General features: G+C 63.7%; 100 protein-coding genes and 2 tRNA genes (1 of these 102 running past the window's edge). 77 read left to right on the plus strand and 25 right to left on the minus strand.

Annotated elements, in window-relative coordinates:
• Positions 1-494 precede the first annotated feature (494 nt).
• The 8 genes from KIH77_RS04150 (at position 495) to rpsI (ending at position 8,246) form a co-directional block, all read left to right on the plus strand.
• Positions 495-1,712, plus strand: coding sequence for a CapA family protein (locus KIH77_RS04150; protein ID WP_236024473.1), 1,218 nt, complete (start codon positions 495-497; stop codon positions 1,710-1,712).
• A gap of 85 nt (positions 1,713-1,797) precedes the next feature.
• On the plus strand, positions 1,798-2,805 hold the full coding sequence (locus tag KIH77_RS04155) for an NAD(P)-dependent oxidoreductase (RefSeq protein WP_219099866.1): 1,008 nt from the start codon (positions 1,798-1,800) through the stop codon (positions 2,803-2,805).
• Positions 2,806-2,850: 45 nt separating this feature from the next.
• Positions 2,851-3,498 (plus strand): IMPACT family protein, encoded by a 648-nt coding sequence (locus tag KIH77_RS04160; RefSeq protein ID WP_219099867.1) that lies wholly within the window; start codon positions 2,851-2,853, stop codon positions 3,496-3,498.
• A gap of 9 nt (positions 3,499-3,507) precedes the next feature.
• A complete protein-coding gene (locus KIH77_RS04165) occupies positions 3,508-4,185 on the plus strand; it encodes an AbrB family transcriptional regulator (protein WP_219099868.1) in 678 nt (225 codons plus the stop codon).
• A 110-nt stretch (positions 4,186-4,295) separates the two neighbouring features.
• Complete coding sequence (gene malQ / locus KIH77_RS04170; RefSeq protein WP_219099869.1) at positions 4,296-6,467, plus strand: 4-alpha-glucanotransferase; 2,172 nt, start codon at positions 4,296-4,298, stop codon at positions 6,465-6,467.
• Between the two features lie 165 nt (positions 6,468-6,632).
• Positions 6,633-7,097, plus strand: a complete 465-nt coding sequence (locus KIH77_RS04175) for a very short patch repair endonuclease (protein WP_219099870.1) — start codon at positions 6,633-6,635, stop codon at positions 7,095-7,097.
• A 184-nt stretch (positions 7,098-7,281) separates the two neighbouring features.
• Positions 7,282-7,731, plus strand: a complete 450-nt coding sequence (rplM, locus tag KIH77_RS04180; RefSeq protein ID WP_219099871.1) for a 50S ribosomal protein L13 — start codon at positions 7,282-7,284, stop codon at positions 7,729-7,731.
• A 26-nt stretch (positions 7,732-7,757) separates the two neighbouring features.
• Positions 7,758-8,246 carry a 30S ribosomal protein S9 gene (gene rpsI, locus KIH77_RS04185; RefSeq protein WP_109136967.1) on the plus strand — a complete coding sequence of 163 codons (489 nt, stop codon included), beginning with the start codon at positions 7,758-7,760 and terminating at the stop codon, positions 8,244-8,246.
• Between the two features lie 354 nt (positions 8,247-8,600).
• Here the strand turns inward: rpsI and glgX are convergent, their stop codons facing one another.
• Positions 8,601-11,285: a glycogen debranching protein GlgX gene (gene glgX, locus KIH77_RS04190; protein ID WP_219099872.1), complete on the minus strand. Its 2,685-nt coding sequence runs from the start codon at positions 11,283-11,285 to the stop codon at positions 8,601-8,603.
• 385 nt (positions 11,286-11,670) lie between these two features.
• Here glgX and adhE point away from each other — a divergent pair, with 385 nt between their 5' ends.
• Positions 11,671-14,442: a bifunctional acetaldehyde-CoA/alcohol dehydrogenase gene (gene adhE, locus KIH77_RS04195; RefSeq protein WP_219099873.1), complete on the plus strand. Its 2,772-nt coding sequence runs from the start codon at positions 11,671-11,673 to the stop codon at positions 14,440-14,442.
• Positions 14,443-14,588: 146 nt separating this feature from the next.
• Here the strand turns inward: adhE and budA are convergent, their stop codons facing one another.
• Positions 14,589-15,338: an acetolactate decarboxylase gene (budA, locus tag KIH77_RS04200; protein WP_219099874.1), complete on the minus strand. Its 750-nt coding sequence runs from the start codon at positions 15,336-15,338 to the stop codon at positions 14,589-14,591.
• A gap of 87 nt (positions 15,339-15,425) precedes the next feature.
• On the opposite strand from budA, the gene KIH77_RS04205 reads away from it, so the two are divergent.
• The 36 genes from KIH77_RS04205 (at position 15,426) to KIH77_RS04380 (ending at position 39,457) form a co-directional block, all read left to right on the plus strand.
• Positions 15,426-15,629, plus strand: coding sequence for a hypothetical protein (locus tag KIH77_RS04205; RefSeq protein WP_219099875.1), 204 nt, complete (start codon positions 15,426-15,428; stop codon positions 15,627-15,629).
• The gene (locus tag KIH77_RS04210; RefSeq protein WP_219099876.1) at positions 15,620-16,501 is read left to right on the plus strand and encodes a GRP family sugar transporter; all 882 of its coding nucleotides are present in this window, start codon (positions 15,620-15,622) and stop codon (positions 16,499-16,501) included. The genes KIH77_RS04205 and KIH77_RS04210 overlap by 10 nt, the downstream gene beginning before the upstream one ends.
• A gap of 1,270 nt (positions 16,502-17,771) precedes the next feature.
• Positions 17,772-18,725 carry a type IV toxin-antitoxin system AbiEi family antitoxin domain-containing protein gene (locus KIH77_RS04215; RefSeq protein ID WP_219099877.1) on the plus strand — a complete coding sequence of 318 codons (954 nt, stop codon included), beginning with the start codon at positions 17,772-17,774 and terminating at the stop codon, positions 18,723-18,725.
• 1,062 nt (positions 18,726-19,787) lie between these two features.
• The gene (gene rpsJ, locus KIH77_RS04220) at positions 19,788-20,096 is read left to right on the plus strand and encodes a 30S ribosomal protein S10 (RefSeq protein WP_006288664.1); all 309 of its coding nucleotides are present in this window, start codon (positions 19,788-19,790) and stop codon (positions 20,094-20,096) included.
• Positions 20,097-20,113: 17 nt separating this feature from the next.
• On the plus strand, positions 20,114-20,761 hold the full coding sequence (rplC, locus tag KIH77_RS04225; RefSeq protein WP_219099878.1) for a 50S ribosomal protein L3: 648 nt from the start codon (positions 20,114-20,116) through the stop codon (positions 20,759-20,761).
• Between the two features lie 5 nt (positions 20,762-20,766).
• Entirely contained in the window at positions 20,767-21,426 is a 660-nt protein-coding gene (rplD, locus tag KIH77_RS04230; protein WP_236024468.1) for a 50S ribosomal protein L4, read from the plus strand.
• 2 nt (positions 21,427-21,428) lie between these two features.
• Positions 21,429-21,725: a 50S ribosomal protein L23 gene (gene rplW, locus KIH77_RS04235; protein WP_219099879.1), complete on the plus strand. Its 297-nt coding sequence runs from the start codon at positions 21,429-21,431 to the stop codon at positions 21,723-21,725.
• Positions 21,726-21,755: 30 nt separating this feature from the next.
• Positions 21,756-22,586: a 50S ribosomal protein L2 gene (gene rplB, locus KIH77_RS04240; RefSeq protein WP_109136975.1), complete on the plus strand. Its 831-nt coding sequence runs from the start codon at positions 21,756-21,758 to the stop codon at positions 22,584-22,586.
• Between the two features lie 15 nt (positions 22,587-22,601).
• The gene (rpsS, locus tag KIH77_RS04245) at positions 22,602-22,880 is read left to right on the plus strand and encodes a 30S ribosomal protein S19 (protein WP_033490666.1); all 279 of its coding nucleotides are present in this window, start codon (positions 22,602-22,604) and stop codon (positions 22,878-22,880) included.
• 21 nt (positions 22,881-22,901) lie between these two features.
• Complete coding sequence (gene rplV, locus KIH77_RS04250) at positions 22,902-23,261, plus strand: 50S ribosomal protein L22 (RefSeq protein WP_219099880.1); 360 nt, start codon at positions 22,902-22,904, stop codon at positions 23,259-23,261.
• A 3-nt stretch (positions 23,262-23,264) separates the two neighbouring features.
• Positions 23,265-24,068 (plus strand): 30S ribosomal protein S3, encoded by an 804-nt coding sequence (gene rpsC / locus KIH77_RS04255; protein ID WP_109136977.1) that lies wholly within the window; start codon positions 23,265-23,267, stop codon positions 24,066-24,068.
• 5 nt (positions 24,069-24,073) lie between these two features.
• Positions 24,074-24,493: a 50S ribosomal protein L16 gene (rplP, locus tag KIH77_RS04260; RefSeq protein ID WP_219099881.1), complete on the plus strand. Its 420-nt coding sequence runs from the start codon at positions 24,074-24,076 to the stop codon at positions 24,491-24,493.
• Positions 24,493-24,744 (plus strand): 50S ribosomal protein L29, encoded by a 252-nt coding sequence (gene rpmC / locus KIH77_RS04265; protein WP_109136979.1) that lies wholly within the window; start codon positions 24,493-24,495, stop codon positions 24,742-24,744. The genes rplP and rpmC overlap by 1 nt, the downstream gene beginning before the upstream one ends.
• Before the next feature lie 2 nt (positions 24,745-24,746).
• On the plus strand, positions 24,747-25,007 hold the full coding sequence (rpsQ, locus tag KIH77_RS04270) for a 30S ribosomal protein S17 (protein WP_109136980.1): 261 nt from the start codon (positions 24,747-24,749) through the stop codon (positions 25,005-25,007).
• Positions 25,008-25,101: 94 nt separating this feature from the next.
• Positions 25,102-25,470, plus strand: a complete 369-nt coding sequence (gene rplN / locus KIH77_RS04275; protein ID WP_100510720.1) for a 50S ribosomal protein L14 — start codon at positions 25,102-25,104, stop codon at positions 25,468-25,470.
• Positions 25,471-25,806, plus strand: a complete 336-nt coding sequence (gene rplX, locus KIH77_RS04280) for a 50S ribosomal protein L24 (protein ID WP_219099882.1) — start codon at positions 25,471-25,473, stop codon at positions 25,804-25,806. It abuts the gene before it with no gap.
• The gene (gene rplE, locus KIH77_RS04285; protein WP_109136982.1) at positions 25,803-26,375 is read left to right on the plus strand and encodes a 50S ribosomal protein L5; all 573 of its coding nucleotides are present in this window, start codon (positions 25,803-25,805) and stop codon (positions 26,373-26,375) included. Before rplX ends, rplE begins: the two co-directional genes overlap by 4 nt.
• 1 nt (position 26,376) lies before the next feature.
• Positions 26,377-26,562 carry a type Z 30S ribosomal protein S14 gene (locus KIH77_RS04290; RefSeq protein WP_033493929.1) on the plus strand — a complete coding sequence of 62 codons (186 nt, stop codon included), beginning with the start codon at positions 26,377-26,379 and terminating at the stop codon, positions 26,560-26,562.
• An 85-nt stretch (positions 26,563-26,647) separates the two neighbouring features.
• Complete coding sequence (rpsH, locus tag KIH77_RS04295) at positions 26,648-27,046, plus strand: 30S ribosomal protein S8 (protein WP_100510723.1); 399 nt, start codon at positions 26,648-26,650, stop codon at positions 27,044-27,046.
• A 20-nt stretch (positions 27,047-27,066) separates the two neighbouring features.
• A complete protein-coding gene (gene rplF / locus KIH77_RS04300; RefSeq protein WP_219099883.1) occupies positions 27,067-27,606 on the plus strand; it encodes a 50S ribosomal protein L6 in 540 nt (179 codons plus the stop codon).
• Position 27,607: 1 nt separating this feature from the next.
• Entirely contained in the window at positions 27,608-27,979 is a 372-nt protein-coding gene (gene rplR / locus KIH77_RS04305) for a 50S ribosomal protein L18 (RefSeq protein WP_219099884.1), read from the plus strand.
• The gene (gene rpsE, locus KIH77_RS04310) at positions 27,976-28,707 is read left to right on the plus strand and encodes a 30S ribosomal protein S5 (RefSeq protein WP_219099885.1); all 732 of its coding nucleotides are present in this window, start codon (positions 27,976-27,978) and stop codon (positions 28,705-28,707) included. The genes rplR and rpsE overlap by 4 nt, the downstream gene beginning before the upstream one ends.
• A gap of 2 nt (positions 28,708-28,709) precedes the next feature.
• Complete coding sequence (gene rpmD / locus KIH77_RS04315) at positions 28,710-28,892, plus strand: 50S ribosomal protein L30 (RefSeq protein WP_219099886.1); 183 nt, start codon at positions 28,710-28,712, stop codon at positions 28,890-28,892.
• Positions 28,893-28,894: 2 nt separating this feature from the next.
• On the plus strand, positions 28,895-29,359 hold the full coding sequence (gene rplO / locus KIH77_RS04320; RefSeq protein ID WP_219099887.1) for a 50S ribosomal protein L15: 465 nt from the start codon (positions 28,895-28,897) through the stop codon (positions 29,357-29,359).
• Between the two features lie 126 nt (positions 29,360-29,485).
• On the plus strand, positions 29,486-30,823 hold the full coding sequence (gene secY / locus KIH77_RS04325) for a preprotein translocase subunit SecY (protein ID WP_219099888.1): 1,338 nt from the start codon (positions 29,486-29,488) through the stop codon (positions 30,821-30,823).
• A 1-nt stretch (position 30,824) separates the two neighbouring features.
• Entirely contained in the window at positions 30,825-31,391 is a 567-nt protein-coding gene (locus tag KIH77_RS04330) for an adenylate kinase (protein WP_219099889.1), read from the plus strand.
• 137 nt (positions 31,392-31,528) lie between these two features.
• Positions 31,529-31,747, plus strand: coding sequence for a translation initiation factor IF-1 (infA, locus tag KIH77_RS04335; protein ID WP_004268611.1), 219 nt, complete (start codon positions 31,529-31,531; stop codon positions 31,745-31,747).
• A gap of 10 nt (positions 31,748-31,757) precedes the next feature.
• Positions 31,758-31,871, plus strand: coding sequence for a 50S ribosomal protein L36 (gene rpmJ, locus KIH77_RS04340; protein ID WP_093959598.1), 114 nt, complete (start codon positions 31,758-31,760; stop codon positions 31,869-31,871).
• A 144-nt stretch (positions 31,872-32,015) separates the two neighbouring features.
• A complete protein-coding gene (rpsM, locus tag KIH77_RS04345) occupies positions 32,016-32,390 on the plus strand; it encodes a 30S ribosomal protein S13 (RefSeq protein ID WP_109136990.1) in 375 nt (124 codons plus the stop codon).
• Between the two features lie 86 nt (positions 32,391-32,476).
• A complete protein-coding gene (rpsK, locus tag KIH77_RS04350; RefSeq protein ID WP_093959596.1) occupies positions 32,477-32,875 on the plus strand; it encodes a 30S ribosomal protein S11 in 399 nt (132 codons plus the stop codon).
• Between the two features lie 81 nt (positions 32,876-32,956).
• Complete coding sequence (locus KIH77_RS04355) at positions 32,957-33,955, plus strand: DNA-directed RNA polymerase subunit alpha (RefSeq protein ID WP_219099890.1); 999 nt, start codon at positions 32,957-32,959, stop codon at positions 33,953-33,955.
• Positions 33,956-34,071: 116 nt separating this feature from the next.
• On the plus strand, positions 34,072-34,596 hold the full coding sequence (gene rplQ / locus KIH77_RS04360; RefSeq protein ID WP_219099891.1) for a 50S ribosomal protein L17: 525 nt from the start codon (positions 34,072-34,074) through the stop codon (positions 34,594-34,596).
• Positions 34,597-34,854: 258 nt separating this feature from the next.
• Positions 34,855-35,823, plus strand: a complete 969-nt coding sequence (gene truA, locus KIH77_RS04365; RefSeq protein WP_219099892.1) for a tRNA pseudouridine(38-40) synthase TruA — start codon at positions 34,855-34,857, stop codon at positions 35,821-35,823.
• A gap of 251 nt (positions 35,824-36,074) precedes the next feature.
• Positions 36,075-38,258, plus strand: a complete 2,184-nt coding sequence (locus KIH77_RS04370) for a circularly permuted type 2 ATP-grasp protein (RefSeq protein WP_219099893.1) — start codon at positions 36,075-36,077, stop codon at positions 38,256-38,258.
• A gap of 188 nt (positions 38,259-38,446) precedes the next feature.
• The gene (locus KIH77_RS04375; RefSeq protein WP_219099894.1) at positions 38,447-39,253 is read left to right on the plus strand and encodes a transglutaminase family protein; all 807 of its coding nucleotides are present in this window, start codon (positions 38,447-38,449) and stop codon (positions 39,251-39,253) included.
• Positions 39,254-39,371: 118 nt separating this feature from the next.
• Positions 39,372-39,457, plus strand: a tRNA-Ser gene (locus KIH77_RS04380).
• Between the two features lie 375 nt (positions 39,458-39,832).
• Here KIH77_RS04380 and KIH77_RS04385 read toward each other — a convergent pair.
• Positions 39,833-40,837, minus strand: coding sequence for a hypothetical protein (locus KIH77_RS04385; protein WP_219099895.1), 1,005 nt, complete (start codon positions 40,835-40,837; stop codon positions 39,833-39,835).
• 78 nt (positions 40,838-40,915) lie between these two features.
• Between KIH77_RS04385 and nusA the strand changes: the two genes are divergently transcribed.
• From nusA to KIH77_RS04425, 8 genes are all read left to right on the plus strand, one after another.
• The gene (gene nusA / locus KIH77_RS04390) at positions 40,916-41,971 is read left to right on the plus strand and encodes a transcription termination factor NusA (protein ID WP_219099896.1); all 1,056 of its coding nucleotides are present in this window, start codon (positions 40,916-40,918) and stop codon (positions 41,969-41,971) included.
• Positions 41,972-42,252: 281 nt separating this feature from the next.
• Positions 42,253-45,162, plus strand: coding sequence for a translation initiation factor IF-2 (gene infB / locus KIH77_RS04395; protein ID WP_219099897.1), 2,910 nt, complete (start codon positions 42,253-42,255; stop codon positions 45,160-45,162).
• Between the two features lie 84 nt (positions 45,163-45,246).
• Positions 45,247-45,732, plus strand: coding sequence for a 30S ribosome-binding factor RbfA (gene rbfA / locus KIH77_RS04400; protein WP_219099898.1), 486 nt, complete (start codon positions 45,247-45,249; stop codon positions 45,730-45,732).
• A gap of 342 nt (positions 45,733-46,074) precedes the next feature.
• Positions 46,075-47,208: a tRNA pseudouridine synthase B gene (locus tag KIH77_RS04405; protein ID WP_219099899.1), complete on the plus strand. Its 1,134-nt coding sequence runs from the start codon at positions 46,075-46,077 to the stop codon at positions 47,206-47,208.
• A 126-nt stretch (positions 47,209-47,334) separates the two neighbouring features.
• Positions 47,335-48,495: a bifunctional riboflavin kinase/FMN adenylyltransferase gene (gene ribF / locus KIH77_RS04410; protein ID WP_219099900.1), complete on the plus strand. Its 1,161-nt coding sequence runs from the start codon at positions 47,335-47,337 to the stop codon at positions 48,493-48,495.
• A gap of 309 nt (positions 48,496-48,804) precedes the next feature.
• The gene (locus KIH77_RS04415; RefSeq protein ID WP_219099901.1) at positions 48,805-49,650 is read left to right on the plus strand and encodes an SDR family NAD(P)-dependent oxidoreductase; all 846 of its coding nucleotides are present in this window, start codon (positions 48,805-48,807) and stop codon (positions 49,648-49,650) included.
• 467 nt (positions 49,651-50,117) lie between these two features.
• Positions 50,118-51,344: an aspartate aminotransferase family protein gene (locus KIH77_RS04420; protein WP_219099902.1), complete on the plus strand. Its 1,227-nt coding sequence runs from the start codon at positions 50,118-50,120 to the stop codon at positions 51,342-51,344.
• A gap of 556 nt (positions 51,345-51,900) precedes the next feature.
• Entirely contained in the window at positions 51,901-53,043 is a 1,143-nt protein-coding gene (locus KIH77_RS04425) for an iron-containing alcohol dehydrogenase (RefSeq protein WP_219099903.1), read from the plus strand.
• Positions 53,044-53,189: 146 nt separating this feature from the next.
• On the opposite strand, the gene KIH77_RS04430 is transcribed toward KIH77_RS04425, so the two are convergent.
• Together KIH77_RS04430 and KIH77_RS04435 are read right to left on the minus strand one after the other, a co-directional pair.
• A complete protein-coding gene (locus KIH77_RS04430) occupies positions 53,190-55,892 on the minus strand; it encodes a beta-L-arabinofuranosidase domain-containing protein (RefSeq protein WP_219099904.1) in 2,703 nt (900 codons plus the stop codon).
• Positions 55,893-56,116: 224 nt separating this feature from the next.
• The gene (locus KIH77_RS04435) at positions 56,117-58,438 is read right to left on the minus strand and encodes an alpha-galactosidase (protein WP_219099905.1); all 2,322 of its coding nucleotides are present in this window, start codon (positions 58,436-58,438) and stop codon (positions 56,117-56,119) included.
• Positions 58,439-58,717: 279 nt separating this feature from the next.
• Here KIH77_RS04435 and KIH77_RS04440 point away from each other — a divergent pair, with 279 nt between their 5' ends.
• The 5 genes from KIH77_RS04440 (at position 58,718) to KIH77_RS04460 (ending at position 66,136) form a co-directional block, all read left to right on the plus strand.
• Positions 58,718-60,466 carry an ABC transporter substrate-binding protein gene (locus KIH77_RS04440; RefSeq protein WP_219099906.1) on the plus strand — a complete coding sequence of 583 codons (1,749 nt, stop codon included), beginning with the start codon at positions 58,718-58,720 and terminating at the stop codon, positions 60,464-60,466.
• An 82-nt stretch (positions 60,467-60,548) separates the two neighbouring features.
• Complete coding sequence (locus KIH77_RS04445; protein ID WP_219099907.1) at positions 60,549-62,459, plus strand: dipeptide ABC transporter ATP-binding protein; 1,911 nt, start codon at positions 60,549-60,551, stop codon at positions 62,457-62,459.
• Positions 62,456-63,640, plus strand: a complete 1,185-nt coding sequence (locus KIH77_RS04450; RefSeq protein ID WP_219099908.1) for an ABC transporter permease — start codon at positions 62,456-62,458, stop codon at positions 63,638-63,640. The genes KIH77_RS04445 and KIH77_RS04450 overlap by 4 nt, the downstream gene beginning before the upstream one ends.
• A 1-nt stretch (position 63,641) precedes the next feature.
• On the plus strand, positions 63,642-64,598 hold the full coding sequence (locus KIH77_RS04455) for an ABC transporter permease (protein WP_100510761.1): 957 nt from the start codon (positions 63,642-63,644) through the stop codon (positions 64,596-64,598).
• Positions 64,599-64,696: 98 nt separating this feature from the next.
• On the plus strand, positions 64,697-66,136 hold the full coding sequence (locus KIH77_RS04460; protein WP_219099909.1) for a PIF1 family DEAD/DEAH box helicase: 1,440 nt from the start codon (positions 64,697-64,699) through the stop codon (positions 66,134-66,136).
• Positions 66,137-66,236: 100 nt separating this feature from the next.
• On the opposite strand, the gene KIH77_RS04465 is transcribed toward KIH77_RS04460, so the two are convergent.
• A complete protein-coding gene (locus KIH77_RS04465; RefSeq protein WP_219099910.1) occupies positions 66,237-69,806 on the minus strand; it encodes an SCO7613 C-terminal domain-containing membrane protein in 3,570 nt (1,189 codons plus the stop codon).
• A gap of 107 nt (positions 69,807-69,913) precedes the next feature.
• Between KIH77_RS04465 and KIH77_RS04470 the strand changes: the two genes are divergently transcribed.
• The 3 genes from KIH77_RS04470 (at position 69,914) to KIH77_RS04480 (ending at position 73,256) form a co-directional block, all read left to right on the plus strand.
• On the plus strand, positions 69,914-71,731 hold the full coding sequence (locus KIH77_RS04470) for a proline--tRNA ligase (RefSeq protein WP_219099911.1): 1,818 nt from the start codon (positions 69,914-69,916) through the stop codon (positions 71,729-71,731).
• Between the two features lie 337 nt (positions 71,732-72,068).
• On the plus strand, positions 72,069-72,659 hold the full coding sequence (locus tag KIH77_RS04475; protein WP_219099912.1) for a single-stranded DNA-binding protein: 591 nt from the start codon (positions 72,069-72,071) through the stop codon (positions 72,657-72,659).
• A gap of 318 nt (positions 72,660-72,977) precedes the next feature.
• Positions 72,978-73,256: a GIY-YIG nuclease family protein gene (locus tag KIH77_RS04480; RefSeq protein ID WP_308283238.1), complete on the plus strand. Its 279-nt coding sequence runs from the start codon at positions 72,978-72,980 to the stop codon at positions 73,254-73,256.
• 613 nt (positions 73,257-73,869) lie between these two features.
• On the opposite strand, the gene KIH77_RS04485 is transcribed toward KIH77_RS04480, so the two are convergent.
• Complete coding sequence (locus KIH77_RS04485) at positions 73,870-75,951, minus strand: M13 family metallopeptidase (protein ID WP_274607437.1); 2,082 nt, start codon at positions 75,949-75,951, stop codon at positions 73,870-73,872.
• A 136-nt stretch (positions 75,952-76,087) separates the two neighbouring features.
• On the opposite strand from KIH77_RS04485, the gene map reads away from it, so the two are divergent.
• Together map and KIH77_RS04495 are read left to right on the plus strand one after the other, a co-directional pair.
• A complete protein-coding gene (map, locus tag KIH77_RS04490; protein WP_219099915.1) occupies positions 76,088-76,864 on the plus strand; it encodes a type I methionyl aminopeptidase in 777 nt (258 codons plus the stop codon).
• Between the two features lie 186 nt (positions 76,865-77,050).
• Complete coding sequence (locus tag KIH77_RS04495; protein ID WP_219099916.1) at positions 77,051-78,337, plus strand: citrate synthase; 1,287 nt, start codon at positions 77,051-77,053, stop codon at positions 78,335-78,337.
• A 97-nt stretch (positions 78,338-78,434) separates the two neighbouring features.
• Here the strand turns inward: KIH77_RS04495 and KIH77_RS04500 are convergent, their stop codons facing one another.
• On the minus strand, positions 78,435-79,826 hold the full coding sequence (locus tag KIH77_RS04500) for a polysaccharide deacetylase family protein (RefSeq protein WP_219099917.1): 1,392 nt from the start codon (positions 79,824-79,826) through the stop codon (positions 78,435-78,437).
• Positions 79,827-79,949: 123 nt separating this feature from the next.
• Here KIH77_RS04500 and KIH77_RS04505 point away from each other — a divergent pair.
• Positions 79,950-80,026 (plus strand) — tRNA-Ile (locus tag KIH77_RS04505).
• Between the two features lie 42 nt (positions 80,027-80,068).
• On the opposite strand, the gene KIH77_RS04510 is transcribed toward KIH77_RS04505, so the two are convergent.
• The 8 genes from KIH77_RS04510 to deoC form a co-directional block, all read right to left on the minus strand.
• Positions 80,069-81,532, minus strand: a complete 1,464-nt coding sequence (locus tag KIH77_RS04510; RefSeq protein WP_219099918.1) for an MFS transporter — start codon at positions 81,530-81,532, stop codon at positions 80,069-80,071.
• A 184-nt stretch (positions 81,533-81,716) separates the two neighbouring features.
• Positions 81,717-82,670, minus strand: coding sequence for a nucleoside hydrolase (locus KIH77_RS04515; RefSeq protein WP_219099919.1), 954 nt, complete (start codon positions 82,668-82,670; stop codon positions 81,717-81,719).
• 45 nt (positions 82,671-82,715) lie between these two features.
• The gene (locus KIH77_RS04520) at positions 82,716-84,047 is read right to left on the minus strand and encodes a NupC/NupG family nucleoside CNT transporter (protein ID WP_219099920.1); all 1,332 of its coding nucleotides are present in this window, start codon (positions 84,045-84,047) and stop codon (positions 82,716-82,718) included.
• Positions 84,048-84,213: 166 nt separating this feature from the next.
• A complete protein-coding gene (locus KIH77_RS04525) occupies positions 84,214-85,512 on the minus strand; it encodes a pyrimidine-nucleoside phosphorylase (protein ID WP_219099921.1) in 1,299 nt (432 codons plus the stop codon).
• 118 nt (positions 85,513-85,630) lie between these two features.
• Positions 85,631-86,581 (minus strand): sugar-binding transcriptional regulator, encoded by a 951-nt coding sequence (locus KIH77_RS04530; RefSeq protein ID WP_163200236.1) that lies wholly within the window; start codon positions 86,579-86,581, stop codon positions 85,631-85,633.
• 46 nt (positions 86,582-86,627) lie between these two features.
• Entirely contained in the window at positions 86,628-87,335 is a 708-nt protein-coding gene (gene deoD / locus KIH77_RS04535) for a purine-nucleoside phosphorylase (RefSeq protein WP_163200237.1), read from the minus strand.
• Between the two features lie 99 nt (positions 87,336-87,434).
• Positions 87,435-88,646 carry a phosphopentomutase gene (locus KIH77_RS04540; protein WP_236024469.1) on the minus strand — a complete coding sequence of 404 codons (1,212 nt, stop codon included), beginning with the start codon at positions 88,644-88,646 and terminating at the stop codon, positions 87,435-87,437.
• A gap of 160 nt (positions 88,647-88,806) precedes the next feature.
• Positions 88,807-89,481: a deoxyribose-phosphate aldolase gene (gene deoC, locus KIH77_RS04545; RefSeq protein WP_219099923.1), complete on the minus strand. Its 675-nt coding sequence runs from the start codon at positions 89,479-89,481 to the stop codon at positions 88,807-88,809.
• Between the two features lie 184 nt (positions 89,482-89,665).
• On the opposite strand from deoC, the gene KIH77_RS04550 reads away from it, so the two are divergent.
• On the plus strand, positions 89,666-90,490 hold the full coding sequence (locus KIH77_RS04550; RefSeq protein WP_236024470.1) for a potassium channel family protein: 825 nt from the start codon (positions 89,666-89,668) through the stop codon (positions 90,488-90,490).
• 29 nt (positions 90,491-90,519) lie between these two features.
• Here the strand turns inward: KIH77_RS04550 and KIH77_RS04555 are convergent, their stop codons facing one another.
• From KIH77_RS04555 to KIH77_RS04570, 4 genes are all read right to left on the minus strand, one after another.
• Positions 90,520-91,659: a 4-hydroxybutyrate dehydrogenase gene (locus KIH77_RS04555; RefSeq protein WP_219099924.1), complete on the minus strand. Its 1,140-nt coding sequence runs from the start codon at positions 91,657-91,659 to the stop codon at positions 90,520-90,522.
• Between the two features lie 85 nt (positions 91,660-91,744).
• Entirely contained in the window at positions 91,745-93,079 is a 1,335-nt protein-coding gene (gene gabT / locus KIH77_RS04560; protein ID WP_219099925.1) for a 4-aminobutyrate--2-oxoglutarate transaminase, read from the minus strand.
• 140 nt (positions 93,080-93,219) lie between these two features.
• A complete protein-coding gene (locus KIH77_RS04565) occupies positions 93,220-94,632 on the minus strand; it encodes an APC family permease (protein WP_219099926.1) in 1,413 nt (470 codons plus the stop codon).
• An 80-nt stretch (positions 94,633-94,712) separates the two neighbouring features.
• Positions 94,713-95,624 carry a carbon-nitrogen hydrolase family protein gene (locus tag KIH77_RS04570; protein ID WP_219099927.1) on the minus strand — a complete coding sequence of 304 codons (912 nt, stop codon included), beginning with the start codon at positions 95,622-95,624 and terminating at the stop codon, positions 94,713-94,715.
• Positions 95,625-95,807: 183 nt separating this feature from the next.
• Between KIH77_RS04570 and KIH77_RS04575 the strand changes: the two genes are divergently transcribed.
• From KIH77_RS04575 to prmC, 5 genes are all read left to right on the plus strand, one after another.
• On the plus strand, positions 95,808-97,421 hold the full coding sequence (locus tag KIH77_RS04575; RefSeq protein ID WP_219099928.1) for a PucR family transcriptional regulator: 1,614 nt from the start codon (positions 95,808-95,810) through the stop codon (positions 97,419-97,421).
• Between the two features lie 101 nt (positions 97,422-97,522).
• Complete coding sequence (locus tag KIH77_RS04580) at positions 97,523-97,960, plus strand: GNAT family N-acetyltransferase (protein ID WP_219099929.1); 438 nt, start codon at positions 97,523-97,525, stop codon at positions 97,958-97,960.
• A gap of 148 nt (positions 97,961-98,108) precedes the next feature.
• The gene (gene rpmE, locus KIH77_RS04585) at positions 98,109-98,321 is read left to right on the plus strand and encodes a 50S ribosomal protein L31 (protein ID WP_219099930.1); all 213 of its coding nucleotides are present in this window, start codon (positions 98,109-98,111) and stop codon (positions 98,319-98,321) included.
• A gap of 144 nt (positions 98,322-98,465) precedes the next feature.
• A complete protein-coding gene (gene prfA, locus KIH77_RS04590; protein ID WP_219099931.1) occupies positions 98,466-99,557 on the plus strand; it encodes a peptide chain release factor 1 in 1,092 nt (363 codons plus the stop codon).
• Between the two features lie 95 nt (positions 99,558-99,652).
• Entirely contained in the window at positions 99,653-100,546 is an 894-nt protein-coding gene (gene prmC / locus KIH77_RS04595; protein ID WP_219099932.1) for a peptide chain release factor N(5)-glutamine methyltransferase, read from the plus strand.
• Between the two features lie 5 nt (positions 100,547-100,551).
• On the opposite strand, the gene KIH77_RS04600 is transcribed toward prmC, so the two are convergent.
• Positions 100,552-101,208: a sugar O-acetyltransferase gene (locus KIH77_RS04600; protein ID WP_219099933.1), complete on the minus strand. Its 657-nt coding sequence runs from the start codon at positions 101,206-101,208 to the stop codon at positions 100,552-100,554.
• A gap of 165 nt (positions 101,209-101,373) precedes the next feature.
• Between KIH77_RS04600 and KIH77_RS04605 the strand changes: the two genes are divergently transcribed.
• The 4 genes from KIH77_RS04605 to guaB all read left to right on the plus strand — a co-directional run bounded on the left by KIH77_RS04605 (position 101,374) and on the right by guaB (position 105,532).
• Entirely contained in the window at positions 101,374-102,033 is a 660-nt protein-coding gene (locus KIH77_RS04605; RefSeq protein ID WP_219099934.1) for an L-threonylcarbamoyladenylate synthase, read from the plus strand.
• A gap of 43 nt (positions 102,034-102,076) precedes the next feature.
• Positions 102,077-103,321 carry an MraY family glycosyltransferase gene (locus KIH77_RS04610; protein ID WP_219099935.1) on the plus strand — a complete coding sequence of 415 codons (1,245 nt, stop codon included), beginning with the start codon at positions 102,077-102,079 and terminating at the stop codon, positions 103,319-103,321.
• A gap of 75 nt (positions 103,322-103,396) precedes the next feature.
• Positions 103,397-103,921 carry a Cg1360 family ATP-synthase-associated protein gene (locus KIH77_RS04615; protein ID WP_219099936.1) on the plus strand — a complete coding sequence of 175 codons (525 nt, stop codon included), beginning with the start codon at positions 103,397-103,399 and terminating at the stop codon, positions 103,919-103,921.
• Between the two features lie 66 nt (positions 103,922-103,987).
• Complete coding sequence (guaB, locus tag KIH77_RS04620; RefSeq protein ID WP_219099937.1) at positions 103,988-105,532, plus strand: IMP dehydrogenase; 1,545 nt, start codon at positions 103,988-103,990, stop codon at positions 105,530-105,532.
• Positions 105,533-105,726: 194 nt separating this feature from the next.
• Here the strand turns inward: guaB and KIH77_RS04625 are convergent, their stop codons facing one another.
• The 4 genes from KIH77_RS04625 to KIH77_RS04640 form a co-directional block, all read right to left on the minus strand.
• Positions 105,727-107,448, minus strand: a complete 1,722-nt coding sequence (locus tag KIH77_RS04625) for an aryl-sulfate sulfotransferase (protein ID WP_219099938.1) — start codon at positions 107,446-107,448, stop codon at positions 105,727-105,729.
• A 744-nt stretch (positions 107,449-108,192) separates the two neighbouring features.
• Positions 108,193-108,930 (minus strand): hypothetical protein, encoded by a 738-nt coding sequence (locus KIH77_RS04630; RefSeq protein ID WP_219099939.1) that lies wholly within the window; start codon positions 108,928-108,930, stop codon positions 108,193-108,195.
• Positions 108,931-109,575: 645 nt separating this feature from the next.
• Entirely contained in the window at positions 109,576-110,844 is a 1,269-nt protein-coding gene (locus KIH77_RS04635) for an MFS transporter (RefSeq protein ID WP_219099940.1), read from the minus strand.
• Positions 110,845-111,127: 283 nt separating this feature from the next.
• Positions 111,128-112,885, minus strand: coding sequence for a glycoside hydrolase family 13 protein (locus KIH77_RS04640; protein WP_219099941.1), 1,758 nt, complete (start codon positions 112,883-112,885; stop codon positions 111,128-111,130).
• A gap of 375 nt (positions 112,886-113,260) precedes the next feature.
• On the opposite strand from KIH77_RS04640, the gene KIH77_RS04645 reads away from it, so the two are divergent.
• The 3 genes from KIH77_RS04645 to KIH77_RS04655 form a co-directional block, all read left to right on the plus strand.
• Positions 113,261-114,304: a LacI family DNA-binding transcriptional regulator gene (locus KIH77_RS04645; protein ID WP_219099942.1), complete on the plus strand. Its 1,044-nt coding sequence runs from the start codon at positions 113,261-113,263 to the stop codon at positions 114,302-114,304.
• Positions 114,305-114,380: 76 nt separating this feature from the next.
• Positions 114,381-115,088: an oligoribonuclease gene (orn, locus tag KIH77_RS04650; RefSeq protein WP_219099943.1), complete on the plus strand. Its 708-nt coding sequence runs from the start codon at positions 114,381-114,383 to the stop codon at positions 115,086-115,088.
• Between the two features lie 139 nt (positions 115,089-115,227).
• A protein-coding gene (locus KIH77_RS04655) for an aminopeptidase P family protein (protein WP_219099944.1) crosses the window boundary here: on the plus strand, positions 115,228-115,343 show its 5' portion. 1,426 nt of this gene lie beyond the right edge of the window; 116 of the gene's 1,542 nt are visible here — the first part of the coding sequence; it begins with the start codon at positions 115,228-115,230; its stop codon lies off the right edge, out of view.

Below are 115,343 nucleotides of genomic sequence, written 5' to 3' on the forward strand. Positions count from 1 at the left end.
AAGCCAACCCGAAAAGTCAAGCACCCCGCCGGATTAACACCCAAAACGTTAATCACACCCCGACACGCAAGACCGGAGAACACCTCACCACGGATTTAAGACCCACGTTTTGACCCTTAACCCCTATAATCGGTATCTTCCCATGCTTATGGGGCGAAAACGTCATTCGTGCCGGCCGGTTCCCATCCCATGAATAAGCGGGGACGGAGGTACGCCGTTGTCCGCCCGTCTCCTTGGTCTACGATAGTCCATGCCCCGCCTGATTGCTATCATCAGGCATGTCGCGTGTAACGTTCGACGCGACCGGGCGGCATGCCCTCCGACAGAGTGGGGCATGCATGCCTGCAGCAGGAGAGAATCGTAGGGAAGCCATGCGTCATAGGGGAGAGTCCGGTCACCATGTTGCCGGGGGTGGAATCGCGCCAAGGAGACCGATCATCGCAATCGTCGTCTGTCTCGTCGTCATCGTGGCCGTGGCCGGCGTGGTCTGGGCCATGCGGATGCATGCCGAGGAAGGTCGGAACGCCGGACCGCAGGTGATCGCCGCCGATATCGACCGCACGACCGCGGTGCCGAAGCCCGTCGTCGAGCATCACGGCAATTCGCCGGACTGCCCGGACACCGACTGCATCTCGCTGATGGTCAATGGCGACCTGTTGTTCCATCCGCATCTGTGGGAGCATTTCCAAGGAGCGAACACCGCCGCCAAGGACGGCTCCGCATTCGACTTCGTGCCCCTGCTGCAACCCATGCAGCGGTATATGAAGGCGTCCGACATCTCCGTATGCGAATTCGAGACCCCGATTGCTCCCCGGGGCGGCCCCTACACCGGATACCCCGTCTTCGCGATTCCGCCCGAAGTGGCGGATGCGGCCGCCAAGGTCGGATTCCAGGCATGCACCCACGCCACCAACCATTCATGGGATCAGGGCGCAGCCGGCGTGAACCGCCTGTGGGACACGCTCGCCGGACTCGGCGTCCAACAAACCGGCTCCTACAAGACCGAAGCCGACTCCAAGAAGCCGCTCGTCATCGAATCACCCACCGGCGGCGGCAAACTCGGCCTCGTCACGGGCACCGTCTCGCTCAACGGCTTCGAGGCCGACACCGAATGGCGCGTCGACAGGCTGCGCGAGGCCAGTGACCCGCATCACCGGTCTGATATCGACAAAGCCGTCGCCAAAGCCAAGGCCGCCCGTCAGCAAGGCGCCGACGTCGTGGCCATAGCCATGCATTCCGTACAGGAATACATCGACGACGCCGACGACTGGCAGGTAAGCGAGGCCCACGAGCTCGCCGACACGGGCGCGTTCGACGTGATCTACGGCGCCGGATGCCATTGCGTGCAGCCCATCGAGAAATACAAGAACACGTGGATCATCTACGGCACCGGCAACGCCGTCACCACCGACGCCCCCGCCGAACGCATCGTCAACAACCAGGGCATGACCGCCCGCATCCAGTTCGCCGGCAGAAAAGGAGAGGAAGGGTCGTGGCGCGTCAGCCGCATCGACTGGCTGCCCACCGCCAACCGCCGCGGCGCCGACTACCGATGGTGCCCCATATCGGCCGACCATCCGGACGGCACCTGCTGGTCCACCGAACAGGACGCCCAGGTACGACAGCGCATCCATGACGTGATCTACAAGCGCGGCGCCGACCCCAACGTCGTGCATGAATGGCTCATCACCAAGGAGGGCTCCGCCAAATAGACCGACCGGAAACGAGCGTCACGAAGGGAAGTAGACTGGCGGAGGACAATCGTCGCCGGACGTCCAAGCGAGCAAGGAGCAACCGATGGTCATCGAAATCGACATGGAACGCACCGAACTGCCGCTGGCGGTGATCCCCAGCTGCTTCCCCTCCATGGTCGAGCCGTTCCGACGCCGCCTCGACGCCTTCTCCGGCCTCGCCCGCGTACGCATGTACACCGACATGCCCGCCGACGCCGACGGCAGGGCCGACGACGCCGAACTCGTACGACGCATGGAACCCGCCACCGTGGCCCTGACCACCGGCGTCCACTTCTCCGACGCCATGCTCGCCCAACTTGCCCCGACCACGCGTTGCATCACCTTCGGCGGCACCGGCGTCGCCAACTTCGTCGACGTCGACGAGGCGCGCCGTCTCGGCATCCGCGTCTGCAACGCCGTCCACTACGGCGACAACGCGGTGGCCGAACACGCCATCGCGCTCCTGTTCGAGATCACCCACCGCGCCGGCACGCTCAACGCCCGCATGCACACGGAGCCATGGCCGGGCGAGGACATCACCGAGATCGGCGGCATGACCATGGGACTCGTCGGATTCGGCGGCATCGGACACCGCGTGGCCGAACTCGCCCACGGACTGGGTATGAACCTGCTCGTCTGGGCGCGCCACCCCGACCGGGACGCCTACGAACGACTCGGCATCCAAGCCGCCCCCACCATCGACGACGTATTCGCGGACGCCGACGTCGTCAGCCTCCATCTCGCTCTCAACGACGCCACACGTGGCATCATCGGGCCGGAACGGCTCGACCTGCTCAAGCCGGGGGCGATCCTCATCAACACCGCCCGCGCGGAACTCATCCGTCCCGGCGCGCTCGAGGACCGCCTGCGACGCGGAGACATCCACGCCGGACTCGACGTCTTCGCGCCCGAACCACTGCCCGCCGACGACCCGCTGCGCGACCTCGACAACGTCATACTCACCCCGCACGTCGCCTGGCGCTCCGACCGGGCGCTCGCCGGCATTGTCGACCAATGCGTCACCGCGGCCACGTCGTATCTGACCGGCGGGTCATACAACGTCGTCGCCTGACCTTCCGCCGACCGACACCGCGCCCGCACACCACGAAAGACCATCATGCGCACCATTCTGAACACGCCGGACGCGCCCGCCCACGACAGCCTCGTCGAAAAGAAGTCCGAATTCATCGGCGACGCCTGCCACATCGACTCCCAGGACGACGCCATGGCGTTCGTGGAGCTCATCCGCGAACAGCATCCCAAGGCCAGGCACGTGGCCTTCGCCGCGGTATGGGGCGGCTCCGACGGCCAGCTCGGCGAACGCATGAGCGACGACGGCGAACCGTCCGGAACCGCCGGCAAGCCCATCCTCGACGTGCTGCGCCAGTCCGGCCTCACCGACTGCGTGGTATGCGTCACCCGGTACTTCGGCGGCATCCTGCTCGGCTCCGGAGGCCTGATCCGCGCCTACTCATCGGCCGCATCCCTGGCCGTCAAGGCGGCCAAGGGCGCGAACATCGTGCCATGCCGACGCTACGGCACGACCATCGGCTACCCGCAGCTCACCATGATGCGGCAGCTCGTGTCCCGGGCCGGGGGAACGGTCGAGAACGAGGACTTCACCGACCGCGTCGCCATGACCATCGCCATCCCCGCCGACGCGGCCTCCACATTCGAGACGCGCGTTCGGGAGACGTTCAACGCCGCGGTGGCGCTGGACCCCTGCGGCACGCTGAACAGTCCCGTCGCCGATCAGGCCGGTTAAGCTGAGCGTATGACCGAACACGACGAAACCGCGGCAGAGCCCACCGACGCCGCCGAAAACGGCGCCAACGCCGAACCCGCCGAACCCATCGACCATGAGCCGCTTACCGTGACCTACGAACGGCTGCGCCACTCCGAGGACCCGCAGGAACTGGGGGAGTTCGCCCGCCGTCCGCTGCCCGACCGCAACGACGCCGCGGCGTTCTCCCGAGCCACCGCACTGCTGGAGGCCGTGGCGGGCAACCACCACACCGCCCTCGAGGACCGCATCTACCTTGCGCAGACCATGCCGTTCCCGAACGTGCTCGTCAAACTCAGCGAGGATCCCGAATCGGCGGTGCGCAAGGCCGTCGCCGAAAACACCAACGACAAGAACTGGCTCGTCGGGCGGCTCACCAAGGACGATGACGACGACGTGCGCGCGGCGGCGCTCGCCAACCCGAAGACGTCGTGGAAAATGCGCATGGAGGGGGCCGAGGACGACCGCAACGGCGCCGACGTGCTCGAACGGCTGTCGCATTTCGGCGTGGACGACGACAAGCCCGGCCCCGACGTGCTGACCGCCATGATCCGCCGGGCCGTCGCGTTGAACCCGAACACCGGCGAGGAGACCCTCACGCGTCTGGCCGACGACCCGGACATCCAGGTCCGTCACGCCGTGGAGCGCCGCCGGGGAACCCGGTCGTAGGAGGGGCGACGCCGTTGTGGAGCCGGGGCGGCGCAACTTTTTCGTATCCGGCAGGTTAACTTGGGTATGTCAAACGTTGCAGGTGCCGATTTCGGGGTTAAGCTGGTCGTATGGAAGAACTGCGAGAAGAATCCGCCGAGCGACTCTCCCGGCCACTGATTCGCCTGGCGAAGGCGAAGGGTGTCGCCACGTATTACGTGGGGCAGCAGGATGAGTACGTTGAGATCGACGATGACGTCCTTGTCAACGTGCTGCACAGCCTCGGCGTCGATGCATCGACCGACGACGCCATCGCCGAGGCGCTGGCGCAGACCGAACGCGACCGTTACAGCCGGCTGATTCCGCCGACCATCCTGCACATCGCCGGACAGGAAAGCCGCGTGCGCGTCAACCATGGCGTCACCGACATCCCCTCGGCGCGCCTGATGCTGGAGAACGGCACGGAATACGGCACGCTGGAAGGCGACGCCGGCGACGGCGCGATGGCCAAGGCCGTCAATGGCCGATTCGTCGTCAACTCGTCCATCGTGATTCCCGCCGACGTGCCGCTCGGCTACCACACGCTGACCGTCACCGTGGGCACGCACAGCGATTCCGCCACGCTGATCTGCGCGCCCGACAAGATCGAACTGCTCGACCCCATGAAGGACGGCCATCTGTGGGGTTGGATGGCGCAGTTCTACTCCATCCGTTCCTCGAACTCGTGGGGCGTCGGCGACTTCAACGACCTGAAGAACATGCTGCGCGACTCCAAGCAGAAGACCGACGCGGACTTCATCCTCATCAACCCCGTGCACGCCGGCGAGCCGTGCACGCCGCTGACCCCCTCGCCGTATCTCCCCATCTCGCGCCGGTTCGTCAACTTCACGTACATCAACCCCGAAAGCGTTCCCGAGTATTCGGAGCTGTCCGAAGAGGCGCAGGCGAACATCAGGCAGCTGCACGCCGCCGTCGAGGCGTTGAACGACGACCCCGACAAGATCGACCGCGACGCCATGTGGGCGGCCAAGATGCCGGCCCTGTGGGCGCTGTTCAAGGCACCCCGCACCGCGGGGCGTCAGAAGGAGTTCGAGGTATTCAAGGCCCTCGCCGGCGACGACCTCGAGGGCTACGCCACCTGGTGCCTCGCCTATGACAAGTGGGGTGCGCCCACCGACGCCGCCGACTCATGGGTGAAGACCACCACGCGCGATTCGGACGAGATCGCACGACTGCGCGGACAGTACCCCGACACACTCGAGTTCTACCGCTGGCTGGAATGGATCGCCGACGAGCAGCTCGCCGACGCCCAGCAGACCGCCTATGATGCGGGCATGCGCATCGGCATCATGGCCGATATGGCCGTGGGCGTGCATCCCTACGGCTCCGACGTGTGGTGGAACCCCGAACGGTTCGCCTACGGCGCCACCGTCGGCGCGCCGCCGGACTTCTACAACCAGCAGGGCCAGAACTGGAGCCAGCCCCCGCTGAACCCCGAATACCTCGCCAGGACCGGATACAAGGCGTACCGCGACATCGTCGCCGGCATGTTCGCCCACGCCGGCGGCGTGCGCATCGACCATGCGATCGGCCTGTTCCGCCTGTGGTGGATTCCCGAAGGCCGCAGCGCCAAGGAAGGCACCTACGTGTACTACGACTCCGCCGTGATGCTCGGCATCCTGGCGCTCGAGGCCACGCGCGCCCATGGCGTGGTCGTGGGCGAGGACCTCGGCGTCGTGCCGGACTACATGGCCAAGTCGCTGGCCGCCCACGGTCTGCTCGGCTGCGCCATCGAATGGTTCGAACAGCGTGACGGCAAGTTCCGCAGGCCGCAGGACTGGCGTCCGCTCACGCTCGCCTCCGTCACCACGCACGATATCCCGCCCACCGCCGGATACCTGCGCTACGAGCACGTGAAGCTGCGCAGCAGGCTGCATCTGCTCACCGGCAGCGAGGAGGAGTTCATGGCCGACGCCAAGCGCGAGCACGACGCGCTGCTCTCCATGCTGGCCGACGGCGGATGGATCCAGCGGGAATGGCTTGACGACGAGGAGGCCCACGAGCAGGACCTCATCGAAGGCATGCACCGTGCGTTGTGCGCGTCGCCGTCGAAGCTGCTGTGCGCCACCATCACCGACGGCGTGGGGGAGCGTCGCACGCAGAACCAGCCCGGCACGAACAACGAATACCCGAACTGGCGTATCCCGCTGGCCGACGGCGACGGCAACTCCGTTTCGCTCGACGGGCTGTTCGACAATCCCCGCGTGCAGTCCCTCGCCGCCGTCATGCGCGGCGAGAAGTAGGAGGCCGTCCCGCCGCGTCGCTCGCATTGTCCGTGTCGGTCGTAACGTCGAGGCTCCCCCTGTGGAAAACAGGGGGAGCCGTTCGTTATATGACGGACCACGAGGCATCGGAATCGTGTATGAAACGCCGTCCAAGATCGGTGCGGACGGCTACCATCGATGGCGATGACAGTCAGGAAACCGCAACGGAGGAGCAGGGCTAAGCGTCCGGAGAAATACGAACGCGGCACACGAAGCTATACGATGTCGCACATCCGAGGCAAGGATACGTCCATCGAGGTGCTTACGCGCAGCTACCTGTTCCGCCGTGGTCTGCGATTCCGCAAGAACGACAGACGATATCCCGGTCATCCGGATATCGTCCTGCCGAAATGGCATGTCGTCGTATTCGTCAACGGTTGTTTCTGGCATATGCATGAAGGCTGTTCCAAGCATTCGATGCCGAAATCGAATGTGGAATTCTGGACGGCCAAACTCACCCGCAACCGCGATCGAGACCGTCGTCAATGCGCCGAACTCGAGGCCATGGGCTGGCACGTCATCACCGTATGGGAGTGCGAGCTCGACAAGGCGCATCGCGAGGAGCGGCTCGCCCGGCTTTACGACGAAATCACCGGCGTGTCGCATTGACCTCGACGTTTTGACGAACGAATAAAAAGCGGTACACTAGTGGATTGTTGTGTTTCCCAGGGGTCCTTCAAAGCGCTGTCCCACTCGCCAATAGGACTTTCAGGGAGCCCACGGATAATGCGGCAAGAGAGGACCTAACCAATCCGCGATTGCCCGGAACACAATAGTAAAGAAAAGGTATATCGTGAAAACTTTCACACCGAAGCCTAACGATCTGACCCACGAGTGGTACGTCATCGACGCCACCGATGTGGTTCTCGGCCGTCTTGCGACCACCGCCGCCAACCTGCTGCGCGGCAAGAACAAGCCGACGTTCGCCCCTCACGCCGATGGTGGCAACCATGTCATCATCATCAACGCTGAGAAGATCGCCCTGTCCGGCAACAAGCTGGGCAAGAACCTGTACATGCACTCCGGCTTCCCGGGTGGTCTGCGCGCCGACAGCTACGGCGAGCTGCTCGAGAAGAACCCCGAGCGTATGATCAAGGCCGCCGTCAAGGGCATGCTGCCGAAGAACCGTCTGGCCAAGGTCCAGCTGGGTCGTCTGCGCATCTTCAAGGGTGCCGAGCACCCGCACACCCCTCAGAAGCCCGTTGAGTACGAGATCAAGCAGATCTCCCAGCAGGCTAAGTGATCTAGGACCGAAAGGAGACACCGATTATGGCTGAAAACACTAACTCCGCGGTCCAGGAGACCGAAGAGGAGCTCACGCAGTACACTTCCGAGACCAATGCCGGCGCTGGCACCGGCACCTCCGCCATCGCCCCGGGCTACGGCACCGGTCGTCGTAAGGAGGCCGTCGCCCGCGTTCGCCTGATTCCGGGTACCGGCAAGTGGACCATCAACGGTCGCACCCTGGAGGAGTTCTTCCCGGGCAAGATCCAGCAGCGTGAGGTCAACTCCCCGATCGTTCTGCTCAAGCTCGAAGGCAAGTTCGACGTGGTCGTGCTCGTCAACGGCGGCGGCACCACCGGTCAGGCCGGCGCCATCCGTCTTGGCGTCGCCCGTGCGCTGAACGCCATCGACCGCGACTCCAACCGCGCCGCCCTGAAGAAGGCCGGTATGCTGACTCGTGACGCCCGTGCGGTGGAACGCAAGAAGGCCGGTCTGCACAAGGCTCGTCGCGCCCCGCAGTACTCGAAGCGTTAAGTTTCGTGCATTGCCGGCAATGCGATTTGTCGCATTGCTTTGCAAAAAATCCCCTCGTCCATTTGGGCGAGGGGATTTTCGTATGGGGAGAAAGATCCTTCGACTCGCTTCGCTCGCTCAGGATGACACAAACAGGTGTGCTTGCTCAGGATGGCACGAACAGGCGTGCTTGCTCAGGATGACACGAACAGGTGTGCTCGCTCAGGATGACATGGCGCTATTTCGCCATCCTGGGCGGTGCCTTGGTGCTTGTTGTGTCATCCTGAGCGGAGGCCGCAGGCCGGAGTCGAAGGATCTTCACGCACGGGGTCGGGGCCGCCTGTCCGGAGCGGAGTCCGTCGACGGTCTCCACCGTCACCGGATTTGGCGGAACAGGCTGATGGACAGTCCGTCGATACGCCACGGGTCGTCGTTCGCCGCGTCGGAGCTGGCGTTCATCGTGGCGGTCTGGACGTGGCGAACGGTGTCGTTGTCCGCCGGGGAGGCGTGCCGACCGTCTTGACCGGTCTGCGGGTCGGCGGCCGTCTTGTCCGCCGTCCTGCCCGTCGAATCGGCGGCCGTGGATTCTCCGCCTTCGTCGGTGTGGATGTGTTCGATATGCACGCCGTCGGTGTCCTGCACGCCCTGCTGCTCGCGGATGACGTCCGCGAGTCGGTTCTCACGCGCGGCCCGCAGCGCCTGGTGGATGGGCGTGTCGCCTTCGGGGATGGTGAGCGTCCAAACGGAGTCCTTGGGCTTGTCGGGGTAGAGCACGGTGCCGTCCCCTCCCGGCAGGGTTTTGACGTCGCGCCCGGTCTCGTCGGCGATTTCGGAGACGCGGCGCGGCTGCCGTCCGTTCGTCTCGGCCGAACTCCACATCATGCGCCAGTCGCAGTCGTCGGGCAGATGGAAGTCGATCGGCTCGTCGAGGCCGTTGATCACGATGGCGATGTCGTATTCGTCGTTCGCCAGCAGACGCATGGCGAAGCATCGGACGCTGACGTCAAACCAATCGCGTTCCATCGGCGTCGTGCCGTTGGGCAACAGCCATTGCACACGGCTCGACGGCTTGAGCAGACCGAGCATGGACAGCACGGTGAAGAACTCCTCGTGATGGTAGAGGTCCAATGACTTGCGCAGCGCGATGAGCTTCGTCGTATGCTCCAGACGTCGCATCTCCGGCGTCTTCTCGGGGGAGAACAGCCATTCCCAATGCAGCCAGTTGATGTCGTTGTCCTGGCAGTAGGCGTTGTTGTTGCCGTCCTGCGTGTTGCGGAACTCGTCGCCCGCCAGCAGCATGGGCGTGCCGAGGCTCAGGAGCAGGGTGCCGGTCATGTTCATGGCGGCGCGTTCCCGCTGCGCCTCGACGGCGGGATCGTCACTGGGGCCCTCCACGCCGAAGTTGAACGAATGGTTGACGTTGCTGCCGTCCTGGTTGTTCTCGCCGTTCGCCTTGTTGTGTTTGTGGTCGTAGCGTGTCAGGTCGGTGAGGGTGAATCCGTCGTGGCAGGAGATGAAGTTGATGGACGCCACGGCGCCGCGTCCCGGGTCGGTGGCGAACAGGTCGGCCGAGCCGCACAGCCTCGTGGCCATCTCCTGCATGCCTATCTCGTTGTTGAACCCGCGGTGTTGGCTGTCGACGTCGGTGAGCCAGAACTTCCGTGTGGAGTCGCGGAAATGGTCGTTCCATTCGGCGAACGGCACGCCGAACTGGCCGGTTCGCCAGCCGCCTTCGCCGATGTCCCACGGTTCCATGATCATCTTGAGGTTGCCGAGCATGAGGTCGGATCGCAGGGCGTACAGGAACGGATGATGCTTGCTGAACGTGCCTTCGAGGCGCGCCAATGAGGCGGCCAGGTCGAATCGGAATCCGTCGACGCCGATGCGCTTGGACCAGTAGCGCAGCGAGTCCACGGCGTAGTTGATCACGCGGGTGTTGGTGAAGTCGAAGGTGTTGCCGCATCCGGTGGTGTCGATGAGCATGCCGGGGTTGTCGGTGCGGCGCCGGTAGTAGCTCACGGCGTCGAGCCCGCGCCAGCAGACGGTGGGCCCGTCGATGCCGCCCTCGCACGTGTGGTTGAACACGACGTCGAGCAGCACCTCGATGCCGCCGGCGTGCAGGGCGCGGACCATGTCGATGACCTCTTTGCGTACGGCCGCCGGCCCCTTGCGCCGCGCCTCCTCGGTGGCGTAGTCGGGGTTCGGGGCGAAGTACCCGAGCGTGGAATACCCCCAGTAGTTGGGCAGGCCGCGTTCGGCCACGCCCACTTCGGTCTGGCTGGCGAAGATCGGCAGCAATTCGACCGAGGTGATGCCGAGGTTCTGCAGGTAGGCGATGGTCGTCGGATGGGCCAGGCCGGCATAGGTGCCGCGCAGTTCCTTGTCCATCCATGGCGCGTTCTTGGTGAACCCCTTCACGTGCAGCTCGTAGATGACGGTCTTGCTCCAGGGGATGTGCGGGTGTTCGGGGTCCCCTTCGTGCTTGTGGATGTCGCGGTCGTCGATGACCACGGAGAGCGGCGTGCGCCCGAGGTTGTCGAGCGTGCTCATCTGGCCGTATGCGGAGCCGTGCACGCGGCCGTTCTCCACCGTGCATTGGTAGGAGAACGCCTCGGGGGCGATTTCCATCTTGCCGTCGATGCCCTTGGCATATGGGTCGAGCAGTATCTTGTACGGGTTGAACTGCACGCCACGGCGTGGGTCCCATTTTCCGGCGGCACGGTAGCCGTAGCGCATGCCCTCCCAGGCGTGGGGGATGTGCACGTACCACATGCCGTAGTTCGGTCCCTCCATCTTGAACAGGGTCTCGCGGCAGTACCGGCCCTCCACGATACGCGAGCATACGGGGTACATGGCAATCTGTTCGTGGAAGGGCATGCAGGCGTCGTTGGGCAGCTGGGTGGCGACGGTGTAGAAGGCGCTGGGACGGTCGAGGGGTTCGATGATGGTCAGCCAGATCTGGTCCGCCGTCTCGGACCATACGACGGCGCCGGCGCCGCCGTCATCGGTGAGGAAGAAGCCCGGGCGTGTGGCATAACGGTGTAATGACGTTCGTTCCATATGTCCACCCTACCCCGTGCGTCAGAACGCCGTCGGGCCTGTGCTGCATTGGTCCCCCGTTCCCGGGCCCGTTCCTTTGGCCAAGGGCCGTTCATAGGGGGAGTGTCCGGTTGCATGGTTCATCCGACGCATATACCTGTCCGACAGCGAAAACATGTACTTTTTCTCCCTCTGCGCCCACTTATAAAAATACTTTTGTAAAAGTTTTCGTGTCGGTTTTGCGTTCTGATTCATTGGTGTTATTGTGACTTGTGTCACAACCCAAGGGTGTGATGCAGCCCATGCCGCAGCCAACGGCAGGACGAAAAAAGGCATGACACGTCGCCGCTTCCCGGTTGAATCCGCATAACCGATTCCATTCTTCGGATCCGATGGGGAGCGCCGTATGCCGACAAACCAGACTTGGCTACCCGATCGAGGAGGACACGTGGTCGCAGCTAAGAAGAAGACGGACGAAGCCGTCAAGCCCCAGGAGAACGCCGTTTCCGCAGAACAGGAGGTCGACGCCCTCGTCAAGAAGGCGCAGGTCGCCCTCAAGAAGTTCGAGGAGCTCGATCAGAAGCAGGTCGACCACATCGTCGCCAAGGCTTCCGTCGCGGCCCTGAACAAGCACCTCGTGCTCGCCAAGCTCGCCGTCGAGGAGACCAAGCGCGGTCTGGTGGAGGACAAGGCCACCAAGAACATCTTCGCGTGTGAGCACATCACCAACTACCTGGCCGGCCAGAAGACCGTCGGCATCATCCGCGAGGACGACGTCGAGGGCATCACCGAGATCGCCGAGCCCGTCGGCGTGGTCGCCGGCGTCACCCCGGTCACCAACCCGACCTCCACCGCCATCTTCAAGTCGCTCATCGCGCTGAAGACCCGCTGCCCGATCGTCTTCGGCTTCCACCCCGGCGCCCAGCAGTGCTCCGTCGAGGCCGCCCGCATCGTGCGCGACGCCGCCATCAAGGCCGGCGCCCCCGAGGACTGCATCCAGTGGATCGAGCACCCGTCCATCGAGGCCACCGGCGCCCTGATGAAGCATCCGGGCGTGGCCACCATCCTCGCCACCGGCGGCCCCGGCATGGTCAAGGCAGCGTACACCTCCGGCAAGCCCGCCCTCGGCGTGGGCGCCGGCAACGCCCCGGCCTACGTGGCCCCGGACGCCGACATCGTGCGCACCGCCAACGACCTCATCCTCTCCAAGCACTTCGACTACGGCATGATCTGCGCCACCGAGCAGGCCGTCATCGCCGACAAGTCCGTGTACGAGCCGCTGCTGGCCGAACTCAAGAAGCGCAAGGCCTACTTCGTCAACGCGGAGGAGAAGGCCAAGCTCGAGAAGTTCGTGTTCGGCGTCACCGCCTACGAGAGCCCGGACCAGAAGACCAAGCTCAACGCCTGGGTGCCCGGCAAGTCCCCGCAGGCCATCGCCCACGCCGCCGGCTTCGAGATCCCGTCCGACGCCACCATCCTCGCCGCCGAATGCAAGGAGGTCGGCGAGATGGAGCCGCTCACCATGGAGAAGCTCTCCCCGATCCAGGCCTTCCTGAAGTCCGACAACAAGGAGCAGGCCTTCGAGATGTGCGAGAAGATGCTCGTGCACGGCGCCGGCCACACCGCCGCCATCCACACGAACGACCAGGCCCTGGTCGACGAGTACGGCAACCGCATGCACGCCTGCCGCATCATCTGGAACCAGCCCTCCTCCCTCGGCGGCATCGGCGACATCTACAACGCCATCGCCCCGTCGCTGACCCTCGGCTGCGGCTCCTACGGTGGCAACTCGGTCTCCGGCAACGTCCAGGCGGTCAACCTCATCAACATCAAGCGCGTCGCTCGGAGGAACAACAACATGCAGTGGTTCAAGATCCCGGCCAAGACCTACTTCGAGCCGAATGCCATCAAGTACCTGCGCGACATGGCCGACGTCAACCGCGTCGTCATCGTCTGCGACAAGGTCATGCTCGATCTGGGCGTCGTGGAGAAGGCCATCCAGCAGCTGCGCCTGCGTCCGAACAACGTGCAGTACCGCATCATCGACTACGTCGAGCCCGAGCCCTCGGTCGAGACCGTCGAGCGCGGCGCCGCCATGATGCGCGACGAGTTCCAGCCCGACACCATCATCGCCATCGGCGGCGGCTCCCCGATGGACGCCTCCAAGATCATGTGGCTGCTCTACGAGCACCCGGAAATCGAATTCGCCGACATCCGCGAGAAGTTCTTCGATATCCGCAAGCGCGCGTTCAAGCTGCCCGCCCTCGGCAAGAAGGCCCGCCTGGTCTGCATCCCGACCTCGTCCGGCACCGGCTCCGAGGTCACGCCGTTCGCCGTGATCACCGACCACAAGACCGGCTACAAGTACCCGGTCACCGACTACGCGCTGACCCCGTCCGTGGCCATCGTGGACCCGGTGCTCGCCCGCACCCAGCCGCGCAAGCTGGCCTGCGACTCCGGCTTCGACGCCCTGACCCACTCCTTCGAGGCCTACGTCTCGGTGTACGCCAACGACTTCACCGACGGCATGGCGCTGCACGCCGCCAAGCTGGTCTGGGAGAACCTCGAGACCTCCGTGAAGGAGGGCGCCGCCAACCCGATGGCCCAGGAGAAGATGCACAACGCCGCCACCATGGCCGGCATGGCCTTCGGCTCCGCGTTCCTCGGCATGTGCCACGGCATGGCCCACACCATCGGCGCCCTGTGCCACGTGGCCCACGGCCGCACCAACTCCATCCTGCTGCCGTACGTGATTCGCTACAACGGCCAGATCCCCGACGAGCCGACCAGCTGGCCGAAGTACAACAAGTACGTCGCCCCGCAGCGCTACCAGGAGATCGCCAAGAACCTCGGCATCGACCCCGGCAACACCGTCGAGGAAGGCGTCGAGAACCTGGCCCGCGCCGTCGAGGACTACCGCGACAACAAGCTCGGCATGGACCGCTCCTTCCAGGCCGCCGGCGTAGACGAGGACTACTTCTGGAGCGTGCTCGAGCAGATCGGCATGCGCGCCTACGAGGACCAGTGCACCCCGGCCAACCCGCGCATCCCGATGATCGAGGACATGAAGGACATCGCCATCGCCGCCTACTACGGCGTGCCGCAGGCCGAAGGCCACCGCATCCGCGTCGAGCGTGAAGGCGCCGCCGCGGTCGAGGAAGCCTCCCAGCGCGACTGATTCGTCCTCCCCGAACCCATGACCGGCGCCGTTGGTTTGTCGGCCCCGGTCATGGTCCCGCCGGCTCCTCGGAGCCGGTGTTTTCATACACCCCGCTGTGTTTCCCGCAGCGGGGTTTCTTCGTCTTCGAAGTATCCGTCCGTTCGTCACTCCGCCTTGGCGATGGCCTCCGCGATCTGGTCATTCGAGAAATCATGGCTGCGGTATTCGGGGTTGTCCACGGGCAGATGCTGCACCAGCGTATCGAACACCTGGCTCAATATGTCGCCGCGTTCGAGCACGGCGTCGAGCACATGGCCGCCGATGGACCGGTCGTCGGCAAGGAAATGCTCATGGAACCCGGCCACCGCCGCACCGTTGAACATGATGGGGGAGAAGTAGCCGAGCATCGTGCCCTTCACGTCGTGGCCGAGGAACATGGCCTGCTGGTCGGCCACCTCCTCCAGCGTGGGGTACGGCGCCTGTTGCTTGATGACGGCGCGCGTTTTGATGAAGCTGAACGTGCCCCGCACGATGACCGCGAAGAACGTGTTCGCCCGGCCGTTCGCCTCCACGATCTTCTCATTGAGATCCTCGAGGCCGATGTCGTTGCGCTCGCACTGGTATTGGAACGCCGCGCGATGCACGTTGGCGAACGGGACGGTGAAGTCGTCGGGCAGGATCTCCGCCACGCCCGATTGCCCGATCTTGTAGGCCACCCCGTCGAGGATGATGAGCTCGCCGTCGAGCCCCTCTCCGGTGCCGATGCCCGTGTCGCCATGCGTGAGCAGCTCGCCGATGGTGGTGGTGCCCTCCAGCAGTCCGGGTACGAGCTGGGCGAGCGTGCCATGCTGGTAGAGCACGTTCGCATCACGGTCATGAATCGGTCTGATGTTCGCGGCAGCGGATTTCGTCATATTCCCCACGATAATTCGTGGTTGTGTCCGTTTTCAACCAATCATGCAAAGTCCGACAACGACGATTCGGATAACAACGATGATGATTTGGACAACGACGACGATTCGAACAACGACGATTCCAGCAACGCCGATTCGGAGGCGTCATGGCTTTCGGGCGTCATCGCCTTCCGGATGGTCGGCATCTCCGATATCGGACGTGTCGAAGGATTTTTCATGAGTTTGGATACACTGTCGGGTGGCAATTCGTCTAGAACGTTCAAACAGGGGAGAGACCAACCATGGATTTGATATTGGCCGCCACGCCTTCGCTGCTATGGGGCATCTACGCCCTGATTCTGCCGGTGATCGGCGGATCGTCACAGCGGCAGATACTCGGCGTCACCGCGGGATGCCTGGTGTTCGCCTTGGCCGCGTTCCCGTTCGTGCCACACTCCTACACATGGCTTACGGTGTTCATCAGCTTCCTGTCGGGAATCCTGTGGACCATCGGATGCTACGGGCAGATCTGCGGATTCAAGGAGATCGGCGTCTCCAGCACCATGCCCATCTCCACCGGCGAGCAGCTGGTCGGCACCAGCCTGGTCGGCGTGCTGTTCCTCGGCGACTGGGCGTCCATGCAGGCGAAGACGGTCGGATTCGTCGCCATCGCGTTGTTCATCGTCGGTGTGGCGTTCACATCGTACGTGGAGCGGCACGGCGTCGCGGGTGGCGTCGAGGACGGCGACACAAAGGCGAACAACATGATCACGGGACTGACCGTCGTCACGATCTCCTCGTTCGGCTACATCGGCTACGTCGCGATCATCCAGATATTCTCCATCAACTCGTTCGACGCCATGCTGCCGCAGGCGGTCGGCATGTTCGTCGGCGGTCTGGTGATGGGACGGCGAGAGACGAACAAGCTCACCCGACAGACCGCGTTACTGCTGATTCCCGGCGTGCTGTGGGGCATCGGCAATCTTATTCTCATGATCTCCGACAGCAGGCTCGGCGTGGCCATCGCGTTCCCGATGTCGCAGATGGGCCTCATCATCTCCACCATCGGCGGCATGGTGCTCCTGCACGAAAGCAAGACGCGCAAGGAGAAGCTCTCCATATCCGTCGGGCTGATTCTGGTCGTCATCGGCATCATGCTGATCGCCCTGACCAAGACCCTGTAGACGCTTGGCCGGTTTGTCGGGGACGATAGCTCATGGTCTCCTCACGTCTTCGAGGGCAGACTCTCGGTCCGGTCCGGCAGAGGCCGGTTACGCCGCACCGACATCCTAGATCTGCTGTCTGCCACGAATCGACATACCCGTTCATATAGGGGTTTGTGGGTCTCCCGTGTCGCTATTTGTGGGTCTTCTGTATTGCTGCTTGCTGCTGTGGTTGTCCCGCATCGGCATAGTGGGTCTGTCGCATCGGTTCGTGGGTCTCTCGCGTCGGTTTGTGGGTCTGTCACGTCGGTTCGTGAGGTCTCCCGCGTCACGGCTGTAGGGTCTGCGGTGTTGTGGGCCTGCTGTGACGCGTTCGTGGGTCTCTCGCGTTGGCGTTATGGGTCTTCCGCGTCACTATTGTGGTTGCCCGCTGGCGTTGTAAGTCTCCCCGTGTTGACTTGTGGGTCTGTGGCATCGGCATAGTGGGTCTGTCGCGTTACGACTATGGAATCTGCGGTGTTGTGGGCCTACTGCATCGCTGTTGTGGGTCTTCTGTTTCGGTTCGTGGGTCTGTCGTTTCGCGTTTGTGGGTCTTCTGCGCTGGTTTGTGGGTCTTTCCGATTATGGTGGCGGTTTTGTGGGTCTGGCATGTTCAATAACCGTGGGCAAAGTCGTTCATATAGGGGTTTGTGGGTCTGTGAAGTACATGAGGAGCCGAAAAATCGTGTCCTCGCGAACCGATGGACCCACAAGCCGAAATTGGCGTGTGCATAGACCCACAAAACCGAGAGTGGCGGACCGTTGGACCCATAAATCGAGAGTGGTGAGCCGGTAGACCTATAAAACCGAAGAGGGGCAGGATAATAGGTCGATTTGCGTATGAATCGTATGGATGACGAATGGCATGCCATATATTTCGTACATCGTCGTCTACTCGTGCATTGTCTTCGCTGAGCAAGGGAGCGAGGTTGCGTGAGGCTGGGCGCGATCGTGTGAAGCTGAGCGAGGTCTCGTAAGGTTGTACAAGGCCGAGCGAGGCCGAGCAAGAACGCGTGAGGCTGGGCGAGGCTGCGTGAGGCTGAACAGACTGAATTAATCTGAGCGGAGGAGCTTTGTGAAGGTGGGTTGCCCGTATAACCATGTATATGTGTGCATGCATACGTATATCTATATGCATATATAGGGCGCGGCACTATGGACGACACATTGGCGCATTGTGGATAATGATCCCATTCGTCCACATGGTCCGTTTTTCGTATGCCGGCCGTGGATGATTCGATATCGTCGGCGTATGAGAACCAATATTGAATTGAATGACCGCCTTCGTAAGGCGGAAACCGACGGATTGTGCGTATGGGGTGTCGACAGCGCCCAGCGGCAGGTGCTGCGTAGGAGAGAGAAATCGGGGGAACTGATACGTGTCGGCGCGCGATGTTTCGCCCGCGCCGACTACTGGAAACGTCTTTCCCATACGGAACGGTTTCGTCATTATATCCGGACATTGGCCCGTATCCATCCGCATTGGGTGTTCGGTGGTCCTACCGCTGCGGCGATACATGGCATCAGCGATTCGAGAAGACTGATGAGCACGGTGCACAGGATGACCAACCGCAATGCGATGACGCGGGGTGGCGATATCGTTCGATGCCATTTCATCAAGGAGATGGAATACGTCGTTGTGGATGGCGTCCGTGTCACGACGCTGGAGAAGACCGCGTTCGACTGCTCCCGTTGGCTGGATCTTCCTGATGCGCTGCCGATTCTCGAGGAGATTCTTCGGCAGCGGCGAATGGGCAAGCAGCTTCTGGAACGTTTCTTCCTCACCGCGTCGGGGCACCATCGTGGAAAGGCTCTTCGTGCGTTGCGGTATGCGAACGGCAGAACGGAGAACGGTGGGGAAGCGTACGTCTTCGGTGTGATTGTGGATGAGGGGTATATGCCGCCGCGGTTGCAGGTGCCGTTGCCGTGCGTGAATGAGAACGGCAATCCCGACCGTGTCGATTTCTTCTGGCGAGCCGAGGACGGACGGACCATAGCGGGTGAACTTGATGGCCGTATCAAGTATCGAGACCCTTCCATGTATAGAAACGGCAGTCTGCCTGACACGATCATCGCGGAAAAGGAACGGGAGGAACGTGTGCGTCTCGTGGTCGACGCCATGTTCCGATGCTCCTTTGCGGAGGCGTTGCAACGGGGTCCATTGATTCGAAAGCTCGACCATGCCGGGGTTCCGAAGATTCGATGATGATGGTGATTCGGAATGGTGGTCCGTTTACTCCAGGGATTGCACGATTTGCGGGTCTCCTATTTCGGTTCGTGGGTCTTCCGCGTTACGGCTGTATGGGGTCTGCGGTGTTGTGGGTCTGCCGTGACGCGTTCGTGGGTCTCTCGCGTGCATTGTGGGTCTGTCGTTGGCATTGTGGGTCTGTCGTTTCGCGTTTATGGGTCTGCCGCGTCGCGCCTGTGGGTCTCTCGCGTCGGTTTGTGGGTCTTTCCGATTATGGTGGCGGTTTTGTGGGTCTGGGATGTTCAATAATCGTGGGCAAAGTCGTTCATATAGGGGTTTGTGGGTCTGTGAGGTACATGAGGGGCCGGAAATCCGTGTCCTCGCGAACCGATAGACCCACAAGCCGAAAATGGTGTGTCAGCAGACCCACAAACCCGAGAGTGGCGAACCGGTGGGCCCACAACACCGAGAACGACGTTTCGATGGACCCACTAAACCGAGGATGGCGTACGGGTGGGTCCGCAACGCCGAGAGTAACGAGCCGATAGGCCCATAACGCCGAGAGTGGAGGATTGATGGACTCACAACGCCGAGGATGGCGTACGGATGGACCCACAAAGCTGAGAGTGACGTATCAATAGACCCACAAAACCGAGATTGACGTTTCGATGGACCCGCGAAGCCGAAATTGGCATATCGACAGACCCACAAAACGGTGGGTGGTCGGTCGTTTGGTCACAACGGGTGGGGCGGTTGGCGGCGAGCAATGCGGAAATACGTCGTGAAGGCTTGAAAATCAAGGTGATTATGACGGTCGGACATGATTGGACATCGCGCGACACGCCCGAATTCTGCTAGGGGCAGGGGTTGTGCTTTAATAATCAAGTTGCCTGTTTTGGGCTCGCAAAATTGTTTATTCAAAAGCGAGCGTGGCACGAGGATTCCGACATCCTCGCATGGCCACGCACTGATACGGTTCGGCCGCCACGGGGAGGGATCCCGAAGTCGGCCACGCCTTGACGTGCCCTAGAGAAACAGGCTGGTAAACAGTAATTCATTCGCAAGAAAGGGCGGACGGCAATGGCGGGACAGAAAATCCGCATCAGGCTTAAGTCCTATGACCACGAGGTCATCGACCAGTCGGCGAAGAAAATCGTCGAGACGGTCACGAACGCGGGCGCAACCGTAGTTGGCCCGGTTCCTCTGCCGACCGAGAAGAACGTGTTTGTTGTTATCCGTTCTCCTCACAAGTACAAGGATTCCCGCGAGCATTTCGAGATGCGCACTCACAAGCGCCTCATTGACATCGTTGACCCGACGCCTAAGGCTGTCGATTCTCTGATGCGTCTCGACCTGCCGGCGGACGTGAACATCGAGATCAAGCTGTAAGGAAGGGGGGAACCGTTATGAGCAACAACATCAAGAATGCACTGCTGGGCAAGAAGCTCGGCATGTCCCAGGTGTGGGACGAGAACGGCTTCTTCGTTCCCGTCACGCTGGTCGACGTTTCCACCAACGTGGTGACCGCTGTCAAGACCGAGGAGACCGACGGCTACAAGGCCGTCCAGATCGGCTACGGCCAGATCGACCCGACCAAGGTGACCAAGCCGCTCGCCGGCCACTTCGCCAAGGCTGGTGTGACCCCGCGTCGTCACCTCGTCGAGTTCCGCACCGACGAAGCCGAGAGCTTCGAGCCGGGCCAGGAACTGAGCGCCGAGGTCTTCGCCGAGGGTTCCAAGGTCGACGTCACCGGCACCACCAAGGGCAAGGGCTTCGCCGGCACCATCAAGCGTTGGGGCTTCAAGTCCTACCGCCGTACCCACGGCTCCCACAAGAACGAGCGTCGCCCCGGTTCCGTCGGTGCATGCGCCACTCCGAGCCGTATTCTCAAGGGCAAGCGCATGGCCGGTCGCATGGGCCATGTCACCAACACCACGCTGAACCTGACCGTCGTCTCCAATGATGTTGAGAACGGCGTCATCGCCATCAAGGGTGCCATCCCGGGCCCGAAGGGCGCCATCGTCGTGGTTCGTACCGCTGTGAAGGGAGCCTGATAATCATGGCTATTTCTCTGAACATCACCAGCGCTGAAGGCCAGACCGGCACCGTCGAGGCTCCTGAGGAACTGTTCGGCATCTCCGCTGAGGAAGTGCAGAACCACGTTCCGCTGGTGCACCAGGTCGTCATCGCGCAGCTGGCTGCCGCCCGTCGCGGCACCCACGCCGTGAAGAACCGCGCCCGCATCTCCGGCGGCGGCAAGAAGCCGTGGAAGCAGAAGGGCACCGGTCGTGCCCGTCAGGGCTCCATCCGCGCCCCGCAGTGGGCCGGCGGCGCCGTGGTCCACGGTCCGGTTCCGCGCGACTACTCCCAGCGCACCCCCAAGAAGATGAAGGCTGCAGCCCTGCGCTACATGCTGTCCGATCGCGCCAACGCCGGTCGCGTGCACGTGGTTGATTTCGGCATCGCCGAGACCCCGTCCACCAAGACCGCCAAGGCCGTTCTGCAGTCCGTGGCCGCCGAGCGCTTCGTCACCGTCGTGTTCTCTCGCGAGAACATCAACGAGTGGCTGTCGGTCCGCAACCTGCGCACCGTGCACCCGATCTTCGCCGACCAGCTCAACACCTACGATGTGGTGACCGCCGAGGACATCGTCTTCACCAAGGAAGGCTTCGACGCCTTCGTCGCGGCGAAGACCGCCCCGGCCGCTAAGGAGGACTAATCATGGTCGCAATCCACAAGCCCGCACACGACATCATCATCAAGCCTGTCGTTTCCGAGAAGAGCTACGCCAACTCCGACATGGGCCAGTACACCTTCGTGGTGAACCCCAAGGCGAACAAGGTGCAGATCAAGCAGGCTATCGAGCAGATCTTCAATGTCAAGGTGACGAACGTCAACACCCTCAACCGCGCTGGCAAGCGCACTCGCACCCGCATCGGCTACGGCCAGCGTGTGAACGAGAAGCGTGCCATCGTTACCGTGGCCGAGGGCCAGACCATCGACATCTTCGGTAACTGAAGGCTAGCCGAGAAAGTTAGGAACTAAATTATGGCTATCCGTACATACAAGCCGACGTCTGCCGGTCGTCGTAACGCCTCGGTCTCGGACTTCTCCGAGATCACGCGTTCCACGCCCGAGAAGTCGTTGGTCCGCAAGCTCAGCAAGACTGGCGGCCGTAACTCCTACGGTCGTATCACGAGCCGTCACCGCGGTGGCGGTCACAAGCGCCAGTACCGTCTCATCGACTTCAAGCGTTGGGACAAGGACGGCGTGCCGGCCAAGGTCGCTCACATCGAGTACGACCCGAACCGTTCCGCCCGTATCGCCCTCCTGCACTACGCCGATGGCGAGAAGCGCTACATCATCGCCCCCGAGGGCGTGAAGCAGGGCGACGTCATCGAGACCGGTGCCCAGGCCGACATCAAGCCCGGCAACAACCTGCCGCTGCGCAACATCCCGACCGGTACGGTGGTGCACGCCATCGAGCTGCGTCCGCTGGGTGGTGCGAAGATCGCTCGTTCCGCCGGTGCCGCCGTTCAGCTCGTCGCCAAGGACGGCGCCTACGCCCAGCTGCGTATGCCGTCCGGCGAAATCCGCAACGTGGACGCCCGCTGCCGCGCCACCGTTGGTGAGGTCGGCAACTCCGAGCACGCCAACATCCAGCTCGGCAAGGCCGGTCGCGCACGTTGGATCGGTCGTCGTCCGTGGACCCGTGGTGAGTCCATGAACCCGGTGGACCACCCGCACGGTGGTCGTACCCGCGGTGGTAAGCCGCCGGTGTCGCCGTGGGGCAAGGGCGAAGTCCGTACCCGTCGTCCGAAGAAGGCTTCGAACAAGATGATCGTTCGTCGTCGTCCGGCCGGCAAGAACCGCAAGTAAGGAAGTGTCTGACAGATGACTCGTAGCATCAAGAAGGGCCCATTCGTCGACGCCCACTTGCAGAAGAAGGTCGACGAGCAGAACGAAAAGGGCACGAAGAACGTCATCAAGACGTGGTCGCGCCGTTCGATGATCACCCCCGATTTCATCGGACACACGTTCGCAGTTCACGATGGTCGCAAGCATGTCCCGGTGTTCGTCACCGAGGCCATGGTTGGCCACAAGCTCGGTGAGTTCGCCCCGACGCGCACCTTCAAGGGTCACGTCAAGGACGACAAGAAGGCACGCCGCTAAAGGCGAGGAGAGTAAAGACACATGGAAGCTAAAGCAATCGCCCGTCACGTCCGCGTGACGCCGCGCAAGGCTCGCCGCGTCGTCGACCTCATCCGAGGCAAGCAGGCGACCGAAGCGGTGACCATTCTCAAGTTCGCTCCGCAGGACGCGGCCGTTCCGGTCCGCAAGGTCCTGGAGAGCGCCATCGCCAACGCTCGTGTTAAGGCCGATCGCGCCAACGAGCCGTTCCGCGAGAACGAACTGGTGGTCAAGGAGACGTACGTCGATGAGGGCGTCACGTTGAAGCGTTTCCGCGCACGCGCCCAGGGCCGTGCCGCTCGCATCAACAAGCGCACCAGCCACATCACGGTTATCGTCGCCGACAAGGAAGGAGCCCGATAAAAAATGGGTCAGAAGATTAACCCGTTTGGGTACCGTCTTGGCGTAACCGAATCCCACCGCAGCCGTTGGTTCTCCGACTCCAACAAGGCCGGCGAGCGTTACAGCGACTTCATCCTTGAGGACGACAAGATCCGCAAGGTCCTGAACGCCGATCTCGAGCGTGCGGGCGTTTCCCGCATCGTCATCGAGCGTACCCGCGACCGCGTGCGTGTGGACATCCACACCGCCCGCCCGGGCATCGTCATCGGCCGTCGCGGCGCCGAGGCCGACAAGGTCCGCGCCAAGCTCGAGAAGCTGACTGGCAAGCAGGTCCAGCTCAACATCTTCGAGGTCAAGAACGCCGCCATCGACGCCCAGCTCGTCGCTCAGGGCATCGCCGAGCAGCTCACCAACCGCGTCACCTTCCGTCGCGCCATGCGCAAGGCCCAGCAGGACGCCATGCGCGCCGGTGCCAAGGGCATCCGAATCAAGCTCTCCGGCCGCCTCGGCGGTGCCGAAATGAGCCGTTCGGAGTTCTACCGCGAAGGCCGCGTGCCGCTGCAGACGCTGCGCGCCCTCATCGACTACGGCTTCTTCGAAGCCCGTACCACCTACGGCCGCATCGGCGTGAAGGTGTGGATCTACAAGGGCGACATGACCGAGCGTGAGTTCGAGGAGCAGCAGGCCCAGCAGAACAACGGCCGTGGTCGTCGTGGCGACCGCCGCCCGCGTCGTGGCGCCCGTCGTGACGCCCAGAAGGCCGCTCCGGCTCAGGCTGAGGCGAAGCAGGAAGCCGCTGCTCCTGCCGCCAAGGAAGCAAAGGAGTAAACCAGATGCTTATTCCGAAGAGGACTAAATATCGCAAGCAGCATCGTCCTGTCCGCAAGGGCATGTCCAAGGGCGGCAACGAGATCGCCTTCGGCGATTACGGCATCCAGGCTCTGGCTCCGGCTTACGTGACCAACCGCCAGATCGAGGCCGCTCGTATCGCCATGACTCGTTACATCAAGCGTGGCGGTCGTGTGTGGATTACGATCTTCCCGGATCGTCCGCTCACCAAGCACGCTCTCGGTGCCCGAATGGGTTCCGGTAAGGGTGCCCCGGAGTTCTGGGTCGCCAACGTGCGCCCCGGCCGTGTGATGTTCGAAATCGGCGGTGTCTCGGAGGAAATCGGTCGCGAGGCCCTGCGCCGCGCCATCGACAAGCTCCCCATGAAGTGCAGGATCATTGCTCGTGAAGGCGGTGACAACTGATGTCAGTCGGTACAGCTGATTACACCATCAAGAACCTCAACGAAAAGACCAATGCCGAGATCGAGGCTGCGCTCAAGCAGTCCAAGGAAGAGCTGTTCAACCTGCGCTTCCAGGCTGCCACCGGTCAGCTCGAGAACACTTCTCGTCTGAAGGCCGTCAAGCGCGACATCGCTCGCATGTACACGGTCCTTCGCGAGCGTGAGCTTGGCATCAGCGAGGCTCCCGCAGAAGATAAGACCGAGGAGAAGTAAGCATGGCTGAAGAGCGTAACTTCCGCAAGGTCCGCCGTGGCTACGTCGTGTCCGACAAGATGGACAAGACCATCACGGTGGAGATCGAGCACCGTTCGACCCACCCGCTGTACGGCAAGGTCGTTCGCACCACCAGCAAGGTCAAGGCTCATGATGAACACAACGAGGCCCACATTGGCGACCTCGTGAGTATTATGGAGACTCGACCCCTGAGCAAGACGAAGCGTTGGCGTCTGGACGCCATCGTGGAGCGCGCCAAGTAATACAAGTTCGGCAAGGCTCGCCATTCACCCGGCGGCCGGGTTCATCTCGGCCGCCGAGTGAATGGGGAGGACCAGCTCGGCTTAAGGAGAATCAATGATTCAGCAGGAATCGCGACTTCGTGTCGCCGACAACACGGGTGCCAAGGAACTCTTGACCATCCGCGTGCTCGGTGGTTCGAAGCGCCGTTATGCAGGCATTGGCGACGTCATCGTCGCCACTGTCAAGGACGCCATTCCCGGCGGATCGGTCAAGAAGAGCGACGTTGTCAAGGCAGTGGTCGTTCGCACCGTGAAGGAAACCCGCCGCGCCGATGGCTCCTACATCAAGTTCGACGAGAACGCCGCCGTTATTCTCGGCTCCGGCCGTGAACCCAAGGGCACTCGTATTTTCGGACCGGTCGCTCGTGAGCTGCGCGACAAGCGCTTCATGAAGATCGTGTCCCTCGCCCCGGAGGTGATCTGAGTGGTAGCCAAGATCAAGACCGGTGATGAGGTCAAGGTCATCCGCGGCAAGGACCGCGGCAAGGAAGGCAAGGTCGTCAAGATCCTGCCGAACGACCGCCTGATCGTCGAAGGTGTTCAGATCGTCAAGAAGCACGTCCGCGCCACCCAGCAGGGCCAGCAGGCCGGCATCGTGTCCGTCGAGGCCCCGATCCATCGCTCCAACGTGATGGTCATCGACCCCGAGACGAAGCAGCCGACCCGCGTCGGCGTCATCGTCAAGGAAGAAGCCCGCGACGGCAAGGTCAAGAAGGTGCGCGTCCGCGTTGCCAAGAAGTCCGGAAAGGAGCTGGCATGACCGATACCACTATCGAAGCGCCGGCAACCCCGCGCTTGAAGCAGCAGTACAACGAGGTCATCGTTCCTGAGCTGGAGAAGGAGTTCAAGTACTCCAACCCCATGCAGGTCGCCCGCGTCGAGAAGGTCGTCGTCTCCATGGGTGTCGGTGCCGCAGCCCGCGACTCCAAGCTCATCGAGGGCGCCGTCTCCGACCTGACCAAGATCACCGGCCAGAAGCCGAAGATCACCAAGGCCAAGAAGTCCGTCGCGCAGTTCCACCTGCGTGAAGGCCAGGCCATCGGTGCGTACGTCACCCTGCGTGGCGAGCGCATGTGGGAGTTCCTCGACCGCCTTCTGACCCTGGCTCTGCCTCGTATTCGTGATTTCCGCGGCATCAACGGCAATCAGTTCGATGGCAACGGCAACTACAACTTTGGTCTGACGGAACAGACGATGTTCATCGAGATCGACCCCGATGAGGTCGACCACCAGCGTGGTATGGACATCACCGTCGTTACCTCGACCAAGAACGACCAGGAGGCCAAGGTCCTGCTCAAGCACCTCGGCTTCCCGTTCAAGGAGAACTGATATGGCAAAAACCGCTCTGAAGAACAAGGCGGCCGGCAAGCCTAAGTTCAAGGTTCGCGCTTACACGCGCTGCCAGGTCTGCGGTCGTCCCCATTCCGTGTACCGCAAGTTCGGTCTCTGCCGCGTCTGCCTTCGTGAGAAGGCCCACCGCGGAGAGCTTCCCGGCGTCACGAAGTCCAGTTGGTAAATATCGACGCTGAAGGTCCACTGCTTCACGGCCATGCAAGGCCGTGAAGCGGCGGAAACCACGGCGAGGAAGGGCATAAGCCCACATGACAATGACAGATCCGATCGCAGACATGCTTACGCGTCTGCGTAACGCGAGCACGGCTAAGCACGAGACCGTCGACATGCCGTACTCCAAGTTCAAGGCGGCCATCGCCGCCATCCTGAAGCGTGAAGGCTACATCAAGGACTTCACCGCCAAGGAAGCCAAGGTCGGCCAGACCCTTGAGGTCACCCTCAAGTACGGCCCGAACGGCGAGCGTTCCATCGAAGGCATCAAGCGCGTTTCCAAGCCGGGCCTTCGTCGTTACGCCAAGTCCGACTCCCTGCCCATGCCGCTGGGCGGTCTTGGCATCGCTATCATCTCGACCAGTTCGGGACTGATGACCCAGAAGGAATGCCTCAAGGAAGGCATTGGCGGCGAGATCGTCGCCTACGTGTGGTGAGAAAGGAGAGCTGATTACTTATGGCATCGCATATCGGTAAGCTCCCCGTCGCCATTCCGGCTGGGGTTGAGGTCAAGCTCGACGGCCAGGCGTTCACCGCCAAGGGCCCGAAGGGTTCCGACTCCTACACTATCCCCGAAGGCATCACCGCCGTCGTCGAGAACAACGAGATTGTTCTCACCCCGGCCGATGATCTTCGTCCCACCCGCGCCAAGCATGGCCTGAGCCGCTCCATCATCGCCTCGATGGTCAAGGGCGTGCACGAGGGCTACGCCAAGCGCCTGCTCATCGTCGGCACCGGTTACCGTGTGGTCGCCAAGGGCAAGGGCCTCGAGTTCTTCCTGGGCTACTCCCACACCATCACCGTGAACCCGCCGGAAGGCATCGAGTTCGAGATCGTCAACCCGAACGAGCTCGTCGTCAAGGGCATCGACAAGCAGGTCGTCGGCCAGGTCGCAGCGAACATCCGCAAGCTGCGCGCCCCGGAACCCTACAAGGGCAAGGGCGTCAAGTACGCGGACGAGCGTATTCTGCGCAAGGCTGGAAAGGCTGGTAAGTAATATGACCGTCAAGATTTTCGGTAAGGGCAAGAAGGTTGCCCGCCTGCGCCGTCACGCTCGTCTTCGCAAGAGGATCGTCGGCACTCCCGAGCGTCCGCGTCTGGTCGTTACCCGCACCAACCGCAACATGTTCGCTCAGGTCGTGGATGACACCAAGGGCATCACCCTGGTGAACGCCTCCACGATGAACGAGGAGTTCTCCGGCTTCGAGGGCACCAAGACCGACGCCGCCAAGAAGGTCGGCGAGCTTGTCGCCGAACGTGCCAAGGCCGCAGGCATCACCGCCGTCGTCTTCGACCGCGGTGGCAACAAGTACCATGGTCGCGTTGCAGCTGTTGCTGAAGGCGCCCGCGAGGGAGGTCTGGCACTGTGAGCGACAACGAAGTGAAGGAAACCCAAGTGGCTGAAGATTCGCAGAAGAACGAAACCGAAGCCGGCGCCAAGAACGAGGAGCGCAAGGGCCGTCGCGGTGGTCGTGGCGAAGGCCGTCGAGGCGAGCGTCGCAACCGTCGCGAGGAGAACCGCGGCGACGAGCTGCTGGACCGCGTGGTCACCATCAACCGTGTGGCCAAGACCCACAAGGGTGGTCGTACGTTCAGCTTCGCCGCTCTCGTGGTCGTCGGTGACGGCAATGGCACCGTGGGCGTTGGCTACGGCAAGTCCCGTGAGGTCCCTGCCGCCATCGCCAAGGGCCAGCTCGACGCCAAGAAGCACATGTTCACCATCCCGCGCGTCCGCGGCACCATCACCCACCCGGTGCAGGGCCACGACGCCGCCGGCACCGTGCTGCTCCGTCCGGCCGCCCCGGGAACCGGCGTTATCGCCGGTGGTCCGGTCCGCGCCGTCCTCGAGTGCGCCGGTGTGACCGACATCCTGTCCAAGTCCATGGGCTCGGCCAATTCCATCAACGTGGTGAACGCCACCGTTGCCGCCCTCAAGCAGCTTGAGGAGCCGGAAGAGGTCGCCGCCCGCCGTGGCCTGAGCCTTGAAGAGGTCGCCCCCGAAGCCCTGCTCCGTGAGCGTGCCGCCGGTATCGCCGAGGCCCGCAAGGCCCGCGAGGAAGCCGCCGCCAAGGCTGCTGAAGAGAAGGACGGTGAGTGAGCATGGCAAACATCAAGATCACTCTGAACCGCGGTTTCGTCGGCAAGACCGAAGCGCAGAAGGAGACCGCCAAGTCTCTCGGCCTGCACAAGATCGGTCAGTCCGTCGTCCGTGAGGACAACCCTGTCTACCGTGGCATGGTCGCCAAGATCCGCCACATGGTCACCGTTGAGGAGGCAGACTGATTATGGCTGAAAACAACGAAGAAGTCACGATCATCCGCATGCATGACCTGCGTCCTGCCCCCGGCGCCAACAAGGACCGCATCCGTGTCGGTCGAGGCGAAGGCTCCAAGGGTAAGACCTCCGGTCGTGGCACCAAGGGCACGAAGGCCCGCTACCAGGTTCGTCCTGGCTTCGAAGGTGGTCAGCTTCCGCTGTACATGCGCCTTCCGAAGCTGCGCGGCTTCAAGAGCCCGTTCAAGAAGGTCTACCAGGTCGTCAACGTCTCCACGCTCGTCGAGCTCTTCCCCGAGGGCGGCGAAGTGTCCGTTGAGACCCTGGTCGCCAAGGGCGCCGTTCGCGCCAACCAGCCGGTGAAGATTCTCGGCGACGGCGAGACCACGGTCGCCTTCACGCTCAAGGGCGTCAAGGCCTCCGCTTCCGCCAAGGCCAAGATCGAAGCCGCGGGAGGCTCCATCTCCGAAGAGTAATCTCTCGGGAGAAGCGCTTCCATAGGCAGTATGACCCTCCCCAAGAATTTGGGGAGGGTCATTGCATATGAGTACACTGTTTGCCTGTGCGCCTTCACAACGCGAGGCGTACTAAGGGAGGAACACGTGAGAACGCTAATTCAAGCTCTCCGTACCAAGGAGCTGAGGAACAAGATCCTCTTCGTCTTCGGTATCATCATCATCTACCGCATCGGTTCGTTCATTCCGACGCCCGGCGTCGACTACCGTGCGGTGCAGGACTGCGTGGCCAGCTCCAGCAACGAGGACTTCATCGGTCTGGTCAACCTCTTCTCCGGTGGCGCGCTGCTGCAGCTGTCGATCTTCGCGCTGGGCATCATGCCGTACATCACCGCGTCCATCGTCGTGCAGCTGCTGCGTGTGGTGATTCCTCGCTTCGAGGCGTTGCATAAGGAAGGACAGTCCGGCGAGGCCAAGCTGACGCAGTACACGCGTTACATGACCATCGGCCTGGCGGTCCTGCAGTCCACCACCATCCTCGTGACCGCACGCACGGGCGCGCTGTTCAACGGCCTGTGCACGAAGTCCGTCATCCCGGACGGTTCGGTGTGGAACCTCATCGTCATGATTCTCATCATGACGGGCGGCACCGGCCTCATCATGTGGATGGCCGAACTCGTGACCGACAAGGGCATCGGCAACGGCATGAGCGTCCTGATCTTCATGTCCATCTGCTCGGGCTTCCTGCCCAAGCTGTGGGACATCGGCTGGGGCTCGAACGGCACGAACGGCGACTGGACGAAGTTCGGCATCGTCGTGGGCGTGCTGATCGTCATCCTCGTGTTCGTCGACTTCGTCGAACTGTGCCAGCGCCGCATCCCGGTGCAGTACACGCGCCGCATGATCGGCCGCAAGATGTACGGCGGCACGAGCACGTACCTGCCGCTGAAGATCAACATGTCCGGCGTGATCCCCCCGATCTTCGCGTCGTCGATCCTCGCGGTGCCGACCCTGATCGCGCAGTTCGGCAAGAGCGACCAGAAGTGGGTGCAGTGGATCAACACGAACCTGGCCGACACGACCAGCGTGTGGTACATCGGCCTGTACGCCGTCATGATCGTGTTCTTCTGCTTCTTCTACACGTCGATCACGTTCAACACGGACGAGACCGCCGACAACATGAAGCAGTACGGCGGCTTCATCCCCGGCATCCGCGCCGGCCGCGCCACCAGCGCCTACCTCACGTATGTGATGAACCGTCTCAACACCGTCGGCGCGGTCTACCTGCTGTTCGTGGCCCTCATCCCGACCGTGCTCATCATGGCCCTCAAGCTCAGCCAGCAGCTGCCGTTCGGCGGCACGACCATCCTGATCATCGCCGGCGTCGGCCTCGACACCCTCCGTCAGGCCCGCGCACGCACCGAGCAGTTCCAGTACGAGGGCTTCCTGCTCGAAGACGAAACCAACACCAAAGAAAGCAAGTGATATGCGACTGTTAATCATGGGACCCCAGGGCGTCGGCAAGGGCACGCAGGCAGCCCTCCTCGCCAAGCACTACGACATTCCGACCATCTCCACCGGCGACATCTTCCGCTTCAACATCAAGAACAAGACGGAACTCGGCGTCGAGGCCCTCAAGTACATCGACAAGGGCGAGCTCGTCCCCGATGAGCTGACCAACCGTATCGTCGAGGACCGTCTGGCCCAGGACGACGTGAAGAACGGCTGGATTCTCGACGGCTACCCGCGCAACGCCTCCCAGGTCGAGGCCCTCGACGGCATCACCGCCAAGCTGGGCACCCCGCTCGACGCCGTCGTCGCGCTCGACGCCGACCATGACGTGCTCATGGCCCGCATGAAGAAGCGCGCCGAGATCGAAGGCCGCTCCGACGACACCCCCGAGGCCATCGCCAAGCGCCTCGACGTGTACGCCAAGGAGACCGCTCCGCTGCTCAACACGTACGAGCAGCGCGGCCTGCTGGTCAAGATCGACGGCACCGGCGACATCGACGCCATCCAGGCGAACATCGTCAGCGCCCTCGACGCCCGCTGAATCTTTTCGCGGCGATAATAACAACACGGCGATTACGCACAGGTTGCGTAATCGCCGTGTTTCTGTTATTCTATCTATTTGGTGTGTCTTCGGGCATATCTTTAAGTAATCGTAGCCAAGGATCGGATCGGGAGCTCATGGCAAAAGACGGTGTGATTGAAGTAGAAGGTCGTGTTGTCGAAGCATTGCCGAACGCAATGTTCCGTGTCGAACTGGAAAACAAGCACATCGTTCTGGCGACCATCTCCGGAAAGATGCGTAAGAACTACATTCGCATCCTCCCGCAGGATCGCGTCGTGCTCGAGATGAGCCCGTACGATCTCAACCGAGGCCGCATTACCTACCGTTACAAGTAAAAGGAAAACCATGAAGGTCAGCCCCAGTGTGAAGAAGATCTGCGACAAGTGCCGCGTGATCCGTCGTCACGGCCGCGTCATGGTGATCTGCGAGAACCCGCGCCACAAGCAGCGTCAGGGCTGAAGCAGACCCCAGCGGCAATTATCATCAGACGCTGAATCACAGTGTTCGCATCACCACGTGCGGCATTGAACCCCAGGTGCGGAGGCCTGGGCCGTGAACTCGGACGATTTGGCGTAAGACCTCCGATGAACAGAAGGAATCGCAATGGCACGTCTTGCCGGAGTCGACATCCCCAATGAGAAGCGCATCGAGATCGCCCTCACCTACATCTTCGGTGTTGGTCGTACTCGTGCCAAGGAAACGCTCGCAGCGACCGGTATCAATCCGGACACCCGCGTCAAGGATCTCTCCGATGAGCAGCTGATCACGCTGCGTGATTACCTCGAGGGTAACTACAAGATCGAGGGTGATCTCCGCCGTGAGGTGGATGCGGATATCCGCCGTAAGATCCAGATCAACTGCTACCAGGGTATGCGTCACCGCAGGCATCTGCCTGTCCGTGGCCAGCGTACCAAGACCAATGCCCGTACCCGCAAGGGTCCGAAGCGCACGGTCGCCGGTAAGAAGAAGGCCGCCTGATATCCAGGCGCCCGCTCAGGCCACGAGGCGTTCGCCCTCATCGCCTGACATAGCAAACAATTCGTATAACTAGGAAACGAGGATCCATGGCAGCTGCGAAGCAGGCCACGCGCAAGCCCCGTCGTAGGGACCGTAAGTCGGTTCCCGTCGGACAGGCGCACATCAAGTCCACATTCAACAACACGATCATCTCGATCACCGATCCGTCCGGAGCCGTCGTCTCCTGGGCCTCCGGTGGCGATGTCGGCTTCAAGGGCTCCCGTAAGTCTACGCCGTACGCCGCTGGCATGGCCGCCGAGGCCGCCGCTCGTAAGGCTATGGAACACGGCGTCAAGAAGGTCGACGTGTTCGTCAAGGGCCCGGGTTCCGGTCGTGAAACCGCCATCCGCTCCCTGCAGTCCGCAGGCCTTGAGGTCGGTTCCATCTCCGACGTCACCCCGCAGGCTCATAACGGCGTTCGTCCTCCGAAGCGCCGCCGCGTCTGAAGCACTGACCTACAGAATTCATCATCCAACCCGCGAAAACCGACGAGTGCACGGTCGGTTTGAGCTGAAAGGATAGTACAAGTGCTTATTGCACAGCGTCCGACCCTGACTGAGGAAGTCCTCAATCCCCAGCGTTCCCGCTTTACCATTGAGCCGCTGGAGCCTGGTTTTGGCTACACGCTCGGTAATTCGCTGCGCCGCACGCTGCTGAGCTCCATCCCTGGAGCCGCAGTGACTTCGGTCCGCATCTCCGGCGCCCTGCACGAGTTCACCACTCTGCCGGGTGTCAAGGAGGACGTCACCGAGATTCTTCTGAACATCAAGGGTATCGTTCTTACCAGCGAATATGACGAGCCTGTCGTCATGTACCTGCGCAAGAGCGGCGAAGGCGAGGCCACCGCCGGAGACATCACTCCGCCGGCCGGCGTCGTCATCTCCAACCCGGATCTTCACATCGCCACCCTCGCCGAGGACGGCGAGCTGGAGATCGAGTTCACCGTCGAGCGTGGCCGCGGTTACGTTCCTGCACAGATGAACAAGCAGGATACGGGCGAGATCGGTCGCATTCCGGTGGATTCCATCTACTCTCCGGTGCTCAAGGTGAGCTACAAGGTCGAGGCTACTCGTGTCGAGCAGCGCACCGACTTCGACAAGCTCATCCTCGACGTGGAGACCAAGCCGGCTATTTCCCCGCGCGACGCCGTGGCGTCCGCAGGCTCCACCCTTGTCGAGCTGTTCGGCCTGTGCCGCGAGCTCAACAACCAGGCGGAGGGCATCGAGGTCGGCCCGGTTCCGGTAGTGGAGGAAACCAACCCCGAGATGGCGGTCCCGATCGAGGACCTCAACCTGACGCAGCGTTCTTACAACTGCCTCAAGCGCGAGGGCATCCACACGATCGGCGAGCTGGTCTCCCACACGGAGCAGGACCTGCTCGACATCCGCAATTTCGGTATGAAGTCCATCGACGAGGTCAAGGAAAAGCTGCAGACCCTCGGGCTGTCGCTGAAGGCCTCCCCGCTGGGCCTCGACAACATCAATCTCGAAGGAGGCACGTTCTTCTCTCCCGAAGACGAAGCCTGACGGCTGAACGTCTTTCGGAGGGGAAGAGCGTCTTCCTCGAACAAACGCCGTTTCGTGCCGCACAGACGTTTGGGCATATGCCCTCCTGGCGGCATGGAACATAAGGAGTAACTACAATGCCTACACCCAAGAAGGGCCCGCGCCTGGCTTCCAGCCCCGCTCATGAGCGCCTGATGCTCGCCAACATGGCGACCAGCCTCTTCCAGCACGGCCGCATCACCACCACGCTGCCCAAGGCCAAGCGCCTTCGTCCGCTCGCCGAGCGTCTCATCACGTTCGCCAAGCGTGGCGACCTGCATTCCCGTCGTCGCGTGATGCGCGTCATCCGCAACAAGAGCGTCGTGCACGCCCTGTTCACCGACATCGCCGAGATGATGGAGCAGCGTGAGGGTGGCTACACCCGCATCGTCAAGATTGGTGCCCGCCGTGGCGACAACACGCCGCAGGCCGTCATCGAGCTCGTCACCGAGCCGCTGAGCGCCAAGAAGGCCACCGTCGCCGAGGCTGAGGCCGCCACCAAGGTCGCCGCCGACAAGGAAGCCGAAGAGGCTCCTAAGGCCGAGGCCACCGAGGCCGAAGCTCCGGCCACCGAAGCCACCGAGGCTCCGGCCGAGGCTGCCGCCGAGGAGAAGGCCGAGTGAATCTGACCCACGTCAGATGATCCGGTTTCAATACCGCTGGAGGTCCGAGATCGCAAGGTCTCGGACCTCTTCGTATATGCAGGCCTATCCAATCGTCAAACCGTAAAGTCGTCAAACCGTAAAATCGTCAAAACCGTAAAGTGGGTCTCATCGATTATGAGGGAGGACTTGGTGACGTCTCCATGTATGTCCTAGACCCACAAACCTCGTTATGAACGATTTGACTCGCCAAGTAGGACGTATGGCAAAGTAGTACGTATGCGTTTGAGGATTGACTTGGGATATGACGGCGGCGGATTCTACGGATGGGCCCGCCAACCGCAGTTGCGCACCGTGCAAGGGGAGATCGAACAGGCCATCCGCACCGTGCTGCATCTGAACCGGGGGAGCAGGCGGAATCGCCCGTCCGACTCCGTCGCGGGCGATGACGTTGCCAACGAGGCCGCCAACAATGCCGACGCAACATCCACCGACATCCGTCTCGTCGTCGCCGGACGCACCGACACCGGCGTGCACGCGCTCCACCAGGTCTGCCATCTCGACATCGACGAACGGCTGCTCGCACGATGCGTCGGCCACATGAACGTCACCCCCGTCGTGGCATTGGAACGACGACTCCAACGGGTCCTTCCCGACGACATCGCCATCCATCGCATCAGCGAGGCCCCCGAAGGATTCGATGCGCGCTTCTCCGCGTTGGAACGCACGTACGTGTACCGCGTCTGCGACAACGAACGCTTCGTCGACCCGAGGACCCGCGGATTCGTCGTCGCCATCGACGAACGGCTCAACGTCGACGCCATGAACGAAGCCGCCGCCCTGACCATCGGACTGCACGACTTCGGCTCGTTCGCCACGCCGAATCCGGGAGGGACCACCATCCGCGAGGTCAAATACGCACGATGGGAGCGGGCGGATCCGCGGACGCCGTTGCACGGCGCGTACGGCGAGCCGGTACCGTATGCGGAGTCCGGGTTGCTGTGCTTCACCATCGTGGCCGACGCATTCGCCCGCAACATGGTCCGGTCGTTGGTCAACGGCTGCCTGCAGGTCGGCCGCGGGAGGAAGACCGTCGCATGGTTCGCCGAAAAGATGGCCGAACCCAAGCGGGAGGGCTCCACCGGACCGGCCGCCGCAAAGGGACTCACCCTCGAATACGTGGCCTACCCGCCCGACGACCAACTCGCCGCCCGGGCGCAGGCCATTCGCGCGGTGCGCACGCTGTAGCCGGCCGCCCACCGCACCTCGCCGCCATCCACTGCCAGCCGCCAGCAGCCACGCTCTTCATCCCCACGAAGCATACTCGAAACATTGCGATGAGGGTTTCGTTAACGACCGGCGTCTACGGTTATGTACCAGTGCGCGGACGTCGTTCCCGTCCATTCCTCCCGGGGAATTCCGGCGCGGGACGGACGCCATGGACGTTAGGAACGTCTGGAACGCCGCGTCCGCAGGATTCGTGGGAAAAGGAGTGATCAGTGATTCAGTCGTTGGCACAGAAAGTGGCTTCGGAGCTCGTCGACCGTCGGGATGCCATCAACCGTGAGCTCAGCCGCAACGGAGTACGGTTCGGCATCTACAAGAACGGCCAGTACCACGACCAGCTCTTCCCCTATGATCCGATTCCCCGCGTCATCGAATCCGATGACTTCGACATGCTCGAACTCGGACTCAAGCAGCGCGTCGACGCGCTGAACGCCTACCTGCGCGACATCTACTCCGACAAGCGCATCATCCAGGACGGCGTCATCCCCGAGGAATACGTGTACACGTCGTCCGGATACTTCCCGCAGGTCAACGGCGTGACGCCCCCCGGCGGCGTATTCGCCCACATCGCCGGCGAGGACCTCGTCCAGGGCGAGGACGGCCGCTGGTGGGTGCTCGAGGACAACCTGCGTATCCCCTCCGGCGCCAGCTACCCGCTGTTCGTGCGCGACATCGAACGTCGCATCTCGCCTCGCCTGTTCCGCGACGTGCGTGTGCGCGACAACCGCGCCTACCCGATGCTGCTGCGCCGCTCCATGGACTTCGTCTCCACCGAGGGCATCGCCGTCGTGCTCACGCCCGGCCGGTTCAACTCCGCGTTCTTCGAGCACGCGTACCTGGCCGAGAAGACCGGTGCCATCCTTGCGTTCCCCGAGGATCTGGAAGTCGAGCACGACCAGCTGTACTTCATCGACTACTCCGGCAACAAGCATCGCGTCGGCGTCGTCTACCGCCGTCTCTCCGACGAATACCTCGATCCGTTCGCCTTCAACGCCGACTCCGTGATCGGCGTGCCCGGACTGCTCGGCGCCTACCGCGCCGGCAACGTGGCCATCATGAACGCGCCCGGCAACGGCGCGGCCGACGACAAGGCCATCTACTACTTCGTGCCGGCCATGATCCAGTACTATCTGCACGAGGACCCGATCCTGCACAACGCGCCCACGTACATGCCGATGTTCGACCAGGACCGCAAGACCGTGCTCGACCGTCTCGGCGAACTCGTCATCAAGGACGTGGCCGAGGCCGGCGGCTACGGCGTCGTGTTCGGCTCGTCGCTCGACGCACGCCAGCGCGAGGAGCTCGCCGACAAGATCAAGGCCGAGCCGCGCCGCTTCATCGCCCAGGAGGTCATCCAGTTCCGCGACATCGACGTGGTCGACCCGGCCACCGGCAAGCACGAGCCGCGCAAGGCCGACCTGCGTGCGTTCGTCGTCACCGGTTCCGACACGCGCGTCTGGTATTCCGGTCTGACCCGCTACTCGTCCGTGCCCGGCCAGATGATCGTCAACTCGTCGCAGGGCGGCGGATTCAAGGACACGTGGGTGCTGGCCGACAAGGGCACCACGCTCAAGGACATGTACGACGAGTTCAAGCACGAGAAGATCTCCATCGCCACGCAGACCCAGCGCCACTCCCTCTCGCTGCTCACCGCCACCAAGGCCGAGGACCTCTACTGGCTGGGACGCTACACCGAACGCGTGTTCACCACGCTCACCCGGTTCTTCCCGTTCTACGACCATGTGATGGACACCGACGTGGACGCGTTCCGCCCCTTCGCCCGCGCCCTCGACCTGCCTGAGGACTTCGAGGACTTCGACGCGTTCATCCACAGCTTCCTCTACGACGCCGCCAACCCGAACTCCGTGCGTTCGGCCATGGACTGCGCGTTCAACAACGCCGTCGTACTGCGTCCGGAGCTCAGCTCCCGCGTGCTGCAGTACGTGGAGCTGGCGTTGAGCAGCATCGCCGACGGCTCCGAACGCGCATCCGCCGCCGAGGACATCTACGACCAGCGCGACGTCACCGACTACATGCTCGCGTTCTGGGGCGCCATCGAGAACTCCGTCGTCGACCAGACGCTCAAGTCGTTCCTCTTCGTGGGCAAATACCTCGAACGACTCGACCTCTACACGCGTCTGCACGCCGACGCCGCAGACCTCAAACCCGCCCTGCGCAAGCTCGTCGACTACGCCGTCACGCTCGACGGCCTGCCCGTGCCGCAGTGCTTCGTCTCCGGCACCCGCTGGCTCATCGGCCAACTGCCCAGCCGCGGCTACGATGACCTCGCCGCAACGCTCACGAAGTTCCAGGACGGCTTCTCCGACCACGTCATCGCGGAGACGCTGAAGCCGCTCGCCTCCATCAGCACGATGAACCTCGCCCGTCGGGCGTAGGCCATAGGGCGCAGGCCGCAGAAACCACCCCGTCCGCATGCCCCGTCCCGTATCCATACCGGATGACGGACGGACATGCGGACGAATCGCGTTTCCCCGACGGCCACGGTAGAATACCGTATGATTCGCGTAAAGGTTTTCGCAGGACCGTCCCGCGTTGGAACGATGCCGAAAAGGAGCTGAAGCCGTTGAAGAAACTGTACTTTGATTACGAGATGAGGCTGGATTTCAGCTCGCCCGTAACCGATCACCGTTTCCAGCTCAGATGCATCCCCGCCACGGGGCCGCGACAGCAGGTCATCGACACCAAGGTCGTCATCGACCCGTTCGTCGAGGCCAGTCAGTCCATCGACTCGTTCGACTCCGTCGTCATGACCGGATACCTCCCCGAACCGCACACGCACTTCGGATACAAGGTCACGGGCATCGCGTTCGTCGACAACGCCAACATCAAATCCGAGATATACAAGCCGCTGTATCGTTTCGACTCCGCGCTCACCATCCCCGGCCCGGCCGTCAAGGCGCTGACCGCACGGTGCGCCGACCGCTTGCGGCACGAACGCAACACCGGTTCGCCGGTCGCCGTGGCCACCGTCATCATGGACGAGGTCTACAAATCGTTCGTCTACACGCCGAAGTCGACCACCATCTACACCACCGCCGAGGAGGCGCTCGCCCAAGGCAAGGGCGTATGCCAGGACTATGCGCACGTGATGCTGTCCGTATGCCGTCATCTCGGCCTGACCGCGCGCTACATCGCCGGCCTGCTGGGCGGCGAGGGCGCCACGCACGCATGGATCGAGGTATATCACAAGGACCGTTGGATCGGCCTCGACCCCACGCACAACCGGCTCGTCGACGACAACTACATCACCATCGCCCACGGACGCGACTATCGCGACTGCATGCTCGACATCGGCGTGTTCTCCGGCAACGATGTCAAGCAGACGCAGTGGGTCAACGCCTCCGTGCATGAGAAAAAGCCCGAGGAGTAAATAGGACGACACGATTTCTGCCGATGATTTTGCATTGTCCGCAAAACGTGGCATACTATTCAAGTTGTCTTTTCAACAAGGGACCGTTGCATGACGGTTCGTTGATATGACGACGAATGGATAAGTGTCCGAGCGGTCTAAGGAGCACGCCTCGAAAGCGTGTGAGGGCAACCCCCTCCGCGAGTTCGAATCTCGCCTTATCCGCCCATGGGGATTCCGGTGGTTCGCCGGAATCCCTTTTTTCATAACGAAACCGGCTGAAGGACGGCGTGGCTGAAGGACGAACGCGGAGAACATCGAATTTGCACCGTCGTCCATCGGAATTGCCGCATTCATGAAGGACGAGCGATGATTTTCGTCGAAAACCGTCGTGGTCCATCGTCCGGTACAGTGATGTCGTCGCAAAACCGCATGATTTCAACGTTTCTGAAATCACTTCGACTGATTTTTGAAGGACGACGGCGATAATCGCCGAAAAATCGCCGTCGTCCATCGGATATGGCGCGATTGTGGAGGACGACGGCGACTGTTGGGTGAAAAGAGGCCGTAATCCATGGGATATGTTGCCGGATATGCCGATTACTTGAGCAGAAGGGAGTCCTCGGCGGGGTAGCCGTCGGACAGGGCCTGGTCGATATGGCCGGCGATCAGCGAGGACACGATTCGCATGCCGGGCTTCTGGGCGTCGGTGATGCCGGCGTCGGCGTTCGATGATGATTGCGTGGCCCCGGATGTGGCCGCGGATGCGGAACCGTCGGATTCCGCCGCTTCGGCATCGCCGCCGGAGAACGCGTCCAGCTGTTCGAGTGCGCAGTTCATCTCGACCACGGCGGTGGTGGGCGCGGACAGTCCGGTGCCCGGGTCCGTGGCCTCGGCCGGATTCTTCGCGATGGCGTCGATGGAATAGATCTTCTGCCGCGGGTCCTTCTCCTGCTTGACCGCGGTGGCCAGAAGCTGTGCGTTGGTCTTGCGTTCGTTGCTCAGCGAGTAGAGACGGGAGTCCGCACCACGTTTGGCGGCGAGGATCTCGTAGGCGAATCCGGCGCGGTCCTCGGCCAGAGACATCGCGGCCAGGGCGTCGGCATCGAGTTTGAGACCGCTGTTGTCGTCGAGACGGGTGCCGGGGATGGCGACGATGTCGGCGATGCCGAGGTTGGAGGCCAATGATTCGGCGGCGTACGCGGCGTAGGCGCTGCGTACCGTGCCTTCGGAGAACCGCTGCGGGCAGTTCAGGGCGACCGTCGTCCAGTCGTTCTTGGCGCTCATCGCGGCCAGCAGTCGCGTCGACGACGGCATCGACGATTGGTAGATTGCATGGTTGCGGTATCCGGATTGCAGCGCCCGCTCGCAGGGGCCGAGCTCGGTGTCGTCGCCTCGTCCGGCGAGGCCAGGCAGCGCGTGCGCGGGAATCGAGAGGACGAGCATGCAGATGACGGCGGCCGTCGCGGCCAGGACCATGGCGGCGAACGACGATGCGCGGAAGCGGAGACGTCGCGAAGCGAGCGGAACGGAAGCGTACGGGCCATCCGTGGGAACACGCTTGGTGGGGGCCGTGGATTCGCCGTGGGCGCATAGTGTCTGCATGAATCGTTAGACTAGTAGCCGTTGCAGACCAGTGCGGGCAAGGTGCCCGCGTATAACTTCATATGGGAGGTCTTGGGCATGGAATTGGACTTGGCAGGCATTCACAAACTCGCCGCTGAGCAGGGCATAGATGCCGAGACTCTGGATAACGCATTGGCGGAGGCCCTGCGTCTCGCTTACCTGAAGACCGCTCACGCGGCAAAGCACGCTCGTGTAGAACTGGATTCCCGCGCCGGAACGTTCACCGTATGGGCCCAGGATGAGATTCCCCAGGAACCGACCGACGAGGATCCCCATCCGGCCCCGGTGCTCGGCGAGGAATACGACGACACCCCCCACAACTTCGGTCGTCTCGCCGCCGCCACGGCTCGTCAGGTCATTTCGCAGCTGTTCCGCAAGGCCGCCGACGAAAAGGTGTTCGGCGCGTTCTCCGGGCAGAAGGGCAATCTCATCACCGGCATCGTCCAGCAGGACGCCAAGGATCCGGGCAACGTGCACGTGGCCGTCGGCGACGTGGAGGCCATCCTTCCCCGCCGCGAGCAGGTGCCGGGTGAGCGTTACCGCCATGGCGAGCGCATCCGCGTCTACGTGGTGAACGTCAACCGCGGCCTGAAGGGCCCGGAGATCATCGTCTCGCGTTCTCATCCGGAGCTTGTCCGTCGTCTCTTCGAGCGTGAGGTGCCGGAACTGGCCAGCGGTGCGGTGTCGATTATGTCGATTGCGCGCGAGGCCGGCGCCCGCACGAAGATCGCGGTGCGCGCCAATGCGCAGGGCGTGAACCCGAAGGGCGCGCTGATCGGCCCCGGCGGCTCGCGTGTGCGTGCGGTGATGGAGAACCTCGGCCAGGAGAAGATCGACATCGTCGACTGGTCGGCCGACCCGGCGCAGTTCGTCGCCGCGGCGCTGTCCCCGGCGCACGCCACCAAGGTGCAGGTCGTCAGCGAGAAGAACAAGACGGCCATCGCGTTCATCCACGACGACCAGCTGTCGCTCGCCATCGGCAAGGAGGGCCAGAACGCCCGCCTCGCCGCCAAGCTGACCGGCTGGAAGATCGGCATCGAATCCGAGGAGGTGCGCGCCCGCAAGGCCGCGCAGGCCGCCAAGGAGGCCGCCGCGGAATCCCCCGAGGAGTGACCCTCCGGTTCATAGTCAGGGTTTCAAGAACGCCGAAGGATGGTTCGTCGGATGCGACGACACCTTCGGCGTTTTTCGTATGCCTGCAATCCATAGGCATGAGTATGCTTATGTCGGAGTCTGATGATGAGGGCATCCATGCCTTCTTTCAGGATTTTTCAGAATGAGGTAACAAACCATGGTCGCACGATGAGACAGCACATGTTCGCCATCAGTGATCAGTGATCGCGCGGTAATTCGTAAGGGAATCGTATGCGCGCGGTCGGGAATAGGAGATATTAGTGCCCAAAGCACGCGTATATGAATTGGCCAAGGAGTTTGGCGTAGAGAGCAAGACCGTTCTTGACAAGCTCAAGAACATGGGCGAGTTCGTGAAGTCGGCCTCGTCAACCGTGGAAGCGCCGGTCGTGCGCAAACTGAGGAACGAATTCCAGCAGTCCGGGGGAGACAAGGGCGGTCACAAGCCCCAGGCCCCGCGCCGTCAGCAGCCGAAGCCGGCCGCGCACAAGCCCGCGGCATCCGAGAGCTCCGCTGCCGTTCCCACCCCGGGTCCGCGTCCCGCGGCCCCGAAGCCGGGGCATCGCGCCGGCGGCGAATCCGGTCGTGGCGGCGCCGTGCCGCACGCGCCGCGCAACAACTTCCGTGACGGCCATCATGAGGACCGTCATGAATCCCGTCGTGACCGCGAGGGCACTCGCGGCCAGCATGAATCCCGTGGGGGAGAGCGCCGTGGCGGCGGCCGTCCGCACACTCCCGGTCCTCGTCCCGGCGATCGCCGCGGCGGCGGCCGCGGCCGCAACGAGGAGCGCTCGCAGCAGGGGCGTCCCCAGCAGCGTGGACCCCGTCCGGGCGGCAACGGCCAGCGTCCGACCCCCGGCAACGGCGGTTCCTCGGCGGCCGCGCCGCGTCCGCACACGACCGGCACGCCGCGTCCGGGCAACAACCCGTTCAGCCGCAAGCAGGGCATGAGCGTGCCCACGCCGGGTGACATCCCGCGTCCGCATCCGATGGCGCGTCCGACCGTGAACAACAGCCGCGGCCGTGGCGGTCGTCCCCGCCCGGGTCAGGGTGGTCGTCCGCGTCCGGGTCAGGGCAGGCCGGGCCAGTGGGGCCACAGCCGTCCGGGTCAGGGCGGTACCGGCGCAGGCTCCCGTACCGGCGGCAGCCGCTTCGGCGGCGCCCGTCCGGGGCAGGGCGGCGGTCCGAACAACGGACCCCAGAACAGTGGCGGTCGTCCGGGCGGTCGCGGAGGCCGCGGCGGCACCGCCGGCGCCTTCGGACGTCAGGGTGGTCGTTCCTCCAGGGCTCGTAAGCGCCAGCACGCCAGGAGGCAGGAGTTCGAGGAGATGAAAGCACCCGTTATCGGCGGTGTGCGCATCCCCACCGGTAACGGCAAGACCATCAAGCTTCGTCAGGGCGCCACGCTGGCCGATCTCGCCGAGAAGATCAACGTCAACGCCGCGTCCCTCGTCACCGTGCTCTTCCACCTGGGCGAGATGGCCACGGCCACGCAGTCCCTGGACGAGTCCACGTTCCAGATCCTCGGCGAGGAGATCGGCTGGAACATCAAGATCGTGTCCGCCGAAGAGGAGGACAAGGAGCTGCTCCAGCAGTTCGACATCGACCTTGACGAGGAGGAGCTGCAGGACGACGAGAACCTCAAGCCCCGTCCGCCGGTCGTCACCGTCATGGGCCACGTCGACCACGGTAAGACCCGACTGCTCGACACGATCCGCAAGACCAACGTCATCGCACGCGAGGCCGGCGGCATCACTCAGCGCATCGGCGCCTACCAGGTGTCCGTGGACCTCAACGGCGAACACCGCAAGCTCACGTTCCTCGACACCCCTGGCCACGAGGCGTTCACCGCCATGCGTGCCCGTGGTGCCGAGCTCACCGACGTCGCGATCCTCGTGGTCGCGGCCGACGACGGCGTGATGCCGCAGACGGTCGAGGCCATCAACCACGCCCAGGCCGCCAACGTGCCGATCGTGGTCGCCGTGAACAAGATCGATAAGCCGGGCGCCAACCCCGAGAAGGTGCGCGGCCAGCTCACCGAGTTCGGTCTGGTGCCGGAGGAGTACGGTGGCGACACCATGTTCGTCGACATCTCCGCCAAGCAGAACATCAACGTGGACAAGCTCCTCGAAGCCGTGCTGCTCACCGCCGACGCGACGCTCGACCTGCGCGCCAACCCCGACATGGACGCCCGCGGCGCCACCGTCGAGGCCCGACTCGACAAGGGTCGCGGCGCCGTGGCCACCGTGCTCGTCCAGCAGGGCACCCTGCACATCGGCGACGCCATCGTGGCCGGTACCTCGTACGGCCGCGTCCGCGCCATGCTCGACGAGAACGGCCAGCAGATGAAGGAGGCCGCGCCCTCCACGCCTGTGCAGGTGCTCGGTCTGATCTCCGTGCCCACGGCCGGCGACCTCTTCCTCGTCGCCCCGGACGACCGCACCGCCCGCCAGATCGCCGAGAAGCGTCAGGCCACCGAACGCGCCGCCCAGCTGGCCAAGCGCCGCAAGGTCGTCTCGCTCGAGAGCCTCAAGGAGCAGTTCGCCAAGTCCGAGATCGACATGCTCAACATCGTCATCAAGGGCGATTCCTCCGGCTCCGTCGAGGCGCTCGAGGACTCCCTGATGAAGATCGAGGTCTCCGACGAGGTCGGCATCCAGGTCATCCACCGCGGCGTCGGCGCCATCACGCAGAACGACGTCAACCTCGCCACGGTCGACAAGGCCGTCATCATCGGCTTCAACGTGCGTCCGAACCGTCAGGTCGCGGACCTCGCCGAACGCGAAGGCGTGGAGATCAAGTACTACTCGATCATCTACAAGGCCATCGAGGACGTCGAGGCATCCCTCAAGGGCATGCTCAAGCCGGAATACGAGGAGGTCGTCACCTCCCACTCCGAGATCCGCGAGATCTTCCGCTCCTCCAAGTTCGGTAACATCGCCGGCGTCATGGTGCAGGACGGCGAGGTCAAGCGCGGAACGAAGTGCCGTATCCTGCGCAACGGCGTCGCCACGGTCAACGACCTCGAGATCTCCTCGCTGCGTCGCTTCAAGGATGACGTCCAGTCGGTCAAGGAAGGCTACGAGGCCGGTATCAACCTCGGCTCCTTCAACGACATCCAGGAAGGCGACATCATCGAGACCTTCGAGATGCGCGAGGTCGAACGCAAGTAGTCGATGAGTCGATTATTCGACTCGAACGATTCCCATTGGCTCCCCCTCAACGAGGGAGCCAATTGTATATGTGAAAGGAACACCATGGCTGGTACGAATCCCCGGGCCGTGCGCATCGCCGGCCTCATCAAGCGCGTGGTCGCGCAGTCCATCGAAACCGAACTCCACGATCCGCGCCTCTTCGGCGTCACCATCACCGACGTGCGCGTGACCAACGACATGCAGATCGCCCGCATCTTCTGGACCCAGCTGGGCGAGGAAGGCAAGGAGCAGGGCCAGCGCAAGCGCGCAGCCCAGGCCCTCAATCAGGCCAAGGGCCGTCTGCGCTCCCACGTCGGTCGCAAGGCCGGACTGCGTCTGACGCCCGTCCTTGAGTTCAAGTACGACGAGGTGCCCGGCGAGGCCACCGAAATCGAGGACATCCTCATCGCCGCCCGCAAGCGCGACGAGGAGCTCGCCAAGCAGCGCGCCACCGCCCAGTACGCCGGCGACGCCGACCCATACAAGCATCCCGACGAGGACGACGATACTGACGACGTCGCCGACGTCGAGACCAACGACGAAGAGTAGTCCGTCTTTGTCCTCCCAAGCGGAGAAGCCCGCGCCAATGTCATCCTGAGCGGAGGGCGTAACTCCTACCCCTGTCATCCTGAGCGAAGGACGGAGTCCGGAGTCGAAGGATCTTTTCGTCCGGCCCTCAGGTTGGATGCAGATCCTTCGACTCGCTGCGCTCGCTCAGGATGACAAGGTGGGTGTTGTGCTCGCTCAGGATGACAAGGTGGGTGTCGCGCTCGCTCGGGATGACAAAGTAGGTGCTTTCTCCCGCTCAGGATGACCAAGGTGGCGGCTCGTCGTTCGGGGTGGCAACAGTGGTGGACCACCATCCGGGATGACAATGTATAAGGAGCGTTCATGACCAATCCATCCGAATCCGGAATCCTCATCGTCGACAAGCCGCAGGGCGTGACCAGCCACGACGTCGTGGCCGCCATACGCGGCGGATTGCGCATGAAACGCGTCGGTCACGCCGGCACGCTCGACCCCATGGCCACCGGCGTACTCGTCGTCGGATTCGGCAACGCCACACGACTGCTCAACTACATCGTCGGCGCCGACAAGACCTACGAGGCCACCATCCGGCTCGGCCAATTCACCACGACCGACGACGCCGACGGCGACGTCATGGCATGGTCCGACAAAGTCGCCCACGGCGGGTTTTCCCCAGTAATCCACCCTGATGCGAACATGTCTGGGGATATCGCGACGCTGAGCCAGGAGACCATCGAACAGGCCATCGCCGGGGACTTCACCGGGCGTATCGAACAGACGCCGACCATGTTCTCCGCCATCAAAATCAACGGCAAGCGCGCCTACGACCTGGCACGCGAAGGCAAGGACGTGGAACTCAAGGCCCGTCCCATCACCATCCGCGAGTTCACCATCATCGATGGACCAGTGCCGGCAACTGCGCACAACGGCGAACCGGCGCTCGACCTCACCGTACGCGTCACCTGCTCGTCGGGCACGTACATCCGCGCGCTCGCCCGCGACCTCGGCTATCGGCTCGGCGTCGGCGGACATCTGACCATGCTGCGACGCACGCGCGTCAGCGCATTCGACGCGGCCACGGCCGACGTCGTCACCGCGCACGCCGAAAGCCGCACGTTCACCAACCGAGACGGCGAAACCATCACCCGCAACCGGTGCGTCATCGACTATCCCAATAGCGACGAAACCACCGATGCCGACGCCGATGCCTCCCACGACACCAGCAATCCGCGGCGCGACTATCTCCTCGGCCACGCCCTGCCGATGGCCGCGAGCGCACGGCTCACCATGCCCTGTGCCGACATCACCGCCGACGAGGCCCGTGAACTGCGGTTCGGCCGGTGGATTCCGCGACGTGGCGACGGAACGGCGGCGGCCATCGTCCCGGCATCGTCCGCGGGAGACTCCCGCGGCGACGAACTCGTGGCCATCATCGAGCCCGCGAACCGGCGGCTGGCGAAACCCGTCGTCGTATTCCCCGCCGAACAGCCGGACTAGGCGAACAATCGAACAGCCGAATAGCCGAATAGCCCGGCGGCGCGGCGAACCGACGTTCGCCGGCCCCGTTAAGCTTGTGCCTCAGCAGAAAGCGTCATCCCAACGAAACACTGGAGTAGAACATTGATGCGAATCAACACCCTCGTCCCCGACACCGACGGCGATCTGGCCTGGCCGCCGTTCGGCCAGAACAAGCGGTCCATCGTCGCCGTCGGCAATTTCGACGGCGTGCACCGCGGCCATCAGGCCGTACTCAAGCGCACCGTCGACCTGGCGAAAAGCTACGGATGCGAGTCGGTGGCGGTCGTGTTCGACCCCCGTCCGACCGTTGTACGCAAGTACGCGCAGGAGCATGACGGCGCCGAACTGCCCGTCGACGAATTCTACGACGACCCATACGCGCTCACCGACATCGGCACACGGCTCGACCTCATCGAGAAACTCGGCATCGACCGCGCGCTCGTGATCCGCTACACGATGGCGTTCGGCGCGAAATCGTACCAGTACTTCCTCGGCCAGCTCGTCGGCAAGATCGGCATGCGCAACATCGTGCTCGGCAAGGATTCGCGCATGGGCGCCGGACGCGCCGGCGACCCGAAGTCCATCGACTCCATCGCCCAGGCCACCCGCATGTTCGAGGTCGACGTGGTCGACGACCGTGGCCCCGGCGAAGTGCGCGTGCCGCTGGTCAACACGCCCGAGGCCGCCGAGATCATGGACAAGGTCAACGACCCCGACAACGGCCTGACCAAGGCCGAACGCCGTGCCCTGAGCAAAAGCGTGCCGAACCATCCGGCGCGCGTATGGAGCTCCACGTACGTGCGCTACCTGCTGTCGCACGGCCATGTGGAGAAGGCCGCGGAGATCCTCGGCCGTCCGCATGAGGTCAAGGGCCGCGTGGTCGGCGGCAAGCAGCGCGGCCGCACGCTCGGATTCCCCACCGCCAACGTGGCCGAGGAGGTGAGCGGATTCATGCCTGCCGACGGCGTGTACGCCGGATGGCTCATCGACATCAACCCCGATACGCAGGAGGAGACGCGATACGCCTCCGCCATCTCCATCGGCACCAAGGTGACGTTCGGCGAACCGGAGGCCCGCGTGCTCGAAGCCTACGCCATTCCGCCGCTCGACGCCGACGGCAACCCCGAATGGCTCGACCTCTACGGACACCGCACGCGCGTGGAGTTCGTGAAGTTCCTGCGTCCGCAGGTGCATTTCGACGGTGCCGACGAACTCGTCGCCGAACTCAAGCGCAACGTCGAACAGACCAAGGAGATCTGCAAGTAGGTTTCCGTCCTGTGAGCCTGCCTCCGAACGCATTCGTAATGGAACGTCCCTCCCCTTTGGAGGGGCGTTTTTCGTCTGCGGTTCTAGTGGTCGGAAGGGCTCCGGCTGGGAGCGGTGGCAACTGACCGCTAAATCGCGAGTTGTGGGTGTTTGATTTGCGATAACGGTACTTGGCTCTACGGTATTGCAACGTTTCTTCCTCTCTAATCGGCATTCTCTCCGAATCAAACACCCACAACTCGCGTTTTCGGGTTTGGGGACGGGGATAATAGTGGGGGAATCTGAGGTTTTGGCGGCAAGGAGGCCGAGATGGGCGGAAAAGCGAACGGGAACGGGCGTGGAATCGTGGGACGGGGCGCGAACGTCATCGTGGTGACGGGCGCGTCGAGCGACATGGGACGCGAGTTCGTGCAGCAGATCGCCTACTGGGCTGCGGTGGGCCGCGTCGACGCCGACGAGATATGGGTGATCGCGCGGCGTGAGGAGCGGCTGCGCGGGCTTGTGGGAAGCGTGCCGGTGACGGTACGCCCCGTCGCGCTTGACCTCGCCGACGCCGACGGCCTCGAGACATACCGCGGTCTGCTCGTCGAGAAACGGCCGAACATCGTGATGCTCGCCAACTGCGCCGGCTTCGGCAGAATGGACCACTTCGAGAACGTGCCTCTCGGCGACGAGCTCGCCATGGTGGACCTCAATGTGAAGGCGCCGGTCGCCATGGTCTCGCACAGCCTGCCATACATGCGCGCCGGGTCGCGGATCATGAACCTGTGCTCAATCAGTGGATTCCTGCCCTGCCCGTACATCAACGTGTACGCGGCCACGAAGGCGTTCATGGTCAGCTGGTCGCGGGCGCTCGGCCGCGAGCTCGCCCATCGCGGCATCAAGGTGACGGCCGCATGCCCGTACTGGGTGCGCACCGAATTCTTCGACCGGGCACAGCCGAAACCGGGGGAGCGTCGACCGTTCCACAACTTCGTCGGCATCATGGACGCACGCGCCGTGGTGCGTCAGATCATCGAGGACACGTTCCACGGGCGGGCGCTGTCGCTGCCCGGATGGCCGGCGAAGGTCATCTTCGCGGCGACGAAACTGCTGCCGGTGCGGGCGCTCATGTGGTCGCAGCTGCGGTTGCAGGAGCTGGACGGGCGGCCGTAGCGCAGGGTTCTCATGGTCGTTGTGCTTTCGTGAAGGTGCGGCGGGATGGGTGTGGCGTCGAGTCTCTCCCTCCGTCACGCCTGCGGCGTGCCACCTCCCTCGTCAGAGGGAGGTTGGTTTGTTTGGGTTGTGCTTTCGTGAAGGTGCGGCGGGATGGGTGTGGCGTCGAGTCTCTCCCTCCGTCACGCCTCTGGCGTGCCACCTCCCTCGTCAGAGGGAGGTTATTAAGGAATGGACTAAATATCTAATATCGTGAGAATGATTGGACGAAGTGGCGTGTCGGTGTCATCTCGGGGACACATAAACGCGTCCACGAGGTAACAAGCCGAACTTAGACTCCGTTCTAGATTGCACAGCAAGGCGGTCGTCGAACGTCGCAACGAACGGTATTCGACGACCTGCAAGCGCGTGATCGAACGAACACCTGCATCGACGTGGAAGCCACGTCACAGCGGAAGGAGCATGAGATGAAGCTTGCGGATACGGGTCTCACCCAGGACGAGCTCAAGGGCCTCGTCAAGAAGTACATGATCGAGACGTACGAGCGTTACGATTTCGTCGCCGAACGCGCCGAGGGCATGTACCTCTACGATCCGGACGGCAACGCCTACCTTGATTTCTACGGCGGCATCGCCGTGAACAACGCCGGCAACTGCAACCCGAAGGTCGTGGCGGCCGTGCGCGACCAGGTGGGCGACATCATGCACACCTTCAACTACCCGTACACCATCCCGCAGGCGTTGCTGGCCAAGAAGGTCTGCGACCTCGCCGGCTTCGACAAGATCTTCTACCAGAACTCCGGCACCGAGGCCAACGAGGTGGCCATCAAGCTCGCCCGCAAGTACGGCATCGACCACTTCGGCCCGCACAAGTACGAGATCCTCTCCGCACTGCACTCCTTCCACGGCCGCACCTTCGGCGCCCTGGCCGCGACCGGCCAGCCCGGATCGCTCGCCCAGGACGGCTTCGGCGACATGACCCCCGGCTTCGCCTACGCCGAGTTCAACAACCTTGAGGACTTCAAGGCCAAGATCACCGACAACACCATCGCCATCATGGTCGAGCCCGTGCAGGGCGAGGGCGGCGTGCACCCGGCCACGCAGGAGTTCCTCGAAGGCCTGCGCAAGCTGTGCGACGACAACGGCCTGCTGCTCATCTTCGACGAGGTCCAGACCGGCTGGGGCCGCACCGGCTCCCTGTTCGCCTGGCAGGGCTACGGCGTCGAGCCCGACATCTTCACCATGGCCAAGGGCCTCGGCGGCGGCGTCCCGATCGGTGCCATGGTCACCAAGGACCCGATCGCCGCGTCCCTCACCCCCGGAACCCACGGCACCACGTTCGGCGGCTCCCCGATGTGCACCGCCGCCGCGCTCGCCGAGGTCGACGAGATCGTCAGCCGCAAGCTGCCGGAGAACGCCGCCAAGATGGGCGAGTACTTCATCGAGCAAGGCAAGAGCCTGCCGCACATCAAGGAATCCCGCGGCCGTGGCCTGCTCGTCGGCTTCGAGTTCGACGGCACCGTCAATGCCGTGGACGTCAAGCACGCCGCCCTCAAGCGCGGCCTGCTCACCACCGCCATCGGCAACGACATCATCCGCTGCATCCCGCCGCTGATCGTCACCAAGAAGCAGATCGACGAGGCCATCGAGATCCTCATCGACTCCGTGAACGCCGTCGCCGCCGGCAAGGAGTGATGTTGTATTGCGGATTATCCGCAATACAACATCATCCTGAGCGAAGGGCGCAAGCCCGAAGTCGAAGGATCTTGACCGAGTCGATGGTGCTGCGTGCGGCATTGTCGAGGGCATAGCCCGAAGTCGAAGGATTGTTGACGCTGCGAAAGGTGTCAAAGATCCTTCGACTCCGCCGCAAGCGGCTCCGCTCAGGATGACAATAGAGGGGCGCCGCTCAGGATGACAGTGGAGGGCTTTCCTCAGACCGCCTGTGGCGGCCGGCTCCCCTCGATTATGAGGGGAGCCGGTTGGACGGGACGGGTTCTGGCAATGGGCTCCCCTCGGTGAGGGGAGCTGTCGGCGAAGCCGACTGAGGGGAGGGACGCCTACGCAGTCCACACGTCAACTCCCCTCGACGCGCCGCATCGGTGTCGGACCACCCCCAGTCCGCCTGCGGCGGACAGCCCCCGCCGGCGGGGGCGGATCTCATCCCATCGGCGCCCCTCTGGATTATTATCGTTGACGCTCCTATGCTGGGAACCGCGGTGACGACGCCGCAGATCGAAAGGCACAAACCATGCTCAAGTTTTCCATACCGCAGAACATCATCGTCGATTACGGCGGGGTGAGCCGCCTCGGCACGTACGCAGGCGAACTCAAGATGACGAACGTGCTCATCATCGCCGACCCGTTCCTCGCCGACGCGCCGCTCGCCAAGCAGGCCACCGATTCGCTCGACGAAGCCGGCATCAAGCACACCATGTTCACCGACGTCAAGCCCAACCCGACCGCCGTATGCGTGGACGAGGCAGCCAAACTGTTCAAGGACGGCGGCTGTGACTCCATCATCGCCATCGGCGGCGGCTCCTCGCTCGACGTGGCCAAGGCCGTCGGCGTGGTCGTCAAATACGGCGGCGAGATCGGCGACTACGAAGGCATGAACACCGTGCCCGGCCCCATCGTGCCGTTCATCGCCATCCCCACCACCGCCGGCACCGGCAGCGAGGTCACGTCGTTCTCCGTCATCACCGACGAGGCCCGCAACTACAAGCTCACCGTCGGCTCCAAGCTGCTGCTGCCCGCCTACGCCATCCTCGATCCCGGCGTGCTCGCCACCGTCCCCGCCCGTGTGGCCGCCGCCTGCGGCACCGACGCCATGGTCCACGCCATCGAATCGTTCACCAACACCGTGGACTCCACCTTCTCCGGCATGTATTCGCTGGAGGCGCTGCGCCTCATCGGCAAGTACCTGCGCCGCTTCTACGCCCGTCGTGACGACGCCGAGGCCGCGCGCGGCATGATGGTCGCCGCCACCATGGCCGGCATCGCCTTCGAATCCACGCGTCTCGGACTCGTGCATGCCATGAGCCACCCCATCTCCGCGTTCTTCCACGTGGCGCACGGCGAGGCCAACGGCCTGCTGCTGCCCAGCGTGCTCGAATTCAACGCGCTCGCCGACAAGGGCCAGTACCGGCTCATGCACGAGGCCCTGTTCCCCGACTCCGAATACGACTACCCGGAGGACTTCATCGACGAGATCCGTTCGCTGCTTGCCGAGATTAGCATCCCCGATTCGCTGGAGGCGGCCGGCGTCGACCGCGAGGCGTTCCCCGCGGTCGTCGACCAGATGACCAAGGACGCCATGGCGTCCGGCAACATCGCGGTCAACCCGCGTGCCGTCACCCCGAAGGATGTGGAGGCGATCTATCGAGCATTGTGACTGTTGTGCCGCAGTCGTTATGATTGCGTATTGACGGCGTCGCTCCTCTCTGCGACACCGTGTTGTGGGAATTGAAGCGCCGTGAACTACCTGTTCGGTTGTTCACGGCGCTTCGCTATTCGCTCCAGGCATTATTCGGTCGTCATCTATTCGATTTCGTCGTTTATTCCGTTTTCGCCGATGCGGCAATACAGATGGTATGGCACGTCGGCCGGGATCTGCGCGATGGGCTCGAACCGCAGAGAGCCGCCGCGGGCGTCATGATAGGCGAAAGCGACGGGATGGTCGGCGTCGGACGGTGGAATTCGTGCGAATGATGCGGCGACGTCGTCGGGGTCCACGACGATATGCGGCATCGCCGGGGTGAGGGCTTCACCGCTGGCATGGCCGTTGGAAGAGCCGCCGCCGCGCTCGTCGTGGTCATTGTCGCCGGCAAGCGCGGCCAGTACGTACGGCCCCCACATGACCGACGCCACGTCAATGTCGTCGGGCGTGCGGACGAGGCCCAAATCGATGGGGAATCGGATGATGATGTCGGACAGGGGATTGCTGTCCAGCTGTTTCACGGGAAACACGAGTTCATGCGCGACGGCATCGTAATCGACGTCGTCGAATCGCCGGCCGTTGATAGTGACGATGGTGTCCGTCGGGAGGCTTTCGCCGTCGTCGGCGTCATCGAAGGCGGGGAACGCGCGACCGAGCGCCCACCACGGCACGCGGACGCGCAGCGTCGCGGCCGTCAGGTGGTCGATACGGATATGGACGACGTTCGGCGTCTCGTCGGCCACGTCGATACGCATGGCGATGCCGTCGTCCGGTGAATCGACGCGCATGGATTCCAGCAGTTGGATGTGTACGGCGTCCATTCGGTCGTCGACGAGCAGCGCGCCGTCGCCGGCACGGAAATGGGCTTCCAATCCGGTGCCATGGCAGCAGGTGTCGCCGTCGAGGTCGAAGGATTTGCGGCCGGCCGGCCGGGTCGGCAGGAAATACGTGCTGCCGCCGTTCGGCGCCGAACGGTCGATGGACGCGGCGATGTGGTTGCGCAGCGCCAGTTCGATATAGTCGCCGTATTCGGGGGAGGGGACGGTGGCCCCGCCATCGTCGTGTATGCCGTCGAATGTGTTGCCATGGTCACGCAGTCCGGCGGCGAGCTTGATGAGATTGTAGGTGGCGCATGTCTCGGCCGTGTCGTCGTCGAGCAATGCGGCGATGACGTTCGACGTGCGGAACATCTCACCCTGCCCGACGCCGCCGACCGCATACATGTGCGAGGCCATGACCTCATGCCAGAAACGTTCCGACGTCCGGAGATACGCGGCGTCGCCGGTCCGTTCGGCGATGGCGAGATGGCCGATGACCTGGGGGATGTGCTGGTTCGCATGCATGCCGTCCAACGCGTCGACGTGCTGTCGGAGCGGCTCGAGCAGCCGGTCGTTGTCGAACCATCGCGCGGCGTCGAGGAACCTCGCGGCATCGGTGTCGTCGTCGGCATCGGAGACTGTGCCGTCGTCACCGGCATCGGCGGCCATGGCCGCGTGCCGGCGGACGATGCCGGCGAGGCGTGCCATCGATTCGTTCATGCCGCCGAATTCGCCGGCGATGTACGTGCCCCACATGCGTTGCCGCAGTCGCGGGTCCAGTCGTCCCAATCGGTCGACGACCCAGCGGCCGATGCCTTCGACGACGGGCAGCGCCTCGTCGACGCCGGTCTCGTAGGCGTCGATAAGGCCGGCGATGATTTTGTGCAGCGTATAGTACGGCGCCCATACGTCGGGGTAGGGGACGAGCCGTTCGAGATCGTCGAACTGCCGTTCGTCGTAGGCGCTGAGAAAACCGGGATGGCAGTCGGGCCGTCGCGCGAACGCCCGCTGCACTTCGGCGAGGCCGTGCACGAGTTCGGCGAGCTTGCCGCGAACCTGTTCGTCGCCGGTCGATTGCGCGCACAGGGCGTATGCGGAGAGCACGTGGCCGGTGGTATGGCCGCGCAACAGACAGTCCGGCGAATCCCAGCCGGTCATCGGCTCCGCGCCGCGCGTGTCGAGTCCGGCGGCCGCACGGAACGCATACAGCAGCCGGTCGTTATCCAGGGAACGCAGATAATCACGGCGAAGCCGCTGGTCGTGGCCGATGACGGAACGTTCGCCGAAGCGGATGGCGGTGAGGGGGATGCCGCGCAGCGTCGGCTTGGTTGGGGAACCATTGGAATGGTCGGCATCGATATCGTCGTCGACGCCGTTGCCATCGTCGTGGCCGATGACGACGTCGATGACCGCCTGCACGGGGTGCGACGGTTCGGCGCCGGTATGGCCGTCGACGACGAACCGTCGTGATGACGATGATGCCGATGATGATAATGATGTCGATGACGGTGACGGCACGTCGATGACGGCTTCGGGCTCCGGCCATTGCAACGGCACGGCGATGGCGCCGATGCCGGTGACGGCCGCGCCCCACGAGGGCAGGGGAATGCGTCGCGGACCAGCGTCGCCGGGGGAGACGACGATTCGTCGCCTGACCGGCGGCACGGATTCGATGGCTGCCCGGTATGGCTGCTGCAGGACGGTGACGTGGAATTCGCGGGTCGCGGTGGCGTCGCCGTTCGTGACCGTGGCGGTGAGCGTGACCTTGCGGTTGCCGCGGCCGAACACCGGCCGGCGCACGCGGCCGGCATCGTCCAGCCAGCGGTCGTCCGAGGAACGCCACGTGATGCGGGAGCCCCGACGGCCGGTCGTGGGCAGGTCGAGGTCGAATTCCACGGTGGCGAGATTGCCGAGGGAGATCGCCTCGGCGTCGGATTGTGCGGTGCCGTCGGATTGTGCGAAGGTGGGGCGTGCGGTATCGGTCATGGTTGCGGCTTTCGTGAGTGATGGTGTGGAATCGGCCTGTGGCCGATGCTGGGTTGATTGCGGCCTTGCGGCCGCGGTCTCTCCCTCCGTCACGCCTGCGGCGTGCCACCTCCCTCGTCAGAGGGAGGTTGGTTTGTTCGGGTCGTGTTTTCGTGAAGGTGTGGCGGGGTGGGGTGGTGTCGAGTCTCTCCCTCCGTCACGCCTTTGGCGTGCCACCTCCCTCGTCAGAGGGAGGCGTCGACGGCGGTGAGGATGAAGAGGCGCGAGGAGCCGTCGCCGGGGAAGGGATCCCGCCCCCAGGTGACGGTGGTGCGGTCGGTCAACGGCAGACCGGCATGCATGAGCTCGTCCCCGTACCGCGGCCGCCATGGTGTGAACCCCCTGCCGGCCATGGCGGTGTCGCCGGCGTCGGCGACGGCCGTGTCGACCTCCGTGACGGCATAGCGCATATCGGCGTCGAGGCCGGCGAGCCGCAGCCATGGCACGGGCGCGTTCACGCCGGTCAACGCCCGGTACCATCCGACGACGGCGTTGCGACGGTCGGCCGAGACGACCATCCATGCGGCGTCGGCGGCATCGAATCCGGGCCGTGGCGCGAACGGGCTGCGCAGCCGCCAGAACGTGCCGGACCGCATCAGCGGTCCCAGACGCTTCGACCAGTCGATCTGGCGGCTGATCCGCGCACACTCGCCGTCGTCGAGCAGGGCGGGGTCGAGCTCGTATCCGAACGTGCCGAACAACGCCACGTCACCACGCATCTTCAGCGGCAGGCGTCTGCCGGTCTCCTCGTTGGGAACCGCGGAGACATGGTTGGAGCATGCTCCGACGGGATACATCATCGACGTGCCGTACTGGATCTTCACCCGTTCCAGCGCATCGGTGTCGTCGGATATCCACGCCTGCGGCGCATAGGCGAGCGTGCCGGCGTCCACGCGGGCGCCGCCGCTCGCGCACGATTCGATGAGCAGGTCGGGGAACCGTGCGGCGAGACCGTGCAGCAGCCGATAATATCCAAGCGCGTACCGGTGGAACACCTCGCCCTGCCGGTCGGGCGGCAGGGCGCGCGAATACGCCTCGGAGAGCGACCGGTTCATATCCCATTTGATGTAGTCGACGCCGGCCTTCCCGATGACGTCGCCGATCGTCCGCCGCAGATATGCGACGACGTCCGGACGGGTCATGTCCAACACATACTGGCATCGTTGCACGCCCAGCGCATGCAACGGCAGCCGCGGGTCGCCGAGCACCCAGTCGGGGTGGGTACGGTACAGGTCGCTGTCCTCGCTGATCATCTCCGGTTCGAACCACAGGCCGAAGCCCATGCCCATACGATGTACGGCGTCGGCGAGCGGCTTCAGGCCGTTCGGGAACTTGCGGCGGTCGGCGAACCAGTCGCCCAACGACGAATCCGCACGGTCGCGGTGGCCGAACCATCCGTCGTCCACGACCAGCATCTCCATGCCGAGTTCCTTCGCCGACCGCGCCATGGCCGTGAGCGACGTCTCGTCCATCGCCATGTGCACGGCCTCCCACGTGTTGACGACGATGGGGGAGCGGCACGCGTTCCATGGCCGGCGGATGAGATTGCGGCGGTATAGCGCGTGCAGCGCCTGGCTCAGCCCGTTGAACCCGGCGCCGCTGTAGGCGAGGATCGCCTCCGGCGTCTGGAACGTCTCACCGGGGGCGAGCCGCCATGAGAACGGTTCCGGGTTGATGCCGATGCGCAACCTGGTGCGGGCGTACGAATCCACGAACACCGAGGCGTCGAAATTGCCGCTGTACACCAATGTGGCGGCCATGGCCTCGCCCTGCATCTCGTCGGCGTTCGGCCGGGCGAGTGCAAGATACGGGTTCGCGTGCTGGCTGCTGTGCCCGCGGATGGACGAGACGCCCTGCAGTCCGGTGCGCAGCGGCGTGCGTTCGACATGCGCCTCGCGTGCCCATGCCCCGGTGAGCGTGAGCATGTCCCAATCGGCGTCGGGAAGGTCGAGGCTGGCGCTGTATGCGGATTCCACGGTCTGCGGCAGGTGTGAGACGTTCGTGACGCGCACGCTGCGCGCGACGACGGGCAGGCCGTCGAACATCGTCTCCGACAGCGTGACCCTGAGGCCGAACGACGCGTCGGCGAGGTCGATCTCCAGCGTCGCGCAGTCGGCGTCGTCCCCGGTGCCGTTGGCGAATGTGGACGGCAGTCCGTCGAGCGGAACCTTTCCGGAAACGATGCGATACGCGTCGTACGCGAGTTTCACGGCGTGCGACCCCGCCGCGTCACCCACGTCCAGGGCGCACGGCCGCAGGTCCGACGAACCGCCCTGCGGATACTCCCGTCGTATCTGCTCCAGCGAGAGGCCGGGATGGCCGGCGTCCGTCTGCAACGTGTCCCGGACGGCGAGCTCCTGCAGGTCGGAGAAGTCATCACGGTCGTGAATCGCTGGACCGAAGTATATGGTGTTGGGTTCCCCGCCGGGAAGGATGCGGATGACATGGCTGACCAGGCCGTTGGTCACGTGGAACTGGCCATCATGCGTGATGATTCGTGTTTCCAAGCCCCTCACCCCCTGCGTGGTCGTTCGGATGCGTGGCCACGTTACCACCGCGTTCGTTTCGGGGACTTAAAGGTCGCGTAACGACAATACTGCCGGCTAGACCATAGTTCACTTGTGTTTTACATATCGGCAAATCTTATGGCGAATTCAAAACGTTATATGTATCCCAACATCTCCACCCACGGAAATGCGGGACCGGTGTTATCGCGGTCCATGTCTCCGACGTTCCGACGATCATTCCCACAATCGCGAAACGCCGTTCACAGAGAGGAAAATACGATGAAAAAGCAAATGACGGCGCTGGCGGCGTTGGTCGCCGTATGCGCCATGACGTTGAGCGGCTGCGGCGGCTCGGGCTCCAGCGACTCCGGCACGGCCAAGACCGGCGGTACCATCAAGCTGGTCGGCACCGACGACATCGACCACCTCGACCCGACCGGCAGCTCACTGGTGAGCACCTACACGTTCCAGCGCGCCATCAGCCGCCAGCTCATCAGCTACAAGGCCAGCAACGACGCCAAGGAGCAGGTCGAGGCCCAGCCCGACCTCGCCGCATCCATGCCCGAGGTCTCCTCCGACGGCCTCACCTACACGTTCAAGCTGCGCACGGACGCCATGTGGAGCACCAGCCCCGCCCGCGCCATCACCTCCGAGGACGTGGCCAACGGCTTCAAGAAGGTGTGCAACCCGCTGCTGCCCTCCGCCGCCGCCAGCTACTACAACGTCATCCAGGGCATGGAGGAGTACTGCGCCGCATACGACATCAAGAACCCCACCACCGCGAACGTGAAGAAGCACATCCTCGACGACAAGGTCTCCGGCATCACCACGCCCGACGACCACACCATCGTGTTCAAGCTCAAGGAGAAGGCCTCCGACTTCATCTACATGGTGTCGCTCGACAACGTCTCCCCGGTGGCCAAGGAATCGCTCGACTACGAGCCCGACAGCCCCGACTACCGCAAGAACTACATCTCGTCCGGCCCCTACACCGTAGACGACTACAAGGCCGACAGCCACCTGTACCTCAAGCGCAACCCCAACTGGAAGAAGGCCTCCGACCCGCTGCGCGCCGCCAACGCCGACCGCATCGAGTTCACGTTCGGCGTCAGCGCCGACAACGCCCTCCAGCAGGTGTCCAACGGCGACGCCGACGGCCTATGGGCCATGAACGTGCCCGCCGCGCAATGGGGTACCCTCAAGGCCACCAACGGCGACAGCATGAGCGCGTTCTCCCAGGGAGGCACCAACTTCCTGTGGTTCAACACCCTCTCCAACAACAACGGCGGCGCATTGAAGAAGACCGAGGTGCGCAAGGCCCTGCAGTACTCCGTCGACAAGGCGGCGTTCGTGCAGAAGCTCGGCGGCTCCGAACTCGCCGAGCCCGCGGTCGGCATCTTCGGACGCGGCGTCATCGGCTTCAACGAGAACAGCGACCCGTACAAGACCGATGGCAACAAGGGCGACCCGGCCAAGACCAAGGAGCTGCTCGCCAAGGCCGGCGCCAGCAACCTCACGCTCAAGCTCGCCTACCGCTCCGACAACGCGACCGAGCCCTCCATCGCCCAGATCATCCAGCAGGACATGAAGAAGGCCGGCGTGAACGTGCAGCTCGTGCCCGTGCCCGCCTCCGACTTCTACGCCAGCTTCATGACCACGCCCGACAACACCAAGAACGGCAAGTGGGACATCGCCCTGTGCGGATGGAACCCCGACTGGGTCGGCGGCGCCGCACGCTCCGTCTTCCAGCCGCAGTTCACCTACACCGGCACCGCCCAGGTCTACAACTACGACAACTACAACAACGACAAGGCCAGCGAACTCGCCAAGAAGGCGCTCGCCAGCTCCAGCACCTCGGACGCCGAGAAGATCTGGGGCCAGGTCAACGACGCCGTCATGGACGACCCGCCGGTGCTGCCGCTCTACTCGGTGAAGGCCACCCTGATCCACAGCAGCGCGATCAAGAACGCCTCCATCTTCGCCCTGTCCGCCGGCTACGACTGGACCAACGTCTCGGTCGAACGATAGGCGGACCGACGCCCCGCCCGCCCCGCACGGGCGGGGCGTCGCCCTTTCCCTCCATCCATCAGGAGCACAAGGAGCTACGGAAATGTCCATTCTTCAGGTACACGACGTCAGCGTGGATCTGCCCACCGAGGACGGCGTCGTCCATGCGGTGCAGCACGTGTCATTCGACGTCGACAAAGGCGAGGTGTTCGGCATCGTCGGCGAATCCGGCTCCGGCAAGAGCGTGCTCACCCAGGCCATCACCGGCCTCATGCCCGGCGCCGAGGTCCACGGCACCGCCGTATTCGACGGCGTCGACCTGCTCAAGGCCACGCCCCGGCAGCTGCGGTCCATGCGCGGCAACAAGATCGGCATGATCTTCCAGGACCCGCTGTCCAGCCTGCACCCATACTTCACTATCGGCTCGCAGATCGTCGAGGTCATCAGGACCCACGAGCCGAAGACCTCCCGCGACGACGCGAAAGCCCGGGCCATCGAAATGCTCGAGATGGTCGGCATCAAGAACGCCGACAAACGCTTCGGCGACTACCCGCACCAGTTCTCCGGCGGCATGAGGCAGCGCGTGATGATCGCCATGGCCCTCGTGCTGCGGCCCGAGATCATCATCGCCGACGAACCGACCACCGCACTCGACGTGACCATCCAGAAGCAGGTGCTCGACGTGCTGCGCGACATGTCCGACAAGCTCGGCACCACCGTGGTCATGATCTCCCACGACCTCACCCTGCTCGGCTCGTTCGCCGACCGGGCCATGGTCATGTACGCCGGCCACCAGCTGGAGATGGGACCGGTCTCCGCACTGTTCTCCCGCCCCGCCCACCCGTACACGCTCGGCCTGCTGCACTCCTCACCCGACGCCGAGAACGACCGCAAGCGGCTCACCCCCATCGAAGGCCGTATGCCCAGCCTGCTCGACATCCCCGTCGGCTGCGTGTTCGCGCCACGCTGCCCCAACGCCACCGACCGTTGCGGGCTCACCGCCCCGCCGCGCCGCACGCTCAGCGACGGCGTGACCGTGAGCTGCTGGCGCCGGGCCGACCCCACCCCGGCCGAGGCCAAGCCGGAGATCGACGAATTCGTGCTCCAACGCGCCCGCGACCGCGCCGAGGAGCAGGCCGCCGCCAAGGATGCCGCCGCCAACGGCACCGAGGAATGGCCGCTCGACAAAAACGCGCCCATCGCGCTCGTCGAGGACCTCCACCTCACCTACAACGCCGGCACCCGCAAGGCGGTCGAGGTGCTCAAGGGCATCGACCTGACCGTCAACCGCGGCGACTCCATCGGCCTCGTCGGCGAATCCGGCTGCGGCAAGACCACGCTCGCCCGCGTGATCGCCGGACTGCTGCCCGCCACCAGCGGCAAGGTCATGCTGCTCGGCCAGGACAACAGCACCGTCAGCCGTGCCGAATGGCGCGAACAGCGCCGCCACGTGCAGCTCGTGTTCCAGGACCCGTACGGCTCGCTCAACCCGCGCCGCCGCGTCGGCTCCATCATCGGCGAACCCATCCGCATCCAGCATCACTGGTCCGGCAACCGGCTGAAGAAACGCGTGCAGGAGCTCATGGAGCTCGTCGGACTCAACCCCGAACACTACAACCGGTACCCCGGCGAATTCTCCGGCGGCCAGCGCCAGCGCATCGGCATCGCCCGCGCGCTCGCCCTCGACCCCGAGCTCATCATCTTCGACGAACCGGTCTCCGCGCTCGACGTCTCCATCCAGGCGCAGATCCTCAATCTCATCCAGGACCTGCAGGACGCGTTCGGCTACACCTACCTGTTCATCTCGCACGACCTCGCCGTCGTGCGCCACGTGTGCAGCCGCGTCGTCGTCATCGAAAACGGCCGGATCGTGGAACGCGGCGACACCGAACGGATCTACGACGCCCCGCAGGCGCCCTTCACCAAACGCCTGCTTGCCGCGTCCATCCGAGCCGTGCCCCCGGAGTCGCAGGAAACGGCCCATCGCACACTCGTCAAGGAGGTGGTGGCATGAGCGAGGCCACCGTACGCAACACCACATCGGCCGACGCCAAGACCAGCCTCGGCTCGGTCGGCGCCGCAAGCAACAAGCCGAAGCCCGCGCGCAAGATCGAACAGCTGAGCACCGGACAGGCCACATGGCGCAGGCTCCGCCACGACAAGGCCTCGATGATCGCCCTCGGATTCATCGTGTTCCTCGTGCTCATGGCCGTCTTCGCGCCCGTGCTCGCCTCCATCACCGGACACGACCCCGCGCAGCAGTACCGCGAGATCGGCCTGACCGCCACCGGTCTGCCCACCGGTCCGGGCAAGGCGTTCTGGTTCGGCGCCGACCAGCTCGGCCGCGACGAGCTCGTCCGCATCGCCTACGGCGCGCGCGTATCGCTGCTGGTCGGCGTGGTCGCCTCCATGTGCGGCTCGCTCATCGCCGTCATCATCGGCGTATTGGCCGGCTACTTCGGCGGCTGGGTCGACAACGTGCTCTCCCGCATCACCGACTTCGTCATGACCATCCCGTTCCTGCTGTGCGCGCTGGCCCTCGTCTCCGTGTTCGGCGCGAGCATCCGCATGTGCCTGTTCGTCGTCATCTTCTTCTCATGGGCCGTCACCGGGCGAGTCATCCGCGCCCAGGTGCAGGTGCTCAAGAAGAAGGAGTTCGTCGAGGCGGCACGGTCGCTCGGTGCCTCCGACGCGTCCATCATCGTCAAGGACATCCTGCCGAACCTCACCGAAACGATCATCGTCTACACCACGCAGGGCATCCCCAGCTGCATCGTGTTCGAGGCGTCGCTGTCGTTCCTCGGCATGGGCATCGTGCCGCCGACGCCAAGCTGGGGCGGTATGCTCTCCGAGGCCGCCGGCAACTCCATCTACATGGTCGCGCCATGGCTCGTGTTCTTCCCCGGCCTGTTCCTGCTCATGACCACGCTTTCGTTCAACATCCTCGGTGACGGCCTGCGCGACGCCCTCGATCCGAAGGCCGGCCGGCGCATGCTCGCCAAACGACGCAGGAAGAAGGGCGCGGCCGCCGTGGCCGCGGTCACACCGGTGGCGGCGCAGATCGCCGCCGCGAACGACGACATCGCCGCGGCGACGGCCGATTCGGCACCGTTGGCATCATCCATGACGTCGGCGTCGGCGACATCGTCGACCTCATCAACGACGTCATCAACGACGACCAAGGAAGGCGACTGACATGGTCAAGCAGATTCTCCGGCGGCTCCTCTTCGCCGTCATCATCCTGTTCCTGCTGAGCATCTTCGTGTTCGCGCTGTTCTACATCGCGCCCGGCAACCCCGCCCGACTCATCGCCGGCGAAAAGGCCAGCCAGGAGGTGCTCGACCAGGTCACCCGCAACCTCGGCCTCGACAAACCCCTGTGGCAGCAGTACATCCGGTTCATCACCCACGCGTTCCAAGGCGACTTCGGCATCTCCTACCGCAACCAGACGCCCGTAACCGAACTCATCCTCTCCCGACTGCCCGTCACGTTCTCGCTCGTCGGCGGCGCCGTCATCATCTGGCTGCTCATCGGCGTGCCGCTCGGCGTGGTCTCCGCCACCCACCCCGGCACATGGAAGGACCGCCTCGCCCAGGTGCTCAGCCAGCTGTTCATCAGCTTCCCCTCCTTCGTGCTCGGCATGTTCCTGCTCTACCTGCTTTACTACCTGCCCAAGCGCAACGGCTTCACGTTGTTCCCCCCGGGCGGCTACAAGCCCCTCGAGGACGGCTTCATCGACTGGGCATGGCACATGGTGCTGCCCTGGCTCACCCTCGCCCTGCTCATGGCCGCCCTCTACCAGCGCCTCACCCGCGCCGAGATGATCGACGTACTCGGCGAGGACTACATCCGCACCGCCCGCGCCAAAGGCATCTCCGAACGCAAGGTCATCTACAAGCACGGCCTGCGGTCCACGCTCACCGTGCTCACCACGCAGCTCGGCGCCGACATCGGCTCCCTGCTCTCCGGCTCCATCATCATCGAACAGGTCTTCGGCCTGCAGGGAGTCGGCGCGCTCGCCGTCAAATCGGTGAACACACAGGACCGGCCCGTCATCATCGGCGTCGTATTGCTCGGCGGATTCTTCATCGTGATGATGAACCTGCTCGTCGACATCCTCCACGTGGCGTTGGAGCCCACGCTGCGGCGCTGACGCATCGCATCCGCCGCTCCCCGTATCGTCGGGCCACCGGACTGTGCATGTCGCGCCCGGACGGCCCGACGGGCGCCATACGGGTACCATGGGGCCTTATGCAGCAGACTGAGGCTTTGGCCATGCTCGACGCCGGCGCGAACGTGTTCCTCACCGGTGCCCCGGGCGCCGGCAAGACCTACGTATTGAACGAGTTCATCCGCGCCGCACGTCGTGCCGGCAAGTCGGTGGCCGTCACCGCGTCCACCGGCATCGCCGCCACGCACGTCAACGGGCAGACCATCCATTCGTGGAGCGGCGTCGGCGTCGCCACCGTGCTGGAGCCGGCCACGCTCAAACGCATCACAACACGACGACGCAAGGCCATCGCCGCCACCGACGTGCTCGTCATCGACGAGGTCTCGATGATGCACGCCTGGCTGTTCGACATGGTCGACGAGGTCTGCCGCGTGCTGCGCCGCGACGACCGTCCATTCGGCGGCCTGCAGGTGGTCATATCCGGCGACTTCTTCCAACTGCCGCCGGTCAGCCGGTCGGGACGCAACAACGACATGATGACGCCAAGCGAGGCGTTCCTGCGTTCGCGTGAGGAATACGCGCGGCGCGGCCTCGACCCGGAAGGCTTCGTCACCGAATCATTGGTGTGGAATCGCCTGAATCCCACAATCTGCTATCTGACCGAACAGCATCGTCAGGACGACGGCCAGCTGCTCGGCGTGCTCACCGACATCCGCGACGGCGGCGTGACCGACGCCGACCGTGCCGTGCTCGCCTCACGCATCGGACGATTCCCGGAACCGGGCGTCATCGCCACCAATCTGTTTCCCACGAATCGTCAGGCCGACGCGCTCAACGACCGCATGCTCGCCGCGATACCGGACGAAGCCCACGAATTCCACGCCGAGTCGGCCGGCTCGGCACAACTGGTGGCGCGGCTGAAAAAGAACATGCTCGCCCCCGAACGCCTCGTTCTGAAGCGTGGCGCGGCGGTCATGGCGCTGCGCAACGACCAGGACCATCAGTACGTCAACGGGTCCATCGGCACGGTCGTCGAATTCGAACAGGAGAACAAGGGCGGCTGGCCCATCGTACGGTTCGAAAACGGCAACACCGTGACCATGAAGCCGGCCGCCTGGGAGATGATGGACGGCGAGACCGTGCTCGCCAGCGTCAACCAGGTGCCGTTGCGCTGCGCATGGGGCATCACCATCCACAAGTCGCAGGGCATGACGCTCGACCGGGCCGTCATGGACCTGCGACGCACGTTCGCACCCGGCATGGGATACGTCGCGTTGTCCCGAGTCGAGGCGCTCGACGGACTCTATCTGCATGGCATCAACGAGAAGGCGTTCCTCGTCTCCGACGACGCCGTACGACTCGACTCCCGGCTGCGGGAGGCGTCCCGGTCGGCGTCCGAACGGCTCGCCGCCGAAGGCGCCGACGCGTTCGACCCGCGTAGACGCAAGAATTCCGACGCGCCAGGGGAGTCGTCGGATGACGACGAATTCGACGAATTCATGCAGGACGCGCTGTTCTGATTCGCTGTTCCGCATCGTCGTGCTGTTTTGTGACGTCGGACGTCACGTCCGCACACGGATCACTCGCGGCCGTCCATTGTGAACGGTCGCCAACGGCCGATTATCGCAGGTCGCGTATGCGGCGGCCAAGCGTGCGCATGGCCTTGAGACTGCGTTCGTAGAACGCGGCGACCGCAATGAGCAGCACGCCGGCCAACGCCAGCCACACCCACCAGTAGTCCGCACTGAACGCGCTGATCGCCGGCCACAACTGCACGAGCACATGGGTGGCCAACACGACGGTCCCACACAGCAACGGCGCCTTGAGGCCGCGGACGCCGCCGACGATGATCGCCGCCACCGCCATCGTGCCGACGAACACGATGCGTGCGGGCGTCGCCGCCATGACGAACCAGGTGATCAGCAGCGACGGCAGCATAGCGGTCAGCAGACCGGGGCCGAGCGCCCGCCAACTGCGCAACTTGGGGTCGCGGCGCATGAACACGCCGCCGACGACGAGCGCGGCGGCCGCGAACATGAGCGTCGGCAGCTCCAACGGTCTGACCGGCGCATACGTGGTCCGGCCGTCGAGCACCAGCGCATTGAGGTTCGTCATCGCGATGATGGCCGTGCCCGCCGCGGCGACGGCAAGCGTCGCGACACGACTGCGCCGACGCTCCCCGGCATCGTCGCCGGCATCGCGGAGCCATGCGATTGCGGCGATGACGCAGACCGCGGCCAGTTGCGGTACGACGACCACCATGGGCTGGGTGATCGACGGAAAGATGGAACTGACCGCCGGGCACCCTTTGAGACACGACACGGTGCCGGCCGCCGCCACGCCGCCGACCGCCAGCGTCCCGCTCGTCGCCATGGCCGCCACGCGTTCCGGGACGCCGGCCCGCGGGCGCGCCCGGCGCGTTCGTGCAAGGCAGACGACGGCGAAGACCGATATCATCACCGTTCCCCAAAGCAGACGGCGAATCGTGCCGGCAAGTTCGGCGCCCAGGCCAAACGTCGCATACGGCTCCGGAACCAGCAGGGACTGGATGGGGTAGGTCATCGATATCATGGCCCATCCCAGCAAGGCGATGACGGGCACGACGGCGACGGCGCGCGGCGCGTCGCCGATGTCGCCGGCGATCAGTACGTACCAGACGACGAGCATCACGATCATGACGACGTCGGCGAGAATATGGATGACGTCATACCCCTTGCAGTTCAGTATGGCCAGGGAGGCCGCCGACAGCAGCGACAGCACCTGCATGGTGCGCAGCACGTATACGACGTAGGGGAGCGGCGCGCGTGGTGTGGGTGGTGATGTGGTTGGTGATGTGATGGTTGGTGTGGTTGGTGTGGTTGGTGTGGTTGGTGTGGTTGGTGTTGCGGGAGATGCCGCTCTGCCGACGGCGGGGATCGTCGTGGCGGCCGGGATTGCCTTGGCATGGATCGTCTCGGCGGGCATTGCCATGGCCGTTGTGGCGGGGACTCCGGCGGCGAGGAACTTGACGGCGAGGGCGATGGCGGCGAACACGACGGGAAGGGCAACGAACGCGGCCAATACTATCGTGCGGTCAGAGGGCAGCGTGGCCGCCAGACACGCCGTCGAAGCCCCGACGACGATGGCGGGGACGACGAACTGACGGGCAATCGTGCGCGACAGCCATAGCAGGGTCACGGTCAGCATCAGCATGGTGACGAACGTGGGAAGAATCTGTTCCGGCATCGCCGACGGCAGGAACGACGGCCGGGATATCGTCATGGTCAGGGGCACATTGACGGTCGTGACGAGCATCGCGGGGGCGCTCATCGTCAGTTGCACGACCAGCGAGGCGATGACGACGATCATGGCGATGACGCGTCCGATGCCGCGTTCCTTCGGGGAGAGACGCCACGGGGACGGCAGGGCGGACGCGGAAGGCGGGGCTGACGGGGATGGCGAGGGCGACGCTGGCGACGCAGAGGGTGACGGGGATACAGAGGGCGACGGGTCCTGTGGGGTTTGCGGGGATTGATGGGTGGAAATCCGGGCGGCTGGTTTCATGGTGAACGCATGCGCCAGCGCCGCATACGCGCAGGCGAACACGCAGGCCATCGCGCAGGGGATGATGAGATTCCAGTCGTTCCGCCGTTGCGCGTCGACCCCGGCGAACACCAGCTGGTCGATGGCCGCCGCGACCGGCATGAACGAGAGGGCGGCCATGGGCAGCACCAGCATGGGGACGGCCGGCGCGATGACGACGAAACGGCGGTGCAGCAGCGGCCAGCACGCCAGCCAGACCAGTGTGGAGAGCACGGGGACGGCAATCAGCCGCAGCATGTTTTCGGAGCCGGATGGCAGCGCCATGGCAGCCAGCGTCGCCAAGGCGCCGGCGGCCATGCCGAGGACGGTCACGGTGTTGCGTTCCAGATTCGGAGTCCTGACGGCGTCGTGACGATGCCCCGGCATAAGCGTTCCCGCCGGTATGGCGGCCACCGCGACGATAAGCGTCGACGCCCACAGTCGCATGGTGCCGTTGCCGTCGAAGACGATCGTGAAGACGGGGCGGACGCCGAACAGGCCGTACAGGGCGAGCATGAGGCCGAACGGGGCCACGAACGCCGGGAACAGCGTGAGGACGCGCAGCGGGCGATGGTCGTGGGTCGGGTCGGGAGCGTGATGGTTGTGGGGTGGGGCAGGCGTGCGATGCTCTCGCATACGGCAGACGCCCCACAATCCCAGGCTGAGACCGGAGATCAGCAGCATTCCCAGGCCGGTGACGGCGTCGTCCGGAACGTTTGCGAACGCCGGCAGATTCGGCGCGAGCAGCGAGTCGATGGCCAGGGCGATGAGCGACGCCCATCCGACGCCCTCCGCCGTGATGCGCAGGCGGTTTCGCAGGACGAACGCCACTCCTAGGCCAAGTAGGCCGATAACGGCGATGGCGATGCCGCGTTGCGTGTCGTTCAGTAGCGAATACGTGAGCGCGGCGAACACGAACACCGCGGCCGACACCAGCACGATGCCTGTGGCCAGCAGTAGGATCTGCACGTTGAACCGCTGATGCGGGGCGGTGGGAGTCTGCGGTTGCGGGGCAGCGGACCGTTGCGGTGCGGGTCGCCGTACGGCGGTCTGCTGTGGTCCGGCCGGACGCATGTGCGTGACGGACTGCATAGGCTGCGGGGGAACGGGTCGTGGGGAGGAGGCCGGAGACAGCCGCATCTCGTCGAGCAGCTGGGTGCGTTCGCGCAGCAGCCTCGCCGCCTCCATGCCGAACTCGAGGATTCGCCGCGCCTGCGGGTTCGTGAGGTCCACGCCTGTGGGGGAGTGGTGCGGGTCGGTGATCGTGGTGAACGTGTCGGGGTAGATGTTCGGATTGGTCAGCACATCGGGGTTGCGTGGCCACGCGTTGAGCGTCACCCCCTTGGGAGGCCGCATCGACGGGTCGCGAAGGGCGTCGATGATGCGGTCTCGCTGCTCCAGCGCCTTGGCCGCACGACGGCTGATGTCGAGCAGGCGACGGGAACGGGGGTCGTTGAGGTCGATGCCGGTAGGGGTGAACCGTCCGGTCACCGGCGTGAACGTGTCGGGATTCAGACCTGTGGAGAGCAGTTGTTCGACGGACCGTGGCCAGCGGTTCATCGTCTGAGCGCCACCCGTCTCGAATACGGCGTTGTGATTCATGTGCAGTCCCTTCTGATTCACTGCCATCTCAAGTCTGTCACATTTCCGCACCGTCGTGAAGCAGGGGAACGTGCGTTTTTCCCGCCGCACGCGGCCGCCGTTGATGTCCCTTAACATGAATACCCTTGGGGTTTATGAGTTCCAAAGCATTGCGTATGTCTACGCTGTTCCTTCGCACGCTGCGCGAAGATCCCGCCGACGCGGACGTCGATTCCGCAAAACTGCTGCAGCGCGCCGGATATATCCGTAAGGCCGCCCCGGGCATCTGGACGTGGCTGCCGCTGGGCCTGAGGGTCCTCGACAAGATCGAGGACATCATCCGCGAGGAGATCAACGGCATCGGCGCCCAGGAAGTGCACTTCCCCGCCCTGCTGCCGCGCGAACCGTACGAGGCCACCCACCGCTGGGAGGAATACGGCGACAACATCTTCCGCCTCAAGGACCGTCACCAGGCCGATTACCTGCTCGCGCCGACGCATGAGGAGATGTTCACTCTGCTGGTCAAGGACATGTACTCCTCGTACAAGGACCTGCCCGTCGTCCTCTACCAGATCCAGACCAAGTACCGCGACGAGTTCCGTCCGCGCGCCGGCCTCATCCGCGGCCGCGAGTTCATCATGAAGGACGCCTACTCGTTCAACATCGACGAGGAGGGTCTGCGCAAGGCCTACTACGACGAGCGCGGCGCCTACGAGCGCATCTTCCAGCGCCTCGATCTCAAGTACGTGCCCGTGTTCGCCATGTCCGGCCCGATGGGAGGCTCCGCCTCCGAGGAGTTCCTCGCTCCCATGCCGATCGGCGAGGACACGTTCGCGCTCGCCCCCTCCGGCAAGGCCTGGAACGTCGAGGCGCTCACCACGCCCGAGCTGCCGGCCGTCGACTGCTCGAACACGCCCGCCGCGACCAAGGAGTCCACGCCCGACGCCAAGACCATCGACAACATGATCGAGCGCGCCAACGCCGACCATCCGCGTGCCGACGGCCGATCGTGGGAGGCCTCCGACATCCTCAAGAACGTCGTCATCGCCGTCAAGCATCCCGAGGACGAGGACCACGACGAGCCGTGGCGCGAGGTGATCGTCGTGGGCGTGCCCGGCGACCGCACCGTCGACATGAAGCGTCTTGAGGCGCAGTTCGCCCCCGCCGAGCTCGAGGAGGCCACCGAAGAGGACCTCAAGGCCCATCCGGAACTGGTCCCCGGCTACATCGGACCGATGGTGCTGGGCCCGCAGGCCGAGGCCGCCGGTGTGGAGAACCCGGTGCGCTACTTCCTCGACGCGCACGTGGTCGAAGGCTCCGCATGGTTCACCGGCGCCGACGAGCACGAGGTCGACTACTACAACCTCGTCTACGGCCGTGACTTCAAGGCCGACGGCACCGTCGAGGCCGTCGAGGTGCGCCATGGCGACATGAGCCCCGACGGCTCCGGCCCGCTGAGCTTCGAGCGCGGCGTGGAGATCGGCCAGGTGTTCCAGCTGGGTCTCAAGTACTCCAACGCGCTGGGCCTCAAGGTGCTCGACCAGAACGGCAAGGCCGTGCCCGTGTGGATGGGCTGCTACGGCATCGGCGTCTCCCGCGTGCTCGCCTGCATCGCCGAGACGCATCACGACGAGCGTGGCCTGGCATGGCCGGCCGTCATCGCCCCCGCCCAGGTGCATGTGGTCGCCACCGGCAAGAACGCCGAGGCGTTCGAGGCCGCCGAGAACCTCGTCACCGAGCTCGAGAACAAGGGCATCGAGGTCATCTACGACGACCGCAAGAAGGTCTCCCCGGGCGTGAAGTTCAAGGACGCCGAGCTCATCGGCGCCCCGCTGATTGCCGTCGCCGGACGCGACACCGTGAACAACGGCACCATCGAGGTGCGCGACCGTAACGGCGAGAACGACGCGGCCGTGCCGGTCGCCGAGGCCGCCGACGTCATTGCGGACCGCATCGCCGGCCTGCTGAAGTAGTCTCGCCCGTCGAAAGCGGACCGGGGGAGCCGACCTGTCATGGGTCGGCTCCCTTTTTTCATGCCGATGCTTCCATGACCTTGTGGAAGGCCATGAAGTTATCCACGGTTCCGTATTTCGCCCTAGGTTATCCACACTATGCGTCCGAGGGTGGTCCATCCGCTAACATTCCCGGTTTCCCATATGCTGGCAAGACCCATTGCCGCATAGTGGATATCACCGTTCCGCGGCGACCGGGATCATAGGCGACGTTTCCCCTCTTCCTCCTCTCTCGCCATTGAACCCGGCTCCGCTGACGGAATGGTCCAAACGTCGAACGCAAGGGAAAGGGCCGACCATGGCACAGCAGTCACAGATCGTCATCACCGGAAACGTGGGCAGGGAGCCGACCCGCCTGGGCGCGCAGGGCAGCACACCGATGTGTACGTTTCGCCTGGCCTCCACGCGCTCGTTCTGGAACCGCCGCACCCGGCAATGGCAGGAGAGCCCGACCACATGGATCACCGTCAAGGCCTTCCGGTCGTTGGCGTTGAACGTCATGCAGTCGGTGAAGAAAGGCGACGCGGTGATCGTCGTCGGCGACCTCGTCACCGAGACCTGGGAGCGCGACGGCGCGCAGCGCAGCGCCATCGCCATCGAAGCGGCGTATATCGGGCACGATCTCAACCGCGGGGCGTCGATGTTCGTGCGCAAGCAATACGGTGGGGGAGGCTCCGGCGGAGGGGATGCCGCCTCGGAGGCCGGCGGGCAGAACGCCGCGCCGGTGATTCCCGGACCGGGGGCTGGCGGCGCGGCCACGCCTCCCGCCGATGGTCCCGGCACGGCACCGTCCGGCCGTGATCCCTATGCCGATATTCCGCAATCCGACGTCCCCGACGAGGAGTTCGCCGACATAGAACCCCCACCCGACGACACCCCCACCGTCTGAAGGTTGCACCATCGCCATTGCCGTCATCTCGGGTGAAGGCAGTCTCACTTTTCCGTCATCCTGAGCGGCCGAACCTGCTTTCCGTCATCCTGAGCGGTGTCGTCCCGCTTTTTGTCATCCTGAGCGGTGTCGTCCCGCTTTTTGTCATCCTGAGCGGTGGCCGTAGGCCGGAGTCGAAGGATCTCATCCGGTCAAAGGTCCGAAGAGATCCTTCGACTCGCTCCGCTCGCTCAGGATGACAATAAGGGGAGCTCGCTCAGGATGACAAAAGGGTGCTCAGGGCGGGAGATAACCACTTATTGGTACAGGAGAGGCATTGTGTACTACGTCTACATTCTTGCCAATCGTGGCAACACGGTGTTGTATATCGGTGTCACCGGTAATTTGCGACGTCGTCTGGATGAACACCGTAATGGGGATGGTAGTGAGTTTACGTCCCGCTACAAAACCGGCAAACTCGTTTATTTCGAGGTCGTTGAAGATATCATGGCTGCACTGCAGCGGGAGAAGCAGCTCAAAGGATGGAGACGCTCCAAGAAAAATGCCCTGATAGCAGGGGTCAATCCTTCGTGGCGTGACCTCTCCCTTGACTGGTGAGAAGTCGCTCCCTGTCTATCGTCTGAAAGAGATCCTTCGACTCGCTCCGCTCGTTCAGGATGACAATGAAGGGAACTCGCTCAGAATGACATAGAAGAGTGCTCCGTTTATCCCGAATGATATAGGGGAGACATCGCCTCGGGGAACGAGGAACAGCCGTTCGCTTGATTATCCTAGGTTGAGACGGTCCCGCTTCCTTCTGCCGTCCTGAGCAGAGGTATCCCCATCCAGAGTAGAGGCGTCCCGTTTTGTCATCTTGGGTGAAGGCGAACCTGTTTTTCTGGCGTCCTGCGCGGAGGCGTCCCGCCTTTTGCCATCCTGAGCGGACGAACCTGCTTTTCCGTCATCCTGAGCGGTGGCGTCCCACTTTTTGTCATCCTGAGCGGAGGCCGTAGGCCGGAGTCGAAGGATCTCATCCGGTCAAAGGTACGAAGAGATCCTTCGACTCGCTCCGCTCGCTCAGGATGACAATAAGGGGAGCTCGCTCAGGATGACAATGAAGGGAGCTCGCTCAGGATGACGATACGAGGAATGTCAATCAGGATGACCATGAACGGAGATTAGAAGGGTGGAAAGCGAGCGCCGTCCCGGGGCGGAGACGGCGCTGAGGGGTTTACCAGATGCGGACGCGGGACTCGGGGGCGAGCCACATGGCGTCGGATTCGGTCACGTCGAACGCCCGGTAGAACAGGTCCACGTTGCGCACGATGCCGTTGGTGCGGAACTCCGCCGGCGAATGCGGGTCGATCTGCAGGTACTGTTCGGCCAGCTCGTCACGGTTCTTGCCGCGCCACACCGAGGCATACGAAAGGAAGAACCGCTGCACGCCGGTGAATCCGTCGATGACCGGCGCATGCTCGAGCGCGGCCGCCACCGATTCGGGAGTGCCGTCGGCGGCGCCCAAGGCGAGCGCATACGCTTTGATGGCGATGTTCACGCCGCCGAGATCTCCGATGTTCTCGCCGATGGTCAGCGCGCCGTTCACGTGCGGCGCCTTCTCCGGCTGGCCCTGACGCGCGTACTTCTCGGCCAGTTGCCGCGGGACGAAGCCGTTGTACTGCTCGATGAGCGCCTTCGTGCGCTTCTCGAAGTTTGTGCGGTCCTCGGCCGTCCACCAGTCGTGCAGCCTGCCGTCGCCGTCGTACTTCGAGCCCTGGTCGTCGAAACCATGACCGATCTCATGGCCGATTACCGCTCCGATGCCGCCATAGTTGGCCGCGTCCTCGGCATCCGGGTTGAAGAACGGCGGCTGGAGGATCGCCGCCGGGAACACGATCACGTTCATCGTCGGCTCATAGTAGGCGTTCACCGTCTGCGGGTTCATCAGCCACTCGTCCTTGTCGACCGCCTTGCCCGCCTTGGCCAGCTGGTATCCGGCCTCGTAACGCCACGCGTTGCGCAGGTTGTCGACCAGTGACAGGTCGTCGGAGACGCTCAGCGCGCTGTAGTCGCGCCAATGGTTCGTGTAGCCGATCTTCGGCGTGAACTTGGCGAGCTTCTCCAGCGCCTTGGCCTTCGTGTCCTCGCCCAGCCAGTCGCTGGCCAGGATCGACGCATGATACGCCTTGATGAGGTTGCCGACCAGCTCCTCCATGCGCTCCTTCGACGATTCGGGGAAGTGACGGCGCACATACTCGCGCCCCACCTCCTCGCCGCAGATGCCGTTGACCAACGAGACGCCGCGCTTCCACCGGTCGCGCTGCTCCGTGGTGCCGGACAGCACCTTGCCGTAGAAGCCGAAGGTCGTCTTGTCGAAGTCCTCGCTGAGGAAATGCGACCAGCCGTTGATGAGATGCACGCGCGCCCACAGCTTGAGGTCGTCGAGGTCGGCGTCATGCCAGAAGCGGTCGACGCCACTCAGGAAGCTCGGTTCGTGCACGATGGTCTTCGCCAGCACCGTGCCCATGTCGATGGGCTGCACCGAGGCGGCCGCCGTCACGTCGTAGGCGTCCTGCCAGGCGCGGGTCCACGCCTCGATGTCGAACGAGGAGAGCGTCTCCTTCAGCTGCGCGTAATCCGTGGGATTGTACGTCTTGTCCTCGTCGCGGGTGGCGACCACGTCCCAATGGTGCTTGGCGATGCGCGTCTCCACGTCGAGGAACCGCCGCGCCTGCTCGTCCGCCTCGTCGCCGGTCGTCGCGTAGCCGGCGAGGCGCAGCAGCGAGGAGACCATGTCCACGTAGGCATCGCGTACGGACGCATACCGCTCCTCGCGGTAGTACGCCTCGTCCGGCAGACCCAGGCCCGCCTGCTCCACATGCGTGATGTTGTGGTCCGGGTCGCCGGGATCCGGATACACCATGAGGCCGATGAGGTCGGGGCCTCCGGCGGGGTTGAGCGAACCGAGCACACGAGTCAGCGCGGTCTTGTCGGAAGCCGAGTCCACGGCGTCGAGGTCGGGGCGGATCGGATTTATGCCGGCCGCGTCGATGGCGTTCTCGTCACGGAACGAACGGTAGAGGATGGCCGATTTGACGGCCGGGCTGTCGTCGTCCTCGAGAATGTCGCGGACGTCCTGCTCGGCGTTCTCGGCGAGCTTGTCGAATGCGCCGAACCGGGCACGGTCGGCGGGGAGGATGTACGTGTCGATCCACGGGCCGTTGACGTAGCGGAAGAAATCATCAGCGGGCCTGGTGACGGAGGAGAACGATGCCGGATCGATGCCGGAGATAAGCGAGTCTGTCATGCTTCCCAGAGTAATGGCTCAGCCATACCAATGCCGCGATTTCGCCGTCGTGAACGATATTTCGGTCGTGCGGGCGTATGGCCGGCCATATGGCATGGCGTTGAAGTAAGGTGGGTGGGAACCAATCGTAGAAAGCGAATCAGACGTGATTGAACTCAAAACCCCTCAGGAAATCAAGGAAATGCGCCCCGCCGGCAAGTTCGTCGGCTCCATCCTCAAGGACCTGAAGAAGATGACCAAGGTCGGCACCAATCTTCTCGAGATCGACGAATTCGTCAAGCAGCGCATCGAGGCGCGCAACGGCGCCGAATCCTGCTACGTGGACTACGCACCCGACTTCGGCACCGGCCCGTTCGCGCACTACATCTGCACGTCCGTCAACGATGCGGTGCTGCACGGCGTGCCCTACGACTACAACCTCAAGGACGGCGACCTCATCTCCCTCGACCTCGCCATCAACGTCGACGGATGGGTCGGCGACTCCGCCATCAGCTTCGTCGTCGGCAACGACCCCGATCCCGAGGACCTGCGCCTCATCAAATGCACCGAGGACGCGCTCGCCGCCGGCATCGCCCAGGCCAAGGCCGGCAACCGTCTCGGCGACATCTCCTCCGCCATCGGCGACGTGGCACGCTCCCAGGGCTACACCGTCAACCTCGAGTTCGGCGGCCACGGCGTGGGTCACATCATGCACGGCGACCCGCACGTGCCCAACGACGGCAAGGCCCACCACGGCTACCGCCTGCGCCCGGGTCTGGTCATCGCCATCGAACCGTGGTTCCTCAAGACCACCGACGAAATCTACCAGGACCCGAAGGACGGCTGGACGCTGCGCTCCTCCGACGGCTCGCGCGGCGCGCACACCGAGCACACCATCGCCATCACCGACGGCGACCCCATCATCCTCACCGCCCGCGACTGACGTCCGCCCGCGAATCCACACGTCCGAAACGGCGACGGCCCGGCAGAACGCACCACGCGTCGGCCGGGCCGTCGCCGTACCCGGCGGGCCCGGAAATGGGCGAACGCCGCCGCCCGCCACAATCATGCGGTAATCTAAGGCGAACACGGCACGAGTATGCTGCCGTAGCGGTATCAAGGAGGGAATATGTCAACAGCAAGGCTGGAGGTGGAGTCCACCGCCTATGACCTGCCCGTGGTGAAGGCGACCAGCGGCCCCGACGGCATCGTGGTCTCGAAGCTGCGCAACGACGGCTGGGTCACGCTCGACCCCGGATTCCTCACCACCGCACAGTGCGAATCCAAGATCACGTTCATCGACGGCAACAATTCGGTGCTCCGCTACCGAGGCTACCCGATCAGCCAGCTGTGCGAGCACTCGAACTTCCTCGAGGTCGCATGGCTGCTCCAGCACGGCGAACTGCCGAACTCCGAGCAGTACACGAAATTCCGCGATGGCATCCTGCGCCGCACGGTCATCGGCGAGGACTTCCGCACGTTCCTCGGCTCGTTCCCGCGCAACTCGCACCCCATGAGCGTGCTCGCCTCCGCCGTCAACGCGCTCGCCGCCTACCATCCCGACACGGTCGACATCAGCGACCCCGAGCAGCTCGACGCCGCCGCCGCGAACATCATGGCCAAGGTGCGCACCATCGTCTCGCACATCTGGCGCCGCCGCCGCGACGAGCCGCTGCTGTACCCCGACTATTCGCGCGGCTACGTGGACGACTTCCTGCGTATGAGCTTCGCCGTGCCGTACACGCAGTTCGAATCCGACCCGCTTATGGTCGACGCGCTCGACAAGCTGCTCATCATCCACGCCGACCACGAGCAGAACTGCTCCACGTCGGTGGTGCGCATCGCCGGATCTGCCCATGCGAACCTCTACTCCGCGGTGGCCGCCGGCATCAACGCGCTTTCCGGCCCGCTGCACGGCGGGGCGAACGAGGCCGTGCTGCGTCAGCTGGAGACCATCCGCGACTCCGGCAAAAGCGTCAAGGAGTTCGTGGAGGAGGCCAAGAAGGAGGGCCACCGCATCTCCGGCCTCGGCCACCGCGTATACAAGTCATACGACCCGCGCGCGGCCATCGCCAAGAAATACCTCAAGCAGATCATGGAGCTGCGCGGCGACGTGTTCGCCGGCGAGCGCGACCTGCTCAACGTGGCGCTCGAGCTCGAGGACATCGCCATGCACGACGACTACTTCGTCTCCCGCCATCTCTATCCGAACGTGGATTTCTACACGGGTCTCATCTATCGTGCCATCGGCTTCGACCAGGAGATGTTCACCACGCTGTTCGCGCTCGGCCGCATCCCCGGCTGGATAGCCCAATACCGGGAGATGCTCAACGACCCGGCCACGAAGATCGGCCGCCCCCGTCAGGTGTACACCGGCTCGCCGGAACGTGACTACGTGCCGATTGAGGATCGATGAATGGACAGGTGGTAGTCAGAACCCGCACAACTCCGATTTCTCCGTCTGGAAACCACGGTTTCCCCGGTGGAATCACGAGTTGTGCGGGTTTGTTTTTCTACCACTGTTCGGCGTAGTTCGTGGACGGCTTCCACGGTTCGCCCGGCTTGACCACCTGGCCGCGCGAATAGTACACATACCCCGGCTTCGGTCGTTCCCCGAGCAGCTGTGGAATGCTCACGAACGTGTAGCCCTTGGCCTTGAGGTCGGTGATGATGCGCTCGGTCGCCTTCGCGGTGCTGCCCTGCAGGTCGTGCAGCAGGATGATGTCGCCGGGGCGGGTCCATTCGAGCACCTCGCTGTAGACGCCGTCGGCGTCCTTCTCCCAGTCGTAGCCCATCACATCGAAGTTGATGATCGAGGAGTTCATGGCCACAGCCTGGTCCCGTACGTCGTTGCTCCATTCGCTGTATGGCGGCCGAATCATCGAGGGGTATGCGCCGACGGTCTTCTCCACGGCCGTACTGGTCCTCGTTAGCTGCGAGATCACGTCGGCCTTGCTCAGCTTCTGCAGATGCGGATGGTTCCATGTGTGGTTCTCAATCGGATGCCCGGCCTTGGCCAGCTCCTTGAGCATCGGCGATGTCTTGTCGGTGATGTGCTCACCTACCGAGAAGAACGTGGCGGTCGTCCCGGTCTTCTTCAGTGCTTCGATGACCGGCGGCGTGTTGGCAGCGTCGGGACCGTCGTCGAATGTCAGCGCCACGCATTTGGCCGTCGCGCAGTCCACGCCGAGCTTGGCGATGTTCGACTTGGTGACGGCGTCCATCGCATCGTTCAGCTGGTCGATGGACCGTTGGTAGACGGTCTTGTCGGTGATGATGTCGTCACCGTTGAGTTGTTCGTTCGCAGTGGCGGTGAGCTGTTGCAGCTTGGTGCGAGTGGATTCATCGGTCACCTTACCGTCAGTTTGGTCGAGTAGGCCCTTCGATTGCGACACCGCCGCGGTGAGCGTGAACCGGACGGCGGTGTTGGCCTTATTGGCGACGCCACGGCGCACGGTTTTCGCATCGGCGGTGATGGCCTTGGCACGGTCGTAGGCGTTCTTCTCTGCCTTGGCCAATGATTGCGTGCGGGTTGTCAGATCATCCGAGGACATCGCTTCGTCGCACTGGTATCGTTCACCGTTGTTGATGTCGGAGATCAGCGTCTTGGCCTCCGATACCGCGGTGCGCAATGTGGTGACCGTGGCGGGGTCCTCCGCGGACGAAGGCTGGGTGCCGGCCGTGGATTCGGCTGCCGAGGTCGCCTCGTTCAGCGTCTTGGCGGCGCCGAGCAGCGTGGTCCGTGCCGCGGTGCATTGGCTCATCGCCTGTGTGCGACGGTTGCGCCAGGAGAACGCCACGCCGCCCGAGACGGCGATGGCGGCGACCATCGCGATGACGACGATGATGACGATGAGCCGGCGGCGGTGTGTTCCCCGGATGTTCGCTGCGGAATGCTTGGCCATGCGTTTCCCTGCTTCTTCGGTCTGTGATACGTTGCCATGAACACTGTAACGCATGGGCTCGCGGTGTGTCAGCGGACTTCCGTGGTCTTTGCTATCATTGCCAAGTTGCCGTTTCGGCGACGTGGGGCCTTAGCTCAGTCGGTTAGAGCAGCGGACTCATAATCCGTCGGTCCAGGGTTCAAGCCCCTGAGGCCCCACCATCGTTTTTCTGCCGGCGTTTTTCGTTATTACCTTCTCGGTCATCATCCGTTCTTCGTACCGCCGTAGATGGCCCGGCTGTTCACACGGAACCAGATGATGGACACCGCCATGATCGCCGCGTAGATGAGCAGCAGGTTCGTGTAGTTCGCGGCGGCCCCGCTTGCGCCGATGAGGTTCGTCACCGGGTTTCCGCCGGCGAGGGAGTTCGTGGCGATGGGCGCGCCGAAGATGGCGATGCCGATCGATCCCGCGCCCTGCATGGCCAGATCGTTCATGCCGACGCCGCGACCGGACTGTTCGGCCGGCAGCGTGCCGAGCACGGTGTCGACGGTGGGGGAGTAGAGCATGGCCATGCCGCCGTAGAACAGGGCGATGCATGCGGCCAGGGCCACGGGCCCGGCGAGCACGCATAACGCGGCGCTCGCCGATCCGAGCAGCATGAGCGAGGCGCCGAGCGTGATGGTCGTCTTCCTGCCGAGTCGTCCGACGATGGCGCCCGACGACGTGCCGCTGATGGTGGCGATGATCAGCGCCGGCAGCAGTACGAGCGAGACCTGCGCGCTGGTCATGCCGTACACGTTCGCGCCGAGGGCGTTGAACAGGGGCGTGACGGAGAAGTTGGTGAAGTAGAAGAGGAACATCAGGGCCACGGCCTTCCACCAGCGGGTGTTGCGGAAGAACTCCGGGGTGATGAACGGGTCGCGGGCGCGTTTGATATAGATGGCGAACACGGCGAACGTGATGATGGCGCCGGCGAGCAGCGGCCAATGCAGGTCGGAGAAGAACAGGGTGAGCTGCAGCACGGCGAGCGCGAAGATGATGAATCCGGGGACGTCCACGTGCGTGGCCTTGCCGGCGGTGTGCGGCAGGTCGGTGAGCAGCATGGGCACCACGATGAGCGATGCCATGGGGATGAGGAACAGGTACGACCAGTCGATGGCGCTGAAGACGCCGCCGCATACCACGCCGATGGCGGTGGCGAGCTGGTAGGCGGCGGTGAACATGCCGAAGTACAGCAGTTTCTTGCCGGCGTGGAGATAGCGTGCCACGATGACGAGGTAGACGGATCCGGCGGCTTGGAACCCGGCGGTCTGGATGGCGCGGAAGATGATGATTTCCAACAGGCTGCCGTGCAGGATGAAGCCGAGGAGGGAACCCGCCCACAGCAGCATGAGACCGAACATGGTCATGCGTTTGAGCGAGGCGAAGTCGCACAGCGACCCGTAGACGAAGCAGACGATGCCGAGGACGACGCCGGGCACGGCGGTGATGAGCGAGGCCTGTCCCGCGGCGCCGACGTCGCTGCCGACCTGCTGGAAGACGAGGTTGAACGCCTGCAGGCACAGGGTGCCGAGCATGTAGATGAACAGCAGGGGGATGAGGGTCTTGCGAGCCTTGGTCGCGACGGCGTCGTCGGATGCCGTGGTGGCGTCGGATGCCGTCGCGACGCCGGATGATTCGATGGATGGGGTCGTGCCCGTTGTGCTCTGTGGCCGATTGCTCATGACGAGTCCTACCTTCGTTGGTGATGCGACTGGTGCGCATGTGGATTCTCTTGGGTAATCGACTCGTACATTTGTTATGCGGAGGAGCCGGAGGACCGCGTGGTCTTTCGAGGCGGCGTTGCGGCCGCCGCCAGTGACAATGATAATGCCGGCCGTCGAATCATGTTCGGCGGCCGGCATCGGGTCAGGCCTTGGCGAGGCCGGTGATACGGGTCATGAATTCGTCGAGGAATCTGGGCACGTCGACCCCGACGGCGACCTTCATGGTCTTGACCGGGTCGTTGAGCCGTTCGTTGTCGCCGATGGTCCGCCCGCGGGTCGGGCCGTCTACGTCGACCTGCATGTTGATGTCGAGCGTGGTCACCAGACTCGGGTCCACGGCCACGCCGGCGGCGAGCGGGTCGTGCAGCCCGCAGCCGCCGAGATGCGGCGACGTGGTCTCGTATGCCTTGATGTAGTAGTCGGTCATGTCGGCGAGGAACCGTCCCGCCGGTGTGCCGAGGTCGCGCCAGCGCTGCGTCTCCTTGTAGGTGAGCAGCGTCTGCAGGGTGACGTCGAGGCCGATCATCGTGGCCGGCGCGCCCGAACGGAACAGCTGGTTCGCCGCGTCCGGGTCCTGCGAGATGTTCGCCTCGCTCCATGCGGAGACGTTGCCGCAGACGGTGAGCGCGCCGCCCATGAGCACGATGCCGCCGATCTCGTCCTTGATCTCGGGTGCCTTGTCCAATGCCGCGGCGATGTTGGTCATCGGTCCGGTCGGCACGTAGACGAGGTCCTTGCCGTAGGTCTTCACCGCGTCGATGATGAAGTCGACCGCGGATTCGGTCTCCGGCTCGCGGTTGGAATCGGGGATGTCGACGTTGCCGATTCCGTTGGCCCCGTGGATGAACGCGGAGACCGGCTGCACTTCGAACGAGTCCTTGGTGCTGGCGTGCGGCAGGCCCTTGTACACCTTCACTTCGGGGTGGCCGAACAGGTCGGTGACCGCCAGTGCGTTGCGTACGCCCTGATCGAGCAGCACGTTGCCGTAGGTGCCGGTGATGCCGATGAGTTCGACCTCCGGGCTGCCCAGTGCGTAGGCGGTGGCGAGGGTGTCGTCGATGCCGGTGTCGAGATCGAGGATGAGCTTCTTGGTCATGGAATTGCCCCTCTTAGATGGATGGGTTGCTGGATGGTCTGCGGATTACCAGACGAACAGGCCGACGGTGGCGGCGGAGAGCAGGGAGACGAGGATGCCGGAGAGCAGCATGCGGCCGACCTGCTTGGAGATAGCGTCGTTCTTCTCCTTGGAGACGATGCCCTTGAAGCAGCCGATGACCATGCCCAGCGTGGAGAAGTTGGCGAAGGAGGTGATGAACACCGTCAGCACGGCCTTGTAGTGGGCGGCGTAGGTGGCGACCTCGCTGGTGATCTGGCCCATGACGACGAATTCGTTGGTCACGAGCTTGAGGCCCATGAGCTGCGAGAAGTGCCATGCGGTGCCCGGGTCGAGGCCCATGAGCCAAGCCGGGACGTACATGACGACGCCGAGGATGGATTCGAGCGAGAGCTTGTCCCAGATCATGCCGAGGCCTGCGTCGATGAGGGCGGCGAGGGCCACGAAGGCCACCACGTTGGCGGTGATGATGAGGATCAGCTTGCCGCTGCCGAGGATTGAATCGCCGAGGAAGGAGAAGAACGGTTCCTTGACGGGCTTGCTCGGATCATGCTTGAGGAGCTTCTTGTACCACGGCAGGGCCTTGTACTCCTCGATGGCCTTGTCCTTGGCGGCCTGCTCGTCGGCGGTGAGCTCGACGACATCGTCTTCGGCGGCGGGGTCGCCGAGGCCGTAGATCACGTCCTCGTCCTTGCTGACCTCGACCGGGTAGAGCATGTGGCTGACGATCAGGGCGTTGATGCAGTTGAGCGGGATGGCGGTGATGACGAATTCGCCGGGGACCATCTGGATGTAGGAGCCGATGATGGCGGCGGTCACGCAGCTCATCGACATCATGGCGAGTGTGACGTTACGACCGGCTTTCATACGCTGCAGCTGCACCTTGGAGACGGCCAGCGCCTCGGTGTTGCCCAGGAACATCATCTCGACGGCGTAGAAGGTCTCGAACTTCGGACGACGGGTGACGAAGCTCAGTCCACGGCCGATCCACTTGATGACCCACGGCAGGAAGCCGATGTAGGTGAGGATGTCGAACAGCGGCACGATGAGGAGGATCGGCAGCAGGGCGCTGGCGATGAAGTTCACCGGCGCGGGATTGGTGCCGTCGGCGCCGACCCAGTTGGCGAAGGCGAAGTTGACGCCCTTGTAGGAGATGTTGACGATGGCCGCAAAGCCGTCGGCGGCGGCCTTCACCGCCATGCGCCCCCATTCGAAGCTGGTGAGGAACCACGCGATGACGAGGTTCAGGGCGAGCATGCAGCCCACGGATTTGAAGTCGATGCCCTTGCGGTTGTGGGAGAATACCCAGCCCAGGGCCAGAAAGACCAGCAGGCCCAGAATGTTGATCGCTAGATACATGAGTTCCCTTCCTTTGGTTCTCGGTTTCTCGAGTGCCGGCCGGGGCGATGCCGGCCGGCGTCACTACCAACGGTAGTGGTTGCGTGTGTCATCCGATTGATATCGGGATGAAATGTTTCCAGCATCGGCCTTGGTGTGAGGCCTACGCCGGGATGTGCGAGCGACGTCAGACGATGATCTGGTGGATCAGTGTGATGGGTTCCGCCTCCTTGCCGATGGTGATGTTGTCGCGGATGAGACGTTCGACGTCCGCGATGTCCTCGCGGTCGCTGTGCACGGTGAGCAGCACGTCGCCCTTATGCACTTCGTCGCCGACCTTGTGGCTGAGCACGAGGCCCACGGCGTAGTCGAGCTCGTCGTCCTTGGTGGCACGGCCGCCGCCGAGCATCATCGAGGCGATGCCCATTTCGTCGGCCCTCATGCCGGTGATCACACCGTCCTCTTCGGCGAGAATCGGGATGCGGTACTTGGCCTGCGGCATGATCGTCGGATCGTCGATCACGCGTCCGTCGCCGCCCTGCGCCTCGATCATGGCGCGGAAGCGCTCAAGCGCGGAGCCGTCGGCGATCTTCGCCTCAAGCTTGCCACGGGCCTCGTCGAGGTCCTTGGCCTCGCCAGCCATCACGACCATCTGGCTGCCGATGGTGAGCACGAGGTCGGTCAGGTCGGCGGGTCCTTCGCCGCGCAGCACGGCTATGGACTCCTCGATCTCCAACGCGTTGCCGATGGCGAGGCCGAGCGGCTGGTTCATGTCGGAGATCACGGCCATGCAATCCATGCCGACGCCCTTGCCGATGTCGACCAGTGCGTGGGCCAGCGCCACGGCGTCCTTCTCGTCCTTCATGAATGCGCCGGCGCCGGTCTTGACGTCCATCACCAGGGCGTCGGTGCCGCTGGCGATCTTCTTGCTCATGATGGAGCCGGCGATCAGCGGGATGGAGTCCACGGTGTCGGTCACGTCGCGAAGCGCGTAGATCTTCTTGTCGGCGGGGGCGATGTTGCCGGTGGCGCCGGCGATGATGCAGCCGACGTCGCGAAGCTGGCGCTTGAAGGCGTCCTCCTCGATTTCCACGGTGTAGCCGGGGATGGCCTCGAGCTTGTCGAGCGTGCCGCCGGTGTGGCCGAGGCCGCGGCCGGAGATCATCGGCACGACGATGCCCAGCGAGGCCACGAGCGGGGCGAGCGGGATGCTCACCTTGTCGCCGACGCCGCCGGTGGAGTGCTTGTCCACCTTCTTGCCGGGGATGTCGCTCAGGTCGAGCCGGTCGCCGGAGTTCAGCATGGCCATGGTCAGGTCACGGGTCTCGTCGGCGGTCATGCCGTTGAACCAGATGGCCATGAGCAGGGCGCTGACCTGATAGTCGGGGATGTCGCCGTTGGTGTAGCCTTCGACGAAGAAGTCGATCTGCTCCTTGGTCAGGGTTCCTCCGCTGCGCTTGGCGTCGATGACGTCGATCATTCTCATGATGGCTCCTTTGCCTGGTGATGATAAAACGGTAAATCAAAACCGTGGATTTTACAAATGTGCGTGTCGATTTAAGAACGTTTGTTCAATAGTGTCGTCAACGACGGTGAACGTCGGTTCAGTCGTTGTATTCCAGAAGGTCGGACGCGCTGTTCTCGTCGATGACGAGCGTGTTGGCGTATCCGGCCACGACAGCGCCGTGGGCCGCCGGCACCTTGATCGGTGTGGAGACCACGAGGATGCTGTGCGGCTTGGTCTTGAGCTCCTCCGGTCGGAGACCGATCGTCCGGGCGTCGATGTCGTCGTCGACGATGCGGCCACGGACGTCGATGAACCGGGAGAGCACGTCGCCGGCGGCCTCGCGGCGCAGACGGTCGCGTTCGTCGCGGGTCAGGTATCCCAGACGGAACAGCAGCGCCGAATCCTGGACCGAGCCCACGGTGAAGACGGCGATGTTCGCGCGCCTGCCCATGTCGAAGATGTGCGAGATGTAGGTCTCCTGCTCCACGAGCTCGCGGGTCTCGCGGCGGTCGAAGATTACCGGCAGCGGGAGATACTGCGGCAGGGTGTGGAACGCCGCGGCGAATGCGTTGGCGCTTTCGAAGGCGTAGTTGTTGCTTTCGGTGTTCGAGATGCTGCCCTTGATCTGCACGACGGACACGTCGTGCACGTCCTTCGGGGCCAGGTGCGTGCCGATGGCGTAGAGCGTGCGGCCCCATCCAAGGCCGATTACGTCGTCGCTGCGCACGATGGATTCGATATAGTCGGCGGCGGCCTGCCCGACGGTGTCGAGCCGGTCCTTGGGGGCGATGTTGGTCATCGGCACCACGATGACCTTCTTCAGCCCGTACCGCTGCTCGAGCGCGTCGGCGAGGTCGGGCGCCTCGCCGAGCGGGTCGGCGATGTCGATGCGGACCAGGCCCGTCTGCCGCGCGTACTGCAGCAGACGGGAGACGGTCGGGCGGGAGATGTGCAGGGCCTTGGCGATGTCGTTCTGGCTGTAGTCCTGCTGGTAGTACAGCTTGGCCACCTTCAGGGCGTCGCGGGTCTTCTTCGCCTGGGTGTTCATGCCTGTCTCCCGTCCGTCGTCGGTCGCATCTGGATGGCGCCGTGCGCTATGCGATGGCGGTCTCCAGCGCGATGGTGATCATGTCGTTGAAGGTCTTCTCGCGCTCCTCGCTCGTCGTCTTGCCCTCACCGAAGATGAGGTCGGAGACGGTGAGGATCGACAGGGCGCGGAAGCCCAGCTTCGCACCAAGCAGGTACAGGCCGGCCGACTCCATCTCGGTGCCGAGCACGCCGTAGTCCGCGAGCTTCTTCATGTCGAGCTCGTCGTTGTAGAAGCGGTCGGCGGCGAAGATGTCTCCCACCTTCACGTCGACGCCCTGCTCCTTGGCCACGTGGTAGGCGGTGTCGAGCAGTTCGAAGTTCGCCAGCGGGGCGTAGTGCACGCCGTGGCCGAACGTGTTGGTCACCACGGCGGAGTCGGTGGTCGAACCGGAGGCGAGCAGCACGTCGCGCAGCTTGACGTCCGGTGCCATGCCGCCGCAGGAGCCCACGCGGATGATGGTCTTCACGCCGTAGATGGTGGCCAGCTCGTTGGTGTAGATGGACAGCGACGGGATGCCCATGCCGCTGGCCTGCACGGAGACGCGATGGCCCTTGTAGGTGCCGGTGAAGCCGAGGCAGTTGCGCACGCCGTTGACCTGCACGACGTCCTCGAGGAACGTCTCGGCGATGTACTTGGCGCGCAGCGGGTCGCCGGGCATGAGCACGACGTCGGCGTAATCGCCCGGTTCTGCTTCGATGTGGGGGGTTGCCATGATGATGGTCCTTTCGATGGGGTTGACGGTTGTCGGTCCGGTTGTTCGGCGGCCGCCGGTCCGTGGATGGACGGCGGCCGGTGTGGGGATGATGGTGCGTCAGCTGACCTGGCCGAGGAAGCTCGTGCCGTTGCCATTGCCTTCGACTCCGAAGTTGTCGAGGATGGTCGCGCCCATGTCGGAGGCCGTCTCGCGGATGCCGAGCGACGTTCCGGGGTTGGTCATGCCGGGGGAGTAGGCGAGGATCGGCACGAACTCGCGCGTGTGGTCGGTGCCCTTGTAGGTGGGGTCGTTGCCGTGGTCGGCGGTGATGAGCAGCAGGTCGTCGTCGTGCATGTTGTCCATCACGTGTCCGAGACGCTCGTCGAAGGCCATGAGCGCCTCGCCGTCGCCCTGGGCATTGCGGCGGTGGCCGTACATGGCGTCGAAGTCCACGAGGTTGGTGAAGCACAGGCCGGTGAAGTCGGAGGCCATGGCCTCGTCCACATGGTCCATGCCGTCCATGTTGCTCTTGTTGCGCCATCCCTTGGTGATGCCGTGGCCGGAGAAGATGTCGTTGGTCTTGCCGACGGCGAGCACGTCGTATCCGGCGTCGTGGAGGAAGTCCAGCACCGTGGGCGCGATGGGTTCGAGGCCGTAGTCGTGGCGGTTCGACGTGCGGGTGAAGTGGTCCTTGTCGGGGCCGACGTACGGGCGGGCGATCACGCGTCCCATCACGATTTCGGGGCCGTTGATGAGCGTGCGCGCGTACTCGCAGATGCGGTACAGCTCGTCGATGGGAATCACATCCTCGTGGGCGGCGATCTGCAGCACCGAGTCGCCGGAGGTGTAGAGGATCAGGTCGCCGGTGGCCATCTGGTGCTCGCCGTAGTCGTGGATGACCTCGGTGCCGGAGTATGGCTTGTTGACGATGACCTTGCGTCCGGAGAACGCTTCGAGCTTGTCGACGATGCTCTGCGGGAAGCCGTTCGGGAAGGTGGCCATCTCGAACTTCACCGGCAGGCACATCATCTCCCAGTGGCCGTCGAGCGAGTCGTTGCCGTGCGAGGTGATGGTCATCTTGCCGAAGCATCCGACGGCCGGGTCCGCCGCGGGAACGCCCTTGATGGGGGCGACGGCGGGTTCGATGCCGCGGATGTTGCCCAGTCCGATGCGGGCGAGGTTGGGCAGATGCAGGTTGCCGTCGAAGAACTCGCCGATGTGGCCGAGCGTGTCGGCGCCGACGTCGTCGAAGCGCGCGGCGTCCGGCGCCTCGCCGATGCCGATGGAGTCCAGCGCTATCGCCAGAACGCGTTTGTAGGTATATGCCATGGGAAGGCTTCCTTTCGCCATTGAAAGACAAAAATCAGAATGTGGATGAATGGATGCGGTGAACGGATGTGATGAATTGCCGGAATCTGGGTTCGGGAGGCGGTAGAGAGGAGAAAAAACCGGCCTCCCGAAATGTGTGGCGGCGCGTGCCTCGCGCGGCTTACTGCTGTGCGGCCTCCTCGAGGATGGCCACGGAGGCGGAGACGCCGAGCCTGGTGGCGCCCGCGTCGATCATGGCGTAGGCGTCGGCGAGGCTGTGGATGCCACCGGCGGCCTTGACGCCGAAGTCGGGGCCCACGGTCTCGCGCATGAGCTTGACGTCATGGACGGTCGCGCCTGCGGTGGAGAAGCCGGTGGAGGTCTTCACGAAGTCGGCGCCTCCTTCGACGGTGAGCTTGGAGGCGCGCACCTTCTCGTCGTCGTCGAGCAGCGCCGTCTCGATGATCACCTTGAGCAGCTTGCCCTTGGCGTGGGTGGCGTCGGCCACGGCCTTGATGTCGGCGAGCACGACATCATCGTTGCCGCCCTTGAGTTCGCCGATGTTGATGACCATGTCGATTTCGTCGGCGCCCTTGTCGATGGCGTCGTTGGTCTCGAAGACCTTGGTCTCGGTGGTGCTGGCGCCGAGGGGGAACCCGATCACGGTGCAGGTGGCGATGCCGGTGCCGGCGAGGGCCTTGGACACGCGCGGGATCCAATACGGGTTGATGCATACGGATGCGGTGTTGTACTTGATGGCTTCGGCCACGGTGTTGTCGATCTGTTCGGCGGTCGCGTTGGCCTTGAGGAGCGTGTGGTCCATGTACTTGGCGAGCTGAGCCTGGGTGAGGGACATGATGGGCTGTGCCTTTCTGATTATTCACTGGGTAGTGAAGGGGCCGCCGTCGTTGGCTGCCTTGTGATTCCAAGCCTATCATTCTTTTTTACAAATGTCCACTTGAATAAATGAACTTTTGTTCAATAAAACATGAATCACCGACGCACGGATGTGTCCGTCATCGTTCGGTTACGCTGGAATCATGACCGACAGAACAACGACGTTCCCGTCGATGACGTTGGAACAGTGGCGCAGACGCACGGAATGGCCGATGACGGCCGCCGCCGTGGTGTTTCTTATCGTGTATTCGTATCAGGTGCTGGCCCGGCCCGCGAACACGATGCCGACGGAAATCGTCATGAACGTCATCTGGGTGTTGTTCGTCGTCGACTATGTGGTGTCGCTGGTCTTGGCGGAGAACCGGCAGATGTGGTTCTTCCGCCATCTGTTCGACCTGGCTTCGGTGGTGCTCCCCGTGCTGCGGCCGCTGAGGCTGTTGCGGCTGTTCATGGTGCTGAAGGTGCTCAACCGCACGTCGGGCATGGCGCTGCGTGGCCGGATCACCATTTATGTGATCGGTGCGGTGTCGATGATGATCTACGTCGGATCATTGGCCATCTACGACGTGGAGCGGTATGCGCCGAATCGGCAGATCGATGATTTCGGCGACGCCGTCTGGTGGGCGTTCGTCACGATGACGACGGTGGGATACGGCGACTATGCGCCGGTCACCTGGCAGGGGCGGTTCATTGCGGCGGCGCTCATGCTCGGCGGCATCACGCTTATCGGCGTCGTCTCTGCCATGGTGGCCTCGTGGATCATGGAACGCGTATCCGTGGGCAATCAGGCGAATTTCGCGAAGCAGCTGCAGGCCGGCGTAAGCCGGGAGATTGACGAGGACAATCGTCATGACGACGAGCGGGCCGCGCGGCTGGAAGCCAAGATCGACACGTTGGCCGCACAGTTGGCCGCAACGCAGAAGGCCCTCTCCGAAGAGAGGGCCAATGGAAAAGGAACGCCATCCTGAGTTTTGGGCGAAAGGACTTCGCCCAAAACTCAGTACAGTTCCTCGAAGATCTTGCGGACGCGGTCGGCGTCGAGCGGCACGAAGTTGTTGCGCATCAGCCGCTCCTGCGTGGTCATCACGCGTTCGGTGAACTCGGGCAGGTCCTCGCGGGTCACGCCGTACTCGTGCAGCGCCTTCTTCGGCAGCAGCTGGTTGATGAGCTTCTCCATCTCGTCGTACACGTCGGCCACGTCGCAGCCGAGCACGTCGGCGATGACGGCGTTGAGCCTGGCGATCTCGCCGTCGGACTTGATCTCCATGTAGTTGCGCAGCACGCCGGTGAACATCGCGTAGTTGGATTCGCCGTGCGGCACATGGTACTTGCCGCCCAGCTGGTAGCTCAACGCGTGCACGGCCGCGCAGCCGCCGGTGTCGAAGCTGATGCCCGCGTAGTCGGAGGCGATGAGGAAGTCGTCCATGAGCTCGTTGCGCTTGGCGCGGCGCTCCTCGCTGCCCGGTGCGCCGGCTTCGACGATGGCCTTGTATCCGTTGAGGATGGTCTTCATGGCCTCGTAGCCGAACAGTTTCGTATACGGTGTGGAGTTGGGGGACAGCGTGGATTCCACGGAGTGGACGAGCGCGTCGAGCGAGCTGGTCATGAACACGTGGTCGGGCAGGCCGTACAGCAGTTCGGGGATGAGCACGGCGTGGTCGGCGAACATCTCCGGACCGGCGATGCCGGCCTTGCAGCCGAGTCGCGTGCGGTTGATGGCCGCGATCTCGGTGACCTCGCTGCCGGTGCCGCAGGTGGTGGGGATGAGCACGAGGCCGACCCTGCGCTTGAAGTCCGGCAGATGGTCGATGACGTCGTCGATGCTGGCGCCGCCGGCCACGGCCACGATCTTCGACATGTCCATGACGGCGCCGCCGCCGATGGCGACGATGCGGTCGTAGTCGAACTTGCCGGCGTCGGCGATGATCTCGTCGATCATCACGTCGGTGGGCTCCTGGTTGCCGTACTTGTCGACGAGCAGCACGTTCGCGCCGTTGAGATGCGGTTCGAGGAACTTCTCGTAGATCATCTCGATGCTGACGACGAGGTCCTTCTCGCCGAGCTTGAACTCCTTGGCGAACGCCTCGACGGTGGGGAACTTGAAGATGTCCTTCGGTCCGACGGTGAGCAGTTTCATGATGATGTCCTTTTATATATGGTGTTGGCCGGAGGCCGATTCCTCAGGCCTTCGGCCAACACGATTCTATGCCTGTTCGCTCGCCTTACCTGGCGCTTTCCTCGGTGATGATCTCCCTGAGGACGTCGAGCGCCTCGGTGAACTCCTCGTCGGTGATGGTCAGCGTCGGCAGCAGACGGATGACGTTGCCGTTGATGCCGCAGGTGAGCACGATGAGGCCTTCCTGGACGGTGCGCTTGGCGATGCGGCCGACCAGCTCCTTGTTCGGCTCGAGCGAGCCGGGCTTGACGAATTCGATGCCGATCATGGCGCCGAGTCCGCGGACCTCGGCCACGGTGTCGAGCTCGTCGACCAGGGGCTTGAGGGCGGCGTCGGCCAGTTCGCCGATGTGGGCGGCGCGGGCCGGCAGGTCCTTGTCCTCCATGAGCTTGACGGCCGCGAGCGCGGAGGCGCAGGAGACGGGGTTGCCGCCGTAGGTGCCGCCGATGCCGCCGGCCTGCACGCTGTCCATGATTTCGGCGCGGCCGGTGACCGCGGCGATCGGCATGCCGCCGCCCAGCGCCTTGGCGGTGGTGATGAGGTCCGGGGTCACGCCGTCGTATTCGCAGGCGAACCACTTGCCGGTGCGGCAGAAGCCGGCCTGGATCTCGTCGGAGATGTAGAGCACGTCGTGCGCGTGGGCCCAGTCGGCCAGTCCGGAGAGGAAGCCGGGGGCGGGGACGATGAAGCCGCCCTCGCCCTGGACGGGCTCGGCGATGATGGCGGCGACGTTCTCGTGGCCCACCAGCAGTTCGATCTTCGCGGCGGCGGCCTTTGCGGCGGCGGCGCCGTCGGCGCCGAAGGCGTCACGCAGCGGGTAGCTGAACGGCACGCGGTAGATGTCGGGGGCGAAGGCGCCGAAGCCCTGCTTGTACGGCATGGACTTGGTGGTCATGGCCATGGTCAGGTTGGTGCGGCCGTGGAAGGCATTCTCCATCACCACCACCGCCGAGCGGCCCGTGTACTTGCGGGCGATCTTGATGGCGTTCTCCACGGCTTCGGCGCCGGAGTTGACCAGCACGCTCTTCTTGGCGAAGTCGCCCGGCGTGTGCTCGGCGAGCTTCTTGCACACCTCGATGTAGTTGGCGTACGGGGTGGTGGCGAAGTTCGTGTGGGTGAGCTTGGCGACCTCGTCCTGCACGGCCTTGACGACCTCAGGGGCGCAGTTGCCCACGCCGGTCACGGCGATGCCGGAGGCGAGGTCGATGAAGCGGTTGCCGTCCACGTCGGTGATGGTGGCGCCGGAGGCGCTTTCCGCGAAGACCGGCATGAGCTGGCCGACGCCGGCGCTCACGTACTGCTGGTGTTCCTCCTCGAGGGCCTGGGACTTCGGTCCGGGGATGGCGGTTGCGATCTTACGGGCGACCTGGGGGACTGACATGGTTGCTTCCTTTCTGATTGATGAAAACTCGATGCTTGGTTGTTTGTCTGTTGGCGGCCTGCCGCACGGTTTGCTGCGGCTGTGCGGCAGGCCAGGTCTTGGATGGGGCTGGTCGGACGATGCTGGTCGGTCGATGCCGTTCAGTCGTGCGTGTACTCCGGCGGGTCGTGCCTGAAGCCCTTGGTGAGCACGGCGAGGATGACCACGCCGATGACCAGCCAGGACAGGCCGAGTATGAGGGCGTGGACGTCGAGGTGCACGAGCAGGTAGAGGCAGAACAGCGCGCCGAGGATCGGCAGGAGGATGTTGCGCAGCACGCCGCCGGAGAAGTATTCGCTGCGGGTGTCGGCGTCGGCCTTGGCGTAGGCCACGATCACGCAGACGTTGACGAGCGTGAACGAGGTGAAGGCGCCGAAGTTGACGAACGAGGTGGAGGTGGCCACGTCGAGGAACATGGCGATCAGGCCCACGGCTGCGACGAGCAGGATGGAGAGCACCGGGGTGTCGAAGCGGGCGCTGAGTCGTCCGAAGAACCTCTTCGGCAGCACGCCGTCGCGGCCCATCACGTACAGCAGTCGGGATGCGCTGGCCTGGGTGGCGATGCCGGAGGTGAACTGGCCGAAACACAGGCCGGCGATGAACACGGAGGTGAACAGGTTGCCGCCGATCTGCGCGGCGATCTCGTATGCCGCGGAGGATTCGTCGATGAACACGCCGCCCGGATGCACCAGCTGGGTGAAGTAGGTGACGGTGATGAAGATGAGTCCGCCGACCGCGGCGATGAGCAGGATGGCGCGCGGCATGGTCTTCTTCGGGTTGCGGGTCTCCTCGCTCAGCGTGGTGACGGCGTCGAATCCGAGGAAGGAGTAGGCCGCGATGGCGCCGCCGGCGACCACGGCCGACAGGGACGAGCCCTGGCCGATGAACGGGTCGAGGCTGAGCAGCGTGGCGGTGCCGGTGCCGCCGAGCACGGAGCGGATGGACAGGCCCACGAACACGACGATGACGACCGCCTGGAAGGAGATGAGTGCGAAGTTGACCTTGTCGGCCACGCTCAGGCCCACGATGTTGATGCCGGTGGTCAGCACGATGAAGCCGAGCACCCATGCCCAGATCGGCACGGAGGGGAACTGCGCGGAAAGATAGGAGGCGCCGATGAGCCACACCACCATGGGCAGGAACATGTAGTCGAGCAGCACCGCCCAGCCCACGAGGAAGCCGAGCTTGCGGCTGATCGTCTTGCCCACGTAGGTGTAGGCGCTGCCGGCCTCGGGGTGGAGCACGGCCATGCGTCCGTAGCTGGCCGCCGTGAACAGCATGGCGATCGTGGCGGCGGTGTAGCTCATCGCCGTGGCGCCGTGCGAGGCGGCGGCGATCACGCCGAACGTGCCGAGCGCGATGATCGGGCACATGTAGGCGAGGCCGAGCAGGACGACGGAACGCAGTCCCATCGTGCGCTTGAGCGTCGGTTCGGCGGGCTTGACGGATTCGATGACGGTGGCCTGCGCCGTGCCGTTCGTGATTGATTGCGGATTGATGCTTTGTGCTGTCATGGTGCGGTCCTTGGCGTATGAGGGGCTGGAACGTGGATGAGGGGAAGTGAAAAGTGGAGGAAGAGGGTGATGGGCGGCGGTCACGCCTGCGTGTGCCATCGCGTCGGGTCGATGGTCCCGCTGTAGAGCGGCAGTCGTATGGGCGGCTCGCCGATATGGAACTGCTCCCATATGCGGTTGGAGCCGGCCGTTCCCCGCTGATGGACCTGTCTGACGCGGTCGAGGTTGATGGCCTTGACGAGCAGCTGTTCGTGTTCGCCGGCCAGGGTGCCGATGACCGTGCCTTCCGGGTCGACGAGGATGGAGTCGCCGACGCCGTGCGGTCCCGCCGCGTTCACGCTGGCGACGAACGTCTGGTTGACGATGGCGTTCGACTGGGCGAGCACCAGTTCCTGCCGGCGGTCCGGGGTGGTGGTGCGTACGAGGTTCACGATGAGGTCCGCGCCCATCCACGCCACCTGGCGTGAGATTTCGGGGAACCATGCGTCGTAGCAGATCGTCAGTCCGACGCGTCCCCTGCCGGGGATGTCGAACACGGTGAACGAGCCGCCGGGGGTGTACCGTTCGAACGGACGCCACGGGCAGATCTTGCGGTATGTGGCCACGAGCTCGCCATCGGGGGAGAACACGGGCGCGGTGTTGAAGATGTCTCCGCGAGGGTTCTTTTCCGCGACCGTGCCGGGAATCAGCCAGATGTGCAGTTCGCGGGCCAGTTCGGCGAGTCGTTCGGCCAGTTCGTCGTGGAAGTCGGTGGCGACGCCGGTCTGCGCCGCAAACGCCGCGTCGGCGTCGAGGCCTCCGGTGCCGAACAGGTGCATCTCGGGGAACAGCACCAGGTCGGCGTGCGTCCCCTCCTGCGATTCGACGTTCACGATGTGTCGGACTGAGTTGGCGAAGCGGCCGAACGGCTTGCCGATCGGCAGCTGGGAGTACTGGGCCATGGCGATGGTCAGCGTGCCGTTCGTCGTGGTTGACGTGGTCGTCGTGGTCATGGCGGACTCCTTTCGTTTCGTCGTTTGCGTTCGTTGGCCATCACGATAATTTCCGAAAAATCACGACGTTATGGACGGATTGGAGTAAATAGAGAGAAAACGTGGACGGATCGTCCGTAATTCGAATGTCATGTAGTAAAAACGATTGATGAAAGTCGTATATCGATTGATGTGAGGTATGCCATGCCGATTACCCTCAACACACTGTTGGAACAGCGTTCACTGAAGCTTTCCCTAGTGGTCGAGGGACCCGGCGGAGCCCTTGATACGCCTATCTCCTGGGTGCATTCCTCGGAGTCCGTGGATCCGACTCCGTATCTGGAGGGCGGCGAACTGCTGCTGCTTACCGGACTGCTCATGCCGGAGGATGATCCCGGCGAGAAATTCAGGCGATACGTGGCCCGGTTGGCGGACTGTGGAATTCGCGGCATCGGGTTCGGCGTGGGTGTCCACCATGCGGCCATCCCCGAATGGCTGGTCAAGCAGTGCGAGGTCAGCGACGTGCCGTTGTTCTCCGTACCGCTGGAGATATCGTTCATCGCCATCACCAAGGCCATTTCGCGAGGCGTGGCCGACAGCAAGCAGCAGGGCTTCGCCCGTCTCTACCGCAATCAGCAGCAGCTTATGCGCTCCGTGCATACGCTCGATCCGGTGAGCACCATCATCTCCAAGACCGCCGAGCTCATCGGCGGATGGGCCGCGCTGCTCAACCCGGTCGGCGCGGTCGTCGAGTCGTCCCACCGGTTCCTGCCCATCGAGGTATCCGCGCTCGGCGACACACTCACGTTCAGCACGCTCGGCGAGGCGAAGTTCGTGGCCATGCGCGGCTACGACATCGCCGTGTTCCACATCGCCTCGCCGGCCGGCCAGACGCTCGGCTATCTGGTGGCCGGCTACCGCGGCGAGAAGGGCACGCTCGACCATCCGCTGGTGGCGCAGGCCGCGGCGCTGCTCACCCTGGCCATCAGCAGCTCCGCCGACGCGAGCCGCGCGCTGGCCAGACTGCGGTCGGCCATGGTGCGGCGATGTCTCGAGGGCGGCGCGGAGATGGTGCGTCCGTATGCGTCCGACCTATGGGACGGCATGCCGGCCGAACCGCTTGCCGTATTGCGCGTCACCGGCGAGCAGGAGGCGCTGGAGGCGGCCCAGCGTCTGTTCGAGCCGTTCCGGAAGTCCCTGGCCAAGAACATGAACCCGGCGGTGTTCGGCATGATCGAAGGGGACTTCTGGGCCGTGGTCTCGCAGTCGAACGCGGGGGAGTGGATGACGGGTCTGCTGCGCGACTCGCGCGTGATCGTGGGACAGTCGTCGGGCTGCATATGGCGGGACCTGCCGCGCGCCCGCCACGAGGCGTACCAGGCCGCGTCCGAGGCGATGACCTCCGGCGCCCAGTCGCTGCGCTACGGGCAGTCCGAGGGCGGCGGCTCGTTGGAGAACATGGTGGAGCCGTCCAAGATGCGCGCCTTCGCCGACCTCAGACTCGCGCCGATCTCGGCGCTCGTGTTCAACCTGTCCGTCGGCCCGCATGGGGAGAACACAAGGTCGTCGGGAAGAAAGACCTCGCCGACGAAGAGCCCCGACCCGGACATGACCCTCCATGCCGTGGACGTGCTGCGCGCGTGGCTCTCCTGCCGCGGCCGCACGGAGGAGGTGGCGCGCTCCCTCGGCCTGCATCGCCACACCGTCACGAAATACATGGCCCGGATATCCAAGGCCCTCGCCGCCGACCTCGCCGACCCGCAGACCGCCGCCGAACTCTGGTACGCCTGCAAGTTCACCCGCTTCGGCGGCCGATGACATTGCGAAACTCATATATGGTGACTATTGGAAATCAAGCGCGAAGACCGACGACGGCATTCCGTGGATGTGACGGGATCCGTGATGAAAGGAAGGCGACGATGCGCGAAATCGAACCGGATGAGCTGAACCGGCTTATGCCATGTCTGCGGGCGCTCGCCGAACACCACAATGCGGTGAGCGCCGAATTCGGGGGATCGTTCCCCTGGACGCCCTTCGAGAAGACGCTTTCCGGTTTTGCGGCGTCGATCGCCGACGGCGGAAGCCTGTGCGCCGTCGAGGAGGATGAGAGGGACGTCATAGGCTTCTGCAAGATCGACTTCGATGGCACCCGCGGATACATCGATTATCTTGTGGTGCTCGCCGAATACCGGGGCCGGGGCGTGGGCGGCAGACTCATGCGCTGGGCGATCGATACGCTGAAGGCCCATGGCGCGGATGTCATCGATCTCAAGGTCGTCTACGGGAACGACGCCGTGCGGTTCTATGAACGTTACGGATTCAGCGTCTCGTGTCTTGAGATGCGCAGGAATGGGTGATTGCGCGACCCGTGGTCGATCTCCATCGCCCACGACGTCCTGCGATTGTGTTCGTCCCGACGGGCGCGTATAATCCCATAGGTTCCGGTTCACGTCGTGCCATAGGGGCGTGGCGACCCGGTCCTGAAATAGATCCTAGGAGTCAACTATGAAGCAGGGAATCCATCCCGAATACGTGCCCACCGAGGTCGTGTGCTCGTGCGGCAACACCTTCATCACCCGTTCCACCGTCACCTCCGGCCACATCACGGCCGATGTGTGCGCGAAGTGCCACCCGTTCTACACCGGTAAGCAGAAGATCATGGATACCGGCGGTCGCGTGGCCCGCTTCGAGAAGCGTTACGGCAAGAAGGCCAAGTAGCAGACGTTGCGACGCCAGTCCTGCACGAACCGCAAGGATTCGTGCACGACTGGCGTTTTTGTATGCTTGGAAACGGATACACACGCACGAATACACGCACGGATGGTTGACCGTCCGACGATCAGAAAAGGCGAATAGGCGAATATGGCAGAAGAGTTTCCCGCGGCGAAGACCGCAGTGGAGGAATACCACCGCATCGAGCAGGACATGAGCCAGCCCGACGTGGCCTCCAACCCCGACAAGATGCGCAAGCTCGGGCGTCGTCACGCCGAACTGAGCGTCATCGTCTCCGCATACGAGCGGTACACGTCGCTGAACGACGACTACGAGGCCGCCAAGGAGATGGCCTCCGAGGACCCCGACTTCGCCGAGGAGGCCAAGCGGCTCGAGGCGGAGATCCCCGAGGCGCGTGAGAAGCTGCGCACCGCGCTGATTCCGCGCGACCCGGATGATGCGCGCGACACCATCATGGAGATCAAGGCCGGCGCGGGCGGCGAGGAGGCCGCGCTGTTCGCCGGCGACCTGCTGCGCATGTACACGCGCTATGCGGAGCGTCGCGGCTGGTCCACCGAGATCCAGAGCCAGAACGGCACCGAGCTCGGCGGCGTCAAGGACGTGCAGATCGCCATCCGCGCCAAGGGCACCGTGGCGCCGGCCGATGGCGTGTGGGCGTCGCTCAAATACGAGGGCGGTGTGCACCGTGTGCAGCGTGTGCCCGTCACCGAATCACAGGGCCGCATCCAGACCTCGGCCGCCGGCGTCATCGTGTTCCCCGAGGCCGACGATGACGACGACGAGATCGTCATCGACCCGAAGGACCTCAAGATCGACATCTTCATGAGCTCCGGCCCCGGCGGCCAGTCCGTGAACACCACGTACTCCGCCGTGCGCATGACCCACATCCCCACCGGCATCGTGGTGAGCATGCAGGACGAGAAGTCGCAGATCCAGAACCGCGCCGCCGCCCTGCGCGTGCTCAAGTCGCGCCTGCTCGCCATGAAGCATGAGCAGGAGGCCGCCGAGGCCGCCGACATGCGTCACTCCCAGGTGCGTTCGCTCGACCGTTCCGAACGCATCCGCACCTACAACTTCCCCGAGAACCGCATCGTCGACCATCGTACGAACTACAAGGCGTACAACCTCGACCAGGTGCTCGACGGCGACCTGCAGGCCGTCATCGACTCCGACATCCAGGCCGACGAGGCCGCCCGCCTCGCCGCCGCCGACAAGCAGTGACCGGGACGAGGCCCTGACAACGGCTCCCCTCGTAGAGGGGAGCCGGCTCGCGAAGCGGGACCGAGGGGGAGGAGGCGCCGTCGGCAGTGGAACACATGAATATCACCGAAACGCTCAAGGAAGCCGAGCGCGAACTCGCCGCGGCAGGCGTCGACACGCCAGCCTTCGACGCGAAGCTGCTGCTCGCCCATGCGGCCGGCATCGCACCGCGGGACGTCGACATGCTCCGTCTGCTGGGGCGTCCGCTTCCCGAATCATTCGACGCCGACGCCTACCACGCCATGATCGCCCGCCGTGCCGCGCGCGAGCCGTTGCAGCACATCACCGGTCATGCCCCGTTCCGCTACCTCGATGTGGAGGTCGGCCCGGGCGTGTTCATCCCCCGTCCGGAGACCGAGACCGTCGTGCAGGCCGGAATCGACTGGCTCGCCGGGCGGCACATCGCAGACCCCCGCATCGTGGACCTGTGCGCCGGCAGCGGCGTCATCGGCCTGTCCGCCGCCGTGGAGGTCGCCGGCAGCGAGGTATGGGCCGTGGAACTCAGCGAACCCACCCATGCATGGACCGAACGCAACCGGCGACGCGTCGTCGCCGACCATCCCGACGTGGGGGAGCGGTACCATCTCGTCCTCGGCGACGCCACGGCGCCCGAAACCCTCCGCGATCTCGACGGCACCATCGACCTCGTGATATCCAACCCGCCGTACGTCCCCGAATCCGAAATCCCCGAACAGCCCGAAGTACGCGACCACGACCCCGAACTCGCCTTATACGGCGGGTCGGCCGACGGACTGCGCATCCCCGAACGCATCATCGACCGTGCGGCGACGCTGCTGCGAGACGGCGGCGCGCTCGTCATGGAACACGACATCTCACAGGGCGCGGCATTACGCGCATACGCCGCCGCGCGCGGGTTCGCCGACCCGCGCACCGGCGACGACCTCACCGGCCGTCCACGCTACCTGTTCGCGGTGAAGGCCGGCATATAGGACGTCTATTGCGCGTACTCCTGATACGCGCTGGCGTCCGCGTCGGTGATGGTCCTGATGACCCGGGCCGGATTGCCCACCGCCACCGAATTCGCCGGAATGTCCTTCGTCACCACGGCGCCCGCGCCGATCACGCATCCGTCGCCGATCGTCACGCCGCCCAGCACCGTCACATTGCCGCCGAACCAGCAGTTCGACCCGATGACAATCGGCTCGCCGTACTCGTAGTCGTAGAAGCTGCCGTCCTCGCGCTGCCGCACGTTGCGGTCCTGCCAGCGCAGCGGATGCATCGGCGGCAGCAGCGACACGTTCGGGCCGAACAGCACGTCGTCGCCGATCGTCACCGGCGCGCAGTCGAGCACCGTGAAATTGAAGTTCGCGAACACGCGCTCGCCGATCGTCATATGGATGCCGTAGTCGAAGAACACGGGTCCCATCACATCGAGGCCCTTGCCGTGGCCCGGCAGCAGCTCGTCCAGCACCTCGGCGCGGGTCTTCTCGTCGTTGCGGGAGAGCGCGTTGAACTTCGTGCACAGGTCTCCGGCCGTTTTACGCAGCGCCACGAGTTCGGGGTCGGACGCGTCGTACAGTTTGCCGGCGAGCATTTCCTCGCGTTCGCTGGCGCGCGGGGTCCGGGGGGTAATCGGGGGTGTGTTGGTCATCGTGCACTTCCTTTTACGTGTGTGTACGTTCGTATCGTAGTTCACGAATCGCGAGATACACCCCGAAAACCGGCTTTTCGGAGTGGTATCTCGCGATTCGTGAATTGGCGTGCGGCCATCGTCGGGGCGCAGTGATGCAATAATGAGGCTCGAAAGGGAGGAAACATGGTCCGAATCATGCCGATTGATGAGACGTCACTGGCCGTCGCGGCCGATACGATCCGCAGCGGCGGGATCGTCGTGCTGCCCACCGACACGGTGTACGGCGTCGCATGCGACCCGCGCAACCGCGACGCCGTGGCGAGGATCTTCGCCGCGAAGCATCGTCCCGCGGCCAAGACGCTGCAGGTGCTGTTCTCGTCCGTCGACGAACTCGCCGACTACGCGCTCGAGCTGCCGGTGCCGCTCGACCGCCTCTCCCGCGCGTTCCTGCCGGGGGCGTTCTCGCCGATCTGCATCGCACGCGACGACTGCCCGCTGGTCACGGTCCGCACCGTCGCGAACGCGCATCCCTCCCGGACGCAGGGCATCCGCGTGCCCGATTCCGAGGACACGCTGCGGATCCTCCGCGTCACGGGTCCGCTCGCCGCATCCAGCGCCAACCTCTCCGGCGGCGAATCCGCCCAGACCGCGCGGCAGGCGGCGGACGCGCTCGGCGATTCGGTCGACCTGTATCTTGATGGCGGCCCCACGCCCGGCCCGTTGTCGAGTACAGTGGTGGCGTCGGACGTTCACGGACGGGACGGCATCGCCATCCTGCGCGAAGGCGTGATCGACCAACGCACCATCCGCCAGGCGCTGCACGACCCGACCCCCGCCGCATGAACGGGCGGCGACGCACGACGAACACGATGATGGAGAGCAGCACATGAGAATCTACCTGTTCATCGCCGCCATTGCCGGCGGCGCGACGTTCCTGCTGACGCCGATCGTCCGCCACGTGGCCATCGAATTCGGCGCGGTCGGCCAGGTGCGCGCCCGCGACGTGCATACGGTGCCGACCCCTCGCATGGGCGGCGTCGGCATGATGCTCGGCTTCGTGGTAGCCATGTGCTTCGCCAGCCGGCTGTCGCTGACGCGCGGGCTGTTCCACAATTCCCTGCAGCCGTGGATCATCACCATCGGCGCAGTGCTCGTCTGCCTGCTCGGCGTGTGCGACGACCGCTGGGACCTCGACTGGATGCTCAAGCTCGCCGGCCAGCTCATCATCTCCGTGTTCGTGGCATGGGGAGGACTGCAGGTGGTGTCGCTGCCGTTCGGCTCCCTCGTCGCCGCGTCGCCGAGCATGTCCATGGCCATCACGGCCATCCTCATCGTGGCGTCCATCAACGCCGTGAATTTCGTCGATGGCCTCGATGGCCTGTCGTCGGGCATCGTGGCGATCGGCGGCGTCGCGTTCGCCATCTATTCGTACATCATCGCCCGCAATTCACCCAGCTATGCGTCGATGGCCACGATGATCGACGTGGCCCTCGTCGGCATCTGCGTCGGGTTCATCCTGCACAACTGGCATCCGGCGAAACTGTTCATGGGCGATTCCGGCTCCATGCTGCTCGGCTATCTCGTCACCTGCGCGTCGATCGTCATGACCGGGCGCCTCGACCCGACGACCATCCACGCCAGCATCTTCCTGCCCATGTTCATGCCGATACTGCTGCCCGTGCTCGTATTGTTCCTGCCGGTGCTCGACATGTGCCTGGCCATTACGAGGCGTCTGGCGAAGGGCCAGTCGCCGATGCACCCCGACCGCATGCACCTGCACCACCGCATGCTGCGCATCGGGCACACGGTGCAGGGGGCCGTGCTCATCCTATGGGGCTGGGCGGCGCTCATCGCCTTCGGCTCGATCATGGTCCTGTTCTTCAGCGTCAGATACGTGGCCATCGGCTTCGTCATCGCCGCCGCGATACTGACGTTCGCCACGCTGTACCCGTATTTCCGCCGCCGCATCCCCGAGATTCGCGAGGAGAACGCCGCCATGTCCGCCGCGCGCGAATCGGCGAAGGGTAATATGGGACGTCCGAAACATAGCACGGATACGGTTACGACGGGACGACACCGCCGGCCCGGCCGTACGCCGGCCGGACCGGATGACAAACGCGAAACGCACTGAAACGCGAAACGCACTGACGGCATGCACACCGACGATACGCAAAACGACGATTACCGACGACGGATGGAAGACACGATGAACGACAAGACCACCGACGACAACATCACCACCGACGAGAAGACCGGCGACAAGCCGCGCGGCCGCTTCGGCCGGCCGAAGCGCGCCGGCGAGGAGACCATCTGGGAGCTCATGTACCGGGCCATCTACCAGAGCCTGCTGTTCATCGGCATCTTCGCCGTGGTCGGCGTGATCGTGGGCTACATGTTCTATGGCCTGCCGGGCATCTGGTCGGCGGTCATGGCCTTGGTGGCCGTGGTGCTGTTCTGCCTGTCCAACCCCGTGCTCGTGGCCATCCTCAGCCGTATGCACCTGCGTCCGGCCGCGTATCTTACCTGGTTCCTGCTCGGCTGGATGATCAAGGTGGCCATCGTGGCGGTGATTCTGCTGAGCATCAAGGACGCCACGTGGCTCAATCCCAAGCTGTGCGCCATCCTGCTGCTGGTCGGCGCGATGATCATCCTTGCCGCCGAGGTGCATACGGCCGCCACGTCGCGCGTCCCGTATGTCGACCCGCCGACGCGCGATTCTTCCAAGGACTGAGACGCCGATTTCGTGTCCAAGACACGAAATGGTAATGAGGTCTACGCACGCCTATAGAGTAAATCTATGGCTTCTAACACTTCAGAACAAGAGTCCACATACAAACCGCTCGCCACTCCATTCCAGCAGCTTGGACTGGCCTATGATGACGTTCTGTTGCTCCCCAACGAGACCGACGTCATCCCGTCCGAAGTCGATACCTCGACCCGCCTGACGCGCGAGATCACCATGAAGTCCCCGGTGCTCTCCTCCGCCATGGACACGGTGACCGAAGCCCAGATGGCCATCGCCATGGCCCGCAACGGCGGCATCGGCGTCATCCACCGCAACCTCAGCATCGAGGACCAGGCCAACCAGGTCGACATCGTCAAGCGCAGCGAGTCCGGCATGATCTCCGACCCGCTCACCGTGCAGCCCGACGCCACGCTGACCGACCTCGACAAGCTGTGCGCCGCCTACCACGTCTCCGGTCTGCCGGTCGTCGACAAGGACGACCATCTGGTCGGCATCATCACCAACCGCGACATGCGCTTCGTGAACCCGGACGACTACGACCGTCTGCGCGTCTCCGACGTCATGACCAAGGAGAACCTCATCACCGGCCCGGCCGACATCTCCAAGGAGGACGCCCACCGTCTGCTCGCCCAGCACAAGGTCGAGAAGCTCCCGCTCATCGACGGCAACGGCAAGCTCGCCGGCCTGATCACGGTGAAGGACTTCGTCAAGACCGAGCAGTACCCGGACGCCACCAAGGACGAGCAGGGTCGTCTGCGCGTGGCCGCCGGCATCGGCTTCCTCGGCGACGCATGGCAGCGCGCCACCGCCCTCATGGAGGCCGGTGTGGACGTGCTCGTCGTCGACACCGCCAACGGCGAGGCCCGTCTGGCCCTCGACATGATCCGTCGCATCAAGGCCGACCACGCCTTCGACGGTGTGCAGATCATCGGCGGCAACATCGCCACCTACAACGGCGCCAAGGCCATGATCGAGGCCGGCGTCGACGCCGTCAAGGTCGGCGTGGGCCCCGGCTCCATCTGCACCACGCGCGTGGTCGCCGGCGTCGGCGTCCCGCAGCTCACCGCCGTGTACGAGGCCTCCCGCGCCTGCAAGGAGTTCGACGTCCCGTGCATCGCCGACGGTGGCATCCACTACTCCGGCGACATCGGCAAGGCCCTCGTGGCCGGTGCCGACTCCGTGATGCTCGGCGGCCTGCTCGCCGGCTGCGAGGAGGCTCCGGGCGAGAAGGTGCTCCTGCACGGCAAGCAGTACAAGATCTACCGTGGCATGGGCTCCCTCGGCGCCATGGCCCCGCGTGGCAAGAAGTCCTACTCCAAGGACCGCTACTTCCAGGCCGACGTCACCACCGCCGACAAGGTCGTGCCGGAAGGCGTCGAAGGCCAGGTGCCCTACCGCGGACCGCTCAACTACGTGCTGTACGAGCTGGTCGGCGGCCTGCACCAGACGATGTTCTACGTCGGTGCCCACAACATCCCCGAGCTGCAGGCGAAGGGCAAGTTCATCCGCATCACCGACGCCGCGCTGCGTGAATCTCACCCGCACGACATCGTGATGACCAAGGAGGCCCCGAACTACACCGGCTTCCACAGCTGATCCTGAATCACGCTGAACCCACGCAAGTAGCCGGCCACCGTTCCGTCCCCACCAAGGGAACGTGAACGGTGGCCGGCTACTTGCGGTGTCTTTCGGTCGTTTTCATGGCGAAAAACGACCGAAAGACACCGCAAATTCCAGGTACCGGGGTCATCCGCCCGTATTTCGGTGCCCGGGCGGGCGGTATCGCGGCGTTACGCGAACCAGAACCCCTGGAAATCGTATTTGAACACGCGGTAGATGAACACGCTGTTGATTTTCATCGTGTAGTCGCGCAGCAGCGTGCCATCCGCGGTGTATACGTCCCATGTGCCCTTGATGCCCGATTCGGTGATGATCGTGCCGTCCGAATACTCCTCGGCGCTGCTGATATACCCTGAATACGGCACCGCGAAGCGTTTGACCAGCCTGTACGTGCCCGCCTTCTCATCGACGAGATACTTCTGGAAGTACGATTTGTTGCTCGTGTCCTTCGATGCGAGATTCGTCACCATGCCGGGGATCTGCGACCAGTCGTAGTCGGTCGTCGAACTCACGCCGCCGTTGTTGTTGAACATGTAGATGTAGTACTGGCCGTCGGGCAGCGAATCATCTTTCTCGACCGTCACCGTGTGCTGGCCGCCTGAACTGGGGAAGTCGCCGATCTTGGCGAGGTTGTATGTCGCATAGTCGGTGCTTTGCCAGAACGTCTTCTCGCCGATGATGTATTTGAGCGTCGGTTTGGTGCTCACATCGTCGATCTTGATGATGGACGACGTCTCACGCGAACTGACGATGATGCTATCGTCGTCGGCCACGTACTGGATGGTGTTGAGATGAATCCAGTCCCATGCGTCCGAACCGCTGTCGGTGGACGTGGCCTTGGCGTCGGCGTCATGCTTGGTGCTTGCCTTGTATGAGGTCATGAGCGTGCCCATGTCGACCGCCAGCGTGGTCTTGCCGGTGGCGAGGTTCACGCGCACGACCTTGTCCTGCACGGAGTTGCCCTTCATGTCGGTGGCGAGCACGAGCAGGTCGCCGTCGTCGTCGAACACGTAGTCGTGGTGGAGGATGTAGCGGTCGCCGAGATTGTAGAACTTCTCGATGCGGCCGAGCCTGTTCATCGCCACGATGTCGTGTGTGGAGGCGCTGTAGTACATGAGCCCGTCCTTGAAGACGAGTCGCTGTGCGCGATAGTAGAGGATGGGGATTTCGCCGCGCAGCACGCCATAATCGTCATACAGGTAGATGAGGTCCTGTTCGTTGCTGTCGTTGCCGAGCACCGCGTACAGGCCGTTGCCCATCGTGCCGGCGTATTGCGTTTCGGTGCCGGCCTGCGTCACGGAATGGTCGAGCTGGACCTGCTCGTCGCCGATGGTGGCCGGTGCCGTGCGGTGGATGACACGCGTGGTGGTGCTGCCGTCCTGCTTGGTCATCGTGATGGTGATGTCGTTGCTCTTGCCGGGAATCAGACCAAGGACTTGGAACTCATGCACGGTGGAGTAGCCGTCGCCGCCGGACGGTGTGGCGGAGAAGTCGGGGTAGTCGGTCGATGGTGCGCTCACCGTATAGGAGACCTTGACGATGTCGTCGGTCTTGAAATACACGTACAGCGACGTCGTGTTGGTCCCATACGGGTTGTTCTCCACCAGCATGTGGTCGGCTGTCCAGCTGCCGGACGACTTCTTCTCGTCGAGTTTGGTCTGCGCCGCCTCCTGGTATTCCTTCGTATAGATGCTCTTGATTTCGGAGGAGACGTCGGTCTTCGCGGACGCCCGTTGCGTGGAGAACGCGACGATGCCGACCGTCGCGGCCATGGCGACGGCGACGACCGCGCTGCACACGGTCTGTATGGTGCGACGGGTACGGGCGGAGACGGATGGTCGGGTTTGGGAATCCGGGGATTCCCGGAGTCCGACGGCTTGCGCGATGTTCATACTGGCCTTTCGACGGGACGACTGCGCGCGGCATGGCGTGTGCGGATGGCCGCACACGCTGCGCACGGCTGGTGTGCCCGATGCGTGGATTCGCGCGCGAATGCCTTCAATCTACGGTCGCCGTCTCCATTGAATCTGGACCGAAACTGAAAGCCGCGTGCGAACTCCCGCAATCATCCCTGAGGATGATATTCCCCGGTCGCCATGGATGACGTCAGAGGTGATATCTCGCCGGATGATTGCCATGGTGTGGGCGTGTGCGTCTGCCTGATTGCCTCCACCGTTTCTATGACGATGGATTCCCCCGCAACAATGCTGTGAATACGGTGTAATCCATGATTTCGCTTCGTGTTCGATGGATTACGCCGCTTTTCGTCATTATGACGCCGTCGTCCATCGAAAATAGGGTGATTCCCATGGATTACGGCGCATTTTCGCATGAAATGCACCGTCGTCCATGACGGCTGGGGAAGTCGGCTCTTCAAAACCGCATGATTCCAACGATTCCTGAATCCCGACCGTCAAATCTTGATGGACGACGCCGCAAAAACCACTATTGTGCGGCGTCGTCCATCGCAATGAGGCCTTTTCTCATGGACGATGCCACAAATCCGCCGGATTGTCGCTTCATCCATCGGAATCAGCCGGTTTCCTCGTAGACGGAGATGTTCGATTCACTGTAATACTTTTTGACAATATCGAGCCGAAAGGTCAATGGTGCACAATCATTTATGATTGCACCTGTCACTGAATCGAGTAGCCTTTTTTGAAGACGAATGTTGCATATTTGTTCTGGGCTGCTAAATCCGTTCTATCGCGCCAGACAAACCCGATCATTTTGGCGTCTGAGGGAACATTGAATACATAGCTGATGTTGGCTGTTATTCCGGGCTGAAGCATATCGTTGCATCCCGGATTCCCGGGGATTTTGAACAGATCATCAATGGGGGTGTATAGCTGGTCGCTTTCATTCATGGCTTTGATTTCCAACGGATATCCGCAGGTGAGGTCTATCGGCTCTTTACTGTTGTTTTTGACCGCAACCTGTATCGAGAGGAATTTCGTTCCGCTTGAAGGCGTGAGATTCGGCTGCTGGCCATTCCATTCCTGAGGAACGCTTCCGGGTTCATTCATGGATTTGAATGTCATGGACAAAGCGCCGTTGGTTTCCGTCTCTCCTGCAAGTTTGTTGCGGTTCTGGGAATCCGTCCCGGAACCATCGTTCTGATTTTCACTGCTCGAATCGGAACCTCCATTGTCGGTGAGAAGCTGGTTAAGTTCTTTCAGCGCTTTATATTGTTTTTCTGCTTTATTTGCTCGAGATGTTTCATCGTCCAGTTTTTTCTGGATGTTATCCATTTCGGCTTGCGTATATGTGTTTTCTTTTGGAATGACCAATGCCAAAGAGACAAGAACGACTATTCCTACTAGAAAAGCGGCCAATAGGCTGAGCGCAAATTGCCATATCTTTAGAGAAATCACTCTCGTTTGCGGCTGTACAGGATGCGCGGAAGGAAGATTCTGCGGTGAACCGTAAGCGGTACTGCCTTGATTCTGACTCGGTTGGGCGTAAGCGCCATATTCCGGAGCCGGTCGGTATTGTGGTCCGGGATTAATGGGAGCTTGGTTCGGGGGCGTTGCCTGTAATGGAGCGCTCTGCGGAGGATTGTGGAATGGGGGTTGTGGGGTTTGGGGTTGTGCGGCTGATGGCGCCGGGCTGACGGATGGTGTCTGATCAGCTCCTAGAGGCTGTGCCCCCCCCCCGAGCCGTTGGCGGCTGATCGGCGGAAGCCGAGGAGTCGTTGTTTTCCGATGGGATGTTCTCGGCAGGGTTGCTGGCAGGGTTGTTTTCTTCGCTCATGATGTCCCCTCTCTGGTGTTGGCCTACATCATTGGATAAGCACGACATTTTCCAATCATAGACATTTGGCGGCGCTTTTGGGGCGGTTTACGCGGGAATGTCTGGGGGAATACTGCGAGGTGACAACAGTAGGGCATGGAAAAAGGTCCTGCCGCCTTTTGGGCTGCAGGACCTTGGGGAGGGATGGACGGGATGGTACGTCTTGTGGGGTGTGGTCCGGCCGGATTGGGTCGGCGACCGGACCACGGGGTGTTACTGGTGGGGTGTTACTTGACGCGCTTGATGCCGAGGACGGCAATCGCGGCGATCGCGGCCATGGCGATGGCGGTCGGGAACACGAAGTTGTAGGAGTGGGTGGCGGCGACGATGCTGGAGGTGATCGCCACGCCGATGGCCTGGCCGGCGCAGGTGGCGATGTTCATGAAGCCGAGGTCCTTGCCGGCGGTCTCCTTGTTCGGGAGCACGTCCACGTTCAGCGCCTGGTCGACGGAGAGGTACATGCCGTAGCCGAAGGAGGCGATGCCGCCGAAGAGGAACATGCCCATCTGGGTCGGGAAGATCCACGGCATGGCCAGACCGATGGCGAACACGGCGCAGGCCACGGCGATCGGGGCCTTACGGCGGTGCAGCGCGTCGGCGATCGGGCCGGAGATCAGGGAGGCGACCATGGAGGCGACCATGGTGAGCACGGAGATCACGGACATGGAGACGGCGGCCTGCGCGGTGCTTTCGTGGATGTGGTCGGTCAGGATGTACAGCTGGTAGCTGAAGATCATCTGGTAGGCGACAATCAGGCAGGTGCGGCAGATGAACGCGCGGTAGAAGTCGCCGCAGTCCTTGAGCGGCGGGGTGAGGGACTCGATGATGACCTTCCACATCGGCTTCGAGGTGTCCTTCACCATGTCCTTGCTGGACGGCTCCTTCGGGGTGATGACCACGGCGAGCACGCCGGCGGCGAGGGCACACAGGCCCGTGCAGATGAAGCCGACTTCGACGTTCTCGATGAAGCGGGAGCCGATGAGAGTGCCGATGCCCTGGCCGATCACGCCGCCGCCGCCGATGGCCGCGGAGACGGTCGCACGGTTGGATTCCTCGACACGGTCGGAAATCAACGCGTAGATGGGCGCCTGCACCATGTTCAGACCGATGAGGGCGATGACGTAGAAGACGCCGATGAGCACGGCGGTGGACGGGCGGCTCAGCGACCAGAAGCAGATGCCGTAGATGAACGCGCCGGTGAAGATCCACGGGGTACGCTTGCCCCATTTGCTGGCGGTGCGGTCGGAGAGCGCACCGATGAACAGCGCGATGAAGATCGACGCGATGGAGCCGGCTGCGTTGATGGTACCGAGAGCGGCGGTCGACGTGGTGGCGTCCATGCCGAGGTCGGCGCGCAGACGCTGCGGCACGAGCACCGACATGGTGCCGAAGAAGGCGACGCCGGACAGTACGGCGAAGGCCATGAAGCCGCCGACATAGCGCCACTTCTCCGACTTGGTGTTTGCGGGAGTCGGATTCACTGTTGCAGTGGTCATTTTCCTTTTCTCCTCTTCCTTGAGTTGCTGATTATTCGAATGAAGTATGTGGGATTGGTGGTCGGTCGGGGCGCATGATGCTCGACACACTCAAGGTGCCAGCTGACGCTGGCCCTCGCGCTCGATGCATCGCGCTCGCATCGCCTACAAACAGTCCGCCGGACTGTTTGCTTAACGGCTCAGCGGCCCCGCGCCCGAACAAGCCGGGCGCTAGCCTACGGTCGAGCATCATGCACCCCTCTCTTCCGGGGTCACATCGTCGAAAGGGGCGGGATGATGAGGGTTAGAGCTGGAGCCAGGCGGAGGTGTCCTGGGGGAGCTTGCCGTCCTCGGTCAGCGGACCGGAGGTGAGCAGCAGCTCGCCGGCGGGCAGGTCCACCGGGTCGGCGCCGAAGTTGGTGATCGAGGCCCAGCCGTTGGCACGCTTGTAGGCGATGGTGCCTCCGGTGAAGCCGTTGGCGCCGTCGGGCTTGCCGCTGGAACGGTCCTCGGGCAGCCATTCGATGCTCAGGTCGGTGGTCTGCAGCTTGTGGCGCAGCTCCAGCACCTTGCGGTAGAGGTTGAGCATGGAGTCCGGGTCGGCGTCCTCCACGTCAGCGGCGAAGTCCTTGTACCATGCCGGCTGCGGCAGGTGCGGTTCCTCGGCGGCGTCGGCGGGGGAGAATCCGAAGGATCCGCCGGTGCCGAACTCGTCGTCGGGGTACTCGAGCTTCGGGGCGTCGGTCGCGGTCCACGGCAGCGGCACGCGGCAGCCGTCACGGCCCTTGGTGCTGGCGGCCTGCGAGGTGCGGTGGCCGGACGGGTCCTCGACGCGGTCCCACGGCAGGTCGGCCACCTCGAAGAGGCCGAGCTCCTCGCCCTGGTACACGTAGGCGGAACCGGGCAGGGCCATCTCCATGAGGATGGCGGCGCGGGCGCGCTTGGTGCCGAGCTCCTTGTCGAGCGGGTAGGTGGTGCCGTCGCGCAGCACCCAGTCCTTGGCGAGCTGGTGGTATTCGCTGGTCGGCACCTGCGGCAGGCCGTAGCGGGTGGCGTGGCGCACCACATCGTGGTTGCTCATCACCCAGGTGGCGGAGGAACCGGAGCGGTCGGCGCTGGCGATGCCCTCCTCGATGGCCTCGTGCATGGCGTCGCGGATCCAGTCCTTCTTGGCGAATTCGAAGTTGAAGATCTGGCCCAGGTCGTCGGGGCTGGCGTACAGGTACTGGCGGTTGGGCTGCACCCAGGCCTCGGCCACGGCGAAGGCCGGCGGGTCGTACTCGTTGAACACCTTGCGCCACTCGTGGTAGATCTCGTGGACCTCGTCGCGGTCGATGACCGGGTGGGAGCCGTCGTCGGGCTGGTCGGAGGTGCACCACACGACGTAGTTGTCGAGGTCGTCGCGGTCGAGGTCCTTGGCGAGGCCGTGGGCCACGTCCACGCGGAAGCCGTCGGCGCCGTGGTCGAGCCAGAAGCGCAGGGTCTTGATGAAGTCGGCGCGCACCTCGGGGTTGTTCCAGTTCCAGTCGGGCTGCTCCTTGGTGAACATGTGGAGGTACCACTGGCCGTCGGGCACGCGCGTCCAGGCGGGGCCGCCGAAGTGGTTCTCCCAGTTGCTCGGCGGGATGTCGCCGTTGGGGCCCTTGCCGTCGCGGAAGATGTAGCGGTCGCGCTCGGGGGAGCCGGGGGCCGCGGCGAGCGCCTCCTTGAACCAGGGGTGCAGGTTGGAGGAGTGGTTGGGGACGATGTCGACGACGACCTTGATGTTCCTGGCGTGGGCGGCCTTGGCGAGTGCGTCGAAGTCATCCATGGTGCCGAGCTTGGGGTCGACGTTGCGGTAGTCGTCGACGTCGTAGCCGCCGTCGGCGAGCTGGGAGGGATAGAAGGGGCTGAGCCAGATGGCGTCGACGCCGAGCTTGGCGAGGTAGTCGATCTTCTCGGTCACGCCGGCGATCTGTCCGAGGCCGGAGCCCTTGGAATCCTTGAATGAGCGGGGATAGACCTGATAGACGACGGCCTGCTTCCACCACAGTGCCGGGTCGCTGCTTGCGTTCTGTGCCATGACTCCTCCTTGAACTGGTTTTGAACGTTCTAGTCAAAACGGTTGTATTCAGCGTTTTCGATTTCTATAAAAGCGTTTGCATTAGCGGAAACGATAATCAAAGGCTTGGGAATGGTAAGTTTTGCCTACGTTTTCGTTGTCTCCTTTGACTATTGAATCTTAGGCGGTTGTTTGGGTGCCGTTTCCGGTATGTGTTGCGTTGGTATCGATAATAGCGCTTGCATAAAATTTATCAAAACGTTATCGGCGTGTCGTGGTAATGTGAGCGTTAAAACGTTGGAATTGCAATGATGGGTAAAGCTGCAAGCGTTTTTATGTATAATGAACACTACATGAGTAAGCAATGCAGCCATACATCGGCAAAGGAGGCGAATGATGGCAAGAACCACAATCACCGACGTGGCTGAAGCGGCCAAGGTCTCCGTATCCACCGTGTCCCGCGCCCTCAGGGGGCTGGACAAGGTCAATCCCGACACCCGCAAACGCGTCGAGGAGGCGGCGGAACGCCTCAACTTCTCGTTCTCGAAAAGCGCGTCGTCGCTGGCGAGCGGCAAGACCATGAAGGTCGCCGTGCTGCTGCCCAACGAGATCAGCAGCTGGTTCAACTCCCACGCGTTCGAGGGCATCTACGAAGTGCTGTCCCGGCAGGGGTACGACGTCATCCCCAACGTGATGTGGGAGCAGCAGGACCTCGACCGGTTCTTCAAGGCGCTGCCCAACAACCAGAACGTCGACGCCGTCATCGTCGTCTCGTTCGACCTCGACGACGACAAGAAGAAGGTCCTTTCGGAGCTGACCGTGCCGGTCATCGGACTCAACACCCCGTCCGACGACGGCCTCGACGCCTCCGCCAAGATCGACGACTTCGCCGCCATGCGCAGCGCCGTGCGACTCCTGCATTCGCTCGGGCACCGGCACCTCGCCTACATCGAACAGCCGGTCGTCTCGCCGTTCGTCTGCAGCGCGGAGATCCGGGCCAACGGATTCCGCGAGGCGGTGCGGGAGGCCGGATACCGTGACGAGGACGTGCTCATCGTGCCGTCCGTGATGCGCTCCGGCGTGCCGGGGGAGCAGGAGGAATACTCCGGCATCGCCGCCCAGCTGCTCAGCGCGCCCGTCAGGCCCACCGGCATCTGCGTCGAACACGACGGCTGCGCCGCCTCGCTCATCAAGGAACTGCGCCGCCTTGGCTGGGACATCCCCGGCGAGGTCTCCGTCATCGGATTCGACGACAGCGACATCGCCAACATTGCCGGGCTCACCACCATCCACCAGAACCCCGTGGAGACCGGACGGCAGGCGGCCATGCGGGCGCTGGCGCTCATGCGCGGCGAACGGCTCGAACACCCCTACGCCATCATGCCCACGTCGATGGTCCTGCGCGACACCACAGGCCAGGCCGCCGAACCCGCGGCGTGACATCGCCCGGCACCGGGCGAAATCATGGCGAAGAGGTATGCTTGCCTGTTCCAATACCACAGGTGAAAGGGCGAACATGGCATCGCATAACGACAACGAGACCTTTGACTCCGCGGCCTCGCGCATGATCTGGATCGACTGCGAGATGACGGGGCTCGACATCTTCCACGACGAACTGTGCGAGGTCTCCGTCGTGCCGACCGACTTCGACCTCAACGTGCTCGACGAAGGCATCGACCTCGTCATCAAGCCGTCCGACGCCGCCGTTGCGCACATGAACGACTTCGTGCGCAACATGCACACCTCCTCCGGGCTCATCGACGAATGGAACAAGGAGGGTCTGCCGCTCGACGAGGCCCAGCGCAAGGTCGTCGAATACGTGAAGCAGTGGCTGCCCGCCAAGGGCAAGGCCCATCTCGCCGGCAACTCCGTCGGCAGCGACAAGAAGTTCCTCGACCGCTACATGCCCGACCTCATGAGCCTGCTGCACTACCGCGTCATCGACGTCAGCACCCTCAAGGAGCTCTCGCGCCGCTGGTACCCGAACGTGTACCTCAACAAGCCCGCCAAGCACGGCGGCCACCGCGCGCTCGCCGACATCATCGAATCGCTCGACGAGCTGCGCTACTACCGCAAGGCGTTCTTCACGCCCGCCCCCGGACCGGACACCGCCGAGGCCAAGGCCATCGCCGCCGACATCGAAGCCACCAGCCTCCTGCGCAAGTACGAGGAGAACGGCAACCCGGTGGAGGACGTCAATACACCGGAAAAGGCCGATTACTAAATCGTCCTTTGTAGGGCATTCGTTCTGTAACGCCGTATGGACGGGAGTTCATACGGCGTTTACAGTGGTTTACGTCCTCGTGTGACGCAGACTCCCGATAATGGCACCATCCATCGGATCATCCACAAGGAGGGGTGCCATGACGAACGAACACGACAGCAACGAACCGGCCGACGAGAAACGCCCCACGCAGGGGGATTCCAGCTCCCGCCGCCCGCTGGGAAAGAACTTCCGCGCGTTCATGCGCGAGGGGTG

Origin of the sequence: Bifidobacterium pluvialisilvae, assembly GCF_019331695.1 — a bacterium.
Classification (GTDB): domain Bacteria; phylum Actinomycetota; class Actinomycetes; order Actinomycetales; family Bifidobacteriaceae; genus Galliscardovia; species Galliscardovia pluvialisilvae.

Coding starts and splice junctions, on each gene's coding strand:
- KIH77_RS04415 (WP_219099901.1), top strand. CDS start 48,805: ATGGGCGGAAAAGCGAACGGGAACGGGCGTGGAATCGTGGGACGGGGC.
- KIH77_RS04540 (WP_236024469.1), bottom strand. CDS start 88,646: ATGGCATATACCTACAAACGCGTTCTGGCGATAGCGCTGGACTCCATC.
- KIH77_RS04500 (WP_219099917.1), bottom strand. CDS start 79,826: ATGGCCAAGCATTCCGCAGCGAACATCCGGGGAACACACCGCCGCCGG.
- KIH77_RS04520 (WP_219099920.1), bottom strand. CDS start 84,047: ATGTATCTAGCGATCAACATTCTGGGCCTGCTGGTCTTTCTGGCCCTG.
- KIH77_RS04555 (WP_219099924.1), bottom strand. CDS start 91,659: ATGAAACTGCTCACCGTCGGACCGAAGGACATCTTCAAGTTCCCCACC.
- KIH77_RS04165 (WP_219099868.1), top strand. CDS start 3,508: ATGACCGAACACGACGAAACCGCGGCAGAGCCCACCGACGCCGCCGAA.
- KIH77_RS04210 (WP_219099876.1), top strand. CDS start 15,620: ATGGATTTGATATTGGCCGCCACGCCTTCGCTGCTATGGGGCATCTAC.
- nusA (WP_219099896.1), top strand. CDS start 40,916: ATGGAATTGGACTTGGCAGGCATTCACAAACTCGCCGCTGAGCAGGGC.
- rpsI (WP_109136967.1), top strand. CDS start 7,758: ATGGCTGAAAACACTAACTCCGCGGTCCAGGAGACCGAAGAGGAGCTC.
- KIH77_RS04155 (WP_219099866.1), top strand. CDS start 1,798: ATGGTCATCGAAATCGACATGGAACGCACCGAACTGCCGCTGGCGGTG.
- rpsC (WP_109136977.1), top strand. CDS start 23,265: ATGGGTCAGAAGATTAACCCGTTTGGGTACCGTCTTGGCGTAACCGAA.
- KIH77_RS04460 (WP_219099909.1), top strand. CDS start 64,697: ATGCAGCAGACTGAGGCTTTGGCCATGCTCGACGCCGGCGCGAACGTG.
- rpmC (WP_109136979.1), top strand. CDS start 24,493: ATGTCAGTCGGTACAGCTGATTACACCATCAAGAACCTCAACGAAAAG.
- rplC (WP_219099878.1), top strand. CDS start 20,114: ATGAGCAACAACATCAAGAATGCACTGCTGGGCAAGAAGCTCGGCATG.
- rplW (WP_219099879.1), top strand. CDS start 21,429: ATGGTCGCAATCCACAAGCCCGCACACGACATCATCATCAAGCCTGTC.
- KIH77_RS04615 (WP_219099936.1), top strand. CDS start 103,397: ATGAACGACAAGACCACCGACGACAACATCACCACCGACGAGAAGACC.
- rpsK (WP_093959596.1), top strand. CDS start 32,477: ATGGCAGCTGCGAAGCAGGCCACGCGCAAGCCCCGTCGTAGGGACCGT.
- deoC (WP_219099923.1), bottom strand. CDS start 89,481: ATGTCCCTCACCCAGGCTCAGCTCGCCAAGTACATGGACCACACGCTC.
- rplF (WP_219099883.1), top strand. CDS start 27,067: ATGGCATCGCATATCGGTAAGCTCCCCGTCGCCATTCCGGCTGGGGTT.
- KIH77_RS04530 (WP_163200236.1), bottom strand. CDS start 86,581: ATGAACACCCAGGCGAAGAAGACCCGCGACGCCCTGAAGGTGGCCAAG.
- malQ (WP_219099869.1), top strand. CDS start 4,296: ATGGAAGAACTGCGAGAAGAATCCGCCGAGCGACTCTCCCGGCCACTG.
- KIH77_RS04405 (WP_219099899.1), top strand. CDS start 46,075: ATGACCAATCCATCCGAATCCGGAATCCTCATCGTCGACAAGCCGCAG.
- rplE (WP_109136982.1), top strand. CDS start 25,803: ATGACCGATACCACTATCGAAGCGCCGGCAACCCCGCGCTTGAAGCAG.
- KIH77_RS04565 (WP_219099926.1), bottom strand. CDS start 94,632: ATGACAGCACAAAGCATCAATCCGCAATCAATCACGAACGGCACGGCG.
- KIH77_RS04470 (WP_219099911.1), top strand. CDS start 69,914: ATGAGTTCCAAAGCATTGCGTATGTCTACGCTGTTCCTTCGCACGCTG.
- rpmJ (WP_093959598.1), top strand. CDS start 31,758: ATGAAGGTCAGCCCCAGTGTGAAGAAGATCTGCGACAAGTGCCGCGTG.
- KIH77_RS04455 (WP_100510761.1), top strand. CDS start 63,642: ATGGTCAAGCAGATTCTCCGGCGGCTCCTCTTCGCCGTCATCATCCTG.
- KIH77_RS04450 (WP_219099908.1), top strand. CDS start 62,456: ATGAGCGAGGCCACCGTACGCAACACCACATCGGCCGACGCCAAGACC.
- KIH77_RS04175 (WP_219099870.1), top strand. CDS start 6,633: ATGACAGTCAGGAAACCGCAACGGAGGAGCAGGGCTAAGCGTCCGGAG.
- rpsH (WP_100510723.1), top strand. CDS start 26,648: ATGACAATGACAGATCCGATCGCAGACATGCTTACGCGTCTGCGTAAC.
- prfA (WP_219099931.1), top strand. CDS start 98,466: ATGGCAGAAGAGTTTCCCGCGGCGAAGACCGCAGTGGAGGAATACCAC.
- rplV (WP_219099880.1), top strand. CDS start 22,902: ATGGAAGCTAAAGCAATCGCCCGTCACGTCCGCGTGACGCCGCGCAAG.
- guaB (WP_219099937.1), top strand. CDS start 103,988: ATGGCTTCTAACACTTCAGAACAAGAGTCCACATACAAACCGCTCGCC.
- rpmD (WP_219099886.1), top strand. CDS start 28,710: ATGGCAAACATCAAGATCACTCTGAACCGCGGTTTCGTCGGCAAGACC.
- KIH77_RS04570 (WP_219099927.1), bottom strand. CDS start 95,624: ATGACCACGACGACCACGTCAACCACGACGAACGGCACGCTGACCATC.
- KIH77_RS04510 (WP_219099918.1), bottom strand. CDS start 81,532: ATGAGCAATCGGCCACAGAGCACAACGGGCACGACCCCATCCATCGAA.
- KIH77_RS04635 (WP_219099940.1), bottom strand. CDS start 110,844: ATGACCACTGCAACAGTGAATCCGACTCCCGCAAACACCAAGTCGGAG.
- KIH77_RS04550 (WP_236024470.1), top strand. CDS start 89,666: ATGACCGACAGAACAACGACGTTCCCGTCGATGACGTTGGAACAGTGG.
- KIH77_RS04610 (WP_219099935.1), top strand. CDS start 102,077: ATGAGAATCTACCTGTTCATCGCCGCCATTGCCGGCGGCGCGACGTTC.
- glgX (WP_219099872.1), bottom strand. CDS start 11,285: ATGGAACGAACGTCATTACACCGTTATGCCACACGCCCGGGCTTCTTC.
- KIH77_RS04465 (WP_219099910.1), bottom strand. CDS start 69,806: ATGGCAGTGAATCAGAAGGGACTGCACATGAATCACAACGCCGTATTC.
- KIH77_RS04215 (WP_219099877.1), top strand. CDS start 17,772: ATGAGAACCAATATTGAATTGAATGACCGCCTTCGTAAGGCGGAAACC.
- rplN (WP_100510720.1), top strand. CDS start 25,102: ATGATTCAGCAGGAATCGCGACTTCGTGTCGCCGACAACACGGGTGCC.
- rpsQ (WP_109136980.1), top strand. CDS start 24,747: ATGGCTGAAGAGCGTAACTTCCGCAAGGTCCGCCGTGGCTACGTCGTG.
- KIH77_RS04525 (WP_219099921.1), bottom strand. CDS start 85,512: ATGAGAATGATCGACGTCATCGACGCCAAGCGCAGCGGAGGAACCCTG.
- deoD (WP_163200237.1), bottom strand. CDS start 87,335: ATGGCAACCCCCCACATCGAAGCAGAACCGGGCGATTACGCCGACGTC.
- KIH77_RS04330 (WP_219099889.1), top strand. CDS start 30,825: ATGCGACTGTTAATCATGGGACCCCAGGGCGTCGGCAAGGGCACGCAG.
- KIH77_RS04430 (WP_219099904.1), bottom strand. CDS start 55,892: ATGACCGATACCGCACGCCCCACCTTCGCACAATCCGACGGCACCGCA.
- truA (WP_219099892.1), top strand. CDS start 34,855: ATGCGTTTGAGGATTGACTTGGGATATGACGGCGGCGGATTCTACGGA.
- KIH77_RS04600 (WP_219099933.1), bottom strand. CDS start 101,208: ATGACCAACACACCCCCGATTACCCCCCGGACCCCGCGCGCCAGCGAA.
- rpsS (WP_033490666.1), top strand. CDS start 22,602: ATGACTCGTAGCATCAAGAAGGGCCCATTCGTCGACGCCCACTTGCAG.
- KIH77_RS04150 (WP_236024473.1), top strand. CDS start 495: ATGCGGATGCATGCCGAGGAAGGTCGGAACGCCGGACCGCAGGTGATC.
- gabT (WP_219099925.1), bottom strand. CDS start 93,079: ATGTCAGTCCCCCAGGTCGCCCGTAAGATCGCAACCGCCATCCCCGGA.
- rplO (WP_219099887.1), top strand. CDS start 28,895: ATGGCTGAAAACAACGAAGAAGTCACGATCATCCGCATGCATGACCTG.
- KIH77_RS04385 (WP_219099895.1), bottom strand. CDS start 40,837: ATGCAGACACTATGCGCCCACGGCGAATCCACGGCCCCCACCAAGCGT.
- KIH77_RS04645 (WP_219099942.1), top strand. CDS start 113,261: ATGGCAAGAACCACAATCACCGACGTGGCTGAAGCGGCCAAGGTCTCC.
- KIH77_RS04440 (WP_219099906.1), top strand. CDS start 58,718: ATGAAAAAGCAAATGACGGCGCTGGCGGCGTTGGTCGCCGTATGCGCC.
- KIH77_RS04475 (WP_219099912.1), top strand. CDS start 72,069: ATGGCACAGCAGTCACAGATCGTCATCACCGGAAACGTGGGCAGGGAG.
- rplR (WP_219099884.1), top strand. CDS start 27,608: ATGACCGTCAAGATTTTCGGTAAGGGCAAGAAGGTTGCCCGCCTGCGC.
- KIH77_RS04160 (WP_219099867.1), top strand. CDS start 2,851: ATGCGCACCATTCTGAACACGCCGGACGCGCCCGCCCACGACAGCCTC.
- rplP (WP_219099881.1), top strand. CDS start 24,074: ATGCTTATTCCGAAGAGGACTAAATATCGCAAGCAGCATCGTCCTGTC.
- rplQ (WP_219099891.1), top strand. CDS start 34,072: ATGCCTACACCCAAGAAGGGCCCGCGCCTGGCTTCCAGCCCCGCTCAT.
- KIH77_RS04495 (WP_219099916.1), top strand. CDS start 77,051: ATGTCAACAGCAAGGCTGGAGGTGGAGTCCACCGCCTATGACCTGCCC.
- rpsM (WP_109136990.1), top strand. CDS start 32,016: ATGGCACGTCTTGCCGGAGTCGACATCCCCAATGAGAAGCGCATCGAG.
- KIH77_RS04445 (WP_219099907.1), top strand. CDS start 60,549: ATGTCCATTCTTCAGGTACACGACGTCAGCGTGGATCTGCCCACCGAG.
- orn (WP_219099943.1), top strand. CDS start 114,381: ATGGCATCGCATAACGACAACGAGACCTTTGACTCCGCGGCCTCGCGC.
- infA (WP_004268611.1), top strand. CDS start 31,529: ATGGCAAAAGACGGTGTGATTGAAGTAGAAGGTCGTGTTGTCGAAGCA.
- rbfA (WP_219099898.1), top strand. CDS start 45,247: ATGGCTGGTACGAATCCCCGGGCCGTGCGCATCGCCGGCCTCATCAAG.
- KIH77_RS04425 (WP_219099903.1), top strand. CDS start 51,901: ATGCTCAAGTTTTCCATACCGCAGAACATCATCGTCGATTACGGCGGG.
- rpsJ (WP_006288664.1), top strand. CDS start 19,788: ATGGCGGGACAGAAAATCCGCATCAGGCTTAAGTCCTATGACCACGAG.
- prmC (WP_219099932.1), top strand. CDS start 99,653: ATGAATATCACCGAAACGCTCAAGGAAGCCGAGCGCGAACTCGCCGCG.
- KIH77_RS04515 (WP_219099919.1), bottom strand. CDS start 82,670: ATGACCAAGAAGCTCATCCTCGATCTCGACACCGGCATCGACGACACC.
- budA (WP_219099874.1), bottom strand. CDS start 15,338: ATGACGAAATCCGCTGCCGCGAACATCAGACCGATTCATGACCGTGAT.
- KIH77_RS04290 (WP_033493929.1), top strand. CDS start 26,377: ATGGCAAAAACCGCTCTGAAGAACAAGGCGGCCGGCAAGCCTAAGTTC.
- KIH77_RS04605 (WP_219099934.1), top strand. CDS start 101,374: ATGGTCCGAATCATGCCGATTGATGAGACGTCACTGGCCGTCGCGGCC.
- ribF (WP_219099900.1), top strand. CDS start 47,335: ATGCGAATCAACACCCTCGTCCCCGACACCGACGGCGATCTGGCCTGG.
- KIH77_RS04420 (WP_219099902.1), top strand. CDS start 50,118: ATGAAGCTTGCGGATACGGGTCTCACCCAGGACGAGCTCAAGGGCCTC.
- rpmE (WP_219099930.1), top strand. CDS start 98,109: ATGAAGCAGGGAATCCATCCCGAATACGTGCCCACCGAGGTCGTGTGC.
- rplB (WP_109136975.1), top strand. CDS start 21,756: ATGGCTATCCGTACATACAAGCCGACGTCTGCCGGTCGTCGTAACGCC.
- rplD (WP_236024468.1), top strand. CDS start 20,767: ATGGCTATTTCTCTGAACATCACCAGCGCTGAAGGCCAGACCGGCACC.
- KIH77_RS04640 (WP_219099941.1), bottom strand. CDS start 112,885: ATGGCACAGAACGCAAGCAGCGACCCGGCACTGTGGTGGAAGCAGGCC.
- KIH77_RS04580 (WP_219099929.1), top strand. CDS start 97,523: ATGCGCGAAATCGAACCGGATGAGCTGAACCGGCTTATGCCATGTCTG.
- adhE (WP_219099873.1), top strand. CDS start 11,671: ATGCCGACAAACCAGACTTGGCTACCCGATCGAGGAGGACACGTGGTC.
- KIH77_RS04625 (WP_219099938.1), bottom strand. CDS start 107,448: ATGAACATCGCGCAAGCCGTCGGACTCCGGGAATCCCCGGATTCCCAA.
- KIH77_RS04575 (WP_219099928.1), top strand. CDS start 95,808: ATGCCGATTACCCTCAACACACTGTTGGAACAGCGTTCACTGAAGCTT.